Annotated in this window: 116 protein-coding genes, 1 tRNA gene, 1 other RNA gene and 4 pseudogenes (2 of these 122 cut by a window edge); 71 read left to right on the forward strand and 51 right to left on the reverse strand. The window is 71.7% G+C overall.

Annotation, left to right across the window (positions count from 1 at the left end):
- Together ACWC2T_RS01510 and ACWC2T_RS01515 are read left to right on the forward strand one after the other, a co-directional pair.
- Positions 1-1,484: the 3' portion of a phosphoribosyltransferase gene (locus ACWC2T_RS01510; RefSeq protein ID WP_450668430.1), read on the forward strand. The gene continues 970 nt to the left of window position 1, outside the view; the window shows 1,484 of its 2,454 coding nt (coding positions 971-2,454); its start codon lies off the left edge, out of view; its stop codon occupies positions 1,482-1,484.
- Complete coding sequence (locus ACWC2T_RS01515; protein WP_450668431.1) at positions 1,484-2,314, forward strand: HAD family hydrolase; 831 nt, start codon at positions 1,484-1,486, stop codon at positions 2,312-2,314. Before ACWC2T_RS01510 ends, ACWC2T_RS01515 begins: the two co-directional genes overlap by 1 nt.
- A gap of 4 nt (positions 2,315-2,318) precedes the next feature.
- On the opposite strand, the gene ACWC2T_RS01520 is transcribed toward ACWC2T_RS01515, so the two are convergent.
- From ACWC2T_RS01520 to ACWC2T_RS01535, 4 genes are all read right to left on the reverse strand, one after another.
- The gene (locus ACWC2T_RS01520; RefSeq protein ID WP_450668432.1) at positions 2,319-2,540 is read right to left on the reverse strand and encodes an FmdB family zinc ribbon protein; all 222 of its coding nucleotides are present in this window, start codon (positions 2,538-2,540) and stop codon (positions 2,319-2,321) included.
- 9 nt (positions 2,541-2,549) lie between these two features.
- A complete protein-coding gene (locus ACWC2T_RS01525; RefSeq protein ID WP_450668433.1) occupies positions 2,550-3,077 on the reverse strand; it encodes a DUF4383 domain-containing protein in 528 nt (175 codons plus the stop codon).
- A gap of 98 nt (positions 3,078-3,175) precedes the next feature.
- The gene (locus ACWC2T_RS01530; RefSeq protein ID WP_450668434.1) at positions 3,176-4,570 is read right to left on the reverse strand and encodes a hypothetical protein; all 1,395 of its coding nucleotides are present in this window, start codon (positions 4,568-4,570) and stop codon (positions 3,176-3,178) included.
- Between the two features lie 72 nt (positions 4,571-4,642).
- Positions 4,643-5,413 carry a DUF4097 family beta strand repeat-containing protein gene (locus tag ACWC2T_RS01535; protein ID WP_450668435.1) on the reverse strand — a complete coding sequence of 257 codons (771 nt, stop codon included), beginning with the start codon at positions 5,411-5,413 and terminating at the stop codon, positions 4,643-4,645.
- 223 nt (positions 5,414-5,636) lie between these two features.
- On the opposite strand from ACWC2T_RS01535, the gene ACWC2T_RS01540 reads away from it, so the two are divergent.
- Positions 5,637-5,708 (forward strand) — tRNA-Val (locus tag ACWC2T_RS01540).
- 35 nt (positions 5,709-5,743) lie between these two features.
- Here the strand turns inward: ACWC2T_RS01540 and ACWC2T_RS01545 are convergent.
- Together ACWC2T_RS01545 and ACWC2T_RS01550 are read right to left on the reverse strand one after the other, a co-directional pair.
- Positions 5,744-6,097, reverse strand: a complete 354-nt coding sequence (locus ACWC2T_RS01545; RefSeq protein ID WP_450668436.1) for a hypothetical protein — start codon at positions 6,095-6,097, stop codon at positions 5,744-5,746.
- Between the two features lie 102 nt (positions 6,098-6,199).
- Entirely contained in the window at positions 6,200-7,111 is a 912-nt protein-coding gene (locus ACWC2T_RS01550; protein WP_450668437.1) for a ketopantoate reductase family protein, read from the reverse strand.
- A 93-nt stretch (positions 7,112-7,204) separates the two neighbouring features.
- Here ACWC2T_RS01550 and ACWC2T_RS01555 point away from each other — a divergent pair, with 93 nt between their 5' ends.
- Both ACWC2T_RS01555 and ACWC2T_RS01560 read left to right on the forward strand, forming a co-directional pair.
- Positions 7,205-7,453: a DUF2277 domain-containing protein gene (locus tag ACWC2T_RS01555; protein ID WP_450668438.1), complete on the forward strand. Its 249-nt coding sequence runs from the start codon at positions 7,205-7,207 to the stop codon at positions 7,451-7,453.
- A gap of 242 nt (positions 7,454-7,695) precedes the next feature.
- Positions 7,696-8,151 (forward strand): DoxX family protein, encoded by a 456-nt coding sequence (locus ACWC2T_RS01560; protein ID WP_450668439.1) that lies wholly within the window; start codon positions 7,696-7,698, stop codon positions 8,149-8,151.
- Between the two features lie 68 nt (positions 8,152-8,219).
- Here ACWC2T_RS01560 and ACWC2T_RS01565 read toward each other — a convergent pair whose 3' ends face one another.
- Positions 8,220-8,753 carry a superoxide dismutase family protein gene (locus tag ACWC2T_RS01565; RefSeq protein ID WP_450668440.1) on the reverse strand — a complete coding sequence of 178 codons (534 nt, stop codon included), beginning with the start codon at positions 8,751-8,753 and terminating at the stop codon, positions 8,220-8,222.
- Between the two features lie 246 nt (positions 8,754-8,999).
- Here ACWC2T_RS01565 and ACWC2T_RS01570 point away from each other — a divergent pair, with 246 nt between their 5' ends.
- The 3 genes from ACWC2T_RS01570 to ACWC2T_RS01580 all read left to right on the forward strand — a co-directional run bounded on the left by ACWC2T_RS01570 (position 9,000) and on the right by ACWC2T_RS01580 (position 11,338).
- The gene (locus ACWC2T_RS01570; protein ID WP_450668705.1) at positions 9,000-9,611 is read left to right on the forward strand and encodes a DedA family protein; all 612 of its coding nucleotides are present in this window, start codon (positions 9,000-9,002) and stop codon (positions 9,609-9,611) included.
- Between the two features lie 297 nt (positions 9,612-9,908).
- Positions 9,909-10,490: a TMEM165/GDT1 family protein gene (locus ACWC2T_RS01575; RefSeq protein ID WP_450668441.1), complete on the forward strand. Its 582-nt coding sequence runs from the start codon at positions 9,909-9,911 to the stop codon at positions 10,488-10,490.
- 179 nt (positions 10,491-10,669) lie between these two features.
- Complete coding sequence (locus tag ACWC2T_RS01580) at positions 10,670-11,338, forward strand: HAD family hydrolase (RefSeq protein ID WP_450668442.1); 669 nt, start codon at positions 10,670-10,672, stop codon at positions 11,336-11,338.
- A 249-nt stretch (positions 11,339-11,587) separates the two neighbouring features.
- Here the strand turns inward: ACWC2T_RS01580 and ACWC2T_RS01585 are convergent, their stop codons facing one another.
- Positions 11,588-12,493 (reverse strand): peptidoglycan-binding protein, encoded by a 906-nt coding sequence (locus ACWC2T_RS01585; RefSeq protein WP_450668443.1) that lies wholly within the window; start codon positions 12,491-12,493, stop codon positions 11,588-11,590.
- Between the two features lie 140 nt (positions 12,494-12,633).
- On the opposite strand from ACWC2T_RS01585, the gene ACWC2T_RS01590 reads away from it, so the two are divergent.
- Positions 12,634-14,673: a DHA2 family efflux MFS transporter permease subunit gene (locus ACWC2T_RS01590; RefSeq protein WP_450668444.1), complete on the forward strand. Its 2,040-nt coding sequence runs from the start codon at positions 12,634-12,636 to the stop codon at positions 14,671-14,673.
- On the opposite strand, the gene ACWC2T_RS01595 is transcribed toward ACWC2T_RS01590, so the two are convergent.
- On the reverse strand, positions 14,666-15,172 hold the full coding sequence (locus ACWC2T_RS01595) for a GNAT family N-acetyltransferase (RefSeq protein WP_450668445.1): 507 nt from the start codon (positions 15,170-15,172) through the stop codon (positions 14,666-14,668). The two genes, ACWC2T_RS01590 and ACWC2T_RS01595, sit on opposite strands and share 8 nt — an antisense overlap.
- 51 nt (positions 15,173-15,223) lie before the next feature.
- Here ACWC2T_RS01595 and ACWC2T_RS01600 point away from each other — a divergent pair, with 51 nt between their 5' ends.
- The 4 genes from ACWC2T_RS01600 (at position 15,224) to ACWC2T_RS01615 (ending at position 18,012) form a co-directional block, all read left to right on the forward strand.
- Positions 15,224-15,946, forward strand: coding sequence for a helix-turn-helix transcriptional regulator (locus tag ACWC2T_RS01600; protein ID WP_450668446.1), 723 nt, complete (start codon positions 15,224-15,226; stop codon positions 15,944-15,946).
- Between the two features lie 59 nt (positions 15,947-16,005).
- Positions 16,006-16,461, forward strand: a complete 456-nt coding sequence (locus tag ACWC2T_RS01605) for a nuclear transport factor 2 family protein (RefSeq protein WP_450668447.1) — start codon at positions 16,006-16,008, stop codon at positions 16,459-16,461.
- 85 nt (positions 16,462-16,546) lie between these two features.
- A complete protein-coding gene (locus ACWC2T_RS01610) occupies positions 16,547-17,125 on the forward strand; it encodes a hypothetical protein (protein ID WP_450668448.1) in 579 nt (192 codons plus the stop codon).
- A gap of 5 nt (positions 17,126-17,130) precedes the next feature.
- Positions 17,131-18,012 carry a hypothetical protein gene (locus tag ACWC2T_RS01615; protein ID WP_450668449.1) on the forward strand — a complete coding sequence of 294 codons (882 nt, stop codon included), beginning with the start codon at positions 17,131-17,133 and terminating at the stop codon, positions 18,010-18,012.
- Here ACWC2T_RS01615 and ACWC2T_RS01620 read toward each other — a convergent pair.
- Positions 18,001-18,429, reverse strand: a complete 429-nt coding sequence (locus ACWC2T_RS01620; RefSeq protein WP_450668450.1) for a DnaJ family domain-containing protein — start codon at positions 18,427-18,429, stop codon at positions 18,001-18,003. The genes ACWC2T_RS01615 and ACWC2T_RS01620 overlap by 12 nt on opposite strands.
- Positions 18,430-18,544: 115 nt before the next feature.
- On the opposite strand from ACWC2T_RS01620, the gene ACWC2T_RS01625 reads away from it, so the two are divergent.
- Positions 18,545-18,937, forward strand: a complete 393-nt coding sequence (locus tag ACWC2T_RS01625) for a hypothetical protein (RefSeq protein ID WP_450668451.1) — start codon at positions 18,545-18,547, stop codon at positions 18,935-18,937.
- A gap of 31 nt (positions 18,938-18,968) precedes the next feature.
- On the opposite strand, the gene ACWC2T_RS01630 is transcribed toward ACWC2T_RS01625, so the two are convergent.
- The 3 genes from ACWC2T_RS01630 to proP form a co-directional block, all read right to left on the reverse strand.
- On the reverse strand, positions 18,969-19,640 hold the full coding sequence (locus ACWC2T_RS01630; protein ID WP_450668452.1) for an O-methyltransferase: 672 nt from the start codon (positions 19,638-19,640) through the stop codon (positions 18,969-18,971).
- A gap of 47 nt (positions 19,641-19,687) precedes the next feature.
- The gene (locus tag ACWC2T_RS01635; RefSeq protein WP_450668453.1) at positions 19,688-20,791 is read right to left on the reverse strand and encodes a DUF2330 domain-containing protein; all 1,104 of its coding nucleotides are present in this window, start codon (positions 20,789-20,791) and stop codon (positions 19,688-19,690) included.
- 198 nt (positions 20,792-20,989) lie between these two features.
- Positions 20,990-22,363: a glycine betaine/L-proline transporter ProP gene (gene proP / locus ACWC2T_RS01640; protein WP_450668454.1), complete on the reverse strand. Its 1,374-nt coding sequence runs from the start codon at positions 22,361-22,363 to the stop codon at positions 20,990-20,992.
- A 413-nt stretch (positions 22,364-22,776) separates the two neighbouring features.
- Between proP and ACWC2T_RS01645 the strand changes: the two genes are divergently transcribed.
- Positions 22,777-24,813 (forward strand): bifunctional glycosyltransferase 87/phosphatase PAP2 family protein, encoded by a 2,037-nt coding sequence (locus tag ACWC2T_RS01645; RefSeq protein ID WP_450668455.1) that lies wholly within the window; start codon positions 22,777-22,779, stop codon positions 24,811-24,813.
- On the opposite strand, the gene ACWC2T_RS01650 is transcribed toward ACWC2T_RS01645, so the two are convergent.
- The 4 genes and pseudogenes from ACWC2T_RS01650 to ACWC2T_RS01665 all read right to left on the reverse strand — a co-directional run.
- Positions 24,755-26,884, reverse strand: a complete 2,130-nt coding sequence (locus ACWC2T_RS01650; protein ID WP_450668456.1) for a hypothetical protein — start codon at positions 26,882-26,884, stop codon at positions 24,755-24,757. The genes ACWC2T_RS01645 and ACWC2T_RS01650 overlap by 59 nt on opposite strands.
- Before the next feature lie 10 nt (positions 26,885-26,894).
- On the reverse strand, positions 26,895-27,365 hold the full coding sequence (locus ACWC2T_RS01655) for a hypothetical protein (protein ID WP_450668457.1): 471 nt from the start codon (positions 27,363-27,365) through the stop codon (positions 26,895-26,897).
- A 52-nt stretch (positions 27,366-27,417) separates the two neighbouring features.
- Complete coding sequence (locus ACWC2T_RS01660; RefSeq protein ID WP_450668458.1) at positions 27,418-27,708, reverse strand: ATP-binding protein; 291 nt, start codon at positions 27,706-27,708, stop codon at positions 27,418-27,420.
- 35 nt (positions 27,709-27,743) lie between these two features.
- Positions 27,744-28,229, reverse strand: a pseudogene (locus tag ACWC2T_RS01665) (steroid 3-ketoacyl-CoA thiolase); the annotation flags it as partial.
- 310 nt (positions 28,230-28,539) lie between these two features.
- On the opposite strand from ACWC2T_RS01665, the gene ACWC2T_RS01670 reads away from it, so the two are divergent.
- The 4 genes from ACWC2T_RS01670 (at position 28,540) to ACWC2T_RS01685 (ending at position 33,132) form a co-directional block, all read left to right on the forward strand.
- A complete protein-coding gene (locus ACWC2T_RS01670) occupies positions 28,540-28,929 on the forward strand; it encodes a DUF6507 family protein (RefSeq protein ID WP_450668459.1) in 390 nt (129 codons plus the stop codon).
- Positions 28,926-31,175, forward strand: coding sequence for an EndoU domain-containing protein (locus tag ACWC2T_RS01675; protein WP_450668460.1), 2,250 nt, complete (start codon positions 28,926-28,928; stop codon positions 31,173-31,175). Before ACWC2T_RS01670 ends, ACWC2T_RS01675 begins: the two co-directional genes overlap by 4 nt.
- A 21-nt stretch (positions 31,176-31,196) precedes the next feature.
- Positions 31,197-31,613 carry a hypothetical protein gene (locus ACWC2T_RS01680; RefSeq protein ID WP_450668461.1) on the forward strand — a complete coding sequence of 139 codons (417 nt, stop codon included), beginning with the start codon at positions 31,197-31,199 and terminating at the stop codon, positions 31,611-31,613.
- 103 nt (positions 31,614-31,716) lie between these two features.
- On the forward strand, positions 31,717-33,132 hold the full coding sequence (locus ACWC2T_RS01685; RefSeq protein ID WP_450668462.1) for a DUF6177 family protein: 1,416 nt from the start codon (positions 31,717-31,719) through the stop codon (positions 33,130-33,132).
- A gap of 10 nt (positions 33,133-33,142) precedes the next feature.
- Here ACWC2T_RS01685 and ACWC2T_RS01690 read toward each other — a convergent pair whose 3' ends face one another.
- Positions 33,143-33,547 carry an ATP-binding protein gene (locus ACWC2T_RS01690; RefSeq protein ID WP_450668706.1) on the reverse strand — a complete coding sequence of 135 codons (405 nt, stop codon included), beginning with the start codon at positions 33,545-33,547 and terminating at the stop codon, positions 33,143-33,145.
- 108 nt (positions 33,548-33,655) lie between these two features.
- On the opposite strand from ACWC2T_RS01690, the gene ACWC2T_RS01695 reads away from it, so the two are divergent.
- Both ACWC2T_RS01695 and ACWC2T_RS01700 read left to right on the forward strand, forming a co-directional pair.
- A complete protein-coding gene (locus ACWC2T_RS01695) occupies positions 33,656-34,483 on the forward strand; it encodes a helix-turn-helix domain-containing protein (protein ID WP_450668463.1) in 828 nt (275 codons plus the stop codon).
- Positions 34,464-34,646: a DUF397 domain-containing protein gene (locus ACWC2T_RS01700; protein ID WP_450668464.1), complete on the forward strand. Its 183-nt coding sequence runs from the start codon at positions 34,464-34,466 to the stop codon at positions 34,644-34,646. The genes ACWC2T_RS01695 and ACWC2T_RS01700 overlap by 20 nt, the downstream gene beginning before the upstream one ends.
- Here the strand turns inward: ACWC2T_RS01700 and ACWC2T_RS01705 are convergent.
- On the reverse strand, positions 34,630-35,799 hold the full coding sequence (locus ACWC2T_RS01705; protein WP_450668465.1) for a steroid 3-ketoacyl-CoA thiolase: 1,170 nt from the start codon (positions 35,797-35,799) through the stop codon (positions 34,630-34,632). The two genes, ACWC2T_RS01700 and ACWC2T_RS01705, sit on opposite strands and share 17 nt — an antisense overlap.
- A 206-nt stretch (positions 35,800-36,005) precedes the next feature.
- On the opposite strand from ACWC2T_RS01705, the gene ACWC2T_RS01710 reads away from it, so the two are divergent.
- Positions 36,006-37,241, forward strand: a complete 1,236-nt coding sequence (locus tag ACWC2T_RS01710; protein ID WP_450668707.1) for a cytochrome P450 — start codon at positions 36,006-36,008, stop codon at positions 37,239-37,241.
- An 83-nt stretch (positions 37,242-37,324) separates the two neighbouring features.
- Here the strand turns inward: ACWC2T_RS01710 and ACWC2T_RS01715 are convergent, their stop codons facing one another.
- The 7 genes from ACWC2T_RS01715 to ACWC2T_RS01745 all read right to left on the reverse strand — a co-directional run bounded on the left by ACWC2T_RS01715 (position 37,325) and on the right by ACWC2T_RS01745 (position 44,441).
- On the reverse strand, positions 37,325-38,023 hold the full coding sequence (locus ACWC2T_RS01715) for a YoaK family protein (protein WP_450668466.1): 699 nt from the start codon (positions 38,021-38,023) through the stop codon (positions 37,325-37,327).
- Positions 38,024-38,123: 100 nt separating this feature from the next.
- Positions 38,124-38,537, reverse strand: a complete 414-nt coding sequence (locus ACWC2T_RS01720) for an aggregation-promoting factor C-terminal-like domain-containing protein (protein ID WP_450668467.1) — start codon at positions 38,535-38,537, stop codon at positions 38,124-38,126.
- Positions 38,538-38,821: 284 nt separating this feature from the next.
- On the reverse strand, positions 38,822-39,700 hold the full coding sequence (locus ACWC2T_RS01725) for an ECF transporter S component (RefSeq protein ID WP_450668468.1): 879 nt from the start codon (positions 39,698-39,700) through the stop codon (positions 38,822-38,824).
- Complete coding sequence (locus ACWC2T_RS01730) at positions 39,697-41,481, reverse strand: ABC transporter ATP-binding protein (RefSeq protein ID WP_450668469.1); 1,785 nt, start codon at positions 41,479-41,481, stop codon at positions 39,697-39,699. Before ACWC2T_RS01730 ends, ACWC2T_RS01725 begins: the two co-directional genes overlap by 4 nt.
- Complete coding sequence (locus ACWC2T_RS01735; RefSeq protein WP_450668470.1) at positions 41,478-42,599, reverse strand: CbiQ family ECF transporter T component; 1,122 nt, start codon at positions 42,597-42,599, stop codon at positions 41,478-41,480. The genes ACWC2T_RS01730 and ACWC2T_RS01735 overlap by 4 nt, the downstream gene beginning before the upstream one ends.
- Entirely contained in the window at positions 42,586-43,233 is a 648-nt protein-coding gene (locus ACWC2T_RS01740) for an SCO2322 family protein (RefSeq protein ID WP_450668471.1), read from the reverse strand. Before ACWC2T_RS01740 ends, ACWC2T_RS01735 begins: the two co-directional genes overlap by 14 nt.
- Positions 43,230-44,441: a prenyltransferase/squalene oxidase repeat-containing protein gene (locus tag ACWC2T_RS01745; RefSeq protein WP_450668472.1), complete on the reverse strand. Its 1,212-nt coding sequence runs from the start codon at positions 44,439-44,441 to the stop codon at positions 43,230-43,232. Before ACWC2T_RS01745 ends, ACWC2T_RS01740 begins: the two co-directional genes overlap by 4 nt.
- A 342-nt stretch (positions 44,442-44,783) precedes the next feature.
- Here ACWC2T_RS01745 and ACWC2T_RS01750 point away from each other — a divergent pair, with 342 nt between their 5' ends.
- Positions 44,784-45,452, forward strand: coding sequence for a phosphotransferase (locus ACWC2T_RS01750; RefSeq protein ID WP_450668473.1), 669 nt, complete (start codon positions 44,784-44,786; stop codon positions 45,450-45,452).
- Here the strand turns inward: ACWC2T_RS01750 and ACWC2T_RS01755 are convergent.
- Positions 45,430-45,909 (reverse strand): nuclear transport factor 2 family protein, encoded by a 480-nt coding sequence (locus tag ACWC2T_RS01755; RefSeq protein ID WP_450668474.1) that lies wholly within the window; start codon positions 45,907-45,909, stop codon positions 45,430-45,432. The genes ACWC2T_RS01750 and ACWC2T_RS01755 overlap by 23 nt on opposite strands.
- Positions 45,910-46,013: 104 nt before the next feature.
- Positions 46,014-47,036, reverse strand: a complete 1,023-nt coding sequence (locus tag ACWC2T_RS01760; protein ID WP_450668475.1) for an MBL fold metallo-hydrolase — start codon at positions 47,034-47,036, stop codon at positions 46,014-46,016.
- Positions 47,037-47,306: 270 nt separating this feature from the next.
- On the opposite strand from ACWC2T_RS01760, the gene ACWC2T_RS01765 reads away from it, so the two are divergent.
- A complete protein-coding gene (locus tag ACWC2T_RS01765; RefSeq protein ID WP_450668476.1) occupies positions 47,307-47,492 on the forward strand; it encodes a hypothetical protein in 186 nt (61 codons plus the stop codon).
- 346 nt (positions 47,493-47,838) lie between these two features.
- Here ACWC2T_RS01765 and ACWC2T_RS01770 read toward each other — a convergent pair whose 3' ends face one another.
- From ACWC2T_RS01770 to ACWC2T_RS01780, 3 genes are all read right to left on the reverse strand, one after another.
- Entirely contained in the window at positions 47,839-48,258 is a 420-nt protein-coding gene (locus ACWC2T_RS01770) for a DUF6578 domain-containing protein (protein WP_450668708.1), read from the reverse strand.
- Between the two features lie 114 nt (positions 48,259-48,372).
- The gene (locus ACWC2T_RS01775; RefSeq protein ID WP_450668477.1) at positions 48,373-48,807 is read right to left on the reverse strand and encodes a hypothetical protein; all 435 of its coding nucleotides are present in this window, start codon (positions 48,805-48,807) and stop codon (positions 48,373-48,375) included.
- Positions 48,808-48,882: 75 nt separating this feature from the next.
- Positions 48,883-49,101: a hypothetical protein gene (locus ACWC2T_RS01780; protein WP_450668478.1), complete on the reverse strand. Its 219-nt coding sequence runs from the start codon at positions 49,099-49,101 to the stop codon at positions 48,883-48,885.
- Between the two features lie 1,012 nt (positions 49,102-50,113).
- Between ACWC2T_RS01780 and ACWC2T_RS01785 the strand changes: the two genes are divergently transcribed.
- Both ACWC2T_RS01785 and ACWC2T_RS01790 read left to right on the forward strand, forming a co-directional pair.
- On the forward strand, positions 50,114-50,575 hold the full coding sequence (locus ACWC2T_RS01785) for a GntR family transcriptional regulator (RefSeq protein ID WP_450668479.1): 462 nt from the start codon (positions 50,114-50,116) through the stop codon (positions 50,573-50,575).
- 1 nt (position 50,576) lies between these two features.
- Entirely contained in the window at positions 50,577-51,143 is a 567-nt protein-coding gene (locus ACWC2T_RS01790; RefSeq protein WP_450668480.1) for an HD domain-containing protein, read from the forward strand.
- Here the strand turns inward: ACWC2T_RS01790 and ACWC2T_RS01795 are convergent.
- On the reverse strand, positions 51,131-51,604 hold the full coding sequence (locus ACWC2T_RS01795; RefSeq protein ID WP_450668481.1) for an NUDIX domain-containing protein: 474 nt from the start codon (positions 51,602-51,604) through the stop codon (positions 51,131-51,133). The genes ACWC2T_RS01790 and ACWC2T_RS01795 overlap by 13 nt on opposite strands.
- 3 nt (positions 51,605-51,607) lie before the next feature.
- Positions 51,608-52,363: a helix-turn-helix domain-containing protein gene (locus ACWC2T_RS01800; protein WP_450668482.1), complete on the reverse strand. Its 756-nt coding sequence runs from the start codon at positions 52,361-52,363 to the stop codon at positions 51,608-51,610.
- A gap of 499 nt (positions 52,364-52,862) precedes the next feature.
- On the opposite strand from ACWC2T_RS01800, the gene ACWC2T_RS01805 reads away from it, so the two are divergent.
- From ACWC2T_RS01805 to ACWC2T_RS01895, 19 genes and pseudogenes are all read left to right on the forward strand, one after another.
- Entirely contained in the window at positions 52,863-53,132 is a 270-nt protein-coding gene (locus ACWC2T_RS01805; protein ID WP_450668483.1) for a DUF6284 family protein, read from the forward strand.
- Positions 53,129-53,578 (forward strand): Pycsar system effector family protein, encoded by a 450-nt coding sequence (locus tag ACWC2T_RS01810; protein WP_450668484.1) that lies wholly within the window; start codon positions 53,129-53,131, stop codon positions 53,576-53,578. Before ACWC2T_RS01805 ends, ACWC2T_RS01810 begins: the two co-directional genes overlap by 4 nt.
- Positions 53,575-54,288, forward strand: a pseudogene (locus ACWC2T_RS01815) (protein spdB); the annotation flags it as partial. The gene ACWC2T_RS01810 and the pseudogene ACWC2T_RS01815, both read left to right, overlap by 4 nt.
- Positions 54,289-54,746: 458 nt before the next feature.
- Entirely contained in the window at positions 54,747-55,082 is a 336-nt protein-coding gene (locus tag ACWC2T_RS01820; RefSeq protein WP_450668485.1) for an RRQRL motif-containing zinc-binding protein, read from the forward strand.
- 29 nt (positions 55,083-55,111) lie between these two features.
- Positions 55,112-55,378: a hypothetical protein gene (locus ACWC2T_RS01825; RefSeq protein WP_450668486.1), complete on the forward strand. Its 267-nt coding sequence runs from the start codon at positions 55,112-55,114 to the stop codon at positions 55,376-55,378.
- A gap of 1 nt (position 55,379) precedes the next feature.
- Entirely contained in the window at positions 55,380-55,697 is a 318-nt protein-coding gene (locus ACWC2T_RS01830; protein ID WP_450668487.1) for a hypothetical protein, read from the forward strand.
- Entirely contained in the window at positions 55,694-55,870 is a 177-nt protein-coding gene (locus ACWC2T_RS01835; RefSeq protein ID WP_450668709.1) for a pRL2-8, read from the forward strand. Before ACWC2T_RS01830 ends, ACWC2T_RS01835 begins: the two co-directional genes overlap by 4 nt.
- Positions 55,864-56,166, forward strand: a complete 303-nt coding sequence (locus tag ACWC2T_RS01840; protein ID WP_450668488.1) for a hypothetical protein — start codon at positions 55,864-55,866, stop codon at positions 56,164-56,166. The genes ACWC2T_RS01835 and ACWC2T_RS01840 overlap by 7 nt, the downstream gene beginning before the upstream one ends.
- Before the next feature lie 86 nt (positions 56,167-56,252).
- Positions 56,253-58,391: an ATP-binding protein gene (locus tag ACWC2T_RS01845; RefSeq protein ID WP_450668489.1), complete on the forward strand. Its 2,139-nt coding sequence runs from the start codon at positions 56,253-56,255 to the stop codon at positions 58,389-58,391.
- Between the two features lie 207 nt (positions 58,392-58,598).
- Positions 58,599-59,093: a hypothetical protein gene (locus ACWC2T_RS01850; protein WP_450668490.1), complete on the forward strand. Its 495-nt coding sequence runs from the start codon at positions 58,599-58,601 to the stop codon at positions 59,091-59,093.
- An 87-nt stretch (positions 59,094-59,180) separates the two neighbouring features.
- On the forward strand, positions 59,181-59,837 hold the full coding sequence (locus ACWC2T_RS01855) for a DNA cytosine methyltransferase (RefSeq protein ID WP_450668491.1): 657 nt from the start codon (positions 59,181-59,183) through the stop codon (positions 59,835-59,837).
- Positions 59,838-59,908: 71 nt separating this feature from the next.
- Positions 59,909-60,457 carry a hypothetical protein gene (locus ACWC2T_RS01860; protein ID WP_450668492.1) on the forward strand — a complete coding sequence of 183 codons (549 nt, stop codon included), beginning with the start codon at positions 59,909-59,911 and terminating at the stop codon, positions 60,455-60,457.
- Between the two features lie 200 nt (positions 60,458-60,657).
- A complete protein-coding gene (locus tag ACWC2T_RS01865; protein WP_450668493.1) occupies positions 60,658-61,548 on the forward strand; it encodes a bifunctional DNA primase/polymerase in 891 nt (296 codons plus the stop codon).
- Positions 61,545-61,976 carry a hypothetical protein gene (locus tag ACWC2T_RS01870; protein WP_450668494.1) on the forward strand — a complete coding sequence of 144 codons (432 nt, stop codon included), beginning with the start codon at positions 61,545-61,547 and terminating at the stop codon, positions 61,974-61,976. The genes ACWC2T_RS01865 and ACWC2T_RS01870 overlap by 4 nt, the downstream gene beginning before the upstream one ends.
- Positions 61,973-63,364, forward strand: coding sequence for a DNA primase family protein (locus ACWC2T_RS01875; RefSeq protein ID WP_450668495.1), 1,392 nt, complete (start codon positions 61,973-61,975; stop codon positions 63,362-63,364). Before ACWC2T_RS01870 ends, ACWC2T_RS01875 begins: the two co-directional genes overlap by 4 nt.
- Positions 63,365-63,469: 105 nt before the next feature.
- Positions 63,470-63,718, forward strand: a complete 249-nt coding sequence (locus ACWC2T_RS01880; RefSeq protein ID WP_450668496.1) for a helix-turn-helix domain-containing protein — start codon at positions 63,470-63,472, stop codon at positions 63,716-63,718.
- Positions 63,719-63,806: 88 nt separating this feature from the next.
- Entirely contained in the window at positions 63,807-65,072 is a 1,266-nt protein-coding gene (locus ACWC2T_RS01885) for a tyrosine-type recombinase/integrase (RefSeq protein ID WP_450668710.1), read from the forward strand.
- Between the two features lie 132 nt (positions 65,073-65,204).
- Positions 65,205-66,656 (forward strand): aldehyde dehydrogenase, encoded by a 1,452-nt coding sequence (locus tag ACWC2T_RS01890; protein ID WP_450668497.1) that lies wholly within the window; start codon positions 65,205-65,207, stop codon positions 66,654-66,656.
- 3 nt (positions 66,657-66,659) lie between these two features.
- Positions 66,660-66,893, forward strand: coding sequence for a ferredoxin (locus tag ACWC2T_RS01895; RefSeq protein ID WP_450668498.1), 234 nt, complete (start codon positions 66,660-66,662; stop codon positions 66,891-66,893).
- A gap of 53 nt (positions 66,894-66,946) precedes the next feature.
- On the opposite strand, the pseudogene ACWC2T_RS01900 reads toward ACWC2T_RS01895, so the two are convergent.
- Positions 66,947-67,072: pseudogene (locus ACWC2T_RS01900) on the reverse strand (Imm49 family immunity protein); the annotation flags it as partial.
- Positions 67,073-67,161: 89 nt separating this feature from the next.
- Positions 67,162-67,812 (reverse strand): TetR family transcriptional regulator, encoded by a 651-nt coding sequence (locus ACWC2T_RS01905; protein ID WP_450668499.1) that lies wholly within the window; start codon positions 67,810-67,812, stop codon positions 67,162-67,164.
- Positions 67,813-68,033: 221 nt separating this feature from the next.
- Between ACWC2T_RS01905 and ACWC2T_RS01910 the strand changes: the two genes are divergently transcribed.
- From ACWC2T_RS01910 to ACWC2T_RS01925, 4 genes are all read left to right on the forward strand, one after another.
- Positions 68,034-69,437 carry a glycosyltransferase family 4 protein gene (locus tag ACWC2T_RS01910; RefSeq protein WP_450668500.1) on the forward strand — a complete coding sequence of 468 codons (1,404 nt, stop codon included), beginning with the start codon at positions 68,034-68,036 and terminating at the stop codon, positions 69,435-69,437.
- Positions 69,431-70,207 carry a class I SAM-dependent methyltransferase gene (locus tag ACWC2T_RS01915; RefSeq protein WP_450668501.1) on the forward strand — a complete coding sequence of 259 codons (777 nt, stop codon included), beginning with the start codon at positions 69,431-69,433 and terminating at the stop codon, positions 70,205-70,207. Before ACWC2T_RS01910 ends, ACWC2T_RS01915 begins: the two co-directional genes overlap by 7 nt.
- On the forward strand, positions 70,204-71,274 hold the full coding sequence (locus ACWC2T_RS01920; protein ID WP_450668502.1) for a prenyltransferase/squalene oxidase repeat-containing protein: 1,071 nt from the start codon (positions 70,204-70,206) through the stop codon (positions 71,272-71,274). Before ACWC2T_RS01915 ends, ACWC2T_RS01920 begins: the two co-directional genes overlap by 4 nt.
- A 158-nt stretch (positions 71,275-71,432) precedes the next feature.
- Positions 71,433-71,999, forward strand: a complete 567-nt coding sequence (locus ACWC2T_RS01925; RefSeq protein ID WP_450668503.1) for a hypothetical protein — start codon at positions 71,433-71,435, stop codon at positions 71,997-71,999.
- On the opposite strand, the gene ACWC2T_RS01930 is transcribed toward ACWC2T_RS01925, so the two are convergent.
- From ACWC2T_RS01930 to ACWC2T_RS01950, 5 genes are all read right to left on the reverse strand, one after another.
- Positions 71,996-73,006, reverse strand: a complete 1,011-nt coding sequence (locus ACWC2T_RS01930) for an LLM class F420-dependent oxidoreductase (RefSeq protein WP_450668504.1) — start codon at positions 73,004-73,006, stop codon at positions 71,996-71,998. The genes ACWC2T_RS01925 and ACWC2T_RS01930 overlap by 4 nt on opposite strands.
- Positions 73,007-73,111: 105 nt before the next feature.
- A complete protein-coding gene (locus ACWC2T_RS01935) occupies positions 73,112-73,876 on the reverse strand; it encodes a hypothetical protein (RefSeq protein ID WP_450668505.1) in 765 nt (254 codons plus the stop codon).
- Between the two features lie 116 nt (positions 73,877-73,992).
- Positions 73,993-74,949, reverse strand: coding sequence for an N-acetylmuramoyl-L-alanine amidase (locus tag ACWC2T_RS01940; RefSeq protein ID WP_450668506.1), 957 nt, complete (start codon positions 74,947-74,949; stop codon positions 73,993-73,995).
- Between the two features lie 22 nt (positions 74,950-74,971).
- Entirely contained in the window at positions 74,972-75,625 is a 654-nt protein-coding gene (locus ACWC2T_RS01945) for a class I SAM-dependent methyltransferase (protein WP_450668507.1), read from the reverse strand.
- A 153-nt stretch (positions 75,626-75,778) separates the two neighbouring features.
- Positions 75,779-77,524 carry an MFS transporter gene (locus ACWC2T_RS01950; RefSeq protein ID WP_450668508.1) on the reverse strand — a complete coding sequence of 582 codons (1,746 nt, stop codon included), beginning with the start codon at positions 77,522-77,524 and terminating at the stop codon, positions 75,779-75,781.
- 338 nt (positions 77,525-77,862) lie between these two features.
- Here ACWC2T_RS01950 and ACWC2T_RS01955 point away from each other — a divergent pair, with 338 nt between their 5' ends.
- A complete protein-coding gene (locus ACWC2T_RS01955; protein WP_450668509.1) occupies positions 77,863-79,293 on the forward strand; it encodes an MFS transporter in 1,431 nt (476 codons plus the stop codon).
- Between the two features lie 78 nt (positions 79,294-79,371).
- On the opposite strand, the gene ACWC2T_RS01960 is transcribed toward ACWC2T_RS01955, so the two are convergent.
- Complete coding sequence (locus tag ACWC2T_RS01960; RefSeq protein WP_450668510.1) at positions 79,372-80,013, reverse strand: response regulator; 642 nt, start codon at positions 80,011-80,013, stop codon at positions 79,372-79,374.
- A gap of 61 nt (positions 80,014-80,074) precedes the next feature.
- Here ACWC2T_RS01960 and ACWC2T_RS01965 point away from each other — a divergent pair, with 61 nt between their 5' ends.
- Positions 80,075-80,857 carry a class I SAM-dependent methyltransferase gene (locus ACWC2T_RS01965; RefSeq protein ID WP_450668511.1) on the forward strand — a complete coding sequence of 261 codons (783 nt, stop codon included), beginning with the start codon at positions 80,075-80,077 and terminating at the stop codon, positions 80,855-80,857.
- A gap of 163 nt (positions 80,858-81,020) precedes the next feature.
- On the forward strand, positions 81,021-82,589 hold the full coding sequence (locus ACWC2T_RS01970) for an alpha-L-arabinofuranosidase B (RefSeq protein ID WP_450668512.1): 1,569 nt from the start codon (positions 81,021-81,023) through the stop codon (positions 82,587-82,589).
- Here the strand turns inward: ACWC2T_RS01970 and ACWC2T_RS01975 are convergent.
- Positions 82,567-83,838, reverse strand: coding sequence for a sensor histidine kinase (locus ACWC2T_RS01975; RefSeq protein WP_450668513.1), 1,272 nt, complete (start codon positions 83,836-83,838; stop codon positions 82,567-82,569). The genes ACWC2T_RS01970 and ACWC2T_RS01975 overlap by 23 nt on opposite strands.
- 454 nt (positions 83,839-84,292) lie before the next feature.
- On the opposite strand from ACWC2T_RS01975, the gene ACWC2T_RS01980 reads away from it, so the two are divergent.
- The 3 genes from ACWC2T_RS01980 to ACWC2T_RS01990 are packed head-to-tail and all read left to right on the forward strand — an operon-like array spanning position 84,293 to position 87,251.
- Positions 84,293-85,168, forward strand: coding sequence for a MaoC/PaaZ C-terminal domain-containing protein (locus tag ACWC2T_RS01980; RefSeq protein ID WP_450668514.1), 876 nt, complete (start codon positions 84,293-84,295; stop codon positions 85,166-85,168).
- A gap of 36 nt (positions 85,169-85,204) precedes the next feature.
- Positions 85,205-86,281 (forward strand): Zn-dependent alcohol dehydrogenase, encoded by a 1,077-nt coding sequence (locus ACWC2T_RS01985; protein ID WP_450668515.1) that lies wholly within the window; start codon positions 85,205-85,207, stop codon positions 86,279-86,281.
- Positions 86,282-86,297: 16 nt separating this feature from the next.
- Positions 86,298-87,251, forward strand: a complete 954-nt coding sequence (locus ACWC2T_RS01990; protein ID WP_450668516.1) for a 3-oxoacyl-ACP reductase — start codon at positions 86,298-86,300, stop codon at positions 87,249-87,251.
- Positions 87,252-87,322: 71 nt separating this feature from the next.
- Here ACWC2T_RS01990 and ACWC2T_RS01995 read toward each other — a convergent pair whose 3' ends face one another.
- Positions 87,323-87,481, reverse strand: a complete 159-nt coding sequence (locus ACWC2T_RS01995; protein WP_351203515.1) for a hypothetical protein — start codon at positions 87,479-87,481, stop codon at positions 87,323-87,325.
- A gap of 96 nt (positions 87,482-87,577) precedes the next feature.
- Positions 87,578-88,885, reverse strand: coding sequence for a hypothetical protein (locus tag ACWC2T_RS02000; RefSeq protein ID WP_450668517.1), 1,308 nt, complete (start codon positions 88,883-88,885; stop codon positions 87,578-87,580).
- A 188-nt stretch (positions 88,886-89,073) separates the two neighbouring features.
- On the opposite strand from ACWC2T_RS02000, the gene ACWC2T_RS02005 reads away from it, so the two are divergent.
- Genes ACWC2T_RS02005 through ACWC2T_RS02015 form a run of 3 tightly spaced genes read left to right on the forward strand, consistent with a single transcriptional unit; the run spans position 89,074 to position 92,002 of the window.
- Entirely contained in the window at positions 89,074-89,910 is an 837-nt protein-coding gene (locus ACWC2T_RS02005) for a Nif3-like dinuclear metal center hexameric protein (RefSeq protein WP_450668518.1), read from the forward strand.
- A 17-nt stretch (positions 89,911-89,927) separates the two neighbouring features.
- The gene (locus tag ACWC2T_RS02010) at positions 89,928-90,671 is read left to right on the forward strand and encodes a zinc ribbon domain-containing protein (RefSeq protein ID WP_450668711.1); all 744 of its coding nucleotides are present in this window, start codon (positions 89,928-89,930) and stop codon (positions 90,669-90,671) included.
- Positions 90,672-90,703: 32 nt separating this feature from the next.
- Positions 90,704-92,002, forward strand: a complete 1,299-nt coding sequence (locus ACWC2T_RS02015) for a bifunctional RNase H/acid phosphatase (RefSeq protein ID WP_450668519.1) — start codon at positions 90,704-90,706, stop codon at positions 92,000-92,002.
- Here the strand turns inward: ACWC2T_RS02015 and eda are convergent.
- The gene (gene eda, locus ACWC2T_RS02020) at positions 91,974-92,645 is read right to left on the reverse strand and encodes a bifunctional 4-hydroxy-2-oxoglutarate aldolase/2-dehydro-3-deoxy-phosphogluconate aldolase (protein WP_450668520.1); all 672 of its coding nucleotides are present in this window, start codon (positions 92,643-92,645) and stop codon (positions 91,974-91,976) included. The genes ACWC2T_RS02015 and eda overlap by 29 nt on opposite strands.
- A 70-nt stretch (positions 92,646-92,715) precedes the next feature.
- Positions 92,716-93,507 (reverse strand): peroxide stress protein YaaA, encoded by a 792-nt coding sequence (gene yaaA, locus ACWC2T_RS02025; protein ID WP_450668712.1) that lies wholly within the window; start codon positions 93,505-93,507, stop codon positions 92,716-92,718.
- 234 nt (positions 93,508-93,741) lie between these two features.
- On the opposite strand from yaaA, the gene ACWC2T_RS02030 reads away from it, so the two are divergent.
- On the forward strand, positions 93,742-95,175 hold the full coding sequence (locus ACWC2T_RS02030) for an RNB domain-containing ribonuclease (protein WP_450668521.1): 1,434 nt from the start codon (positions 93,742-93,744) through the stop codon (positions 95,173-95,175).
- Here the strand turns inward: ACWC2T_RS02030 and ACWC2T_RS02035 are convergent.
- Both ACWC2T_RS02035 and ACWC2T_RS02040 read right to left on the reverse strand, forming a co-directional pair.
- Positions 95,162-95,488, reverse strand: coding sequence for a hypothetical protein (locus ACWC2T_RS02035; RefSeq protein ID WP_450668522.1), 327 nt, complete (start codon positions 95,486-95,488; stop codon positions 95,162-95,164). The two genes, ACWC2T_RS02030 and ACWC2T_RS02035, sit on opposite strands and share 14 nt — an antisense overlap.
- Before the next feature lie 113 nt (positions 95,489-95,601).
- Positions 95,602-97,140, reverse strand: a complete 1,539-nt coding sequence (locus tag ACWC2T_RS02040) for an FAD-dependent oxidoreductase (RefSeq protein WP_450668523.1) — start codon at positions 97,138-97,140, stop codon at positions 95,602-95,604.
- A gap of 48 nt (positions 97,141-97,188) precedes the next feature.
- Here ACWC2T_RS02040 and ACWC2T_RS02045 point away from each other — a divergent pair, with 48 nt between their 5' ends.
- The 4 genes and pseudogenes from ACWC2T_RS02045 (at position 97,189) to rnpB (ending at position 100,273) form a co-directional block, all read left to right on the forward strand.
- Positions 97,189-97,857, forward strand: coding sequence for a TetR/AcrR family transcriptional regulator (locus ACWC2T_RS02045; protein WP_450668524.1), 669 nt, complete (start codon positions 97,189-97,191; stop codon positions 97,855-97,857).
- Positions 97,858-98,116: 259 nt separating this feature from the next.
- Complete coding sequence (locus ACWC2T_RS02050) at positions 98,117-98,950, forward strand: AraC family transcriptional regulator (protein WP_450668525.1); 834 nt, start codon at positions 98,117-98,119, stop codon at positions 98,948-98,950.
- A gap of 55 nt (positions 98,951-99,005) precedes the next feature.
- A pseudogene (locus ACWC2T_RS02055) lies at positions 99,006-99,752 on the forward strand (DMT family transporter); the annotation flags it as partial.
- A gap of 118 nt (positions 99,753-99,870) precedes the next feature.
- Positions 99,871-100,273: RNase P RNA component class A (gene rnpB, locus ACWC2T_RS02060), an RNA gene on the forward strand.
- A gap of 130 nt (positions 100,274-100,403) precedes the next feature.
- Here rnpB and ACWC2T_RS02065 read toward each other — a convergent pair.
- On the reverse strand, positions 100,404-100,742 hold the full coding sequence (locus ACWC2T_RS02065; RefSeq protein WP_450668526.1) for a MazG-like family protein: 339 nt from the start codon (positions 100,740-100,742) through the stop codon (positions 100,404-100,406).
- Positions 100,743-100,780: 38 nt separating this feature from the next.
- Positions 100,781-101,326, reverse strand: coding sequence for a DoxX family membrane protein (locus ACWC2T_RS02070; protein WP_450668527.1), 546 nt, complete (start codon positions 101,324-101,326; stop codon positions 100,781-100,783).
- A 124-nt stretch (positions 101,327-101,450) separates the two neighbouring features.
- Here ACWC2T_RS02070 and ACWC2T_RS02075 point away from each other — a divergent pair, with 124 nt between their 5' ends.
- From ACWC2T_RS02075 to ACWC2T_RS02085, 3 genes are all read left to right on the forward strand, one after another.
- Positions 101,451-101,777, forward strand: coding sequence for a nuclear transport factor 2 family protein (locus ACWC2T_RS02075; protein ID WP_450668528.1), 327 nt, complete (start codon positions 101,451-101,453; stop codon positions 101,775-101,777).
- Positions 101,778-101,844: 67 nt separating this feature from the next.
- A complete protein-coding gene (locus tag ACWC2T_RS02080; protein WP_450668529.1) occupies positions 101,845-102,822 on the forward strand; it encodes an aldo/keto reductase in 978 nt (325 codons plus the stop codon).
- A gap of 257 nt (positions 102,823-103,079) precedes the next feature.
- Complete coding sequence (locus ACWC2T_RS02085) at positions 103,080-104,363, forward strand: D-alanyl-D-alanine carboxypeptidase family protein (RefSeq protein ID WP_450668530.1); 1,284 nt, start codon at positions 103,080-103,082, stop codon at positions 104,361-104,363.
- A 221-nt stretch (positions 104,364-104,584) separates the two neighbouring features.
- On the opposite strand, the gene ACWC2T_RS02090 is transcribed toward ACWC2T_RS02085, so the two are convergent.
- Complete coding sequence (locus ACWC2T_RS02090) at positions 104,585-105,343, reverse strand: SDR family oxidoreductase (protein WP_450668531.1); 759 nt, start codon at positions 105,341-105,343, stop codon at positions 104,585-104,587.
- Between the two features lie 234 nt (positions 105,344-105,577).
- Here ACWC2T_RS02090 and ACWC2T_RS02095 point away from each other — a divergent pair, with 234 nt between their 5' ends.
- The 5 genes from ACWC2T_RS02095 to ACWC2T_RS02115 form a co-directional block, all read left to right on the forward strand.
- Entirely contained in the window at positions 105,578-106,879 is a 1,302-nt protein-coding gene (locus ACWC2T_RS02095) for a multidrug effflux MFS transporter (RefSeq protein WP_450668532.1), read from the forward strand.
- Positions 106,819-108,000, forward strand: a complete 1,182-nt coding sequence (locus tag ACWC2T_RS02100; RefSeq protein ID WP_450668533.1) for a serine hydrolase domain-containing protein — start codon at positions 106,819-106,821, stop codon at positions 107,998-108,000. Before ACWC2T_RS02095 ends, ACWC2T_RS02100 begins: the two co-directional genes overlap by 61 nt.
- Before the next feature lie 118 nt (positions 108,001-108,118).
- Positions 108,119-109,138, forward strand: coding sequence for a small ribosomal subunit Rsm22 family protein (locus tag ACWC2T_RS02105; RefSeq protein ID WP_450668534.1), 1,020 nt, complete (start codon positions 108,119-108,121; stop codon positions 109,136-109,138).
- 26 nt (positions 109,139-109,164) lie between these two features.
- Positions 109,165-109,794, forward strand: a complete 630-nt coding sequence (locus ACWC2T_RS02110) for a TetR/AcrR family transcriptional regulator (RefSeq protein ID WP_450668535.1) — start codon at positions 109,165-109,167, stop codon at positions 109,792-109,794.
- Between the two features lie 63 nt (positions 109,795-109,857).
- Positions 109,858-110,506, forward strand: partial view of a bifunctional DNA primase/polymerase gene (locus tag ACWC2T_RS02115; RefSeq protein WP_450668536.1) — the 5' portion only. 74 nt of this gene lie beyond the right edge of the window; 649 of the gene's 723 nt are visible here — the first part of the coding sequence; its start codon is at positions 109,858-109,860; the stop codon falls past the right edge of the window.

Here is a 110,506-nt window from a genome sequence, read left to right on the forward strand (position 1 = left end):
TGGAGGCGCAGGCCACGGGCGTCGAGGTGCGGTTCTCGACCACCACCCGCTCCCCCGTCCTCGCGCTGGACGACCCCGGGTACGCGATCCGTACCCGCCTGGTCTTCCCGGCCCACGACGACCCGGCCGACGGCCCCGGCGAGAGGTACGCCTACAACGTCGCGGGCGGCGGCTTCGACGCCGTCGTCGCCGTGGTCGACTCCGTCGCCGACACCCCCGCCCTGCACGCCCCCGACGGCCTCCTGGCCCGGCTCGCCGCCCATACCCCCCACGTCCTGCTCGCGGTCGTCCCGTCGTACGTCCCGCACGCTTCCGAAAGGCCGGCCATGCTGCCCGAGCCCCTCCGCGGCCCCGCATTCTCCTCGTACGCCCCGGAGGAGGTCGGCTGGCTGCTCCAGGACCTCTCCGACGTCACGCTGGAGGCGCCGACCGAGGAGCGGGAGGAGGCCATCCAGAGCGGCGGCGCGCACTACGCCGAGTCGCTGCCGGTGGAGTACCAGCCGAGCGAGCAGTACCAGGAGCTGTTCCACACGGCGCTCGACGCCTCCGCCGCCCGGATCGCGCAGGCGGTCGGCGTGGTGACCGAGGCCGTCATCGCCGAACGGTCACCGCGGCCGGTGCTGGTCTCGCTGGCCCGCGCGGGCACGCCGGTCGGCATCCTGATGCGCCGCTGGGCCCGGTTCCGCCACGGCCTCGACCTGCCGCACTACGCGGTGTCGATCGTGCGTGGTCGGGGCATTGACGCGGGCGCGCTGCGCTGGCTCGCCGCCCATCACGACCCGCAGGACGTCGTGTTCGTCGACGGCTGGACCGGCAAGGGCGCCATCACCCGCGAACTCGCCCAGGCCGTCGAGGAGTTCGAGGCGAAGGAGGGCATCACCGGCTTCGACCCGGAGATCGCCGTGCTCGCCGACCCGGGTTCCTGTGTGCGCACCTACGGCACCCGCGAGGACTTCCTCATACCCTCCGCCTGCCTCAACTCGACCGTCTCCGGCCTGATCTCCCGCACGGTGCTGCGGGCGGACCTGGTCGGTCCGGACGACTTCCACGGCGCGAAGTTCTACCGCGAACTCGCCGGCGCCGACGTCTCCGTGGCCTTCCTGGACGCCGTCTCCGCCCGCTTCCCGGAGGTCGCCGACGCCGTCGGTACCGCGGTCAAGGAGCTGATGGCCGAGGACCGCGCGCCGACCTGGGCCGGCTGGCGGGCCGTCGAGCGGATCAGCGAGGAGTACGGCATCCACGACGTCAACCTCGTCAAGCCCGGCGTCGGTGAGACCACGCGGGTGCTGCTGCGCCGGGTGCCCTGGAAGATCCTGGCCCGCGAAGGGGCCGGCGCGGATCTCGACCACGTACGCCTGCTCGCCGAACAGCGGGGCGTTCCCGTCGAGGAGGTCGGTGAACTGCCGTACACCTGCGTGGGGTTGATCCACCCCCAGTACACGCGCGGTGCGACGGGTGCCGACGGCAGGGCGGTGAACGTCTGATGCCGGTGCTGGTGGCGAGCGACCTCGACCGCACGCTGATCTACTCCTCGGCGGCCCTCGCGCTGACCATGCCGGATGCGCGGGCGCCCCGGCTGCTGTGCGTCGAGGTCCACGAGAGCCGACCGCTCTCCTACCTGACCGAGACGGCGGCCCAGCTGCTGACCGACCTCGGCGACACGGCCGTCTTCGTGCCGACGACGACCCGGACGCGCAAGCAGTACCAGCGGATCAACCTCCCCGGCCCGCCCCCGAAGTACGCGATCTGCGCCAACGGCGGCCATCTGCTGGTCGACGGGACGACGGACACCGACTGGCACGCGGGCGTGCAGGCCCGTCTCGCGGACGAGTGCGCACCGCTGGCCGAAGTGCGCGAGCACCTGCTGAGGGCGGCCGACCCCGTCTGGGTGCGCAAGCACCGCATCGCCGAGGACCTGTTCGCCTACCTCGTCGTGGAGCGCGAGCTGCTGCCCGAGGAGTGGGTGAAGGAGCTGGCGGTGTGGGCGGAGAACCGCGGCTGGACCGTCTCACTGCAGGGCCGCAAGGTCTACGCCGTCCCCAAGCCGCTCACCAAGAGCGCGGCGGTACGGGAGATCGCCCGCCGCACCGGCGCGGAGCTGACACTGGCGGCGGGTGACTCCCTGCTGGACGCCGACCTGCTCCTCGCGGCCGACCGGGGCTGGCGCCCGGGACATGGCGAACTGGCCGACACGGACTGGGCGGCGCCACAGGTCAGCGCACTGCCGGAGCGGGGGGTGCTGGCGGGGGAGAGGATCGTACGGGAGTTCCTGAAGGCGACCCGCACGGCAGCCACCCGCACGGCAGCCCCGTAGGCGGCTAGCCGCAGCAGCCCCCGCCGCAACAACCACCGCCACCGCCCGCAGCGGGCGCCGGGGCGGACGACGTCCCGGCCTTCCCGCCGACAGCCACCGTCGACAACAGCTTCACCGTGTCCTCGTGCCCCGCGGGGCAGCTCGCAGGGGCGGCGGACTCGGCCATGGGCCGACTCAGTTCGAAGGTGTCACCGCAGGTGCGGCACCGGTACTCGTAGCGAGGCATGCGCACAGATTAACGGGCGCCCTGAGGCTCGGTGCCCGGGTCGGGGTGGCGTGCCCGCCAGTACGGGTTGTCGTGCGGCAGGGTCGAGCCGACCCGGCCGTACATCCCGAAGGTCATCAGCAGCAGGCCCACGATGAAGCTGAAGAACACGTTCTGGATGTGGAACGCCAGGAAGTTGTACTTGGTGTCCAGCAGGCCGAGGTTCAGGAAGCCGTTCAGCAGGAACAGCACCCCGAACACCATGTTCAGCGTGGACGCCACGTTCCCGCCGATCACCATGCCGATCAGCAGGATCCCGCCGACGACGATGGACAGCACGCTCAGCGCGCCGTTGGTGTTCAGCCCGGCGACCGTGTGACCACCGGTGCTGAAGAAGCCGATCTGGTCGATCACACCGAGGATGCCGAAGGCGATGAGGAACAGGCCGATCAGGCCCGCTCCGATCCGGTAGATCGTGTTCAGCCGGTGGTCGACGGGCAGATGCTTGTCGAACTCGATCCGCCGCCGCGGCTTCGTGTGCACTGCGTGTGTGGCCATGTCCGCCTCCCTCGGGCGCTAGCGGAGGCCATCCGTCCATCCAATATCCGCCGACCGCGGGCCGCCCGGCAACCGACGGGACGGCAACGCGGCGAAGCTCAGTGGCCCCCGCCCCGCTCCTCGCGGATCTGGGCCACCACCCGAGCGGCGGCCAGCCGGACCGCGTCCGTCTCGGTCAGGAAGTGCCAGAAGTCAGGATGCCGGCCGCCCTCCAGCGAAGCGATCGCCCGCTCCAGCCGCCCCACCGCGTCGTCCAGCGGCCGGGCGTGCCGGGGGTCGGGGGTCGTACGGCCCGTCATGGCCAGCCGCTGGGCGTCCCGGATCGCGAACCGGGTCCGCTCGATCTCCGCCTGCGGATCCTTCTGCACCTCGTTCAGCCGCCGCAGCCGCTCACCGGCGGCCGACACGGCCTCGTCGGTGGCGTTCAGCAGGGCCCGTACCGTCGACAGCAGCGAGGTGGCGTCGGGCCAGCGCTGGGCGTCCCGGGCCGCCTGGGCCTCGCGGAGCTTGAGCTCGGCCTGCCGCACGTTCTCCGCGGCCTGCGCGGGGACCTGCTGCAGGTCCTGCCAGCAGGCGGCGGCGAACCGGCGCCGCAGCTCGCTCAGCACCGGGTCCACCTGCCCGGCCCTGGTGGTCAGCGCCTGGGCCCGGGTGCGCAGGCTGACCAGCCGGTGGTCGATCTCGGCGGCCTTCTCCGGCAGCCGCTCGGCCTCGGCCCGGATCGCCCCGGCCTCCCGCTGCACCCGCTCGGCCCGCTCCACGGTCTGCTGCACCCCGTGCTGCCCGGCACCCTGGTTCAGCTTGGTCAGCTCGGGGGAGAGGGCGGCGAGCCGCCCGGCGAGGTCATCGGCCCGCAGGCCCTTCTCCCGTACGGCGTCCAGGGCGTTGCTCGCGCCCAGCAGTGCCTGCCGGGCCCGCTCCACGGCGGGCGCCAGCCGGGCCAGCTGGGTCTCGGCCTTGCCGAGCAGCGGGCCGAGCGAGCTGCCGAAACGGTCCAGCTCCTGCTTGACCCGGACCAGCTCGTCCCTGGCGGACGTCAGCTCCGCACGCGCCCGGGAGGCCGCGGCGGCCTCCAGATCGTCCCGGTCCAGGTCATGGGCGTCGACGGCCTGGATGTAGCGCCGGCTGACCTCGTCGATCCGCTGCCCGAGCGCCGCGAAGTCGCCGGCGGCACGCCGGGCGGCCGGGGAGTCGTCCACGGCCGTGATCGTCTCGATGGATATCCGCAGGTCGCGCTGGGCGGTGTCCAGTTCGTAGAACGCGGCCGCCGCGGCGTCCTTCGCGGCCTGCGCCTCGGCCCGCTGGCTCTCCGCCCGGCCGCCGAACCAGCGCCGGGTGCCGCCGCCGGCGAACGCGGCCGGCAGGGCGAGCGCGGCCAGCACCGGCAGGCTCAGCAGGGTGAGGGTGTCGCGCAGGGCCGTGGACCCATGCCGGGCCCGTGGGGTCGACGGCGGGTACGACCGCGTCGCTGGCGTGCCCGGTGTCGCCGTCACATCCCTCTCCCGTGTTGGTCCGCCCTGGGTGGTGTCATTCTCCCACTCGTACTAGACGAACACACGGGCCGGTCAGTTCGCGGTACGGACCGTGACCTTCCCGTTCGAGGAGTGCACGGACACGGTGTGCGGGCTGTTGTCGTCCCGGGGCGCGGACACCGACACCCCTCCGTTGTCCGACTCCGCCGTCACGTGGTACGCGGCGTGCGGCAGTGCGACCGTCACCGGGCCGTTGTCGGAGGTGACGTCCACGTGGTCCGGCACGCGGCCGAGGGTGAGGTCCACCGAGCCGTTGCTGGTCTCGGCGTGCACCCGCGGTGCGGAGGCCTCCGCGCGGAGCGCGCCGTTGTCGGAGCGCAGGTCCAGCGGTCCGGTGGAGTCGGTGACGTGCACGGAGCCGTTGCTGGTGTGCAGGCGGAGCGGATCGGCGAAACCGCGCGCCTGCACGCTGCCGTTGCCGTCGTCGACCGTGACGCCGGTCCCGCGCGGCACCTCGATCCGGTACTTGGCCGAGCAGTCGGCGATGAACCCGTCGCAGTGCATGCGCAGCTTCAGCCGGTCGTCCTGGAAGGACCAGGTCACCTTGGGGTCGCCGCCCACGACGACCCTTCCCTTGAACCACCGGGTGACCTGGACCGTACCCGCCTTGCCGCTCTGTGCCGCGACGATCTCCAGTGCCGCGTCGTCGGAGTCGACGGTGAGGGTGTGGCCGTGCAGCGCGAAGGACCGGTGGTCGGGGTGCTTGTCGTCACTGGCGGAGGCGCCGCAGGCGCTCACCCCCGCGACGAGCACTGCTGTGACGGCGGCCATGGCGGCGGCGCGGACAGCAACGGAACGGGCCATGCGGAATCTCCCCCTGAACCGGTTCGCCGGGTGCGGCGGCCGGAGTGTGTCGGTGTACGACGACCGTAAGTGATCAGGCCCCGGCCGGTAATCGGGAAGGCTCCCGGACCAGGGGTGGGGTTAACCCCCGTGAACGGCCCGTGGCCCGGCGTTACGGGTTTGCGGTGTACCGGTCCGGGCAAGGTAGGCTGTCGACTCGTCCTGGGCACGAAGCCCGGGTTCCGGGTGCGTAGCTCAGGGGTAGAGCGCCTGCCTTACAAGCAGGATGTCGGCGGTTCGAAACCGTCCGCGCCCACAGTCGAGCCCCCGGCCATGCCGCCGGGGGCTCTGTCATTCCTCCTCGCCGGCCTGCTCGCTGCCCTGCTCGTGCGCGTGCTTCAGCCTGGTGCGGGCGTCCATGCGGTCCGCCGCCGGGACCTCGGCCCAGAACCGGTGGGTGCTCACGAACACCGCGAGTTCGTGCTCGCGGCGGCGCAGCTTCTCCACCTCGGCCTGCTCGTCCGCCGTCCAGCCCGGGGACGCGGGCCGCTCCACCTTCCGCCAGCCCGTGTCGTCACTGAAGCCGTCCATCGGCTCGACCGACCAGGGCAGGCGCTTGAGCAGGGCCGACAACTCGGCCCGGACCTGATGCAGCTCCTCCTGACCGGCGCGGAGGTCACTGGGGAATTCATAGGTCGTTGCCACACGGCCAATGCTACGCCTGTTCGATTTTGAGTGGCGAGTTCGTTCCTGGGGTTCGGGGGAGGTTCAGCCGAACGGGTGGCGGGCCGGCCCGCAGCGCGTGGCTCAGTGGCCGGCGGCCCGTAGTTCGCCCACCAGGCGGGCCGTCACCGGTACCGGTACGCCGTGCCGGTCCGCCGCGCGGAGCAGCGCGCCGCCGATGGCGTCGAGTTCGAGCGGGCGGCCCGCCTCGGCGTCGCGCTGCATCGACGACTTGGTGCCGGGCAGGAAGCCGTCGTACCGGGCCAGGGCCTGGGCCGGGTCGGCGGGGGCGCCGCAGGCGCTGCTGACCGCGGCGGTCTCGGCGACCAGCGACTGCAGTTCCTCGCGGTGCCGGGTGCGGGCCTCGCCGAGCGGAAGGCCGTACCGGGTGGTGAGCAGGGCGAACGGGGCGAGGAACGCCATCTTGGCCCACAGGGCCGCCGTTTCGTCCTCGACCACCCGGGCGGTGGTGCCGGCGGACGCGAGGGCGGTCGCCAACTCCTCGAGTCGGGGGCGGGGTACGGCGTCCCCGGCCAGGTCGAGCTCCGTGAACGGGCTGCCGTGTTCGATCACGCCGGGGGCGACCCGGGTGGACTCCACGCGGATCACCGCCGGGGCGACGCGGTCGGGGTGATAGCGGGCGCGGAGCCGGCCGGGGTGTTCGACGCCGTTCAGAAGCGGTACGACGAGGGCGTCGCCCAGAGCCTTGGGCGGCACCCGGGTGAGGGCCGCGTCCAGCGCGGTGTGCTTGACGGCGATCAGGCAGGCGTCCACCGGTTCGCGCAGCTCGGTGTCCGCCTCGACGGGGGCGGTGAACTCGCCGAACTGCGGGCTGCGGACCGTGATTCCGCTGCGGCGCAGGGTGCCGGCCGTGCGGTCCTGGGCCAGGCACACGACGCGGTGGCCGGAGCGGGCGAGCAGGGCGGCGAGGAGCCCGCCGGTGCCGCCGGGGCCGAGCACGGCCACGGTGATCTTCTTCGCCAAGGGGTTCGCCATGCGGCTGTTCCTTTCGACGGTCGGCCCCGGGAGTCGGTGGCCGCCTTCGCCGCGATCATCGCACCGGGACGCGGGGTGCGTGAGACTGGGGGCATGTGCCGGAGTATCAAGACCCTGCGTCCGCCCGTGCTGCCCGATGAGGCCACGGAGGAGGACATCCGCGCCGCCGCGTTGCAGTACGTGCGCAAGGTTTCGGGGTTCCGGGCCCCTGCCGCGCACAACCGCGAGGTCTTCGACCGCGCGGTGGCCGCGATCGCCGAAGCCACGGCGGAGCTGCTCGGGGGGCTGGAGGTGCGGGGGCAGTCGGTACGGCCCGATCCCGATCTGATGGGTCGTCAATAAGCCGTGCATGCAAGGAAGTTCGCCTTGGGGTTGCTCGCGGAAGGGGTTCCCTGGGTGACCGCGCGGGGGTCGGGCCGGGTGTGGATTCGGTCACGCTTTCGGGCGATGGCCAAATGTTGAACTTGCAAGCACTGATTAGGCAGCCCTAACCTGGGTCCTCCATTCGGTACCGCCGCCCCCATGACCGGCCACCTGGACGTCCCCAGCCGGTCCGACCGACACCGAAGAGGAGAACCCCCCTCATGACCGCACGTCTCAACTCCGCTCAGCCCTATGTCCTCGGGCTCTTCCGCATCGTCGTGGGCCTGCTCTTCGCCGTGCACGGCGCCGCGTCGCTCTTCGGTGTCCTCGGCGGTGCCGTCGGCACCCAGGGCGGCACGATTCCGGCCGGCACCTGGCCCGGCTGGTACGCGGCCGTGATCCAGCTGGCCGCCGGCGCCCTGGTGCTCCTCGGCCTCGGCACCCGCGGGGCCGCGCTGATCGCCTCGGGCTCCATGGCGTACGCCTACTTCGACGTGCACCAGCAGGCCGCCCTGTGGCCCATACAGAACGGCGGCGAGCTGTCGGTCCTGTTCTGCTGGTCCTTCTTCCTGCTGGTCTTCACCGGGTCCGGCGCCTTCGGCCTCGACCGGCTGTTCGTCCGCCGCACCGCCGCGGACGACCGGGCCGCCACCGGGCAGACCCCGATAGCCGCCTGACCCGGTACGGCGCCCTTCCCCCGCCACGAGGGAGGGAAGGGCGCCGTTCCGTCTCCGGTCGGCCCTGCTTACGACGTTCCGCGGAACGGCACGGTGAAGCAGGCCACCCGGGCCCCCTTGGTGCCGGGCTCGTTGTGGATCACCACCGAGCCCGCCTCACCCTTGCGGAAGGCCCAGCCGTGCTTGGCGACGGCGCTGCCCGTGCCGCGCGCACTGGACTTGAAGTCCAGCCAGATCTCGTTGTCCTTGGTGGTGTGGGCGGCGTCCGTGCCGGGCGCGTTCTGGTAGTGCATGCCGGCGGCCTTGGGGTCGGCGCCGCAGGCCTTCTGATGGACGTGGACCCCGAAGAGATGGTTGGGTTTGACGCCGGTCACCCGCAGCTCGACGCTCGTGGCACCGTTCGCCCTGGTGATCTGGCGGACCGTGATCCGGGCGCCCGCCGGGACGAGGTCCCGGTCGTACGCCATTGCCTTCGACGGGGTGGACGCGGACGGCGCGGAGAACACGCCCGAGGTCTCCAGCCAGGAGCCATGGGCGGTGCTTGCGCTCCCGGTCGCGAACAGGGCTGCGGCGAGGGTGCCCGCATATATGGCTGCCACCATGATGTGCACCTTTTTCTGCGCTTACGCGCCGTTTCGTTCGGATGTGTGCCTGAAGTTCGGGACAGGCCTGTCTCCATTGCTACGGACGCGGAAGGGCTCCGCCGCACAGCGTGCGCTGTTCGGGTGAGCGGGCTGCGCCGGGAGCCCGTCACACCCGCCTGAGTCCTCGTTCGCCCCCGAGGCCCCTTCTGTCACACCCCGGGCGTACGCTGTATGGCTGTCAACGGGGGAGCAACGGGAGTCGTGGTGTTCGAGGATGTGGGGTCACTGGCCGCCGGACCGTGGATCTATGCCGCGGTGGCCGTGTCCGTTCTGCTTGACGTGTTCGTGCCAGTGCTGCCGAGCGGCGTGCTCGTCATCACGGCGGGCACGGCAGCGGCGGCGGGGTCCGGCGCGGCGGCCGGCCGCGTCCCGCACGACGTGCCGGACCTCCTGGCCCTGATCCTCTCCGCGGCGACCGCCTCGGTCCTCGGCGATCTGGTGGCGTACCGCCTGGCCTGGCGGGGCGGTGCGCGGCTGGACCGGGCGATCGCCCGCTCCCGGCGGCTGACCACCGCGCAGGAACGTCTCGGCGATGCCCTGGCCCGGGGCGGCGGCGCGCTGGTCGTGCTCGCCCGGTTCGCCCCGGCGGGCCGCTCGGTCGTGTCCTTCTGCGCCGGCGCCGCCCACCGCCGGGCCCGCGACTTCGTTCCCTGGTCCGCCCTGGCCGGCCTCACCTGGGCCGCCTACAGCGTCGCCCTCGGCTACTACGGCGCCCAGTGGCTCGGCGCGACCTGGCTGGCCACGGCCGTCTCGTTCACGGCCCTTTTCGCCGCGGGCGCCGCGGCGGGCTACCTCATGCGCCGCCGGGCGGCGTAGGCCCAGGCGCCTCCGCCGCCCTGCCCACGCCGTTTCCCGCGCAACCTTCACATCCCTTACGATGGGCGGCGCAGAAGGGGAGTAGCTCTTCGCCGGACCGTCGACATACTGCTCAGCCAGCCTGAGCCGGCGCCCGGAGGTGGGCCCTCGGGTTTTCGGGGACCGCCAGCGAGACCTTCGGCAAGCAGTGCACGTCCGTGTCCCGGTGGCGCGGACGCCGAGTGTGCTGCCGTGCCGAGGTGTCATCGCGTGACGTACCGCACTCTCGGTGGGGCAGCCCCGACCGATTGAGGACCCTTGATCAGCATCACCGTGACGGCGCTCGTCTTCGGCGTCATCTTCCTCGCCGAACTGCCGGACAAGACCGCGCTCGCCGGCCTCGTCCTCGGCACCCGCTACCGCGCGAGCTACGTCTTCGCGGGCGTCGCCGCCGCCTTCCTGCTGCACGTCGTGCTGGCCGTCGCGGCCGGCAGTGTGCTGACCCTGCTGCCCCAGCAGATCGTGCACGCCCTCACCGGCGTCCTCTTCCTCGGCGGTGCCGCGATGCTCCTGCTGAAGAAGGACGAGGACGAGGAGGAGATCAAGAAGCCCGCCGACCAGTCCTTCTGGAGGGTCGCGGGGACGGGCTTCATGCTGATCCTCGTCGCCGAGTTCGGCGATCTCACCCAGATCATGACCGCCAACCTCGCCGCCCGCTACGACGACCCGGTCTCCGTCGGCCTCGGCGCCGTGCTCGGGCTGTGGGCCGTCGCCGGACTCGGCATCGTCGGCGGAAAGGCCCTGATGAAGAGGGTGCCGCTGCGGCTGATCACGCAGATCGCGGCCCTGCTGATGCTCGCGCTCGGTGCGTGGAGCCTGTACGAGGCCGTGGCCGGCTGAGCTGAACGATGGGTGAACCTTCGCCCGGGGTGGTGGCGGGATCCGCCCCGGGTTTTGTACCGTGGAGAAACAAAGTGGCTCCCGCCCGTTTTCCCTGACCGGCGGGCGGGGCCGCCTTGTTCCTCCCCGGAGGGCTTTCCTCAGGGGACCTTCCTTCCCGGAGCCTCCTGGAGCTGCCGATGACGGCCACCACCGCGCCCACCGTCCTCACCGCCCGCGCCCTCCTGCTCGACATGGACGGCACCCTCGTCAACTCGGACGCCGTCGTCGAGCGCATCTGGCGCCGCTGGGCCGAACGGCACGGGCTGGACGGCGACGAGGTGATGAAGGTCGTCCACGGCCGCCAGGGGCACGCCTCCATGGCCGTACTGCTGCCCGACCGGCCCATGGAGCAGAACCTCGCCGACAACGCGCGCATGCTGGCCGAGGAGACCGCCGACACGGACGGTGTGGTCGAGATCCCCGGCGCCTCGGCCTTCCTCGCCTCCCTGCGCGGTCTTCCGCACGCGCTGGTGACCTCCGCCGACGTGCCGCTGTCCACCGCGCGCATGAACGCCGCCGGGCTACCGCTGCCGGAGGTCCGCGTCACCGCCGAGTCGGTGGGCGCGAGCAAGCCCGATCCCGAGGGGTTTCTGAAGGGCGCCGCCGAACTCGGCGTGGATCCGGCGGACTGTGTCGTCTTCGAGGACTCCGGCGCGGGGATCGCGGCGGGGCGCTCCGCGGGAATGACGGTGGTGGGGGTCGGGCCGCGTGCGGGTCTGCACGGCCCCGACGTGACCGTGCCCGACCTGACGTGCGTGCGGGTCGAGGCGACGGGTGACGGATCGATCCGGCTGCACGTCGGCTGACGCGGGGCTGGGGCTGTACGTCGACCGGCGTGGGGCGGTGACTGTACGTCGGCTGACGCGAGGCTGCGGTGTGTACGTCGACCGGCGCGGAGCTGTGGCCGCACGTCGATGACGGTCGTCGTGGCTGCCCGCCGAGGTGGGTGCTGTCGCGGGGGAGCGGGGGGGATTCGCCCCCGCCGCCCCCACTCCCGCCAGGGCGGCGCTGCCCCCTGGACCCCTGAGTCTGGACCCCCGAGTCGCCGCCCGCACTCACGGCTCGGCCGTCTCCGCCTCCAGGCTCTTCCTCGTCGCCGGCCCGTACACCCCCAGGGCGTCGCCCTGGATGCCCCGGGCCAGTTGGTAGGTGCGTACGGCGTCCTCGACCGGGCGGGTGAAGACGCCGTCGATCTGGTCGCCGTAGAGGTTCAACTGCCGCAGCCGCTCCTGGAGTTCGGTCACCTGCGGACCCCGGTCGCCGCGTCGCAGCACCGGAGTGACGGCCTGCGTGGCCCGCGGGGCGGCGAAGGTCGCCGTAGAGGCGGTGGGGGAGGCCGGGCGGGACGGCGTGGCGGACAGGGTCGGGGCGGGGGACGTGGGCGGCGTGGCCGACGGGCTCGGGCGGCTCGCCGGAACGGGGGGCGAGGGCAGGGGCGAGCGGGGCGGGGTGGGGGAGGATGCCGGTGCCGTCGGGCCGGGTGTGCTCACCACCGGGACGCTCGGTCTGACCTCCTGGGCCGCCCGGTCCCGGGAGGGCATGTGATACGAGAGCAGCCCGCTCGCGAACCCGGCCGCCCCCACGGTCGCCAGGCCGGCGGCCACGACGGACAACAGGAGGGCGCGGCGGCTGCTCGGCTGTTTCGGCCGTGGGGGGTCGCCATTCGGGTGCGGCGCCGCTGGGGCCGGTCGGGCCCGCGCGGCCGTTGCCGCATGTCGAACCCGGCCCCGCAGCCCTGCGGGGCGCTGTAACGGCAGCGTCGTCTCGGCCGGCTCGACCCGCACATACGGTCGTATCCGCAGCGGATCGAAGTCCTCCGCCGCTGCCGCCTCGGCCGTGCGGGTCTCGTGCAGGGCCTCGGCCGCGCGCTCGGTGCAGTCGCAGGACGGGCTCAGGTCCGGGCCTCTCGGCGCCCCGCACTCCGGGCAGCCGCGGCCCTCGGGTCCATCGGATTCACTCACGTGTTCGCCCTCCCCTCACGAACTACAGACCCTATGCGCATCTTCTTCGCATCCGCCGCCGGAAACGCGGGACTCAACAGGCCATAAACGGTGACACCGACCACGATGGTAGAAGTGCATCCGAGCTCCGGGAGGTCTCCATGGCCCTGGACACGCACGGCACTCACAAGGAGATCAAGGCCGCCGAGCACGTCTCCGGCAACGTGTTCGTCTCGATCGGCGCCCTGCTCCTCGGGCTGCTGCTCGCCGCGCTCGACCAGACGATCGTGTCGACCGCGCTGCCCACCATCGTCAGCGATCTCGGGGGTCTCGAGCACCTGTCGTGGGTGGTCACCGCCTACTTGCTGGCCTCGACCGCCGCGACCCCGCTGTGGGGCAAGCTCGGCGACCAGTACGGCCGCAAGCGGCTCTTCCAGACCGCCATCGTCATCTTCCTCGTCGGCTCCGCGCTGTGCGGCATGGCGCAGAACATGCCCCAGCTGATCGGTTTCCGCGCGCTGCAGGGCCTGGGCGGCGGCGGACTGATGGTGCTGTCCATGGCGATCGTCGGCGACATCGTGCCGCCCCGTGAACGCGGGCGTTACCAGGGGTTGTTCGGGGCCGTGTTCGGGGCGACCAGCGTGCTGGGCCCGCTGCTCGGCGGGGTGTTCACCGAGCAGCTGAGCTGGCGCTGGGTGTTCTACGTCAACCTGCCCGTCGGTGTCGTCGCGCTCGCCGTGATCGCCACCGCCCTGCAGATCCCGCGCCGCACCGCCCACCACGTCATCGACTACCTGGGCACGGTCCTCATCGCCTCCGTCGCCACCTGCCTGGTCCTCGTCGCCTCCCTCGGCGGTACGACCTGGTCCTGGGGGTCGACGCCGATCGTCGGGCTCGCCGGGCTGGGCGTGCTGCTGGCCGTGGCGTTCGTGGCCGTCGAGCGCCGGGCGGCCGAACCGGTGCTGCCGCTGAAGCTGTTCGGCATCCGCACCTTCACCCTCGCCGCCGTCATCAGCTTCATCGTCGGCTTCGCCATGTTCGGGGCGATGACCTATCTGCCGACCTTCCTCCAGGTCGTGCACGGCATCTCGCCGACCCTGTCCGGCGTGCACATGCTGCCCATGGTCGTCGGTCTGCTGCTGTCGTCCACGATCTCCGGGCAGATCGTCAGCCGCACCGGCCGCTGGAAGGTCTTCCCGCTCACCGGCACCGCCGTCACCACCATCGGCCTGCTCCTGCTGCACCGGCTCGACGAGCACAGCTCCACCGCAGTGATGAGCGCCTACTTCTTCGTCTTCGGCCTCGGGCTCGGCCTGGTCATGCAGGTGCTCGTCCTCATCGTGCAGAACGCCGTGTCGTACGAGGACCTGGGCGTCGCCACCTCCGGCGCGACCTTCTTCCGCTCCATCGGCGCCTCCTTCGGTGTGGCGATCTTCGGCACGGTCTTCGCGAGCCGCCTCGGCGACAAGCTCGCCGCCGCCTTCCGGGGCGTGAGCCTGCCGCCGGGCATGTCCGCGAACGCCCTCAAGTCCGACCCGCGCGGCATCGCCGGCCTGCCGCCCGCCCTGCGCCCTGCGGCCCTGCACGCATACGCGTCCGCCATCACCGACGTCTTCCTCTACGCCGCCCCCGTCGCCCTCCTCGGCTTCGCGCTGGCCTGGTTCCTGAAGGAGGACCGGCTGCGCGGCTCGGTCACCGCGCCGGACGCCTCCGAGACCATCCCGCCCAACCCGGTCGAGAGGTCCTCCTACGACGAGTGCAGCCGGGCCCTGTCCCTGCTCGGCACCCGCGAGGGCCGCCGCGAGGTCTACCGGACGATCACCGAACGCGCCGGGTACGACCTGCTGCCCGCCGCCAGCTGGATGCTGCTGCGCATCCGCAAGTACGGCTCCGTCGAGCCGGGCGTGCTCGCCGAGCGCAGCCCCGTCCCGCTCGAGGCCGTCCTCGCCGCCGCCCGCCAGGTCGAGGAGCGGCGTCTGGCCGAACGCCGGGGCCTGGACCTGTACTTGACCCCCTCCGGCCGCGAGGTCGCCGAACACCTCGCCAAGGCTCGAGAGGAGTCCCTCGCCGAACTCCTCGGCGACTGGTGGAAGCCCGGCCGTTCCACCGACCTGACCCAGCTCGTCAGGGAACTCACCGGCCAACTGTGCGGAAGCGAGCGCGAACGGCCCCACAGCGCGGCGGACGCCAAGGTCAGATGACCGCCAGCTCCTTGCGGAACCAGTGCTCGGCGTAGACGTCGTCGTTGTGCGGACCGGTCTCCGTGTAGCCGAGGCGGGCGTACAGGGCGCGGGCCTCCACCAGGTCGCTGCGGGTGTCCAGGACCAGCCGCTGGGCGCCCAGGCGGCGGGCGGCCTCCTCGGCGGCGGCCACCAGTCGTGGGGCCCCGCCCCTGCCCCGCAGGTGCTCGTACACGAACACCCGGGTCAGTTCCGCCGTGTCCGGCTCCAGCAGCCGTACCCCCGCCGAGCCGGCCGGCACGCCGTCGTACCGGCCGATGAGCAACTGCCCGGTGGGAGGCGCCAGTTCGGATCCGGTGGCGGCCGCGATCTCCCGCTCCAACTCGTCGGGGTCGGTACGACGGCCCTCGTGGAGCAGATACCAGCGGTCGCTGACCTCCGTGTAGTACGCGCGCCACAGCGCGGCGGCGACCGGGGAGTCGTACGGTTCCGGGGCGATCGTCCACGTCATGCCGGCCATTGTCGGCGGCCGTCCCCGCAAGGCCGAGCGAATTTCCGCAGACTGTCTGCCGTGAACCGCACCGACCGCCTCTACGCCCTCGTCGAGGAGCTGCGCGCCGCCGCTCCCCGGCCCCGCAGCGCCCGTGCGCTCGCCCGGCGCTTCGAGGTCAGCGTCCGCACCGTCGAGCGGGACCTGGCCGCGTTGCAGCAGTCCGGGGTGCCCATCCACGCCGAGCCGGGCCGCAGCGGCGGGTACGTGCTCGACAAGGAGCGGACGCTGCCGCCGCTGACCATCACCCCGGCCGAGGCGACCGCCCTCGCCGTCGCCCTGCACGCCCTGGCCGGGACGCCGTTCGCGGCGGACGCGCGCAGCGCGCTGCACAAGGTGCTGGCCGTGATGCCGGCACGGGAGCGCAGGGCCGCGGCCGAGCTGACCGAGCGGGTACGGCTGCTCGTGCCGGCCGCCCGCCCGGAGCGGCCCGCCGGTCCCGTGGTGCCCGGACCGCTGCGGGAGGCGCTGACCGCGGGCCGGGTGCTGCGGCTGGACTACGCCGACGCCGCAGGCCGGGTCACCGTGCGGGACGTGGAACCGCTCGGCTTCCTCGGCGGGGAGGAGTACTGGTATCTGGCGGGGTGGTGCCGGCTGCGCGACGCCCCGCGCGGCTTCCGGCTGGACCGGGTCCGCGCGGCCACGGCCCTGGACGAGCGGGCCCCGCACCGAGCCGTCGACCTCGCCGCCCTCGACACGCTCGGCTCCGACGTCGTACCGCTCGACGCGGCGACGGTGGTCTGACGGATGTGACGGCAATCACCGACAGGGGGGTGTCGCGGGGGAGGCGGAGGCTGATGCCCATGACGACGACACGGCATGCAACGACACCGCAGAGCACGACACAGCCGAGCACGACTGAGCAGACAACCGTCCTCACCCCTGCGGCCGGTACCGCCCTCTGCGACCGCTGGACCGCGCTGTGGAACGGCGACTTCGGCGACCCGGAGGCCTTCCTCGCACCCGGCTTCCGCATCCGCTTCGCGAACGACCCCGACAGGGGTGCCGTCACCGACGAGGTGTCCGGCCCCGCCGGGATGGTCGGCCTGGTCTCCGCCTTCCGCGAGGAGAAGCCCGGACTGCGCTTCACCGTCGACGGCTCGCCGACGGTGGACGGCGAGCAGGGCCGGGTCGCCTGCTGCTGGTACGTGACCCTGGCCGACGGCGCCCAGAAGAGCGGGATCGATCTGCTGGAGGTGGTGGACGGGCGCATCTCGGCCGTGTGGTCGGTGACCGGACTGCGCCGCTTCGCGGACTGACCACCGTTTGTCGCCTCCCCTTCCGGGTCACCCGGAGGGGGAGCCGGCCAGTGGGGCCGGTCCGATCGGAAGTCGGAAGTCAGCCATGTCCACCGGCATGATCGTGTTGACCGTGGTCGTGGCGGTCGCGATCATCGCCGCCGCCACCGCTCCGATCCTGCGCGGGCGCGGACCGTACGGCGGGCCCCGCCTGAAGCGGCGCTTCGGCCCCGAGTACGAGCGGACCGTCGCCCTGCACGACGGGGACACCAGGGCCGCCGAACGGGAGCTGGCCGAGCGCATCGAGCGCTACGGTGACCTGCGGGAACGGCCGCTGGACCCGGTCGGGCGGGAGCACTACGCGGCCCGCTGGACGGCCGTACAGGAACATTTCGTGCGGTCGCCGCGGCAGGCGGTGGCCGAGGCCGACCGGCTGCTCGCGGAGCTCGCGGCCGCGCGCGGCTACCCGGACGGCGGGCGCTACGACGAGCAGTTCGCGGCGCTGTCCGTGCACCACGCCGACCATGTCGACGGCTACCGGCAGGTCCACCGGGCGGCCCGTGCCGGGGCGCGCGACGCGCTGACCGAGGCCGGCTCCGGGACCGAGGAGATGCGTACGGCGCTCGTCGGCGCCCGCGCCCTCTTCGACGACCTGACCCACCCCTCCCGGAACAAGGGGAGTTGAGCATCATGTCGGACAGGACGGGCGGCACCGGCGACGAGCGCTCCACCGGCCGTTTCCGGCGGCCGCCGGACGAGGACTGGACCCCGGAGGACATGCCCGTGGGCCGCAACACCCCAACGGACCCCCTACCCGAGGAACGCCTCCCCGACGAGCCCCCGCCGGGCGCCACGTACCACCTCCCCGGCTCGATCGGCCCCGGCAGAAACGGCCTGACCGCCGACGACCTCACCCCGGAGGACACCCCCATACACCGACCGGACCCCACGACCAGCCGACCGATCACCGAGGCCCTGACCCCCGACGAGGGCGGGATGCCCGGCGAGGGCCGTGTGCCGGGGGACAGCGGGGCGCCGGGTGGGAGTCGGATGCCCGGTGGGAGTCGGATGGCCCGTGAGGGCGGTGGGTCCCGTGAGGGCGGTGGGGGGTATGAGAGTCCGATGCCGGACGACGGGCTGGGGGTTCCGTCCCCCGGTGATGTGAGCGCGCGCGATGCGCACACCACCGAGTCCAGGGAGCCGGACGCCTGGCCGACGGCGCCGGCCGCGACCGCAGCGGGAGCCGGACCGGCCGCCGGTGCGGCCCCCGCTCCCTCCGGCGCCGGTGCCCCCCTGCTGCCCCACGAGGAGACCGACCGCTGGGAGCAGGCGATGCGCCGGCTGGCCGCCGGGTTCGTGGACGAGCCCCGGAGTGCGGTCGAGCAGGCCGATCACGTGCTGGAGGAGATCGCGGGGCGGTTCGCAGAGGCCGTGGCGCGGCGGCGGCGTACGCTGCGGCGCTCCTGGGAGGCGTCCGAGGACCGCGGACCGGGCTCGGACACCGACACCGAGCAGCTGAGGCTGGCTCTGCGTGACTACCAGGAGCTGGCCGGGCGCCTGCTACACCTGTGAGGGACCAGGCCTGGCGGCAGCCCTGCGCTGCCGCCACTCGCGTACGACCTCCTCGACGTCGTACGGCTTCCTGCCCAGCGGCGGACCGGGCGGCGGCTTGAACATCATGTCCTTGATCTTGACATTGACGTCCTCGATGATCTTCCGCGCGATCCGCTCGGAGGGCGCCGCGTAGGCCGCCGCGAGCGCGTCCTCGGCCTCCTTGCGCAGGGCGAGGGCGGGCGGGAGCACGGACAGACCCTCGCGCGCCATCTTCCGCTTGATCCACCACAGTTCGTCGTAGGCGGAGTCGATCTCGGCGGGCAGCGGCTCACCCGCGCCCGGCAGCCGCTCGAACTCACCCCGCCCCTGCGCGTCGCGGATCTGCTTGTCGACCCAGGACTCGAACGGCACACCCGGTGGCTTTCGCTCGGTCATGAACCCATTGTGCCGGACGCGGCTGTGCCGGGCGTTTTATCATGCGGCGGCGGCACGGCAATCCGGCCGCCGTGCAACGATGGTCGTGCAGTTGGTCGTACAGGGGGAAACGCGCGTGCTCGAACTCACCATGGCCACCGTCTCCGGGGCCGACGCGGGTGCCACGGCCGGCATGACGATGGCCGACGCGCCGAGCGAGCCGGGCGCCGTGCTCCGGGTCGGCCGGGACGCCTCCGTGTGCCGGCTGGTCACCCCCGACGACTGGCTGTTCGTCTCCCGGGTCCATCTGGAGTTCCTGTGCGGCCCCGACGGCGGCTGGCAACTCACCTGGCTGCGCGGCTCACAGGCCGAGCCGTCGGCCGAAGTGCGGCTGATGGTCGGGGAGTACGCCCAGCCCGTCGGCTACGGCGCGACCGTACCGCTGCCGCGCGGCGGGTCCGGCGAGATCGTCGTCCAGGACCGCACCGCGCCGCGCAGCGTCAACGTCGGCTTCTACCACGAGGTTTAGGCTCCCGACCGGGCATCGGACCGGGACCGGCTCAGTCCAGCACCCGGGCCAGCGCGAAGCCGTCGTAGCCCTTGCTGCCGACCGTCTGGATCGCGGTGCCGGTCAGCCTCGGGTGGGTGGCGATGAGCTCGATCGCGGCGCGCGTGCCCACGACGTCGGGCTCGGTGCTCTCCGCGTCGACGACCCGGCCGCCGCGCACCACGTTGTCCACGACGATCAGGCTGCCGGTGCGGGTGAGCCGCAGCGCCCACTCCACGTAGTGCGGGTTGTTGGCCTTGTCGGCGTCGATGAACACCAGGTCGAACGGGGCCGGGTTCTCGTCGGCGAGCTTGGGCAGCGACTCCAGGGCCGGGCCCACCCGCACCTCCGCGACCCGGTCCAGGCCGGCCCGGGCGAGGTTCCGGGAGGCCACCTCCGCGTGCCGGGCGTTGTACTCCAGCGACACCAGCCTGCCGTCCTCGGGCAGGGCCCGCGCCAGCCAGATCGTGCTGTAACCGCCGAGTGTGCCGATCTCCAGGATGTGCCGCGCGCCCTGCACCTGGGCGAGCAGTTGGAGGAACTTGCCCTGCGCCGCCGTGACGGAGATCTGCGGCAGACCGGCTGCGTCGTTCTCCCGCAGGGCCGCCCGCAGCGCCTCGTCATCGGGGGCGAGCCGGCTGGTGAAGTAGTCGTCGACGTCGTCCCAGAGCTGGGAGTCGCTCATGCTCCTGCTGCCTTTCCCGAGTGCCTGCCGTTCCCGCCGACATCGTCTCAGCCGACGGGCGCCGACGGGGTGATCATCGACGGATTCACCGGCCGCCGGGAGCACCGTACGACGAGCACGGCGACGGCGGCCGCGACCAGCAGCAGTGCTCCGCCCACGGTGAGCAGCCAGGCCGGGACCCCGGCGACCGCACGCATCCGGTAGTCGTAGACCACCTGCTGGACCGGGGTGTCGGCGGCGGCCCGGCGCAGCTCGTGGTCGCCGGAGATGCGGGCGGGCTCGGGGAACTGCTGGGTGAGCGCGGTCAGGTACGGCGTGCCGGCGGCCAGCCTGCCGAGGGTGCCGGCGGTCGTGCGCAGGCGGCCCGCGAAGACCACGCTGGGCTGCAGGCCCCCGATGTCGGTGCGGGTCTCCATGCGGTGCGCGGCGAGGACGTACAGGCCGAGCGACTGCGGGGTGCGGGCCAGGCGGGACAGCCGCATCGGGTACACCGGTCGGTCGGCGGAGAAGGTGAGGTGGAGGGGGTCCAGCGCGCCGTGCAGGGCGGTGTCCGGGGTGTCCGGGGCGAGGCGGACGGCCACGTACTCCCAGTGCCGGTCGACGTACGGCTGCAGGGCCGTGCGCAGGTGGTCGGGCAGGGCGAAGCCGTGGGCGTGCAGCCAGTCGCCGAGGGCCGCGGGGTCGGTGGCGGTCAGCCGGGCCACGTCGAAGGGGCCGAGCCGCTGGCGGCCGACCACGCCCACGCCGCCGGCCGCCCCGGGGGGTGCGGCGGCGTCCATGTCACGGCTGTCGAAGGGCCAGTCGCCGTTCTTCGGCCAGAAGTAGTACCGGGTGCGGTGGACGGGCTGGATGGCCGTGGCGAGCTGGTCGAAGAGGGCCGGGTCGCCGAGGCGGACGGTCGCCCGGTGCGGGACGGGCATGATCCAGGCGGCGTGTCGCGTGTCGCCGTTCACCGTCAGCCGCATCACGATCTGCTCCTCGCGGCCGTCCCAGCGCAGCACGGACTGCTCCTGGGCGACGGCAATCTCCGTCGCCGGATCCGGCACCATCGCCCCGCACCCACAGGCGTAGGCGGGGGCGACGAGCCAGCTCAGCTGTATGCCGAGCAGGGCGAGGACCAGGGTGAGTATGCGGGCGCGGGCTTGTTTCACGGCGCAACAGACGGCGCCGTGCCTGCAAACGGTTCCGGTGCTGGTGTTGGGCCGGGGGGAGCTGCGGCGCGTTCCAGGCGTGCGGCGGCCGCAACACCCCAGGGGCGCGGGGCTGTGTTCGATATGCGGCTCCGCCGCGTGGGCGCGAACGGCCACGACGGACCCGCACCCGGCAGCGCACCCGCACCCCTACGGCGCTTACCGCTCCACTGCCGGCGCGGAACCCGGCAGCGGCCGACCCGCGCACTCGGACATCCGCCACACCGCGAACCCACCCACGACAGCCGCCGCCATCATGTAGTACGCGGGCATCATCATGTTCCCCGTCGCCCCGATCAGCGCGGTCACGACCAGCGGCGTCGTCCCGCCGAACAGGGACACCGACACGTTGAACCCGATGGACAGGGACCCGTACCGCACCCGCGTCGGGAAGAGAGCGGGCAGCGCGGCCGGCATGGCCGCCGTGAAGCAGACCAGCAGCAGACCCAGCGCGCCCATGCCCAGCCCCACCGCGAGCAGGCTGCCCTGGCGGATCAGCAGCACGGCCGGGACGGAGAGGAACAGGAAGCCCGCGCAGCCCGCCGCGATCACCGGGCGGCGGCCGACACGGTCGGTCAGGGCGCCCGCGAAAGGCTGGACGATCATCATCAGGGCCATCACGCCGAGCACGACCAGCAGCCCGTGCGTCTCGTCGTACTTCAGCTCACTGGTGAGGTAGCTCGGCATGTACGACAGCAGCATGTAGTCGGTGACGTTGAAGACCAGCACCAGGCCCATGCACAGCAGCAGCGCCCGCCACTGGCCCGCGACCATCTCGCGCAGCGGCACCTTGGGCCGGGCGGCCTCCGCCTTCTGAACCTCCGCGGCGAACGCCGGGGTCTCCTCCAGCCGCATCCGCAGGTACAGGCCGATGATGCCCATCGGGCCCGCGATCAGGAACGGGATGCGCCAGCCCCAGGACACCAGGTCCGCCGAGGACAGCAGCGCGGTCATCAGGGTGACCAGACCCGCGCCGCCGATGTAGCCCGCCAGCGTGCCGAACTCCAGCCAGCTGCCGAAGAAGCCGCGCCTCTTGTCGGGGGCGTACTCGGCGATGAAGGTGGACGCGCCGGCGTACTCACCACCGGTCGAGAAGCCCTGCACCAGCCGGGCGGCCAGCAGCAGAAGCGGCGCGCCCACGCCGATCGACGCGTACGACGGGATCAGGCCGATCGCGAACGTGCCCGCCGCCATCATGATCATCGTGAGGGCGAGGACCTTCTGGCGGCCCACCCGGTCGCCCAGCGGACCGAAGACCGTGCCACCGAGCGGCCGGACCAGGAAGGCCGCCGCGAAGGCGCCGAAGGTCGACAGCAGCTGCGCGGTCGGGTTGCCGGACGGGAAGAAGACCTTGCCCAGGGTGACCGCGATGTAGCTGTAGACACCGAAGTCGAACCACTCCATCGCGTTGCCGAGCGCGGCCGCCTTCACGGCGCGCTTGACGAGCGCGGGGTCGGTGACGGTGACGTCACGGGCCTGGGCGGCCCGCCGGGTCTTCGGGAGGGACGGGGAGACGGCTGTGGCGGTCGCCAAAACGGGGCTCGCCTACCTTTCGACGGGGACAGGGACGCGGTCCGTACGGAGGCGCTGCCGGGGAACGGGCCGAAAACCGACCATAGGGGGACTTCGACCCCTTACGTCACGCATGCGTTCAACTGCACAGTGCAGCTAAACGCTGCCTATGCAGGTACGTCTGCCCGCTCATGACCAGCCACTCCGGTCCCGCGCTGTGATCCTTCTCGCGCCTTGTCCGGGCAACCGGCCCCTCCGCCGACTGTCGCCCGACTGTCGTCTTCCGGACAGCTTTCGGACAAAAGGAGGGCGGACTGCAGGTGAATCCGGGGTTTCCCGCGTCCTTCTTCAGAGGGCTTGGACCCTCACAGGGTTCTCAGAGGAATCCGGCGTGACCGGCGCCGGGACCAAACGGGGCGGGAGGCCGGCGAGGCGTGGCGAACGTGGAGCACAGCGGGCGAGCGGCGGACACACTCGGCACGGCCCCGGCCGGGACACGGCTGCGCGCGGCGCGGCTCGCCCTGTGGGCGGTGGCCGCGATCCTCGCGGTACGGCAGCTGACCGTCGTCCTCACCACGCCGAGCGGCGAACGGCTGACCGACCTGGAGACCTGGGTCGGCCCCCACGGCGTGCTGCACGTGAAGGGCTCGCTCTACGACTCCACCCGGTTCACCGGCACCCCCTTCGCCGGCCTGGTCCTCAAACCGCTCACCAAGTCCGCGCAGGCCGCCCTCGGCTGGGGGTGGACCTTCGGCACCCTGCTGCTGGTCGTCGCCCTCGGTCTGGTGGCCGCCCGCGCGCTGCCCCAGCCGGTCGGCCGCCGCACCTCCCTGCTGGCCGCGCCGGTCGCGATCAGCCTGCTCATGCTGTCGCTGCCGGTCCGCAACGCCCTGTGGCTCGGCCAGACCAGCATCATCCCGGTCCTGCTCGTCCTGCTCGGCTGCTTCGCCGTACGCGGACAGCGGGGCAGCGGCCTGTGCATAGGCCTGGCTGCCGCGCTGCAGCCGACCATGCTGCTGTTCGCCCCGCTGCTGTGGTTCACCGGCCGCCGCCGGGCCACCGCCGCCACGGCCGGCACCTTCGCCGCCTGCACCGCGCTCGCGTGGGCGGCCCTGCCGCACGACTCGTACACGTACTGGGTGCACCACATGGCCGGGACCGGCCTCGGCGGCAGGGCCGACGCCCTCGGCAACCAGTCCCTGCACGGCGGCCTGCTCCGGCTGGGCCTGACCGGCCCGCTGGAGATCACCCTCTTCCTTCTGCTGAGCGCCGGCGTCGCCGCGCTCGCCCTGCGCCGCGCCGTCCGCTACGCCCACGACGGCCAACTCCTGCTCGCCGTGGCCATCACCGGCTGCGCCGTCGTCGCCGTCTCTCCCACCGCCTGGCAGCACCAGCTGCTGTGGGTGCTGCTCGCGATGGTCGGCCGGGTCGGCGGGCGGGCCTCCGACCGGTACGTCTGGCCGGTCGCGATGATCCTGGTGACCACCCTGCCGGCCAGGATGATGCTGCCGAACATGACGGTGATGCACCCGCTGCGCGACAACCTCGTCCTGCTCGCGGCACTGGCCGCCGCCACGGCCGTCCCCTTCCTGTCCCGCACCTCCCCCCACTACCAGACCCCGACCCCGGCCAAGTACGCGCAGCCGGTCCCGGCCCGCTTCCGACGCGTCCCCCTGCTCCCCTTCCTCCCCCGCGTCCTCACCCGCCCGAACCTCCTCCTGGAGCTGCTGCTCATCCGGGTCGTCTACGCCGCCTACTCGCAGGTGCGGCTCGCCGCGACCGGCGGCACCGCCTCCGGCGGCCGGGCCCGCGCCGAGCACCACGGCCACATCGTCCTCGGCATCGAACGCTTCCTGCACATCGACATCGAGCACTGGGCCAACCACACGATGGCGAAGATCGGCTGGCTCCGGCACTTCTTCGGCTTCTACTACGAGTCCTTCCACTTCGTGATGCCCCTGACGGTCCTCGCCGTCCTCTACTGGCGCCGCCCCGTCGACTACCGCTGGGCACGCGCCTCCCTCGGCTTCGCCACCTTCCTCGCCCTGATCGGCTTCTGGCTCTTCCCGCTGGCCCCGCCGCGCCTGATGCCGGGTCTCGGGATCATCGACACCGTCCACGGCGCCCAGGACTTCGCCAAGCCGGACTACGGCACCCTGACCGCGCTCACCAACCAGTACGCGGCGATGCCGTCGCTGCACTTCGGCTGGGCCCTGTGGTGCGGCCTGGTCATCGCGGTCATCGCCCCGAGGTGGTGGATGAAGGCCCTCGGCCTCCTGCACCCCCTCCTCACCGTCTCGGCCATCATCGCCACCGGCAACCACTGGGTGCTGGACGCGGTGGGCGGCGCGGCGGTCGTCGGCGCGGGCTTCGGGCTGTCGTACCTGTTCCAGGGACCGAGGGCGCGCGTGGTCAGTACGGCGGCGGCCCGGGAGGAGTCCGTCTCCGTCCGGACTCCGGCCTGGAGCTGACCGCAAGCCGCTCCTGGAGCCGGGCGTGCCGGAACTGGTAGACGGGGCCCGTCGCCCGCAGCAGATTGCGGCGCCGGGCGTCCTCCAGGAACGACATCAGGCGTACGGGGGTGCCCAGGCGCACGCGCAGCTCCACGGCGGTGAGAGCGGTGATGACGGCCAGGTTGCCGAGGGGGCCGGACATCAGGGCGGGCAACACAGCCGCGCAGAGGCCGGACACGACACCGCTGCGCCGGTCGTAGTGCGAGTCGAACAGGACCCCCACGAACAGGCCCACGGACAGGCCGGTCAGCACTCCCAGGGCGAGCCGCAGCCCGATATGGTGCCGCCAGACCTCGCGGGAGCCGACCGACCGGCTCTGCGCGACCGGCCGCCACCACCACCGTCGCCGCACCCGGTACCGCTCGTACCCGGCCTCGGGCCCGAGGACGATGCCGACCACGAGATCGTGCCCCCGGCCGGCGGCCAGCGCCAGGTGGAACGCGGCCGGCACCGCACCCACGGCACACAGCCACAAGGGGAGGGCGGAGCCTCCCCAGAGGAGGCTGAGGAGCCGGAAGAGAAGCCAGCTGGTCAAGGTCACGGCGAACCAGTTCCAGGCCGCGTTGAGCAGCGAGCCCCGGGGGAAGATGTCCCGCCATCCGGCGCTCGGCAGCCGCTGCGGAGCGCTGAGGTCCCGCACCCGCATTCCGGCAAGGCCTGCGCACGTGACCGCCGCCCAGACGGACAGCCACGGGGCCCAGCCGGGAAGTGACTGCAGGACGCAGAACCCGAGGGCCAGATACAGCGCGCCGACGAGCAGGCTCGCGCCCGCCATCTTCGTCCGCGGGGCCACCCATGCGGGGATGTGCCACCAGCGCAGGTCCCGGGTGCCTTCCCGGGTGAGCCGCCGGGCGATGAACCGCAGGGTGCGTTCCGCCGTCTGTGGTGTGTACCGGGGCCTCGGGTAGCCGGGTCGTGCCGTGTACGCGGCGGTGACCGCACGGTCGAGCAGATGGTCCTCGACGGCACGCGGTCCGGGGAAACGGGTGGCGTCCAGCAGCTCGTCGACCGGGCCGTCGTCGGCGTAGGCGTCCCGCAGCAGGGCGACGGCCAGCGGACTGGTGAGTGCGCGGGCCACCGGCCGGCCCGCGGATGTCCCGTCCAGCAGATGGTCGCTGATCGCGCGCCAGGCCCGCGGCGGTGGATCGGGCAGTGGCCGCAGCAGATAGTCGGCGGCGTCGGCGGGCCGTACCGGCTCCAGTTCCAGCGCGACCGCGCCCCCCAGCCGGGCCTTCCGGGCGGTGGCGACGGCTTCCGCGGTGCGGGAGAGCAGCACCAGCCGGAACGGCGCCGGCTCCAGGCCGCCCACGATGTCCGCCCGGGCCCGCTCGTCGGCCTCGTCCAGCCCGTCCAGGAACAGCGCGATGCGGCCCGTCGTCACCAGTGCCCTGGCCTGCTCGCGCCCGCCGCGCCCACGGAACTGGGTGTAGGCGCGGGCCAGTTGCCCCACCACCCAGTCCACGGGCGTCTGCCCGGCAGCGTCCCAGCCCTCCAGGGACAGCAGCACCGGCACCGGCGTCCGCGCCCGGTCCTCCCGCCCGGCCTCCTCCCGGTGGGCGAGGGCCTCCAGCAGGAGCAGCACGGCGGCGGCCGTCTTGCCCGCGGCGGGCGGCCCGATCAGCAGCAACCGGCCGGACGCCAACCCGCCGTACACATCGTGCAGTTCGCGCAGCCCGCCACCCGCGCGCAGCCGTTCGCCGGTGACCGGCGTCAGTCCGGGCACCGGGGCGAACCGGGCCCGGCTGCCCTCGCCGGTCGCCGCGCCCACCGGCCCGGTGATCCCGTGCCCGCCCAGACGCCATCGCACCGGCAGCGGGGCGGGGTCGAGCAGCCGCCGCAGCCCGGCCTCCTCCTGCCACTGGGCGCGGACGGCGCGGGCGAGTTCGTCGGCGGCCAGGTCCAGTGGCGCACCGGCGGACACATAGGTGTGGACGAGCATGGTGTTGTGCTCGCCGACCTGGAAGTTGGCGATGTCGTTGAAGGTGTTGCCCGACACGCCACCCGGTCTGTTCTCGCCGGAGCCGGTCATGCGGAGCCGGTCAGTCGTCCGACCCGAAGCGGGGGTTCATGTGGTTGTTGTCGCCGATCTGGAAGGCGGTGCCGCCGTTGAAGGTGTTGTCGTGCACTCCCGGACGGTCGGGGCTGGTGTTTCCTCCGAAGTCCTGTGCCAGTGACCGCAGTTCGGAGACCGCCCGCTCCTGCTCGGCCGCGTTCAGCACCCCGAGCAGGGACAGGAACTCACCCTGCCACAACTGCGCGTGCGTGGCCCGCACCCGCTCCCGCTCGTCGTCGTCCCGAGCGGCCGCCAGCGCGTCGCGGGTACGGTCCAGTCGGTCCAGCGCTCCTTCCTCCTGGCCCCGGTCGCCCCGGCCCACCACCCGCGCGACACGTGTCCGGAGGAACTCCCACACGGCCGTTCCGGCGGCCTGCCCGGCGGCTTGTCCGGCCGCCTGCGCGATGACCAGGCCACCGCCCGCCGCCACCGCCGTCAGCTCCGCTATGTCCGTCACTGTGCCCGCCTCCCGTTCGTCCGCCGTGTGCGGCTGCCGTGTGCGTCTGCCGTCAGGTGTCCACGCACTCGAACCACACCGTCTTGCGGCCCCCCGCCCACGGCGTCACACCCCACTTGTCGACCACGGCGCCGAGCAGCGCGAGCCCGCGACCGCCTTCCGACTCCGGGTCCATCTTGCATACTAGCGGCGGGAGTTGGCGGAAACCGTCGGCCACTTCGACTCGTACGCCCGCCGTCTGCCGCACGACCAGCACGGTGCAGCGGCGGTCCGGCACATGCCGTACGACGTTGGTGACCAGCTCCATCCGCGACTCAAAGACCTCGGCGGGACCGATCCTCACCGTCGATCCCGCTACCTTCGTGAACTGGACGTCGGCTACAACCGCTGAATGATCGTCCCCGTGGCCAGTCCGCCGCCCGCGCACATGGTGATCAGTGCGAACTCCTTGTCCGTGCGCTCCAGTTCGTGCAGGGCGGTGGTGATCAGGCGGGCGCCGGTCGCGCCGACCGGGTGGCCCAGTGCGATCCCACCGCCGTTGACGTTGACCTTGTCCAGGTCCTGTTCGAAGACCTGGGCCCAGCTCAGCACCACGGACGCGAAGGCCTCGTTGATCTCGACCAGGTCGATGTCCTTCAGGGACATGCCCGCCTTGCCCAGCACCGCGCGGGTCGCGTCGATCGGGCCGTCCAGGTGGAAGTACGGGTCGGCGCCGACCAGCGCCTGGGCGACGATCCGCGCCTTCGGCTTCAGCACCCGCCATCCGCTTGGACGCCCACATGTGGCCGCGGCCCCGTCCGAGATCTGCGACGAGTTGCCCGCCGTGTGGACGGCCGTCGGCATGACCGGCTTCAGCCCCAGCAGGGGGTGTCCTCGCCGTTCCGCCCCGGGCACATCGAAGGAGACCGTCCGCCGCCGGGCGTAGCTTGGCCGGCGGCCCTCACCTTCGCGCCCCTCGCCTGGCTGCCGCACGTCTACGGCATCGCCACGAATGAGCAACGAACTGCACAGTTCCCGCCGCAGAGTCGCCGTCAACCGGTAGCGGCTTTGTGCTTCCCAGGGTGTGTTTGGTAGGTATGTTCGAGCACTTCGAAGGCGAAGGCCGCGGTCGGCGGCGTCAGTTGACGGCGTCGGCTGACGGCATCGGCCGACGGAACACACAACGGGGTCATTCGTGTCCAACTGGGATATCCAAGTCGAATCCGTCCGCGGCGTTCTCGGTAAGGCCGAGGACACGGCGGGGAAGTTCGAGGCCGAATTCACGGCCTACAGCAAAGGCTTGGCGAGTGCCGCCAAATCGGCCGGCACGATGGCCCTCGGAGCGAAGCCCAAGAGCGGTACGCCGGGCCCCATCGCCGCCGCGCTGCAGGAGTTCGCGGACAAGACGTTCGACGACCTGCGCTATCTTCCCGCCCGCGCCGCGGAGTCGATCGGCGGAGCGGCTAAGGCCACCGAGGAGTACATCGCTGGTGACCTGAAGATGGCGGCCAACGCCCAGCACCACGCCATTCCCGACCCGAAACTCCCTCCGGTCAAGCCGCAGGGGGGCAAGGGCACCAAGTGATCGGCGACCTGAGCGAGATACCCGAATTCAGTGGCGACCTCGACCAGCTGGAGAAGGACGCCGGCACGCTGAAGAAGGCCGCGTCCGGCATCCGCGACACCGGCCGGGACGTCCACAACGACTTCCAGGGGCTGGTGTCCTGCTACAAGGCTCCGGAGGCCGACCAGCTCTTCCACACCACCATCCCGGTCCGGGACAAGGCCGACGCCTTCGCCACGAAGCTGGAGACCGTCAGCGGCGCCCTGTCGAGCTTCGCCAAGGACGCCCGGCCGCTCGTTGAGCGGATGGAGCAGCTGAGGAGTGAGGCGGCCGCCTTCCGCAAGTCGATCGAGGGTAACCACGACTGGCGGAAAGACCAGAAGAACATCGACAAGAACACGGATCTGGTCCACGAGATCGGCCGTGTCTGGGGCGAGTTCCAGGAACTTGAGCGCTCGACCGCCACGAAGATAGACGGCCAGGTCGGCGGTACCCGCTGGGTCGCCGACGACGGCTCGCACAAGAAGGGCATGTACGGCTTCGACGCCGCCGACGCGGCCAAGGCCGACAACACGCCCTGGGGCAAGGTCGACGAGCGTGAGTACACCGGCCTGGCCGCGGCCTGGCAGTGGACGAAGCACAATGTGGGCGGTGCCCTCATGGGCTTCTTCCATGACGGTGCCTGGGACACCCTCAAGGGCATAGGCCACCTGGTCAACTTCTTCGACTGGGATACCTTCACGCAGTCGTGGAAGGGCGTCAGGGATGTCGCGGGCGGCGTCAGCGCGTACATCATGACGCCCTTCGACTGGGCCATGGACAAGGTGTTCGGCCCGGTCGACCACAGTGACACCGACCGCCAGAAGAAGGCCCTGCGCGAATTCGGCAAGTCGCTCATCGCCTACGACGAGTGGAGGACGAACCCCGCCCGTGCGGGCGGCACCGTCGTCTTCAACGTCCTCACCCTCGGCGCCGGCTCCTTCCTCAAACTCGGCGAGGCCGGTTCCGTGGCTGCCAAGGCCGGTGAGGCGGGCAACGTGGGCAAGGCGGGCGAGGCGGCCTCCGCGGCCAGCCGTGCCGCCAGGGTCGCCAACGCCTTGGGCAAGACCGGGCGGCTCGTGGACCCCATGACCTACGTCGGCAAGGGCGCGGGCTTCGCCAAGCTGAAGGTCGGCGACATGATGGCGGGCCTCAAGGACCTCCATTCCGGTGCCGCCAACGACTTCCTCCACGGCCCCGATTCGCCCAAGATCCCGCAGACGCACACTCCCGTCACCATCTCGGACAAGTCCGTCCGGTACCCGGACGGCTCGATCCTCCACGAAGACGGCACCATGGTCTCCCCGGAGGGCAAGCCGCACCAGAACCCGATCCCGGTCGAGTCCTCGGCCGCGGACCGCCTGGCACGGCACGAGATCTCACCGCACTCGCACATACCGGCACATGCGGAGGAGCCGGTGCCGGCGCACGTGGGCGGTGGCAGCGGGGCCGAGGCCGCCTCCCACGCGAGTGGCCACGGCGCCCTGTCCGGGTCGTCCCATAGCGCCGGTCAAGCGGGAGGCGACGCCGGGCACGGCGCGCCCACCGCCTCTCACCAACCCGGCCACGCGGGTCACAGCGGTTCGGGGACGGCGACGGCACCCACCACTCACCACGGTGCGAACGGCGGTGGCCACGGGCCCGGCCACGGGTCCGGGGGCCACGACGCCACGGGCAACGGCGGCCACCACGGCCCCGCCGACTCCGGAACGGGACACGGAGGCGGTGGAGATCCCCACCATGGCCAGGACGGCCAGCTGCCGACGGACCACGTCGAGGAGCCGCCCGTTCCCGAGCCGAGTGGTCACATCCCCGAGCACACCTTCGAGCACGTGCTCAAGGGAGAGTTGAAGTACGGCAAGGACGGCCGGCCCAAGGTTGTCGGATATCATTTCCGTCCGGGCGGTCGTGATCCCTACGGTGTAAAGGTTCCGAAGATCCTTGAGATCGACCACAAAACGGGGCTGACGGCAGGCAACGTGTGGATGCGCGATCCGCGGACCGGCGACTGGGTGATGAAGCGGAACAAGTCGACCTTCTTCCCGCCGACCTGGACGGAGCATGAGGTACGGCGGGCGATGGTCAAGGCATTCGAGAACAGTCGGGTGATCGATCCCGAAATTCACAAGTGGCAGGGCGAATACAAGGGGATCGACTTTGAAGGATATTTCGACCCCGTCACAGGTGACGCGAAGACCGTCTACCCGGTCATGCCGAAGCCGAAGTAAGCAGAAGAAGGAGATCAACGCATGATCCGCACTCAGTACTATGCGGAGGATGAATTCGAGCTACCACGCTTCAACGGACCTGCGGAGCTCAAGGTTCTTGGGCACTGGGTGTCCGGAGACATTCAGCTCGTCGGGCTTTCCATTCTGGAAGCGATCGACCTGGTGAGGTTGGCGCAGGCCGATCCCGGTTTCACTCCGGAAGACCTGGACGGAAACGCCTTCACCGCCACCATCAGTCCTCAGGGCGTGGCGATCGAAAACCACTTCCTGGAGCATGTGCAAGGTGAATTCCCGCTGGACACGGCATTGGCGATCCTGCTCGATTTCTGGGACTACTATGCACTGGCGTCCTCCGGAAAAGTTGTGTCCCGTTGGAACGAGTACGTAAAAGAGAACGGGCGGGACCCGCTCGCGGGGCTTCGAGAAATCACCGTGTGATTCACCGTCCAAAGAGACCTGGGAGTGCGCTTTCGAACAGGCTCACCCGGACAGCACTGGCCGAAGAACCGACGACCGACCACGGGGACCACGGGGGCACCGCATGACCAAAGACGTGATCGCGCTGACCGACCGCATGCCGGACGCCTGGAGTGTCCTGGCCGGCCTCCTCGCGGGCGGTCCCGATCTCCAGGTCCGGTCCGTCGCCGAAGGAGCGGTCATCCAGCTCTGTGACGCGGAGGGCCGCCCCCTCGTCTCGATCGAGGCCCCGCTGCTGCTCCATGTGCCGGGGGAGGCGCAGCGACTGCTCGGTGCCACGGGGGCCGACGACGAACAGAAGTGGTGGACCGAGGCCCGCGCCTCCACCGCGGTGCCCGAGGCCGAACGGCTCGCGGGGGCCTTCGCCGCGCGCCTTGCCACCCTGCTCGGCGGCACCGTCTGGCCGCCGGACGCGCCCGGCGCCGATGACCCGGCCCACCCCGTCGACACCTCCCAGATCACGGCCGTCCCCACCCCCGCCGCCGCACAGCCCGCCGTCGACGTGCTCACCGACAAGGTCGCCGTGGTGCTCCAGGACCGGCCCGTCATCGGCATGACCAGCTGGCTCTCCGAAGCGCTGCGCGCCACCCTCGCAAGCGAACGCGCCCTCCAGATCGTCACGCCGCGCCACTGTCGGCTCTCCTTCCCCACCAGCACCGTGCTCAGTGGCCCGCCCATGCGCTGGGTCGTCCAGGACCCCGACTGCGGCTACTACGACGGCCAGTCCGGCGCCGTCCTGCGCTGGCGGGACGGTGCCTTCGACGCAGTCAAGGACGCCGACGGCCAGGCACCGGTCGCCCCCGCCTTCGCGGACGTCACCCGCACCGGGGAGCGCCAGCTCCTCCTCAGCTTCCGCACGGTCCACCAGCCTCACGCACACCTGGTCCTCGGCGGCGCCCTGGAGGCCGCCTGGCAGGCCCTCGCCGGCGAACTCCCCACCGGCTGGGGCACCGCCGAACCGGCCAACCTGCCGTGGTCGCGGCGCGGCCTCACCGATCTGGCGTACGAGCGCGCGCCCCAGCCGACCTGGACCATCGTCGTAGGCTCGGCCGACCGGCCCGCCCTCGCCACCCTGCGCGTGCTGCGCACGCCGGACGGCGTCGAGGAGGACGTCACCCTCGCCGTCGGCTTCCGCGACGGCGAGAAGCCACCGGTGTCCGCTGTGGCGGACCTGGCCGCCGAGCTCACCGCGCGGCACGGCCTGCGCACCCTCCTCGCCCAACTGCGCGAGGCCCGCGCGGACCTCACCGCGCCGCCGTGCCTCGAACGCCCACCCGTGCCGTTCGGTTTCGCCCTGGGCCCCGCCGAAGTCGCCGAGGCGGGTACCGACACAGCCGCCCGGCCGCCGCTGACCGCCGCCCCGGTACGGCTCGGTACCGCGGCCCGGCCGGGCTACTACTACCCGCTGGGGGACGGCGAGTCGGCAGCGGGCTGGACCGCCTTCGAGACACTGCTGCGGCACCTGCGGGGCGCCCCGTGACGCGCGCTGGTCACGGCACGGGCTGATCCAGAAACCGCAGGGCGGAAGCCCCTTCGGCCCTGCACTCGAACCAGACCGTCTTTCCACCGCCGAGAGCCGCTGACACGCCCCACTTGTCGACCACGGCATCGAGCAGGGTCAGGCCCCGGCCGCCCTCCGAGTCAGGGTCAACATGCGTTGTCAGACAGGGGAGTTCGCGATAGGCGTCGGTCACTTCCACCCGTACGCCCGCCGTCTGTCGCGCCAGCAGCACCGTGCAGCGGCGGTCCGGCACGTGCCGTACGACATTGGTCACCAGCTCACTCACGCCCAGCTCCACGGCGAACGTCAGCTCCGTCAGCTGCCACTCGTGCAGCAGCGAGCGGACGATACGGCGGATGTGGTGCACCGAGTGCTCGCCGACGGTGAGGTTCATGCGGTACTGGGGGGTGTGGGGAATGTTGAGGTTCACAGGACGAGGCTGACCTCGGATCACTACGCTGTGCTACGCCTTGAACACAACTGGTTCGAGAGGGGACTTGCCGTGGTGAACATCAACACCCTCGACCCGAGCGCCTCGCCGCTCGACTACTACGGCTTCGAGTTGCGCCGGTACCGTGAGGGGGCGGGGCTCACACAGAGGCAGTTCGGGGACGTCATCAACTACACGGGGTCGATGGTCGGCCAGGTGGAGACGGCCCGGAAGCTGCCGACGCTGGACTTCAGCCAGCGGTCGGATGCCGCGCTGTGCACGGGAGGGTTACTGACCCGACTCCACCCACTGGTGATGCGCAGTCAGCTTCCGGCGTGGTTCCAGCAGGTGGCGGAGCTGGAGGTGCGGGCGGTTGAGATCTGCACGTTTCAGGCCCAGTTGATTCACGGGCTGCTTCAGTCCCCGTCCTATGTACGAGCGGTACTCGGAGTGCTGGACCAGGACAAACTGGGGGACCGCGTGGCCGTTCGGCTCGCTCGTCAGCGCATCTTCGAGAAGGAGGAGCCGCCCGTCTTCTGGATGGTCCTCAGCGAGGCCGCGCTGCATCAGGAGATCGGCGGTGACAAGGTCATGCGTGAGCAACTGGCCTACCTGTTGACCTTCGAGGACGACCCACGGATCAATGTCCAGATCCTGCCTTACTCGGTCGGCGAGCACCCAGGCCTGCAAGGCTCGTTCAACGTCTACCGCTTCGTGGGCGATCCGAGCATCGTCTATACCGAGGGGTACGGCAGCGGGCATACGACCGCCAACCCGGACACCGTCAAGGACTGCTCGCTCCGTTACGATCATCTACGAGCCGCCGCGCTCTCGATCAAGGACTCGGCGGGGCTGATCCGAGAGGTGATGGAGGACCGCTATGGAGAGCATCTGGCGTAAGTCCAGCTACAGCGGAGACCAGGGCGGTGATTGCGTCGAGATCGCCGAAGCCCCCGCCAGCATCTCTGTCCGCGACTCAAAGACCCCGGCGGGACCGATCCTCACCCTCGACCCCGCCGCCTTCACCACCTTCGTGAACTGGGCCGCTACAGCCGCTGAATGATCGTCCCGGTGGCCAGTCCACCGCCCGCGCACATGGTGATCAGCGCGAACTCCTTGTCCGTGCGCTCCAGTTCGTGCAGGGCGGTGGTGATCAGGCGGGCGCCGGTCGCGCCGACCGGGTGACCCAGTGCGATCCCACCGCCGTTCACGTTGACCTTGTCCAGGTCCTGTTCGAAGACCTGGGCCCAGCTCAGCACCACGGACGCGAACGCCTCGTTGATCTCGACCAGGTCGATGTCCTTCAGGGACATGCCCGCCTTGCCCAGCACCGCGCGGGTCGCGTCGATCGGGCCGTCCAGGTGGAAGTGCGGGTCGGCGCCCACCAGCGCCTGGGCGGCGATCCGCGCCCTCGGCTTCAGCTTCAGTGCCCGCGCCATCCGCTTGGACGCCCACATGATGGCCGCCGCACCGTCCGAGATCTGCGACGAGTTGCCCGCCGTGTGGACGGCCGTCGGCATCACCGGCTTCAGGCGGGCCAGCGCCTCCATGGACGTGTCCCGCAGGCCCTCGTCCTTGTCCACGAGCCGCCACATGCCCTGACCGGCGTGCTGCTCATCCTCGGTCGTCGGCACCTGCACGGCGAAGGTCTCCCGCTTGAAGCGTTCCTCGGCCCAGGCGAGGGCCGCCCGCTCCTGGGAGAGCAGGCCCAGCCTGTCCACGTCCTCCCTGCTCAACCCCCGGTGCCGGGCGATGCGTTCGGCCGCCTCGAACTGGTTCGGCAGGTCGACGTTCCACTCGTCCGGGAACGGCTTGCCGGGGCCATGCTTGGACCCCGATCCCAGCGGGACCCGGCTCATGGCCTCGACGCCGCAGCTGATGCCGACGTCGATGACGCCGCCCGCGACCATGTTGGCCACCATGTGCGAGGCCTGCTGGGAGGAGCCGCACTGGCAGTCGACCGTCGTCGCCGCCGTCTCGTACGGCAGCCCCATGGTCAGCCAGGCCGTGCGCGCGGGGTTCATGGACTGTTCGCCGGCGTGGGTGACCGTGCCGCCGACGATCTGCTCCACCGCGTCGGCGGGGATGCCGGTGCGGCCGAGGAGTTCACGGTAGGTCTCGCCCAGGAGATAGGCGGGGTGCAGGTTGGCGAGCGCGCCGCCGCGCTTGCCGATCGGGGTGCGGACGGCTTCGACGATCACGGGTTCGGCGGCCATGGGTGCGGGTCCTCTCCGAGGGCTCTCCTCCGGAACGTGCAGAACTAGAACGCGTACTAGTTCTCAGGGCAGTTTGCTGACGTGATGTCCATCACCGCAAGGGTCGTGCAGCGGATTGAGGGTGTCGCACCTCTTGCGAGTTGTAGAACCCGTTACTACGTTCACAGCACCAGCTGATGGTCCGTCAGAACGGACGGGAGCCGCCGATGCACTGCCCCGCGCTGCCCGACGGGTTCGACTTCACCGACCCCGACCTGCTGCACCACCGTGTGCCCCTCCCGGAGTTCGCCGAGCTGCGCCGCACCGAGCCGGTCCGCTGGATCCCGCAGCCCCACGGGCTCGCGGGTTTCGCCGACACCGGCTACTGGGCCGTGACCCGGCACGCGGACGTCAGGTACGTCTCCACGCACCCGGAACTGTTCTCCTCCACCGTCAACACCGCGATCATCCGCTTCAACGAGCACATCGAGCGCGACGCGATCGACGCACAGCGGCTGATCCTGCTCAACATGGATCCTCCGGAACATACGCGGGTGCGGCAGATCGTGCAGCGCGGCTTCACGCCACGTTCCATCCGCGCCCTGGAGGACCGGCTCCGGGCGCGTGCCGAGGCGATCGTCGAGGGAGCCAGGGCCCGCTCGGGCCCGTTCGACTTCGTCACGGAGGTCGCCTGCGAACTGCCCCTGCAGGCCATCGCCGAGCTGATCGGCGTACCCCAGGAGGACCGGGCCAAGATCTTCGACTGGTCCAACCGGATGATCGCCTACGACGATCCCGAGTACGCCATCACCGAGGAGGTGGGCGCCGAGTCGGCCGCCGAGATCATCGCCTACGCGATGAACATGGCCGCCGAGCGGAAGCGGTGCCCCGCCCGCGACATCGTCACCACCCTCGTCGCGGCGGAGGACGAGGGCAACCTGAACTCCGACGAGTTCGGCTTCTTCGTGCTGATGCTGGCGGTCGCCGGGAACGAGACCACCCGTAACGCCATCACCCACGGCATGCACGCCTTCCTCACCCATCCCGAGCAGTGGGAGCTGTTCAAGCGGGAGCGGCCGGGGACGACGGCCGAGGAGATCGTGCGCTGGGCGACCCCGGTCAACGCCTTCCAGCGGACGGCCACACAGGACACGGAACTGGGCGGGGTCCGGATCAGGAAGGGCGATCGCGTCGGGCTGTTCTACGCCTCCGCCAACCACGACCCCGAGGTCTTCACCGACCCCGACGCCTTCGACATCACCCGCGACCCCAACCCCCACCTCGGCTTCGGCGGTGGCGGGCCGCACTACTGCCTCGGCAAGTCCCTGGCGATCCTGGAGATCGACCTGATCTTCAACGCGCTCGCCGACGCGATGCCTCAGCTGCGGCTGGCCGAGGCGCCCCGGCGACTGCGCTCGGCCTGGATCAACGGGGTCAAGGAACTCCAGGTCACCACCGGCTGACCCGGCGGGTCGGCCCACCCCGAGGGAGGCAGGAGCACCCCTACCCCAACGCCCCGTTCCTGCCTCCCCCGAGGTCGTGTCGCTTACTCGCGGCCGGATGTCAGGGCCGCCAGCACGCCCGACGCCACCGCCGCGATCAGCAGCGGGATGCCCAGTCCGTGGTGCAGGACCAGCCAGGCGCCCAGGCAGGCGCCGACGAACATGGCGATCACCGAGGCCGTACGGCGCGGTGAGCGGTGGCCGGTGGCGTCGCCGAGACGGGACTCGGAGGCCAGGCCGGTCAGGGTCATGGTCAGCACGGTGGTCGTCAGGTCGGCGACGCCCAGCTTGCGGACCGTCGCGTTGCGCAGGCCCATCGCATACCCCGTGAGGGCGATCAGGGCGTAGACCGTGCCGGTGGCGTGCGGCCAGGCGAAGGCGACCGCCGCCGACAGGGCCACCAGGACCGCTTCGGCGGCCAGCGTGAGGCGGGTCCAGGTGCGGCGCGAGTTTTTGCCGGCGCGTGCCGCCAGCCGGCCGCCGGTCACCGCGCCCAGCAGGAAACACCCCAGCGAGGTCGCCGTGTGCGGGACGGAGAAGCCGGGCGCGCCCGCCGCCGCGAAGCCGAGGACGACCACGTTGCCGGTCATGTTCGCGGTGAAGACCCGGCCCAGGCCCAGATAGCTGACGGCGTCGATCAGCCCGCTGACCACCGTCAGGGCCAGCAGTACGATCACCAGCCGCAGCCCGCGCGCCTCGCGGTCGTACGTCTCCTCCGCCGGTGTCTCTTCCGCTGCGCTCACCGCCCCAGTTGACCACGTGGGGACGAGGGAACGCCGAAGGCGGCGGCCCGGGGATCGGGGGCCGCCGCCTTCAGCGGCTGCGGGGCGCGGTGCGGACGGCTCAGTACCAGCCGTTGGCCTGCCAGAAGGCCCAGGCCTTCTCCGGGCTGCCGTACCGCGACTTCATGTAGTCCAGGCCCCACTTGATCTGGGTGGCCGGGTTCGTCTTCCAGTCGCCGCCGGCGGAGGCCATCTTGGAGGCCGGCAGGGCCTGGACCAGGCCGTAGGCGCCGGTGGAGCTGTTGGTGGCGGACGGGTTCCAACCGCTCTCGTGGGAGACGATCTTGCTGAACGCGTTGAACTGCGCGGCGTCCGGGATCATCTTGTGCGCGATCGCCTGAGCGGAGGAGGCCGACGCGGGGGCGGCCTGGGCGGGCGCCGCGGTCAGAGCCAGGCCGGCGGTGGCGGCGGCCACGGCGGCGGTGGTGAGGGCCTTCTTCGGGGAAGCGATGCGGCGGATGAAGGAGACGGACACGGAGTACCTCTTGCGTCGGGGACAGGGGATCGCCCGCATGGGACGGGCCACGCGCTGTGGCCTCATGCGTCGGCACCGCGGCCCGAGGGCTCGTGGTGCCTGGCGACGTCGTCCAGAGAAGCAGCCCGGAAAGCCGTCCGCAATGACCCCTTTTACTAGTTGTGGCCGGATGGGTGGGATTCGCCGACTCTGTGACCTGGGTCGCAAACCGCAGGTCAGCAGGGATGCACTTAAGGGCGTATCGGACATTTCGCACTACGACCTGGCGTCGTAGGTGACGTGCGTCATGTGGGGTGCTTCACCGGCCCGCTCGCACTGTGTGAAGTGTCGGATCCGTTTTGTGCGCATTTCGGAGCGCCGAATGTGACCGCGGTCTCGAAGGCGGCCCGCCGTGTGGCCCGGCGCAGCGCGCGCAGCACGGCAGGGCCGAGGAAGAGGGTCAGCACCACCGTGCACAGGGCCCGGCCCAGGTCCCAGCCCAGCGAGGTGGCCAGGCAGTAGGCGACGAAACGGGCCAGGTTGGCGGGGACGGAAGCATGGGCGTCGAAGGAGATGTCCGAGGCGGCGGCCCCCATGAACGGCCAGCCGGCCAGATTCATGACCGTGCCGTAGGCGAAGGCGGCGAGGAAGCCGTAGGCCGCGAGCAGCGCGACTTCCGTACGGCCCCGCAGCCGGATGGGGCCCGGCAGCAGCCCGGCGCCCATCGTGAACCAGCCCATCGCCAGCATCTGGAACGGCAGCCACGGCCCGACCCCGCCGGTGAGCAGGGCGGACGCGAACATCGTCACCGAGCCCAGGGCGAAGCCGAAGCCGGGGCCCAGCACCCGCCCGCTGAGCACCATCAGGAAGAACATCGGCTCGATGCCCGCCGTACCCGCGCCGATCGGCCGCAGCGCAGCCCCCGTCGCGGCGAGCACGCCCAGCATGGCCACGGCCTTCGGCCCGAGATCCGACTCGGAGATCGTCGCCGCCACGACCGCGACCAGGAGGAGGAGCAGGCCCGCGAAGAGCCAGGGCGCGTCCTGGGCGTGCGCGCTCAGCTGCGAGGCGGGCGGCGCGAGGAAGGGCCAGCCGAAGGCGACCACACCGACCGCGCTGACCAGCGCGAGGGCGGCTAGGGAGCGGGGGCCGAGACGGACGGCGTGCAGGCGGGCGGCCCTCATGCGAGGGCCTGCCGTACTTCGGCGACGGTGAGCCACTGCTGCGGGGCGAGGATCTTCGTCACCTGCGGCGCGAAGGACGGCGAGGAGACGACGATCTGCGCCGTCGGCCCGTCGGCTATGACCTCTCCCTCGGCGAGCAGGACCACCCGGTGCGCGATCTCGGCCGCCAGTTCCACGTCGTGCGTGGCCAGGACGATCGCGTGCCCCTCCGCGGCGAGGCCGCGCAGCACTCTCACCAGGCGCGCCTTGGCCGCGTAGTCCAGGCCGCGCGTCGGCTCATCCAGCAGGAGGAGGGGCGGCCGGGCGGTCAGCACGACGGCCAGGGCGAGCGCCAGACACTGCCCCTCGGACAGGTCGCGGGGGTGGGTGTCGTCCGTGATCCCCGGCAACAGCTCGGAGACCAGCGCCCGGCAGGTCCCCGGCTCGGCTCCCGCGTCCCGGTCGGCCGCCGCGCATTCCTCGGCGACCGTGTCGGCGTAGAGGAGGTCCCGCGGTTCCTGGGGGACCAGGCCGACGCGCCGTACGAGGTCGGGGGGTGCGGTGCGGTGGGGTTCGGCCCCGCCGACGGTGACGGTTCCTGTGGTGGGGGTCACCAGTCCGACCAGGGAGCCGAGCAGGGTGGACTTTCCGGCGCCGTTGCGGCCCATGAGGGCGATGGTCTCGCCGGGGGTGACGGTGAGGTCCAGGTGGCGCAGGGCGGTGATGCGGGAGCGGCGGACGGAGAGGGAGTGGACTTCGGCGATGTGCGGTTGCCGGAGTTCGGGGGTGGGGGAGGCGGGGCGGCGACGGAACCGGAGGCGGCGGCCTGTGCTGGTGCCAGCCGGGGGTTCGGTCGCTTGCCCGCGCTGGCGGGGTGCCTCCCCCACTCTCGACTTCGCTCGAGCGGGGGGACCCCCACCGCCCACCCGTGCCGCCCCAGCGGCACGACTGCCCGCAGCTGCGGCGGCGTGACCCGCCGCGGCGCACGCGGCCAGGCGTTCTCGCAGGGGACCGGCTTGGCGGCGGGCGTCCCGGACCGTCAGGGGGAGGGGGTTCCAGCCGGCCACGCGGCCCAGGTCCACCACCGGGGGGAAGACGGGGGAGACGGCCATCACCTCCGGCGGGGTGCCGACGACCGGTGGCTCGCCCGGGGCTGGGAGGAGCACAACCCTGTCGGCGTAGTGAAGGACACGCTCAAGGCGGTGCTCGGCCATCAGGATCGTCGTGCCGAGGTCGTGCACCAGGCGCTGGAGCACCGCCAGGACCTCCTCCGCGGCGGCCGGGTCCAGGGCCGAGGTCGGCTCGTCCAGGACCAGCACCTGTGGGTGCGGGGTGAGGACCGAGCCGATCGCGACCCGCTGCCGCTGGCCCCCGGAGAGCGTGGCGATCGGGCGGTCGCGCAGTCCGGCCAGTCCCAGCAGGTCGAGGGTCTCCTCGACCCGGCGCCGCATCACCTCCGGGGCGAGGCCCAACGACTCCATGCCGTAGGCGAGTTCGTCCTCCACGGTGTCGGTCACGAAGTGGGCGAGCGGGTCCTGGCCCACCGTGCCGACCACGTCGGCGAGTTCGCGCGGCTTGTGGGTGCGGGTGTCCCGGCCCGCCACCGTGACACGGCCGCGCAGGGTGCCGCCGGTGAAGTGCGGCACGAGACCGCTCACCGCGCCGAGCACGGTCGACTTGCCGACCCCGGACGGACCGACGAGCAGCACGAGTTCACCCTCCGGCACCTCGAAGTCGACGCCTTGGACGGTCGGTTCGGCCGCACCGTCGTACGTCACGCTGACATCCTCGAAGCGGATCACGACGACGGCTCCTTGGGGTCCTTGGGGTCTTTGGGGACGACGAAGGCGGGCAGGAGGGCGAGGAGGATCGCCGCGGCGGGCCACAGGGGGAGGGTGGGGGCGACGAGGGGGACGACGCCCGGGTGCAGCCCGTCCGGGTCGTGGGCGGCGGCCAGGCCGAGCAGCGCGGCGACCGCGGCGCCGGAGCCGGTGACCAGCCAGGCCCGTACGTCCCACGGGTCCGGCCGGTACCGGGTGCGCAGCGAACGCCGGCCGCCGAGGCGCAGCCCCGCGAGGGCGGCGACGACACCGGCGAGCAGCAGCGGGATGCCGTAGGTGCCGCCCTCCGCGGTGAGCAGCCCGTACGTTCCCGCGCACACGCCGAGCAGGCCGCCGAGGGTGAGCGCGGCCGTCGTACGGCGGATGCGGGCCGGAACCTCGACGGTGCGGCCGTAGCCGCGGGCCTCCATCGCGGCGGCGAGCGCGACCGAGCGCTCCAACGCGCCCTCCAGCACCGGCAGTCCGACCTGGAGCAGGCCCCGCAGGCCCCTGTCCGGGCGGCCGCGCAGCCGGCGGGCGGCGCGCAGCCGCTGGACGTCGGCGATCAGGTGCGGGGCGAAGGTGAGCGCGACGACCACGGCGACGCCGGTCTCGTACAGGGCGCCGGGGAGGGACTTCAGGAGGCGGGCGGGGGCGGCGAGCGCGTTGGCCGCGCCGACGCAGATCAGAAGGGTGGCCAGCTTGAGCCCGTCGTAGACGGCGAAGACGAGCGCCTCCGCCGTGACCTTTCCGCCCAGGCGGATGCCCTGCGCCCAGTGGGGGAGGGGGACCTCGGGGAGCGTGAGGAGGGCGTGGGTGCCGGGGATGGGGGAGCCCAGCGCCACCGCGAAGAGGAGGCGGATGAGGAGGACGGCGAGGGCGAGTCGGGCGAAGGCGGGGTAGGCGCGGGCGGTGGGGGTGTCGGTGCGGTGCGTCGCCACGACGTAGGCGGAGGCCGCTATGAGGAGGGCGAGGAGGAGGGGGTTGGTGGTGCGGGTGGCGGCCGTGCCGAGGCCCAGCGCCCAGAGCCACCAGGCACCGGGGTGAACAGCGGTGCGTGAGCGCCCCGAAGGGGCGCCGACGCCGTCAGACGGAGTCATCGCGTCGCCGTCGGAACTGCCACACCGCCGCGCCGCCCAGGAGGACGACCACCCCCGCACCGATCGGCAACCCCAGAGAAGGCCCGCTGTCCGAACTGCCGGTCTTCGCCGGGGCCTTCTTGCCCGAGGACGCCGAAACCTGTTCCCCGCACCCCTTCTTCGGATACCCGGCGATCGCGCACAGCAGGGCGTTGGTGTCGTAGCGCAGGGGCGGGGCGACGGCCGCCAGGGCATCGGCGGTCGTCGCGTCGGCCGGGATCCGCGCGCAGGCCGTGCGGCGGGCCGGCGGCGTCTCGCCGGACGGCGCGTCCGCGGGGGTGCCGAAGTCGAGGACGAGAGCCACCCGCTTCGTACCGGACCTGGCGGGCGTACCCGAACAGATCGTGCCGAAATCCGCCGCCCCGCGCGGCCGGCTCGCGTCCGCCGAGTCCTCGCTCACCGCGAAGCGGAAGCCCTCCACCGCGCCGTCGCCGGGGCGGGCGGTCGACGGACCCTGCGTGGCATACGTCCAGCGCCCGCCCGAGCGCTCCCAGAAGGACCAGTAGCGATACCCGGCGGCCTGCGCCTGACCCGCCCCGGCCAGCAGGACGAGCGCGGCGCACAGCAGGCTCGCGGTGCGGCGGACGGCCCTCACGGCTGCCGCTTCTTCCGGCCGCTGAGCAGGAAGCCGACGCCGATGCCCGCGACGAGGCAGACGCCGACGAACCACCAGACGCCGAAGCCGGAGCCGCCGTCGGACTTGGTCTCCTGCTGGTGCCCGGTCGCCGCCATCTGCGGGAGCGGGCCGAGCTCGTTGAGGGACCGGACCAGGCTGGTGCCGCCGAAGTCACCGGGCTGGGCGCCGACCGCGTGCGCGGCGAGGATCAGCTGGGCGTACGCCGCCGGACCGCTCTGCGCCGCCCAGTGCCCGGCGTTCTTCTGCAGCCAGTCGTACGCCTTCTTCGCCTGCTCCATCCGGCCGTCCGCGGCGAGCGCGACCACGGTGTCCGCGGTGTTGCCGAAGTCCGGCTGGTCCTTGGCGCCGGGCAGCGCGGACTGCAGGTGTCCGGTCTTGCCGACGGCTGCCGCGAGGTAGGCGCCGGCGTTGTCCGCGACCTGCGCCGGACGGCCTGCCTTGGCGCACGTGTCCTTGGCGGGCGCCTGGCCGGCTTCGGCCACGAACCCCTTGCCGAGGGCGCCGAGCACCCCGGCCGCCGTGGCGTCCGCGTTGGCGGCCAACGTGCCCTTCTTGTCCGGCTGGTAGGCGAGGGCGCCGCCGCCGTCCCGGTCGCAGGGCAGGGCCATGGCGGCCAGCAGGTCGTAGGGGGACTTGCCCGCCTTCCGCACGGACGCGGGATCCGTGCCCACCGCCGTCAGCGCGCCGATGACGACGGAGGTGGAGTTGGTGTCGCTGGCCCCGCCGGGCGAGTAGCCCCAGCCGCCGTCCTTGTTCTGCACGGACTTCAGCCAGGCCACCGCCTTTTCGACGGCGTCGTCGTGCCCGCCGACGGCCTTCAGGGCCTGGACCGCGGCGCCCGTGTTGTTGGTGTCCACCATGGCCTTGCCGTCGCAGGCCTTGGCGGGGACGGCGCGGAACGCGGCGAAGGCGCCGTTCGCGCACTGCTGGCCGGCGAGCCAGTCCACGGCCTTCGCCGCCGGCCGGTAGCCGAGGGTCCGCTGGGCGATGAGCGTCAGCGACTGGCGCCACACGCCGTCGTAGGTCGGGTCGGAGGTGCCGTACAGCCCGGACGGGATCGCGGCCTTCGCAGAGGGAGAAGGGGACTGGCCGGCGGCCGTGGCGGGCGCGGCGGCGGCCAGCACGCCTACGGCGGCGAGAGCCGCGGCACTGCGGCGGACGTTCATGGTCGGCGACTGCCTCTCCTGCGGGGGAGCCGGGCAGCGCACGGGAGACACCCCGGGCGGCTCGGCTCCGTGAACCTCGACGGTGCCGTGCACGGCGGACCGCCGGCGCACGCGAGCCGGTCAACGTCCGTCCGGGGCGGTCCGGCTCACCGCCTGGCGGCGGCTCACGGATGGGGGTCCCCCCGGCTCGAGCGAAGCCGAGAGTTGGGGGAGGGTCAGCGCCGGAATTGCACCGGCTTCCCCCCGTACGGGTGTGATGACGACCCCGCCACTTTACCGGCCGCCCCGAGCGGCCTGAGGAGTGGCTGTGCACACGCGGTCGCGGTGACTAGGGTCACGATCATGACGGAGACGGGGAGACTGCTGGGTTCCGGCCGCTCGGCCGACGTGTACGAGATCGACGACGCCTGGGTGTTGCGCCGCGACCGGGAGGGCTGGGGGGACGCGGCCGCCGAGGGTGCCGTGATGGCGTACGTCCGGCAGCACGGCTATCCGGCACCCCGGGTACGGCCCACCGGCTCACGCACCGAGCTGGTGCTGGAGCGGCTGTCCGGGCCCACCCTGCTCGACGCCCTCGGGGAGGGGCGGGTCGGCGTGCAGGAGGCGGGCGCTCTGCTCGCCGGTCTGCTGCGTCGGCTGCACGCCGTACCCGGTCGGGACGCGACCCGGCCGGAGGCCCGGGTGCTGCACCTGGATCTGCACCCGGACAACGTGATGCTGACCCCGGACGGGCCCAGGGTGATCGACTGGTCCCAGACCGAGGACGGTCATCCCGGGCTGGACTGGGGCATGTCGGCGGTGATCCTCGCCCAGGTCGCCGTGGGCGGCACGCCCCTCGCCGGTCCGGCCCAGGCCCTGCTCTCCGCGCTGCTGGCCGACCCCTCCGAACTGACCGGGTCCGGCCTGGCCGAGGCCCGCAGGCGCCGGGCGGCCAACCCGACGATGAGCGGGCGCGAGGTCGAACTACTGGGCCCGGCCGAGGAGTTGATCAGGAAGCTGGCCTTTCGGTGAGTCCCCCGGCGACCGTCGGGGTCGGGCCGCCGAAGGGCAGGTGCAGGGTGCGGGAGGCGATCAGCCACGAGCCGTCGACCCTGCGGAAGACGTCCTCGTAGTGACCCACCTGGACGGGCGGTCCGGCGGGGACGGGGCCGCCGGCCCGGTAGTCGTCGACGCGGTACGTCGTGAAGTACGCGGTGCCGGTCGCCGTGTCCGGGCCGGTCACCGTGACCAGCACGTTGGACATCAGGCGGCGGGAGAGCCGGTCGGCGGGGCGGGAGCCGAAGTACATGCCCAGGGCCTCCCGCCCCCGGATCCGGCGCCCGTCCCCCGGCGGGGGCCACTCCCAGGTGCCGTCCTCGGTGAACAGCTCGGCCACGGAGTCCGGTTCACCGAGGTCGAGCCGGTGGACGAAGTCGACGATCACGCGCTCACAGGCACGCTCGGCGAGAAGCAGCTCCAAGGGGTCCATGGGGCTGTGTAACAGGCGAGCCCGTCGTACGGCGAACCATTTCCTCGCCACGCGGCGAACCATTTCCCCACCGCGCGGCCCTGCACCACACCACCCTCCAGGCTCTACACCGCCACGTAAGCCACGGGCTCACTCCCCGCCACCGCCTCCGCCCGGCCCTGCTTGACCAGGCGGCGCAGATGGGACTCGGCCTCCGAGACGGCGATGTTCCGGGAGCCGTAGGGGATCTCGGCCCAGGGGCGGTTCCACTCCATGCGCTCGGCCAGCTGCCAGGGCGTGAGCGGCTCGGCGAGCAGGGCGAGCAGACCGGCCAGGCGCTCCTCGTGATGGGCGAGCAACTCCCGTACCCGGCCCGGAGCGTCGGTGAAGGCGTGCTGGTGCGCGGGGAGGACCTCGGCGGGTGCGAGGCGGCCGACCCGCTCCAGGGAGTCGAGGTAGTCGCCGAGCGGGTCGGTGACGGTCGTGTCGTCGGGGTCCTCGTACAGGCCGATGTGCGGGGTGATCCGCGGCAGGAGGTGGTCCCCGCTGAACAGCCTCCCGTGCCCCGGAAGCCGACGGTCCGGATGCTGCTCCTCCAGGTGCAGGCAGACGTGGCCCGGTGTGTGGCCCGGGGTCCAGATCGCGCGCAGTCTGCGGCCGGGCAGGTCGAGGAACTCGCCGGGGACTATCTCCCGGTCCGGGAGCGCAGGGGAGAGGCCGGGCAGGGCGCGGGGGGTGCGCAGCGGCACCAGGTGTTCCTCCGGGGCGCCCGCGGCCGCGAGTTTGGCACTCATGTAGGTGAACCAGCGCTCCGGCCGGGCCTCCCGGGTGCGCCGTACGACCGCGGTGTCGGCGGCGTGCATCGCGACCCAGGCGCCGGAGGCCTCGCGGACCCTGGCGGACAGGCCGTGGTGGTCCGGGTGGTGATGCGTGATGACGACGCCGTACACCTCCTCCGCCGCCGTACCGCACGCGGCCAGTCCCGCCACGAGCGTGTCCCAGGACGCCGGATCGTCCCAGCCGGTGTCGACCAGCACCGGGCCGCGGTCGGTCGCCACGACGTAGACCAGCGTGTGCCCGAGGGGGTTGTCCGGGATGGGCACGGCCACGGCCCGTACGCCCCCACCGTGCTCGAACGTCCTCACCATCTGCCCTCCACCCCTCCACCCGCCGGCCCATGGCCATTGCCCACTATAACTAGAACTGGTTTCAGTGAGTGCTCAAGTCGACTGGCCTCGTGGAGCGTTGGGTTGACCTGCGCTGATGTGCGTGTCGCCTGTCGTCGCTTGTCGACATTGGTCGGTGTCGGACGGCCCAGGGACGGCCCAGAAACAACGCGGGATAACGCGTTGACCTGGCTGTGGGGGCTGGGGTGTGATCACCCTATGGGTCCTGGCAACAGCGAGACGGATGCAGGTGTGACCGACGACATGATCGTCGCAGGGCGGATCATCCTCGGGCTGAAGGCGCTACGTGATCGCCTAGGCTGCTCTCTGCATGAAGCCCTCGACGCCTACGTCGCACGCTACGAGGTGCTGCGACGGGAACGTCCGGCCGACTTCACCAAGAGTCACGAGGAGTACTGGGCGAACTTCTACTCATGACCCAATGGACGCGATCTTGAAAACCGTCGTGGCGCAAGTCACCGTGGGTTCAAATCCCACACCCACCGCCAGCGAGAACGGCCCCTGACCAGGTAATACGGTCGGGGGGCGTTCCGCTGCGCGGTGCCCGCTCGTCCCCGTGGTTCCCCGGGGCTTCCCGCACGATCGGGCACGGGTGGGGCACGGCCAACTTCTGATCCGTAGCTCTAGAGAGATAGGTCAGGGAGGCCCATACCGGCCGCGCCGAGGCCATGGAAGAACATTGGTGGACGAGGCCGGTTGCTGGGGCTGCGGTACTGCGCTGCTGCACAGCGAACGGGGCCCGAAGCCTCTCCCGCCGGTTTCCTCATTGACCGCGAGCAACCGCGCCTTCCGGCAGGTCTGTGATACGTCGGGCGGTCACCAGGTAGCCCGCGAAACGAACGTCCGGCCGGGCCTGTGCCCACCCATCCGCCCTATTGACCGGAACCACCACAGTCGTGCCCGGAACGGGGTGGTTCACTCTGTCCATGGCGCCCGGGGGTACCTCGTAACGGCAGTGGACCTCAGCGATCGACAGCACCTCCACGGAGGTGGGTACATGCCCCTCCTCCTGGCCGTGATGCTCCTCGCGGAAGTCGATCTCATCCGCACGTTCGCTCCCGACAACGTCGGCGTAGTCCTCCGAATCGACCTCCAGCAGCGCCCAGGAGACAACGTCCCCAGGCGCGAAGTTCGTTCCGCAGCACTGGATCTGCCAGTCATCGACCCAAATCGTCAACGTCACGACGTCATTAAGGCCAGTACTCATGATAGGGACGATACGCGGCTACCTTGAGCGAGGAGATGAGTTCCGCCTTCATAGTTCACGACCACCCGCTCCCAAATCAGCCGGTTACATCTAGGTGCCGCGAATGGGGCGGACTGCACTTTCGAAAACCACGACATCATGTGAAGTCGCGTACACCCGCGCGAGTTGGCTACCAGACGGCAAGATGCATGCAGCGAAACGCACACCGAATTCTTCCATCGGATCAGAGAGCGTCATCGACACTTCTCGATCGCCATTCGTAACGGCAATTAGGCGATCGACCTCAGGCGAACAGCGCGCAACCACAGACATTGGCACACCGTCGGAGCATCCATAGGAAAATTCCACCAAGGAATCCAAGACGGCCGGTCCCGAACCACCCCCACTATCGATGATTCGATCAGCGCGGAGCACGATAAGGTGGGTAACAAACAAGTTTTTCTTCACTAGGCCAGCGCGCACCACCCATCGCAGGTCCTTGCACTGCCCCGTCAACACTTCGGCAAGATTGTCGATGGCGCCCACTGTCTGTCCTTCCCCGTGCGGTGTGACCCCTGCACCGGGGCCACACCGCACCTTAACTGTGTCGACAGCGACGGGCTAGCTGTGGATCAGGGCTTCCGGCTGTCCGGCGATTCGGTCCCACTGGACGCTCACCACGTCACCGTCAGCGAACGTGCGCGGCCTCTTGTAGTAGTACCAGTAGACGCCGGGCCCCTTTCCGTCCGGGCAGACGTTGTGCCCGTCGTACAGGTATCCCCAGTTCTTGTGGTAGTGGGGGCTAATGCAGCCCTCGTTACCGAAGGACGAGGTATTCATTTGCTTGACCCGAAGCCCCGACCCGTACACATCCAGGCAGGTGTTCCACTGGCATTTGAATGCCGAGTCCGGATGGGCGACGATTCCCACCGCTGCCGCCTGGTCTGGGTGCGCCTGGATGTACTCCTGAGACATCCACCCCCCGACACTGTCCCCGTCGGCAGACTCTACTCGGACATTGCCCAGCTGGGCCCCTCCGTCATCCGCTTGGGCCGGTCCAAGCGTAAATACGGAGAGAGTGAAAGCCGTCCCGGCGATCGCAAAAAATCTTCCCGCGCGCACTATGTTTCCCCCTGGTCGTTGGTGGTCGATTTCTTGCTTGGAAAGGCGACGCTACATGTGACTCTCCTGTGAAGACCAGCGGATCTCGGACATCATGCGTTGATCTCAAGCCATGCATCCTGGACCATCGGCCGCTGCGGACCGGCGCAACAATTTCGGAAGAGGGTCATTCGCCGATTACAAGAAGGCGAGCCGTGGCATGAAGAAGTTTTGACCATTGATGGCGGAAGGCGCGACCAGTTGGGCGTTGGCGCTCAGGTGGGGTCGTCGCTCCCGACCGAAGACCCAACGACCAGCAAGATGACGCACGCCATCTGCGCCCACGCGGTCGGCGCAGCGCCTTTGGGCTGGAGCTGCTTTGGCGCGAGTGATCATGGCCCCGTAAGCTTCCGGCGCGTCGGGCAGTCTGTGGACCTGCCCGGTAAAGCACGACGTTGGGGCCATGATCTTCGAGGCTCGCGCCAAAGTGGCTGCCTAAAATCGCGGAGCCGACCGCCCCAGCCACGACGTACCCCTTCTCCGGTATCAGGTGGCTGATGGCTGTGCGCGCGGCCCGGGCGCCGGCCGGGCTGGAGCGGGACGAAGGCAGGAGCGCAGGCCCGGCCGGGGGCCGGGCCGCGCGCGGTGAGCGGAGCGAGCCGCCTTGATGAGGCAGAGAAGGTCCCATCAAGCTGACGGGCCAGCGTGGGAAGCTGGGGTAGGACGATTGGCTGACCGAGAGGGAGAGCGCGTGGCAGAACAGGCCAGCCCCCGGGGTACCTTCCTGAAGATCGCCGATGCGCTGAAGGCCCGCATCGAGGCGGACCCGGGCATGACGGAGCTCCCGTCTGCTGCTGATCTCGTGCGCGACTACAAGATCTCGCGGGGAGTCGCCCTGCGCGCCTTCGGTGTACTCCAACGCGATGGCGTCGCTGAACCTGTGCCCGGTGGGCGGTGGCGTGTCGTGCGGGCGGGCGAGTCGGCCGACCGGCGCCCGTTGGACGAACGGATCGCTGCGATCATCACGGATGAGGGGCTCGAAGCAGGGGCAACCTTCCCCAGCGCTTCCGTCCTGGCCACCCGGTTCGGGGTGTCACGGCCCACCGTGACCAAGGCGCTCGACAAGTTGGAGGCGGCCGGCGTGCTGGCTGGTGGTGGGCAAGGCAGGGTGCGGACGGTCCGCGCCGCGCCGATTCGAGAGGAGCGTTCGTAGCTTGTCGAAGCTGACCGAGTGGGCCTACCCCCTCGCCGAGTCGCTGCTTGCCGAGCCGCTGCCCCGGCGCTGGCAGCACTGCTTGGGGGTCGCCGAACGGGCCCGTACGATCGCGCCCGTCCTGGGTGAGGATGCCGATCTGCTTGAAGCGGCGGCAGTCCTCCACGACATCGGGTATGCCCCCGACCTTGCCAAGACCGGCTTTCACCCGCTCGACGGCGCTCGCTACCTCCGGGACGTCGCCGACGCCGACGAACGGGTCATGAACCTCGTAGCCCACCACTCGTGCGCGTGGATGGAGGCAGAGGCCCGCGGCTTGCACGACGAGCTGATGGGCGAGTTCCCCCGTGAGAGTGCGCACCTTAACGACGCGCTCTGCTACTGCGACATGAACACCACGCCGGATGGCACGCCCACGAACCCGATCGACCGAGTCAACGAGATCGCAGGGCGGTACGGCCGGGACAGCCTCATCGGCATGTTCATCCGCCGCGCGGAACCGGAGATCCTTGCGAGCACATCGCGCGTGCTCGAACGCGTCGCCGCCGTCAAGCGTCAACCGATGTAGGGAGTCGTACGCGTCCGGTCCGTGGCGTGCTCGATGCGCAGTCGCATGGTGGGGTGGACGTCCAGGTCACGCAGGTCCGCCGGGTCCACCCAGCGGACCTGAGTCGTCTCGTTGCTCGTACGCAGCTCACCGCCGACCGGCCGCGCGCGGAAGCAGATGCTGAACTGCTGGCGCACTTCCCCGTCGTCGTACTTCATGACGTGCCCGGGGTCGGTGTAGATCCCGGACATGTCGATGACCTCGGCTTTGATGCCGGTCTCTTCCCAGACCTCACGTACCACGGTGTCGCTGATGGACTCCCCGACGTCGTGGCCACCGCCCGGCAGTGCCCAACGCCCGTTGTCGGAGCGCTGAATCATGAGCACCTGTCCCGCGTCGTTCTGCACGAACGCAACGACCGACGGCACGACCGAGTTGGCCGGCGGGGCGTCGGGGTCGTGAAGGTAGTCGATACGTCCCATGCCTCATGCTCCTGTTATGTCGTGTTCAGTCACTGGCCTTGCACCTTCCCACGTCTGCTGAACGCTATTGGCAAAGGTGTCGAAGAGCCCGCCGCCGGGGAGACGCCGCAGGTGCAGAACCGGGGCCAGGTAGGCGCCGATGCCATACACGTGCGTGTTGACGAGCATCTCGTCATCCACACGGTAGATCGAGTTGTAGAGCACGGTGTCATGCAGCCTGAAGGCGATCTCAGGGTGGCTGGTGAACAGAGGGCGGTAGTTGACCAGCGCGTTCCGAATCTTGCCGTCCATGATCCGGTGCCCCTCGTCGATGCCGCGTCGAATGACGGCCTCGCACTCGGGGTCGCCCATCAGAACCCGAATGGCGACACTCTGCGACTTCGCTTTGAGGACCGACAGGAAGCGCGGATCTTCCGCTAGGCCGATGCCTGCGTAGACGAGGATGTCGATGCGTTCCTTGGCGCGTTCACACATCTCCCGCCACAGGTCGGTCGGTACAACGTGACGATGCGGGTAGACCGTAACGATCTCCGCCTTGCAGAGGTCAGTTGCGCTGTCGAGTGAGCGGGTGTCCTCCCACAGCGTTGTGACGTCAACGTTCAGCACGGACGCAGTGGCGTACTGATGGCGCCGGTAAGGGACCTTGCCCTGCGTGATCCAGCGTTCGACGGTCTTCGGATTGACCTCGATCGCTTCCGCGAGCTGTTGCACGGTCATGTTCTGTGCCAAGAGGGCTGACCGCAGCCGCTCGTTGGACATCTCCACCCCCGATGGGACGTCTAGGGACCTCTTGAAGGTAACCAGATGAACCGGAGCTGTCCACGTATGGGGTGACCAACTCCCCTGACCTGCAGCGATTCTGATGGTGCACCAAGAAGCCCCGGCGCACAGCCAAGAAGGTTCGTGCCGGTACTTGACGGACCTGCGTGCAGTACCTGTAAAACAGGTACTGCATACGCCCGGAGGGCTCCGTGAAACGGGCTCGAAGGAAGCGAGTGATCTTTGAGAACTTCACACAGGGAACTGCCGGTAACCCGTGGTCCGCCTGCCCGAAGGGGTCGGAAACAAGGCGGAGAAGACCGGCGTGCCCCGTACGGCAGCCCGACCGGTTCAAGTCCGGTCCGGGGCACTACGGCCCGCTGGGTGCAAGGGCCGCACCACGCATGACGCGTGACTTTCTCCCGCAACGGCGCGCACCCCCGGAGGGGCAACTCCGGGGGTGCATTCGGGCCGCTCACCCTGAGAGGAACACGACCCAATGGAGCACATCGTCACTGTTCAGGACGCTGTTACCGCGTTCGCCGACTTCATGGAGCCGACGGATGCGGAGCTGGACGCGATCGAACGGGAGATGCCGCTGATCCTGGCGGACGTCGACCTGTTGGACGCGCAGATCATCACCCTGGACCGCACCCCGAGTGAGCTGGACGCTCGCCGGATCCGCCGGGCCCGCCGCCGGGTGCTGGCGGAGCGGGCGGCGCTGGCGAACCGCACGGCCGCGGTGCGCCTGCCGGGCGGTGCGGCATGAGCACCACCACCGGACAGAGCCTGACGGCCGCGCACGCCGAGGTGAAGGCGGAGATCGCGCGGACCGACAGCAAGACCAGTCTTCTGCTGGCGTTCGTCGGCGCGGTGTTGGCCGGTGCCTGGAGCGTTGGCCACGGCATGACGCTCACCCGCCCCGCCCTCATCGTGGGCGGCGCCGGCATGTGGCTGCTGCTGGTGGCAGCCGGGCTGCTCCTGCGGTCCGTCCGGCCGAACCTGGGCGGTCGGCACGGCTTCCCGCTGTGGGCCACCCTGACCCCCGAGCAGATCGCCGACGCCCTCTCCCCGGATCTGGCCGCCGACATCGCAGGGCTGTCCCGTCTGGCGGTCGCCAAGTTCACCTGCCTGCGCCGCGCGGTCGATCTCACCCTGACCGGCGGTGCCCTGCTGGTCCTGGCCGCTGTGCTGGCGTTCGGGGGTGCGGCATGAAGGCGAAGACCGTGTTGCCCGCCGTCGCGATGACGGCGGTGTCCATGGTCCTCACCCTGGCCGTGGTCGTGATGTGGCTCGGTCAGTCGGTGCCGTGGCTGGTCGCGCTGGTCGTCGGTCTCGGGATCGACGGCGGTTGGCTGGCCACCCTCGCCTATGAGCGCCGTCTGGCCTCGCAGGGCGACCACAGCAACGTCGTGACCGGTGTCGGCTGGTCCTTCGGTCTCATCGCGGCCGGCGTCCTGGTGGCGCACGCGCTGCTGGCCGCCGACGGCTCTACGGCCGCGTGGCTGGCCGTGGCCTGGCTGCCCGTCGCGGCCAAGGCGCTATGGCTGGTGCACGGGCTGTGGGAGCGCACCGCGCTCACCCCGACCGCGCTGGAGTCCATCCGGGGCATCCAGCAGGAAGCCCGCGACAGGGCGGCCGTCGACCGCGCCCGACTGCGGGCGGAAGCCGTCACCGAGGAGACGAGGCTGACGGCGGTGACCGATGCCGGTGCCCGCGTCGCCCGCGTCCAGGCCAAGACCGCCAAGACCCTTTCCGGGGCGTGGTCGCAGTTGGAGCGGGCGCGTGCCGGTGAGGACACCGGCCGGGCCCTGGCCAGCGTGGCAAGCCGTCCCGGGCCGGGTGCCGCGCCGCGCTGGGAGCTCCCGGTGTGGGGCCCGATCGAGCCGGTATCGGCGCCGTCGGTCCCCCCGATCGCCCCGGCCGACGACACTTCCACGAATGCGGAGAAATCGGCCCAGACCGAGAGGATTCGGTCTAGGGCTGAGCTGCCGGAATCGACCCCGCTCGCGGTGACGCTGACCCGGCTTCCGGTCCCCGATCCGGTCCCGGCCGACGCGGGCAAGTCGAGTCTTCCGCTCAAGCCCGTCCCGGCCCTGACCGCCTCCACCGGATCGACCCCGCCGGGGTCGACTCGATCGAGTCGACCGGTGGCGGCCGAGTCGACCGGCCCGACCGGGCGGGTCACGTTCCGGGTGCCGGAAGCGGCGAAGACTCCGCGTGTGAAGCGTACCCCGGAACAGCTCCTTAACGAGGCGCGGGCTCTGACGGCCGGCTGGCCGCAGGCCCATCTCACTGGGGAGCGGATCCGCCGGGAACTGCGCGTGTCTCCGGCCCGTGCCCGCACGCTGCGGGATGCGCTGCTCGCTGAACGGGCCTCGTGATGGCGGCGCTGCCGGTGTTCCGGTGGCGCCTGGCACCGGACGGATACGCCACCTACCGCCAACTGAGGGCGCGTGGTCTACGCCCGGGTGGTCAGCCGGTGGCCGCGCAGCTCGGACGCCCGCGCCGCCGGCGCGGCCCGCTCGTCGCCTACCTGTACCGCATCGACCTGGCCAAGCCGGTACGGCCGATGACCCCGGCCCGGTGGGCGGCGCTGGCCAAGGCCAACACCGCTCGCCGTACCTGCCCGATGTGTCGGCGCGACGCCGGATACATCATCCCGGCCTCACTCGGCGCGTGCGTGCCGTGCGCCTTTCCCGACGGCGCCCCCATCTGAACGCCCCATTCCTCGTCAGGAGTTCACCCGTGAACAGCAACAACGCTGCCCCGTGCGAGGTGACCCACCACTGGTTCGGGTGGGTCACCGTCCCCGGCCACGGCCAGGCATGGGCGTCGGGACAGGTGACCGTCCCCCTGTGCACGCCGCGTGAGCAGACCTACCGGCTGATCGCCGCATGGCTGCACAAACGCGGTTGCACCGTCCCGGCGGACATCTCCCGCGCCATCACCCTGCTGCCCGGCCACATCCACCCCGCCCCGCTCGCCGACGACACGACCGACAGGAGTGCCTGACATGGGCAAGCCCGACACCCGGCGCCTGGACAAGGCGATCCGGCAGACCGAACGGAAGCTGGAGGCGGTCCGCAACCGCGAGATGTGGCCGCTGGACGGCCGCGAACGCCGCGCCATCCTGCGTGCCGCCGCAGGCGGTGCGTACAGCCTCCACCGGGGCAACGGCACCGCCCGTGCGGACAACAGGATCGACACCGTGTGGAGCTCGGCGGAGACCCGGCTCGTCACCGAGATCGCCGCGCTGAAGACCGAGCGGCAGCGCATCGTGACCGAGCACGCGCAGGCCAAGGCCGCGAAGAAGTCCTCGGGGTGGTGGTGACCGTGGCCGTACTGGAGACGCCGCCGGGTGAGTGCCCGCAGTGCTGGCAGCACGCCTACGACAAGCGCATACACCGCAAGCTGCGCCCGCGTGAGGACTGCCCGCAGTGCGTGGACCACATGGTCAACGGCTGCCCGTACATCGTGCCCAACAAGGAATCCCGCTGGTGGTGACCCGCCGCTGCCCCGCCGCGCACCCGGACGACCCCACCGCCTGTGTCGGCCCGGCCGTGGTGACCGTGCTGGACGCCACCAACGCCGGCGCCGAGGGGTGCGAGCACCACGCCGCGCGGCTGCTGGCGTCTTTGGACGGTGGCCGTGTCTACCCGCTGCCCGACGCCCCGCCCGGTGCCGCCGTCCGCATCTTCAAGGCTGCCGACGGCATCCGCCCGTTCTGCTGGGCCGACGGCCCGCGCACCGAGCCGTCCCAGCTCAGCCACGCCGAGAACCGCGCCCGGCACGGGCGCTGATCCCGCGTAACGCCCCGCCCGCGCCGACGCCGGGCGGGGCTCCCTCGACTTCCCGCCCTGCTTGGGGCAGTTCAGGAGATCCCGTCATGGGTGACACCGTCGTTCACCTCTACAAGACCCCCGAACCCGACGGCTCTTCCGCTGGTGAGGGGTCGACTCTGACTCTCGTGACCGACCCGCCGGCCGAATCGGCGGCGCCGGTACTTCCGTTGTGGGTGCGCTCCGGCCGCGCCATCAAGACCGCCGTCACCCACGAGGCCACGAAGACCGCGACCCGTGCGTTCGCCCGGCACTCCCTCTACGTCGTTGGCGGTGCCCGGATCGTGGCCCGCCGTACGTGGGACGGCCGGACCGCCGCCCGGTACGAGCGGATGATCCGTGCGGCGGAAGCCGCGGGCAACTTCGAGGCGGCTGCCGAGTGGGAGGAGCGCGGGCAGCGCTACCGCGAGGCACGCCACCGCCGCCGCATGGACCTGCTCCACTCCCCACTGGACGCCGCCAAGGGCGCGGCCGTCAGCGCCGGTATGGGCATCGGCGGCCTGGTCCTGCTGGGCATCGCGATGGCGGTCGCCACGAAGGATCCGAGCGAGGTGGTCACGCCGCTGATGGCGGTCATCAAGTTCATCAACCTGATGATCACCATCGTGCGGGTGATCTGGGGGCCCGCGATCACGATCGGCCCGTTCCTCGCGCTGCTCGCGTTGTGGTCGGTGGGTGCCCACCAGCACGCCGCCCCGCAGTGGGCCCTGCCCGCCACCATCCGCAACGGCGAGGGAGAGCCGATCACCCCGTCCATCGTGGTCAAGGCCCTGCGTGACCTGGGGGTTCCCGCCCTGCGCAAGGCCATCACGGAGATGGGCGACGCCGGCGCCTCGATGCTGTCCCCGATCGTGATCGCCGGATGCGGGGTCGAGGTCGACGTCACCCTGCCCTCCGGGGTGTCGACCAACGAGGTACAGGGCAAGCGGCGCAAGCTCGCCGAGAACCTATCGCGGCACGAACACGAGGTCTTCATCACCATCCCACAGGCGGCCCGCACGGTCCGGCTGTGGATCGCCGACTCCGGGGCGCTGGACGAACCGATCGGCCCGTCCCCGCTGGTCACGGACGAGACCCTGACCGCCAACTACAAGACCGGCAAAGCGCCCTGGGGGCAGGATCTGCGCGGCGACGCCGCATTGATCAGTCTGTTCCAGCGGATGCTGTTGGTCACGGGTCTGTCCAACCAGGGTAAGACCGCCTCGCTTCGGTCACTGGCCTTGTGGGCGGCCTTGGACCGCACGGTCGAGTTCCGCATCGCTGACCTCAAGGGCGTGGGCGACTGGGCCATGTTTGACGGTCTTGCCACCGTGCTCATTCAGGGGCCGACCGATGAGCACGTGATCGAGGCGACCGAGATGGTTGAGGACGTGCTCGCCGAGATGAACCGGCGCATCGAAGCCCGCCAGCACGACCCGAAGGCGCAGTTCCCGCCGCTGATCTGCATCGTGGACGAGGCGCAAGTGGCGTTCATGTGCCCGGCCGTGGACGAGGAGAAGCGGCCGTATGGCGGGAGCAAGGCCACCAGCCGGTATTTCATGGCCGTTCGTAAGATCCACAACCAGGGGCGCGCGGTCGACGTGCTGATGTGGCAGGGCACGCAGGACCCAACCGACCAGAACCTTCCCAAGCTGGTCCGCGAGGGCGCCCACACCCGCGCCTCGCTCGCCCTGGGCACCGAGTCCCAGGCCCGCATGGCGCTGGGAGACAAGGCGGTCGACGGCGGCGCCGCCCCGCACCTGCTCCGTCAGGGCCTGGACAGGGGCACTCTTGTGGTCGCCTCCGACGGCATCGAAATCCCGGCCGGCCAGGCCTCCATCACCGTCCGCACGCACTACATCAGCGATGACGACGCCAAGGCAATCGCTGCCCGCGCCAAGGCCCTGCGCTCCGGCGTCGTGACCCTGCACGCCATCGAACGCGACGACCAGGAGCGGGACCCGCTCGCCGACATCGCGTCCGTGGTCGGCACCGACGCCCGCGTGCGTACGCAGGAGGTCATCACCCGGCTCGCAGGCCTGAACACCGAGGCCTACGGCGGCTGGTCGTTCCTCGACCTCAAGCGCGTTCTCGACGGCACCGGGGCCGAGCCGTACAAGTCCGACGGCGTGATGGTCATCAGCCGTGACCGCCTCGCCCGCGCCCTCGCCGACCGCGACGACACCGGTTCCGCTTCCGCTTCCTGATCACAGGGAGGCGGCCCCCGCCGGGTCAGGGAGGCAGGGAGAACTCCCTGAACCCCTCCCTGACCCGCCTCCCTGGCCCTGACCAGCCCAAGTGATCGTCCAGGGAGTCAGGGAGGCCCCCAGCTCAGACCCCCGAAAACCCCCTCCACACGGCACCCCCAAGGGGGTGCCTTCCCCTCCCTCACCCAGCACTGGAAGGGATTCCGCATGACCCCCGAAACCACCCCCGGCACGGCCCAGCCGACCACCGGAATGAGCGACGACGTGGCCGCCGCCGAGGCCCGACGGATCATCGCCGACGCCTACCGGCCGGTGTCGGAGACGCCTACCGCCTACCGCGACACCAGCCCCCTGCCCGCCTACGGCAGCACCCCGCCCGTCCCGCAGCCGGACCGCCGGATCGTGCCCGCGTGGGCCGCCGGGACCATCGTCGCCGGCATCGGCGTCGGCGCCGCGTTCGTCGGCATCGGCTGCGGCGTCTGGCTCGCCTGCCGGGGACTGGCTGCCGTATCCCTCACCGACGTCCTGTTCGTCACCCTGCCCATCGCCGGCGTGGCCGCCGTCATCACGGCCGTCGGATCGGCCCTGCGCTCCCTCAAGGACGTGCACACCGAACACCACCACCACTACAGCGGTGCGGTGAATCAGGAGAACACCACCACGCACACGCGCGGCCTGTTCGCCCGCACCACCAACCGCTAGCCACGCCAAGGGCGGCCCCCTCATCTCGCCAAAGATCCGGGACCGCCCTTGTCCAGCCAGTCACCAACCAAACTGGAGATATCGAGCATGACGCATGACCCTGCCGTGCCGCCGGAGGGCGGCAACGTCAGCCTGTGCACCGGGTCCGGTGCGCTGGACCTGGCCGTGGAAGCCGTCACCGGTTTGTCCACGGTCGTGGTCGGCGAGAAGGACCCGGCCGCATCGAGGCTGCTGGCCGCCCGCCTGCCCGCCGCCCGGAACGTGGGCGACATCACGGCCGTCGACTGGTCGGCCGTATCCGCCTCGCTGCCGCGCCCGGCGGCCCTGACCGCCGGCTTTCCCTGCCAGGACATCTCCAACGCCGGACCTCGGGGAGGGATCGCCGGTGACCGCTCGGGACTGTGGAAAACCGTCGCACACGCCATTCGCCACCTTCGACCCCGACTCGTGTTCCTGGAAAACGTCGCCGCCATCCGAAGCCGGGGACTCGACGTCGTCGCCGCGGACCTGGCCGCGTGCGGGTATGACGCGCGGTGGATGTGCCTACGAGCTGGAGATCCCGAAGTCGGAGCTTGCCACCGGCGGGACCGCTGGTTCGCGTCGCGTATCCCGCTGCTGAAGACCCCCACCTCACAGCTGGGACGCAACGGGGGTCCGCAGCATCCGGACAAGCGCAGGGCGGGCGGGCACGGGCCCACGCTGGAGGACGAAGTGGTCTTCTTGCTGCCCCCGACGGACGCCTGACGTTCCTGCCCACCCCGGCCGCCGCCGACGGAACCGGCGGCCCCGGCACCTCCCCGAAGCGCAAGGGCGGCATGAACCTGCGCACCGCCGTGACCCTCCTGCCCACCCCGGCGGCGCGCGACTGGAAGTCCGGCGCCTCCAACCTGCTGGGCACCAACTCCCGCCCGCTGAACGAAGTGGTGGTCAACCTGCTGCCCACACCGAAGGCGTCGGACGGGCCGCACGGCGGCCCGAACCAGCGCGACAGTGCCGGGAACTACTACCTCCCCGGCCAGGCCGTCCGTCTGGACGGCCGGTGGGTGGCCACCAACGGCACCGACTACGGGCCCGCCATCCGCCGCTGGGAGCAGGTGTTGGGGCGGCCCGCGCCGGAGCCGACCGAACCGGGCACCAAGGGCAACCGTCGGCTGTCCCCGGCGTTCGTGGAATGGATGATGGGCGCCGATCCCGGCTGGGTGACGGGTGCGGACCTCGGGTTGTCCCGCTCCGACCAGCTCAAGATCCTCGGCAACGGCGTCGTCATCCACCAAGCCGTCCACGCCTACCGCGCACTGCTCGCCACCCTCGCGCCCGAAACCGTGGATCCCGCCCCGCTTCAGCTCTCCCTCAGCGTCGCCTAGCACAAGCGCCAAGGGCGGCCCCCTCATCTCGCCAAAGATCCGGGACCGCCCTTGTCCAGCCAGTCACCAACCGAACTGGAGAGATCCAGCATGACCCAACCCACCACCATCCGGCGAGTGCTCGCCCTGCCCGGACCCACCGACGGCAGCCACCGCGCCCTTCTCAACGACCGGCGCACGGTCGGTCTGGGGGCGGCCGCGTGAAGACGACCCTGCTGCACGCTGCGTTGCAGGCCGCCGAACAGGGCTGGCACGTCTTCCCCCTCCGCCCCGGCACCAAGCGACCCGCCCTGCACGGCGAACGGTCCTGCCCCCGCACCGGACCGTGCGCGAACGGCCACCGCAAGTGGGAACAGCGCGCCACCACCGACCCCGACCGCATCCGGGCCGCCTGGACCCACGCGCCGTTCAACGTCGGCATCGCCACCGGCCCCTCCAACCTGGTCGTCGTAGACCTGGACGTGCCCAAGGACAAGAGCAGTTCGGACGCGCCTGACGGCGCGACGACCTTCAAGGCGCTCTGCGAGCGCGCCGGGCACACCGTTCCCACCACCTACCGAGTGCGGACCGCGAGCGGCGGACGGCACCTGTACTTCACCGCCCCGCCCGGCGTGAAGCTGAGCAACACGGCCGGGACGGTGGCGGATTCGGTCGACACCCGGGCGTGTGGCGGGTACGTAGTCGCCGCCGGCAGCATCACCCCCACCGGAGCGTACGAATCGCTGTGCGGCCTTCAGACGGCCGTACTGCCCGCGTGGCTGCAAACCATCCTGCAACCCGCCCTCGCGCCCGCCGTGGGCCCGTTGAGGCTGCCTGTGGTGGACGGCAGCCGCGCGGCGCTGACCGCCCTGGAGGCTGAGTGCGCGGTCGTGGCCGCCGCCCCAGAAGGGGAACGCAACGTCACGTTGAACCGGTGCGCCTTCAAGGTGGGGCGATTCGTCGCGTGGGGCGACCTCCCCCGGCATGTGGCGGAGGAGGCCTTCCAAGAGGCAGGGCAGGCGGTGGGACTCACTGCTGCCGAGTGCCGCGCCACGATCCGCAGCGCTCTGGACAGCTCCCTGCGCACCGCCCGGACCCGGGAGGCGGCATGAGCACCAACCGCCGTCCCCGCTTGGAAGGCCAACCCCCGGCGCCCACCGGCCGGCGCGCCGCCGGACCGGCCGTCCCCCGGCCGGGCGTGGGCGTGCCGAAGGTCGTCGCCCGTCAGGGCGTCCTTTCTGTCTTTCGCTCTGAGCCGCGCCCGGCCAGCCACGCCCGCCACGCGAGCGAGGACCCGACGCCGGAGCGTCCCGGGATCCGGATCTACGCCCCGCCGGTCTACCGCCACCCCTACGACTGCGCCCGCTGGTCCACCCGCTACGGCGACACCCCCACCGCCGCCTACGCCTGCACCTGCGGCGAAACCGACACCGCCCGCGGACAGGAAGCCGTGGCCGCCCTGATCACGGAGTACGTCGCTCACAAGCACTTCTGCACCGGCACCCCCGCACCGCCCACCGAAGGGAGGAACGCCGCATGACCGGCCTGGAAGAACTGCCCGCACCCTCCAACCCACTCGCCGTCGCCCGACGTCTCCTGCCCGACTGGCAGACCGAAGACGGGCACCTGACCTGCCGGCGCTGGCGCGGCTCGTGGATGCGCTGGACCGGAACGTGCTGGCGCGAGCTGGACGAGGCCCAGGTACGCGCCCACATGTACAAGCGGCTGGAGCACGCCACCTTCGCCGCGCCCGGCAAGGACGGACAGCCCGAACAGCGGGACTGGGCCCCAACCAAGCAGAAGATCAGCAACCTCCTTGATGCTCTCGGAGCGATCACCCTTCTGCCCACCGACACCGACGCCCCCGCCTGGATCAATGGCGATCGCGTCGGCGAGCAGGACACGAGTCCGATCGTGGCGTGCGAGAACGGGCTGCTGCAGATCCGGGACCGTGCCCTGCTGCCGCACGGCCCCGGATTCTTCAACCTGGTGTCCGTGCCGTTCGCGTACGACCCGGACGCGACCGCGCCGACGTGGGAGAGGTTCCTACGGCAGATCTGGCCGAACGACCCTGACGCCATTCAGGCAGTACAGGAGTGGTTCGGCTACGTCCTGTCCGGCCGAACCGACCAGCAGAAGATCCTGCTCATCGTCGGCCCGTCCCGCTCCGGCAAGGGCACCATCGCCCGCGTGCTGAAAGAGCTCGTCGGCAAGGACAACCTTGCGGGGCCCACTCTCGCCGGACTCGGCACCAACTTCGGACTGTCCACGCTGATCGGTAAGCCGCTCGCGGTCATCTCCGATGCGCGGTTGGCCGGCAACGACAACAGCCAAGTCGTAGAACGGCTGCTCACCATCTCGGGTGAGGACACGATCGACATCGACCGCAAGTACCGGGAGCCCTGGACCGGCAAGCTGCCCACGCGGCTGATGATCCTGTCCAACGAGCTGCCGCACTTCGGCGACTCCTCCGGCGTCATCGCCAAACGGTTCGTGGTCCTGAGCATGACCGTGTCGTGGCTGGGCAAGGAAGATCCCACCCTGTTCGACCGGCTCGGCACGGAGATGCCCGGCATCCTCAACTGGGCCCTGGACGGGCTTGCCCGCCTGGAGGCCAGGGGGCGGATCACCGAACCGGCGTGCAGCCGGGAGGCGGTCACCACCATGCAGGACACCGCCTCACCCACGTCAGCGTTCATCCGAGAGCGCTGCATCACCGGACCCACCTGCAGCGTCCCCGTGGACACGCTATGGGCGGTGTGGCGGGAGTGGGCCGAGGACAACGGCGTGAAGGCCATCGGCACGAAGCAGATGTTCGGCCGCAACCTGCTTTCTGTGGTCCCCCAGCTCAACCGCACCCGCCCGCGGGACGCCTACGGCCGACAAGTGATCACGTACAACGGGATCACGGTGAAGCAGTCCGACTGACATTTGTCTGAGTCGCGACTCATCGCGTCTCAAGGCCCCCCAGAGCGCCTTTGAGTGCCGATGAGTCGCGACTCAGCGCAATGTGATTCCAACTTGGAGGACGCAGTGACACCCCCTCCCACCCCTGCGAGGTCGGACCCCCGCGCCATCCTCCGTGGAGGTCTCCCGGACCGGTACCTCACCATCGACGACATCGCCGAGATCTTCGAAGTGCCCAAGGAAACCGTCTACCAGTGGCGCAGGAAGCGCATCGGTCCGCCCGGCTTCCGCATAGGCAAGCACGTTCGCTACGACCCCGCCGACGTGCACGCATACGTCGCCCGCCGCAAGAGCGCCGACATCGACGCCGCCTGACGCGACCACACACCGCACCACCCAATTCCCAGGGGAGGGCCACACCGTGGCCCTCCCCGTCCCATGCCCAGAAGGGATTACGCCCTATATGGCCGGCCACATCCAAGACCGTTGGTACAAGACCGAGAAGGACGCCGACGGCAAAGAAGTCAAGGTGAAGACGGACCGCTACGGCACGGGCATGCGGTACCGCGCCCGGTACATCGGCCCCGACGGTACCGAGAAGTCCAAGAGCTTCCCCGACGGCAAGAAGCGTCTCGCCGAGAAGTGGCTCAGCAGCATCGAAGCCGACATGACGCGCGGCCAGTACATCGACCCAAAGGCCGGCCGCACCACCTTCCAGCAGTACGCCGAACGCTGGGTCGCTGCCCAGACCACCGATGTGTCGACGCGCTCAGGCACAGAGTCCCGGCTCAGGCTTCACGCCTATCCGCACATCGGCTCGCGCCCGCTCGGGTCCTTCCAGCCTGAGCAGATCCGTGCATGGTCACGGGAACTGGAAGACAAAGGACTCGCAGCGTCCTACCGCCGGGTCATCTTCGCCAACGTCTCGGCCGTGTTCACGGCCGCCATGGACGACGGACTCATTGCCAAGAACCCCTGCCGCGCGACCTCTGTGAAGGCGCCGGCCATGGTGCCCAACCGGGTGCGCCCGTGGACGGCTGAGCGCGTCTTTGCCGTTCGTGCTGCCCTTCCCGAGCAGTACCGCGCCATGGTGGACGCGGGCGGTGGCTGTGGCCTTCGGCAGGGGGAGATCTTCGGTCTCCCCGTCGATGAAATCAGCTTCCTGAAGGGGTGGTTGCACGTGGCCTATCAGGTGAAGGTGGTCGACGGACACGCCGTATTCGCGCCCCCGAAGCGTGGCAAGGTCCGCGACGTGCCCCTGCCCGAACGAGTGGGGGAGGCGTTGGCGGCTCACGTGAAGCGATTCCCACCCAGGGACGTGACACTGCCCTGGCTCGTACCGGGCGGACAGCTCGTGACGAAGAAGCTCATGTTCACCGCCCCCGAGGGCGGTGCGCTCCTGCGCCACAACTTCAACCGGGATGCCTGGAAGCCAGCCCTGGTGGCCGCCGGAGTGCTCCCTGAGCCTGAGCCGGGCCAACGGATCGCGGAATCCCGGGAGGACGGCATGCACGCGCTGAGGCACTTCTACGCGTCCGTCCTGCTCGACGCCGGCGAGAACATCAAGGCGCTGAGCCGGTACCTCGGACACAGTGACCCGGGGTTCACCCTCCGCGTCTACACCCACCTCATGCCGAGCAGCGAGAGTCGCACGCGGAGGGCGGTCGACGGCATGTATCAGGCGGCCGGTGAAGGCAACGACGGCCCACAGACGGCCCAGGCGGCATGACGGCACCCCCCACCAGCGGCAAAGTGGCTGGTGGGGGCCTATCCGGCTCTAGGTCTGGCCTAGTTTAACTAGAACTGGTATCAGTTCTGAGGCGGCGTCAGAAACTTGCTCTGCGGTGGGAGGCAGTAGGTCATGACCGAGCTCGTGGAACACGGACAGCTGTTCATCGGCGGGGAGTTGACTGAGCCCCTGGGCAAGGACGTCATCGAGGTGGTCTCCCCGCACACCGAGGAGGTCATCGGCCGGGTGCCGCACGCCTCGCGGCAGGACGTGGACCGGGCCGTGGCCGTCGCGCGCCGGGCGTTCGACGAGGGGCCGTGGCCGCGGGCGGGTCTTCAGGAGCGGATCGAGGTCGTCACCCGCATCAAGGACGGCATCGCGGCCCGGCACGAGGAGATCGCCCGGGTGATCTCCGCCCAGAACGGCTCCCCCTACTCCTGGAGCGTCCTCGCTCAGGCGCTCGGCGCGATGATGGTGTGGGACGCCGCGATCAGGGTCGCGCGGGACCATACGTACGAGGAGCGGCGGGACGGTGTCCTCGGGCCGATCCTGGTGCGCCGTGAGCCGGTCGGTGTGGTCGCGGCCGTGGTGCCCTGGAACGTCCCGCAGTTCGTCGCCGCCGCCAAGCTCGCGCCCGCGCTGCTGGCCGGCTGCACGGTCGTACTGAAGCCGTCCCCGGAGTCCCCGCTCGACGCGTATCTCCTGGGCGAGATCGCGCGGGAGGCCGGTCTGCCCGAGGGTGTGCTCTCCATCCTCCCCGCCGACCGCGAGGTCAGCGAGTACCTGGTCGGCCACCCCGGCATCGACAAGATCTCCTTCACCGGCTCGGTCGCGGCGGGCAAGCGGGTGATGGAGGTCGCCGCCCGCCATCTCGCGCGCGTGACACTGGAGTTGGGCGGGAAGTCGGCGGCGGTGGTCCTGCCGGACGCGGACCTGGCGACGGCCGTGTCCGGGATCGTCCCGGCGGCCTGGATGAACAACGGGCAGGCGTGCGTGGCCCAGACCCGCATTCTTCTCCCGCGCGCCCGTTACGACGAGTTCGCCGACGCCTTCGCCGCAGCGGCCGGCGCGCTGAAGGTCGGCGACCCGCTGGACTCGGCGACCCAGGTCGGCCCGTTGGTCGCCCGCCGCCAGCAGCAGCGCAACCTCGACTACATCCGGATCGGCCAGGAGGAGGGCGCCAAGATCCTCACCGGCGGCGGCCGCCCGGCGGGCCTCGACAAGGGCTGGTACGTGGAGCCGACCCTCTTCGGCGACGTCGACAACGCCATGCGGATCGCCCGTGAGGAGATCTTCGGCCCGGTCATCTGCCTGCTGCCGTACGGGGACGAGCAGGAGGCGCTGAAGATCGCCAACGACTCCGACTACGGCCTGTCCGGCAGCGTGTGGACGGCCGACGTCGAGCACGGCATCGACGTGGCGAGGCAGGTCCGCACCGGCACCTACTCGGTCAACACCTTCAGCCTGGACATGCTGGGCCCGTTCGGCGGCTACAAGAACTCCGGGCTGGGGCGGGAGTTCGGCCCGGAGGGGTACGGCGCCTACCTCGAGCACAAGATGATCCACCTGCCGGCGGGGGCGTAGGCCATGGGCGACCGCTGGCACGTCGAGGTCGACCGGTCGGTGTGCATCGGCTCGGCCCAGTGCCTCCACCACGCCCCCCACGCCTTCCGCCTGGACTCCGCCCGCCAGTCCCACCCGGTGGATGCCGACACCGATGCCGCCGAAGGGGTCCTGGAGGCCGCCGAGAGCTGCCCGGTGGAAGCGATCGTGATCACCCTGCTGGAGAGCGGGGAGGCGGTGTTCCCGCCGGAGGAGTAGGGGTCTGCCAGAAGGGTTCCGCCGCCTGCAGGCAGGGGGCGGGGCGGCAGATGGGGCGACGTGACCCGGATGGTCCAGCCCTGGCGCCGGGCGTGGCAGGTCAGGGCCAGGATGTCCAGGTCGAGCGGGGAGTTCGGGTCGTTCTTGCGGTCCGCGACGAGGAAGTGGTCGCGGTGGGCTTCGAGCGCGTCCGGCGAGGACCAGCGGCGCGAGGTCCTCGCGGCGGCCCGTGATCAGGGCCGCACCGTGGCGCCGGGTGCGGCCGCGGTCATGCGTGCGGTTCCGTCAGGTCGATCAACCGGCACACCGTCTCGATGTCGATCTTCACCTGGGCGATGGAGGCGCGGCCGGAGAGCCAGGTGATCAGGGCCGAGTGCCAGGTGTGCTCGATGACGCGGACCGCCGAGAGCTGCTCGGGGGTGGGGTTCTCCAGGCCCATCGCGTCCAGGATGATCAGGGTCGTCTGGCGGGAGACCTGGTCGACCTCCGGCGAGACACTGCGGTCGGCGAAGGTCAGGGCGCGGACCATCGCGTCGGCCAGGTGCGGCTCGCGCTGCAGGGCGCGGAAGGCCCGCATCAGGGTCTCCGCCACCCGCTCGGCGGCCGTGTCACCCGCGGGGGGCTTCTTCCGCAGGGTGCCGTGCATGTGCTCCAGCTGGTCCTGCATCGTCGCCACCAGCAGGTGGATCTTGGAGGGGAAGTAGCGGTACAGGGTGCCGAGGGCGACCTGGGAGGACTCGGCGACCTCGCGCATCTGCACGGCGTCGAAACCGCCCCGGCTGGCCAGCTGGGCGCTCGCGTGCAGGATCCGGCGGCGGCGGGCCTCCTGGCGCTCGGTGAGCGGCGGTGGTGGGGGTCCCCCCGCTCGAGCGAAGCCGAGAGTGGGGGAGGGCCTCGAAACACTGGCTTCCGCAGGCATGGGTCCCGTTTCCGTGACAGTCGGTGAAGGCGTCTGTGGGGCACGTGATCAGACAGCATGGTAGGCCGGTCCGCCGTGGCGTGAATCACCTGATCCACTGCTCACAGCGCCGCTACCTGCCGGTAGATTCAGAGCCTCTTGAACGATCAAGTCTGAAACTTGTTCTAGATTAGCGTCCCGACGTAGTGTCGCAGGACAGTGCAGGCAGAAGGGGGCACGGAGTGACCGCTGAGGCCCGTGCGGCGGGCGTCGATCACGGCCCCGCTGCCGACGGCGAGCGACCGCTCGACATCGCGCTCCTCACCTATAAAGGGAACCCGTTCTGCGGCGGTCAGGGTGTCTACGTACGGCACCTCTCGCGCGAGCTGGCCCGGCTCGGACACCGGATCGAGGTCATCGGCGCGCAGCCGTACCCCGTGCTCGACGAGGGCTATCCCCGGCTCACCCTCACCGAGCTGCCCAGCCTCGACCTCTACCGCCAGCCCGACCCCTTCCGCACCCCGGGCCGGGACGAGTACCGGGACTGGATCGACGCCCTGGAAGTCGCGACGATGTGGACCGGCGGCTTTCCCGAACCGCTGACCTTCTCCCTGCGCGCCCGCCGCCATCTGCGCGCCCGGCGCGGCGAGTTCGACGTCGTCCACGACAACCAGACGCTCGGATACGGGCTGTTGGGCGACATCGGCGCGCCCCTGGTGACCACCATCCACCACCCCATCACCGTCGACCGGCAGCTGGAGCTGGACGCGGCCGAGGGCTGGCAGCGGCGGTACTCGGTCCGGCGCTGGTACGCCTTCACCCGGATGCAGAAGCGCGTCTCGCGCCGGCTGCCCTCCGTCCTCACCGTCTCCGGCAGCTCCAAGCAGGAGATCGTCGACCACCTCGGTGTCCACGACGACCGCGTCCACGTCGTCCACATCGGCGCCGACACCGATCTGTTCGCGCCGAATCCGGCCGTGCCCGAGGTGCCGGGCCGGATCGTCACCACCTCCAGCGCCGATGTGCCGCTCAAGGGACTGGTGTTCCTGGTGGAGGCGCTGGCCAAGGTGCGCACCGAGTACCCGGCCGCCCACCTCGTCGTCGTCGGCAAGCGCCCCGAGGAGGGCCCGGTCGCGGCGGCGATCGAGCGGTACGGCCTCGAAGACGCCGTCGAGTTCGTCAAGGGCATCTCCGACGCCAAACTCGTCGACCTGATCCGCTCGGCCGAGGTGGCCTGTGTGCCCTCGCTGTACGAGGGCTTCTCGCTGCCCGCGGCCGAGGCCATGGCCACCGGCACCCCGCTGCTCGCCACGACCGGCGGCGCGATCCCCGAGGTCGCCGGCCGTGACGGCGAGACCTGCCTCGCGGTACCGCCCGGCGACGCGGGGGCGCTGGCCGCCGGGCTGGGCCGGCTGCTCGGGGACCCGGAGCTGAGGGTGCGGCTCGGCCGCGCCGGGCGGGAACGGGTGCTGCGGCACTTCACCTGGGCCCGCGCAGCGGAGGGCACGGTGGCCCACTACCGCGAGGCCATCGCCCGCTCCGGCGGCCCCCGCCGCCCGGCGGACCCAGTGATCCAGAACCCCGGCCGCCTGGCGGCCCCGGCAAGTGTTGCAGGCGTCTCTTCCGAAAGCAGGGCCACGTGCTGACCGTCGACTTCTCCCGGTTCCCGCTCGCCCCCGGCGACCGAGTCCTGGACCTCGGCTGCGGGGCCGGCCGGCACGCCTTCGAGTGCTACCGGCGCGGCGCCCAGGTCGTGGCCCTGGACCAGAACGGCGAGGAGATCCGCGAGGTCGCCAAGTGGTTCGCGGCGATGAAGGAGGCCGGGGAGGCCCCCGAGGGCGCCACCGCCACCGCCATGGAGGGCGACGCGCTCGCCCTGCCCTTCCCCGACGAGTCCTTCGACGTGGTCATCATCTCCGAGGTGATGGAGCACATCCCCGACGACAAGGGCGTGCTCGCCGAGATGGTCCGGGTGCTCAGGCCGGGCGGCCGGATCGCCGTCACCGTGCCGCGCTACGGGCCCGAGAAGGTCTGCTGGGCGCTGTCCGACGCCTACCACGAGGTCGAGGGCGGCCACATCCGCATCTACAAGGCCGACGAACTCGTGGCGAAGATCCGCGAGGCGGGCCTGAAGCCGTACGGCAGCCACCACGCGCACGCCCTGCACTCGCCGTACTGGTGGCTGAAGTGCGCGTTCGGTGTCGACAACGACAAGGCGCTGCCGGTGCGGGCGTACCACAAGCTGCTGGTCTGGGACATCATGAAGAAGCCGCTCGCCACCCGGGTCGCCGAGCAGGCGCTGAACCCGCTGATCGGCAAGAGCTTCGTGGTCTACGCGACCAAGCCGCACCTGCCGCGTCTCGACGAGACCGCGGCCGGGACCGCGCCCGAGACCTCCGAGGCGGCCGCCAAGTGACCACCCCCCGGACAGAACACCTCGTCCTGCCCGGGGTCCTCACCGCCGAGCAGGCCGCCGCGACCGTCCGCGGCATCCTCGCCGTACAGCGGGAGGACGGCGCGATTCCGTGGTTCCGCGGGCATCACCTGGACCCGTGGGACCACACCGAGGCCGCGATGGCCCTGGACGCGGCCGGCGAGCACGAGGCCGCCGAGCGGGCCTACGACTGGCTGGCCCGGCACCAGAACGAGGACGGCTCCTGGTACGCCGCCTACGCCGACGGCGCCCACGACGACGTCACCGACCGCGCCCGCGAGTCCAACTTCGTCGCCTACATAGCCGTAGGCGTGTGGCACCACTACCTGTCCACCGGCGACGACACGTTCCTGGACCGCATGTGGCCGACCGTCTACGCGGCCATGGAGTGGGTGCTCGCCCTCCAGCAGCCCGGCGGCCAGATCGGCTGGCGCCGCGAGGACGACGGCACGCCCACCGCGGACGCCCTGCTCACCGGCAGCTCCTCCATCCACCACGCGCTGCGCTGCGCCCTCGCCATCGCCGAGCAGCGTGAAGAGCCGCAGCCCGACTGGGAGTTGGCGGTCGGCGGGCTCCGGCACGCGATCCGTCGGCACCCGGAGCGCTTCCTCGACAAGGACCGCTACTCGATGGACTGGTACTACCCGGTCCTCGGCGGCGCCCTCACCGGCGAGGAGGCCAAGGCGCGCATAGCGCAGTCCTGGGACCGGTTCGTCGTACCGGACACCGGGGTGCGCTGCGTGGTCCCCAACCCCTGGGTGACCGGCGGCGAGTCCAGCGAGCTCGCCCTCGCCCTGTGGGCGGTGGGGGAGTCGGACCGCGCCCTGACCATCCTCCAGTCCATCCAGCACCTGCGCGACCCGCAGAGCGGCCTGTACTGGACGGGCTACGTCTTCGAGGACGACGCGATCTGGCCCCGCGAACTCACCACCTGGACGGCCGGTTCCCTGCTCCTCGCCGTCGCCGCACTCGGCGGCCACGAGGCCACCTGCGCGGTGTTCGGCGGTGAGTACCTGCCGACCGGCCTGGACCCGGACTGCTGCGGCTAGCCCGAGGGGCTCGGTGCCGGTGCGTATGGTGCCTTGCGGATTGCCGGGCCGCGACCGGTGACACCCGAACGGCGGACTCCGAGTGGCGCGGGCGGCCCTCCCGGGTGAGGCTGCCCAGGGAAGCAAACCGCTCGGGGAGGACACGTCCGGAGGACACCGTGCCCGTACCGATACGGCGCCTGTGCCTGGCGCTCACGCTGTGCTGCGCCCTGCTGGCCGGTTCCACCGCCTGCGGCAGCAGCGAGAAGAGCAGTACGAAGGACACCGCGGCGGTCCAGGCCGCACCCGCCGCCACCCCCAGTCCGACCACCTCGGCCGAACGGCAGAAGTTCGCCAAGGCCCGGTTCGTGGCGAACGCCGGGCTCGCGGCCGGCGCGACCTACCAGTGGATCGTGAAGCCCTGGAAGGCAGGCAAGTTCAAGAAGGGCGCCCACGGCCGCAAGGCGACCCTGGTCAAGGCCGGTCTGGCCGGTGCGTTCACCTACAGCCGGCTCAAGGCGGCCGTCCGCAACGCCCAGGGCGACCCCCTGCTGTCCAAGGCGCTCGCCCCGCTCAACTCCGCCATCGAGGGCCTGAAGAACCTGCCGGCCAAGCTGCGCAGCGGCGACGGGAGCGCGGCCGGCTCCTTCAACGACGTCGTCAACAAGGTCAAGGACGCGGGGAACAGCGCCGGCGCCCCGGTCAAGGAGCAGGTGCCCTCGGCGTCCCAGCTCTCCGGCGGCTAGGAGTTGAGCTCCGCCAGCACTCTGAGGGTGTGCGGGTCCGGCGACAGGGCCAGCAGGTCCGTCACCGGACCCGCGCGCCACAACTGAAGCCGCTCGGCGATGCGTTCCCGCGGGCCCACCAGCGAGATCTCGTCGGCGAAGGCGTCCGGCACGGCCAGCACGGCCTCCTCGCGCCGTCCCGCCAGGAACAGCTCCTGGATCCGCCGGGCCTCCTTCTCGTACCCCATCCGCGCCATGAGGTCGGCATGGAAGTTGCGGGAGGCATGGCCCATCCCGCCGATGTAGAAACCGAGCATGGCCTTCACCGGCAGCAGCCCCTCGGCCACGTCGTCGCACACCTTCACCCGGGCCATCGCAGCCACCAGGAACCCCTCCGGCAGCGTGCGCACCACCTCCCCGTACGCCTCGGGCCGGCTCGGCGCCCAGTACAGCGGCAGCCAGCCGTCGGCGATGGAGACGGTCTGCGCCACGTTCTTCGGCCCCTCGGCGCCGAGCAGGACGGGCAGATGGGCCCGCAGGGGATGCGTGATCGGCTTCAGCGGCCTGCCGAGCCCGGTGCCGTCCGGCCCGCGGTAGGGCAGGGGATGGAACCGCCCACCGGAGGCGACCGGCGCCTGGCGCCGCAGCACCTGCCGTACGACGTCCACGTACTCCCGGGTCGCGGTCAGCGGCGACTTCGGGAACGGGCGGCCGTACCAGCCCTCCACCACCTGCGGCCCGGACAGCCCGAGCCCCAGCATCATCCGCCCGCCGGAGAGGTGGTCCAGGGTGAGCGCGTGCATCGCGGTGGTGGTCGGCGACCGGGCGGCCATCTGGGCAACGGCCGTACCGAGCTTGATCGTTGAGGTCCGAGCGGCGATCCAGGTGAGCGGCGTGAACGCGTCCGAGCCCCACGACTCCGCGGTCCACACGGAGTCGTACCCGAGCCGCTCCGCCTCCTGCGCGAGCGGCACATGACCGGCGTCCGGGCCGCGTCCCCAGTAACCGAGTGCGAGACCGAGCCGCATGCGCCTGCCTCCTGACGATTCGTCAGATCCTCCCGGGAGGCGACTGTACGACAACGGCCCCCCGCCCGGAAGGGCGAGGGGCCGTGTGCGTCCGGTGTGCGGAACTCAGCCGCGCTGGATGCCGGAGGTGTCCTGGAGCACGCCCCGGCGGCCGTCCTGGGTCTGCGCGACCAGCGCGGCACCGCGCTGCTCGACGGCCAGGTACCAGGTGCCCGGCGCCAGTTCGGCGATCGGGGTCGGCGAGCCGTCCTCCGCGAACAGCGGACGGGTCACCGGCACCGCGAACCAGAACGGCGAGAAGTCCCCGGCGGGCGGCTGCGCGGCCGCCGGAGCCCCCTGCGGCGCGGGCTGCTGCCCGAACGGCTGCCCCGGCTGCGGCTGCGCACCGTACGGCTGGCCCGGCTGCGGCTGGGCCCCCGGGTAGCCGTAACCACCGGGCGGCTGGGCGCCGTAGGGCTGCGGGGCGGCCGGCTTGGGGGCCGGGAGGAGGGCGGCCTGCAGCGGCGGGGAGAGCGGGGTGGCGATGGCGGCACCCGCGAGAACCAGGGCGGCGATGAACCCGAGGATGAGACCGGCGCCGGCGCTCACGCCGTCCGGGAGGTCGATCAGTGTCCACAGCAGCGACCAGGCCGCCAGGATCGGGAACGCGGTGCCGACCTGGTTGAGGTCGAGCCCGAGGACCTTGCGCGGCTGCGGCAGACAACGGTTGACGACGATGAGGCCGGCACCGATCACCGCACCCATGTAGATGCCCAGGCCCATGCCCAGGCTGTCCCACGCGTTCCCGCTGGCCGAGGAGCCGAGGAGGGAGTAGCTCTGGAAGGTGAGGAACGACGCGATGAACAGCACCACCGCTGCTCCGATCACCACGCCGTCGCCTCTAGTGAGGGAGCGGATATTCACTTCAGGTCCTTCGTGAGTCGTCTCGTCGTCGGTAGACACTACCGTCCGCAAGATCCGGCTGTCCGGTCGGTTCCGTCCGTCGGTCACGAAGCGCGCAGGAAACTCACGATTCCATCAGAGATCCCTTGCGCCGCCCGCTCCCGCCAGGCGCCGCTGGTCAGCAGTGCCGCGTCCTTGCTATCGCGCATGTTGCCGCACTCGATGAACACCTTCGGAACCGTTGACAGATTGAGACCGCCCAGGTCCGTACGTGTGACGAGACCGGTGCCGTTCCCAAGGTAGTTGGACGGCGGTTCGCCGGTGTCGCGCAGGAAGTTGCCGGCGATGCGCACGCCGAGGTCGTGCGAGGGTCCGACGATCGGCCGGGTGTCGGCGGCACCCGCGTGCACCGAGCCCGGCAGGATGACGTGGAAGCCGCGGTTGCCCTCCGTCGAGCCGTCGGCGTGGATGGAGATCGCAGCGTCCGCGTGCGCCTCGTTGCCGATCCGGGCCCGCTCGTCCACGCACGGACCCCAGGCCGGGCTGTCGCCGTCATGCGTCAGCCTGACCGTGGCGCCCTGCTTCTCCAGCAGCGTGCGCAGCCGGTGTGCGACGTCCAGGGTGAACCGGGCCTCGGTGTAACCGTCGTTGGTGGACGTCCCGGTGGTGTCGCACTCCTTCAAGTTCGTGCCGATGTCCACCTTGCGGTTGATTTCGGCCGAGTGCTGGACGTTGCCCGGGTTGTGCCCGGGGTCGATGACGACGACCTTGCCCTTGAGCGGACCGGACGCGGACCCCTGCGAGGGCTGCTTGCCGTCGTCCGTCGCGGAAGGCGAAGCAGAGGCGGAGTGAGCGGACGGGGAGGGCGCGGCGGACGTACGGGACGCCGGAGCCGCGGAGGCGGTACGGGCCCCGCCGCCGTCGGCACCGCCGCCCACCGCCTCGTACACCACCCAGCCGAGCAGCGCACCGGGCACCAGCGCGGCGAGCGCCACCGTCAGCGGGCCGCGCCGGGGCCGGCGCGGCTGCGGGGAATCGAACTCCGGGCCTAGGTACGACACGTCTGCGACTCTAACCGGGGCCTCAGATCCCCGCTCGCGTTCGCCGCAGGACGCGCAGGGAGCCGGTCACCGAGACCTCCGTGAACGCCCCGGACTCAAGGGCCCGGAGGTACACGCGGTACGGGGCCTGCCCGGTGAACTCGTCCTCGGGCTCCGGGAAGACGTCGTGGATGACGAGGAGGCCGCCCTCGGCCACATGGGGGGCCCAGCCCTCGTAGTCGGCGCCCGCGTGCTCGTCGGTGTGTCCGCCGTCGACGAAGACGAGTCCGAGCGGGGTGTTCCAGATGGCCGCGATCTGCGGCGAGCGGCCCACGAGCGCGACCACATGGTCCTCCAGCCCCGCCTTGAACAGCGTCCGCCGGAAGGCCGGCAGGGTGTCCATCAGGCCGACCTCCGGGTCGACCGTCTCCGGGTCGTGGTAGTCCCAGCCGGGCTGCTGCTCCTCGCTGCCCCGGTGGTGGTCCACGGTCAGCGCCGTGACCCCGGCCGCACGGGCCGCGTCGGCGAGCAGCACCGTGGACCGCCCGCAGTACGTCCCGACCTCCAGCAACGGCAGCCCCAGCCGCCCCGCCTCCACCGCGGCCTCGTACAACGCCAGCCCCTCGTCCACGGGCATGAACCCCTTGGCCGCCTCGAACGCGGCCAGGATCTCGGGCTTGGGGGCGGTGGCGGGCATGGGGGCCTTCCGGTCGTACGACTGTTCAGGGGGCCCATGCTGCCGCACCCCCGGTCACTTATTCGACAGGGGGTGCGTTTCATAGGGGCGCGGGGAACTGCGCGAATGGCCACGACGGCGAGTCGGCCGCCAGACGGCAGTACCCCCGAGCTCTTAGGCGCTCACAATCTCCCCAGGCAACGAAAGATCCAGCTCGACAGCCCGCTCCTCCCCGGAATGCGTGGCGGAGGAAGCAAGCGGCCCATGGCCGGAGGCCTTCGCGGCGAGCACATACGCGCCCTGAGCCGGCACGGCGAGTGCATAGCTGCCGTCCTCGTCGGAGACGGTCGCCCCGGCCTGCCGTCCCCGCCGGTCGATCAGCGTGACCTTGGCCCGGGCGACCGGAACGCCGTCGGCACCCAGAACCCGCCCGCGGAATCCGCGCAGCACCTCCTCGGCCCGCTCCAGCGAGGCGTCCTCCTCGCTGCTGGCCCGCAGCTGGGTGTGCTGCTGCCCCGGCCGGGAGGCCTTCGGCAGGAACAGCGCGAGCAGCAGGCCCACCGCCACCGCGGCCGTGGCGATCAGGAAGGACACCCGGAAGCCGTGCATGGTCGGGATCGCGATGCCGCCCACCTTCTGCGCCGTGTTGGCGAGCACCATGCCGATGACGGCACTGGACACCGACGTGCCGATGGACCGCATGAGCGTGTTGAGGCCGTTGGCCGCGCCGGTCTCCGAGGCCGGGACCGCGCCGACGATCAGCGCGGGCAGCGAGGAGTAGGCGAGGCCGATGCCCGCGCCGAGCACGACGGACGTGACGATCGTCTGCCAGGCCGCGTCCATCAGGCCGAGCCCGCCGCCGTAGCCGAGGGCGATGATCAGCAGGCCGATGATGAGGGTGACCTTGGGGCCGTACCTGGCGGACAGCCGGGCGTACACGGGAGCCGTGAACATCATCGTCAGGCCCAGCGGGGCCACGCACAGACCCGCGACGACCATGGACTGGCCGAGGCCGTAGCCGGTGGCCTTCGGCAGCTGGAGCAGCTGGGGCAGGACCAGGGAGACGACGTAGAACGCCACGCCGACCATGATCGACGCGAGGTTGGTGAAGAGGACGGCCGGGCGCGCGGTGGTGCGCAGATCGACCAGGGGTGCCGTCGCGCGCAGCTCGTACAGGCCCCACAGCAGGAGGACCACGACCGACGCGGCGAACAGGCCGAGCGTGGTACCGGACGACCAGCCCCAGTCGCTGCCCTTGGTGATGGGCAGCAGGAGCAGCACCAGGCCGGTGGACAGGCCGAGCGCACCGAGCAGGTCGAAGGAGCCCTCCGCCCGCATCGGGGACTCGGGTACGACGAGGAGGGTGAGGACGATGGACAGCGCGCCGAGGCCGGCGGCGCCGTAGAACAGGGCGTGCCAGTTCGTGTGCTGCGCGACCAGGGCCGCGGCGGGCAGCGCGAGGCCGCCGCCGACGCCGATCGAGGAGCTCATCAGGGCCATCGCCGAGCCGAGCTTCTCGCGCGGGAGCATGTCCCGCATCAGGCCGATGCCGAGCGGGATCGCGCCCATGGCGAAGCCCTGGAGGGTACGGCCGACGATCATGGTGAGCAGCTGGCTGGTGAGCGCGCTGACCAGGGCGCCGACGACCATCACGGCGAGGCTGAGGATCAGCATCCGCCGCTTGCCGTAGAGGTCGCCGAGGCGGCCCATGATCGGGGTGGCCACGGCGCCGGACAGGAGGGTCGAGGTGAGGACCCAGGTGGCGTTGGAGGGAGCGGTGTCCAGCAGCTGCGGCAGGTCCTTGATGACCGGCACGAGCAGGGTCTGCATCACCGCGACGACGATGCCCGCGAAGGCGAGCACCGGGACCACGGCGCCGCCCGCTCTGCGGGCCGGCTGGTCGGTCGTCGTGTGGGTCATGGAGTCGAGGCCTCCCCGTAGTGACATGTGCTGGGTGAACCTCGTATCCACAGGCAACTATTCCGTTGCTTCGGGCCTCTAATCAATCCTTGACCGGTTCATGGGTATCTGACTGGTCGTCGGCTATGCCGGCGTCCTCGCCTCCCGCACGGTCCACCGGCCGCTGACCAAGCTGCAGCCGGACGCGCGGGTGGGGCTCGCGCACAACATCGGGCTGGGCGGGGCGGCGGCGGTGACGGTGCTGCGCGCGGTCCAGGTCTAGGCCGTACGGCCTAGTACCGGCGGTCGTGACCGGTGGTCCGAAATGCCGATGCAAGGACCGTAACCGGGTTGAGAGCATGACGCCCATGCTGGAAGCCGCCGACACCACACCTCTCATATCCCGCCGCACGGCCGCCCCGACCTGGCTGGTGGTGGCGCTCGCCTGCGCCGGACAGTTCCTGGTCGTCCTCGACGTGTCGGTGGTGAACGTCGCGCTGCCGTCCATGCGCAGCGGTCTCGGCCTGACCCCGTCGGGCCTGCAGTGGGTCGTGAACGCGTACGCCATCGCCTTCGCCGGGTTCATGCTGCTCGGCGGCCGGGCCGGCGACCTGTACGGGCGCAAGCGGATGTTCCTCGTCGGGCTCGGCCTGTTCACGCTGGCCTCGCTGGGCGGCGGCCTCGCCCAGGAGGGCTGGCAGCTGCTGCTGGCGCGGGCCGTGCAGGGGCTGGGCGCGGCGGTGCTGGCCCCCTCGACGCTGACCCTGCTGACGGCCGCCGTGCCGGAGGGTGCGGCGCGGGCGCGCGCGATCGCCACCTGGACCGCGGTCGGCGCCGGCGGCGGGGCCGCGGGCGGACTGGTCGGCGGGGTGCTCGTGGACGTGCTGTCCTGGCGCTGGGTGCTGCTGATCAACGTGCCCGTGGGCGCGCTGGTGCTGGCCGGCTCGGTGCGCCGGCTCACCGAGAGCCGGGCCGGCGACGGGCGGCGCCTGGACCTGCCGGGCGCGCTGCTGGTCACGGCGGGTCTCGCGGTCCTCGCCTACGGCATCTCGCAGACGGAGGCGGAGGGCTGGACGGCCGCCGCCACGCTCCTCCCGCTGCTCGCGGGCCTCGCGCTCGTCGCCCTGTTCCTGCTGGTCGAGGCGCGTACGGCGGCCCCGCTGATGCCGCTCGGCCTGTTGCGGCTGCGCTCGGTCGCCTCGGCCAACGCGGCGATGTTCCTCTCCGGCTCGGCCATGTTCTGCATGTGGTACTTCATGACCCTGTACGCCCAGAACGTCCTCGGCTACACGCCGTTGGAGGCCGGGGTCGCCCTCGTTCCCAGCTCGCTGTCCGTGGTCATCGGCTCCAAACTGGCGCCGCGCCTGATGCGGGCGGCAGGCGCGCGGACCGTGGCGGCGCTGGGCACGCTGGTGGCCGCGACGGGCTTCGGCTGGCAGTCGACGATGAGCGCGCACGAGGCCTACGTCACCGCGATCATGATCCCGGGGATCCTCATGATGCTGGGCGCGGGACTCGCGGCGACCCCGCTCGCCTCCCTGGCCACGTCCGGGGCGGCACCGGGCGAGGCCGGTGTGGTGTCGGGGCTGGTCAACACCTCGCGCACGATGGGCGGTTCGCTCGGGCTCGCCGTGATGTCGACCGTCGCCGCGGCCGGCACGGGCAGCGGCCACGGCCCCGAGGCGCTGACCGACGGCTACGCGCTGGCCTTCCGGACCAGTACGGCGGTGCTGCTGGGCGGGGCGGTGCTGATGCTGCTGTGGCTGCCGCGGAGGATTTCCTCGACGTGAGGCAACGGTCCGGGCGGCCACCGTGGTCGAGCCCCAGGCGGTGGCCGGCTCGCACGTGGCTCAGAGCTCGTACGTGGCTCAGAGCCAGCCCTGCTGCCGGGCCTCCCGCACCGCCTCCGCCCGGTTGCGGGTGCCCGTCTTGCCGATCGCCGAGGACAGGTAGTTGCGGACGGTGGACTCGGACAGGTGCAGTTTGCAGGCGATGTCGGCGACGGTCGCCCCGTCGACCGACGCCTTCAGCACCTCGCACTCCCGGGCCGTGAGCGGACTGGGCCCGGCGCTGAGCGCGGCGGCGGCCAGGGCCGGATCGACGACGGTCTCCCCGCTGAGCACGCGCCGGATCGCCGCGGCCAGTTCCTCCACGGGCCCGTCCTTGACGAGGAACCCGGCCGCCCCGGCCTCCATGGCGCGGCGCAGATAGCCGGGCCGGCCGAAGGTGGTGAGGATCAGCACCCGGCAGTCGGGCGCCTGCTCGCGCAGCTCGGCCGCCGCGTCCAGCCCGCTGATGCCCGGCAGCTCGATGTCCAGCAGGGCCACGTCCGGCCGGTGGGTGAGCACGGCGTCCACGATGCCGTCGCCCGACCCCAGTTGGGACACCACCTCGATGTCCTCCTCCATGCCGAGCAGCAGAGCGAGCGCGCCCCGCATCATGCCCTGATCCTCGGCGAGCAGCACCCGAATGGACTTGGCGGGCCGATGGTCCCGGGGCATCTCGTTCATGGCCTCAGGTTACGGCCGGGACCCCGGCCCACCGCGGCGCTCGGGGCCCTAGACTCGCTGTATGCCGGAGTCCTCGACCGCGCGCTTCTACGACGAGCTGGCCGGCGACTACCACCTGATCTACGCGGACTGGGCGGCGAGCGTCCGCCGGCAGGGCGCCGGGCTGGACGCCCTGCTCGGCCGGGAGCGGGCGGCGGTGCTGGACTGCTCCTGCGGCATCGGCACGCAGGCGATCGGGCTGGCGCTGCGCGGCCACCGGGTCGTCGGGACCGACCTCAGCGTGCGGGCCGCGGCCCGGGCCGGCCGAGAGGCCGCCCGGCTCGGGGTGGCGCTGCCCACCGCCGGTGCCGACATGCGGCAACTACCCTTCCCCGGTGGCCGGTTCGACGCCGTCGTCTGTGCCGACAACTCGCTGCCCCATCTCCTCACCGAGCCGGACGTGCGGGCCGCGCTGGGGGAGATGCACAGGGTGCTGCGGCCCGGCGGGCGGCTGCTCGTCAGTACCCGCCCCTATGACGAGCTGCTGCGCGAGCGGCCGGTCTCGACGCCCCCGCAGGTGCACGAGCCCGCCGACGGCACCGGGCGGACCGTCACCTTCCAGCTGTGGCGGTGGCAGGCGGACGGCGAGCGCTACGAGCTGGAGCACTTCCAGCTGGTCCCGGCCCGGGAGGGCGAAGGGCAGTGGGAGGTCCGGGTCCGCCGGGCCGCCTACTGGGCGCTGGGGCGGGAACGGCTCGCCGGATTCGCCGCCGGTGCGGGATTCACGGACATCGCCTGGCTGATGCCCGAAGAGACGGGTTTCTTCCAGCCGTTGCTCACGGCTCGGGCAGCCGTCGTCGATTAAAGACTTGGCATTGTCCGCTGCGGCGGGGGTTGACGGTCTCCGGCGGTACTCAAACAATCGCCCCTGCATTTCCAGAAATCCGTTCCCTTTTCGTCGTCGAATAGGTTCGGTATTTCGGTCGAACAGCGTCCGAAATACCGAACAAAAGAATCCGAGGTGCACCGTGCCCCTGAGCTCCCCCCACGTCCGCCCCCGGCGGCTGAGAAGCGCCGTCCTGTCCGTGCTCGCCGTCTGCGCGACCCTCGCCGCGCTGCTCCTCGGCGTCGGAGCGCCCCAGGCCGCCGCCGCGAGTTCGCTGCCCTGTGACGTCTATGCCGCCGCGGGCACCCCCTGTGTCGCCGCGCACAGCATGGTCCGGGCGCTGTACTCGTCGTACAACGGCCCGCTCTACCAGGTGCAGCGGGCCTCGGACGGCGCCACGAAGGACATCGGGCTGCTGGCCGCCGGCGGATACGCGAACGCGGCCGCCCAGGACTCCTTCTGCTCCGGCACGACCTGCATCATCACCAGGATCTACGACCAGTCCTCACGCCACAACGACCTCACCGTCGAGGGCGCGGGCGGGGCCGGGAAGGCCGATGTCGGGGCGCCCGCCGACGCGCTGCCGGTGACCGTCGGCGGCCACCAGGTCTACGGCCTGGAGATCTCCGCCGGCATGGGCTACCGGAACGACTCCACCTCCGGCGTCGCCACCAACGGCGCCGCCGAGGGGATGTACATGGTGACCTCCGGCACCCACGTCAACGGCGCCTGCTGCTTCGACTACGGCAACGCCGAGACCAACAACAAGGACACCGGCAACGGTCACATGGACGCCATCAACTTCGGCACCGAGTGCTGGTTCTCGCCCTGCTACGGGCAGGGCCCCTGGGTGCAGGCCGATCTGGAGAACGGGCTGTTCCAGTCCGACGCCGGATACAGCAAGAACTCCTCCAACACCGGCACCGGACCGCTGCCGTTCGTGACCGCGCTGCTCAAGAACAACGGCCAGAACCATTTCGCGCTGAAATGGGGGAATGCACAATCCGGCGGGCTCACGACCACCTATTCCGGCGGTGAGCCGACCACGAGCGGATACTCGCCGATGCACCAGGAGGGCGCGATCGTCCTCGGCACCGGCGGCGACAACAGCAACGGCTCCATCGGCTCCTTCTTCGAGGGCGTCATGACCTCCGGCATCCCGACGGACGCCGCCGACAACGCCGTCCAGGCCGACATCGTCTCCGTCGGCTACGGCGGCGCGACCGGCAGCACCGGCACACTCAACCCGGGCTCGGAGATCTCGCTGCGCGCCACCACCTCCTGCTGCACCGCCGACTACGTCCGCCACCAGAACGACGCCGGCGTCCTGTCCGCCATCACCTCCAGCAGCTCCAGCCTGGACAAGAGCGACGCCACCTGGATCGTGCGCAAGGGACTCGCGAGCAGCTCCTGCGTCTCCTTCGAGTCACGCAACTACCCCGGCGACTACCTGCGCCACTTCAACTACAAGCTCTACCGGCAGCCCATGGACGGCACCGCCCAGTTCCGGGCCGACGCCACCTTCTGTCCGCAGACCGGCAAGAGCGGCACCGGCACCTCGTTCGCCTCGTACAACTACCCGACGAGATACCTGCGCCACTACGACTACAACCTCTACATAGCCAGCGACGGCGGATCCAACGCCTTCGACAGCAGTACGTCCTGGACCGACGACGTCAGCTGGGCGGTCAGCGCGCCCTGGGCGCCGTAGCCACCGCGTCCGCGAACTCCGCCGACTCCACTGGGAGTTCGGCGGTCACCGTGAAACCGCCGCGCGGCGACGGGCCGGCCGTCAGCGAGCCGCCCGCCGCCGCGAGGCGCTCGGTCAGCCCCTTCAGGCCCGTGCCGCCGATGCCCGGCTGCGGCCGGCTCACGGGTGTGCCGCTGCCGTTGTCGGTGACGGTCAGCCGGACCTGCTCGGTGCCGCTGTCCACGGTGATCTCACAGCGGCTCGCGTCGCTGTGCCGGACCACATTGGTGACCGCCTCGCGCACCACCCAGCCGAGCAGCGCCTCGGTCTGCGGTTCCAGCGGCGTACCGGACTGCCGTACCACCGGCTCCACGCTCGCCGCGGACAGCGCCGAGCGGGCCCGGGTCAGCTCGGTGGCGAGGCTGCCCTCCCGATAGCCGGTCACCGCCTCCCGGATCTCGGTGAGCGCCTGCCGGCCCACCGACTCGATGTCCGTGATCTGGCCCAGCGCCGCGTCCATGTCGCGCGCGGCCAGCCGCCGGGCCGCCTCCGACTTCACCACGATCACCGACAGCGTGTGCCCCAGCAGGTCGTGCAGATCCCGCGAGAAGCGCAGCCGCTCCTTCTCCACCGCGCGCCGGGCCAGCTCCTCGCGGGCGGCGCGCAGCTCCCGTACGGCCTCGGACAGACCGAGGATCGCGGCGGTCACCATGCTGGAGAGGAAGGTGCCATAGGCGATGTTCACCGCGTCTCCGCCCTCGCGGACGCCGGAGATCGCACCCGCGTACGCGGCGAGCAGCAGACCCGTACGGCCCAGCCACGGGCCGCGCAGCACCGCGCCCGTCGCGAGCCCCAGCAGCGGGAAGAAAAACAGCCAGGTGCCGCCGTAACCGAGGGCCAGGCCCGTGGTGACCAGGCCCATCAGCCCCAGCGCCACCCGGGTGGAGACCGCCTCGCGCGTCTCCCGGTGGAAGGCGCGGAACGTGACGTAGACGTACAGAGAGTTGAAGGCCAGCAGGCCCAGGCCGCCGATCAGCGGGTTCGGGGTCTTGCCCTGGAGCAGGTTGGAGAAGGCCCCCATCCCCATCAGCAGCCAGGGCAGCAGCGCGAAACCGGTGGGCGGCGGGCCCGGATGGTCGACGTCAGGCTTCTCGCCCCGCTTCCGGGCGGCCCGTTGCGCCGCCTTGAACCGCTCGTGCTCGGCCTTCCACCGGCGCCGCTCGGCCCGCAGGACCTGTATCTGGCACCGAACTCCCGACACCCACGTCATATCTGTTTTTCCCCCGGTCACATGGTCCCCGCCCGACGGCGGTACGACAGAACAGCGTACGAACCGAACAGAACGAGCCAAGTCGTCAGCACGATGATGGCACCGGCGCCCGGCGCGTGCCCCTACGCCGACAGGTCCCGCAGCCAGCAGTGCGAAGCCGTCGTCTTGACCGCCCCCGTGAAGGACACGGCGGTGTTGTCCGTCTGTGTCATGTCTACGACGTTAGGAAGCGCGCCCCGTCTGCGGCAGATGCGCATGTACGGACTCGGGCAGTACAAATGTCACGGTCCCACCGAGCTGACACTGCATCAGGAGCCTTCACAACTGTGGAGCGCTGGGCTATACAGAGGGCGCCGGACTGGAACGCGTTCTAGATCGGCCCGTAGCGACCTCGGTGCGGCCGACGGTGCGGACGTCCGCACCGGGGTCTTGAACCGCCAGTGTCAGGAGCCGTATGCCCATCGACGCAAGCCGAGCCCTCGCGGCCGAACCCCGGACCGGCGAGATCTCCTGGACCACCAAGGACGTCCAGCTCTACCACCTCGGCATCGGCGCGGGAACCAACCCCGACAAGGGTGATCCCGCCACCGACCCCGACGAGCTGCGCTACACCCTGGAGTCCCGGCTGCACGTCCTGCCGAGCTTCGCCACCGTCGCGGGCTCCGGCGCGCCCGGGGTGATCAGCGGGCTGTCCCTGCCGGGTGTGGAGGTCGAGCTCGCCAAGGTCCTGCACGGTGGGCAGACGCTCCGGATCCACCGGCCCATCCCCGCCGAGGGCACGGCGACCGCGACCAACCGGCTCGCCGCCGTCTACGACAAGGGCAAGGCCGCCATCCTGGTCCTGCGCACCGAGGTCGCCGACGCCGACGGCCCGCTGTGGACCAACGACGCCCAGATCTTCGTACGGGGAGAGGGCGGGTGGGGCGGCGACCGGGGTCCCTCCACCCGGCTCGAACCCCCCGCCGGCGCACCCGACCGGACCGTCGAGCGCCCGATCCGCGCGGACCAGGCCCTCCTCTACCGCCTCTCCGGCGACTGGAACCCGCTGCACGCCGACCCGGAGTTCGCCAAGCTTGCCGGCTTCGACAAGCCGATCCTGCACGGGCTGTGCACCTACGGCATCACGCTCAAGGCGGTCGTGGACACGCTGCTCGGCGGGGATGTGAGCCGGGTGCGGTCGTACACCACCCGGTTCGCGGGCGTCGTGTACCCGGGGGAGACCCTGCGCATCCGCATGTGGCGACAGGAGGGGAGCGTGCGGGTGGCCGTGAGCGCGGTCGAGCGGGGCGACGCGCCGGTCCTCGCCGACACCGTCGTAGAGCACTCCTGAAAGCACGCTCGAAACAGCCTTGAGGGGAGCCGCACCATGCGCGCAGCCGTACTGCACGAGATCGGCCAGGAGAAGCTGGAGGTCCTCGACGACGTCGAGGCGGTGGGCTTCGGCCCCGGCAAGGTGAGGGTCCGGGTGCGGGCGACCGGGCTGTGCCACTCGGACCTGTCCGCGATGAGCGGGGTGCTGCCGCAGCCCGCCCCCTTCGTGCCGGGTCACGAGGGTGCCGGTGAGATCCTCGAAGTCGGGGACGGCGTACGGCACTTGAAGGCGGGCGACCGGGTCGTCATCTGCTGGCTGCCCGCCTGCGGCGCCTGTCCGGCCTGCGGGCGCGGCCAGAGCGAGCTGTGCCTGGCCGGGTTCATGAACGCGGGCACCCCCAACTTCCGGCGCGCCGGCGCCGACGTCTTCGGCTTCGCCGGCACCGGCACCTTCGCCGAGGAGGTCGTGGTGGACGCCGGCTGCGCCGTGCCGATCCCGGACGACGTGCCCTACGACATCGCCGCGCTGATCGGCTGCGGAGTCACCACGGGCCTCGGTGCCGCCCTCAACACCGCCGATGTGGAGGCCGGTTCGTCGGTCGCCGTCATCGGCTGCGGCGGCGTCGGCATCTCGGCGGTGCAGGGGGCGCGGCTGAAGGGCGCCGCCGAGATCGTCGCCGTGGACCCGGTCGCCTCCCGGCGCGAGTCCGCCCTCAGGTTCGGTGCCACGAGGGCCGTCTCGCCCGAGGAGCTGGCCGACGCCAAGCAGCAGGTCACCGGCGGCGAGGGCTTCGACTACGTCTTCGAGGTCGTCGGAAAGTCGGCCACCGCCCGCACCGCCTACGAGTACACCCGGCGCGGCGGCACCCTCGTCGTGGTCGGCGCCGGCGCCATGGACGACTTCCTGCAGCTCAACATGTTCGAGTTGTTCTTCGACGAGAAGCGCATACTGCCGTCCCTGTACGGCGGCGGGGACGTGCTGCGCTCCTACGAGCGCGCCATCGCCCTGTGGCGGGCCGGCCGCATCGACCTGGCGGGCCTGATCACCCACCGGGTCCCCCTCGCGGGGATCAACGAGGCACTGGACCAGATGCGTACCGGGACGGCCCTGCGTACGTGCATCGAGATCTGAGGACGGGGACCGGCACATGGCACTGCCATCCGAGGGGCCGTTGAAGGGGCTGTCCGCCGTCGTCACCGGCGCCGGACGCGGGCTCGGCCGGGCCGAGGCACTGGAACTCGCCCGGCTGGGCGCGGCCGTCGTCGTCAACGACTTCGGGCAGCCCGGCCGGGACGGGTCGGGTGCGGCCTCGGCGGGACCGGCCGAAGAGGTCGTCGCCGAGATACGCGCGGCCGGCGGCCGGGCGGTCGCCCACACCGGGGACGTCGCCGACTTCCAACAGGCCCGAGAACTCATCCAGTTGGCCGTCGACGAGTTCGGCAGGCTCGACGTCCTCGTCAACAACGCGGGCATCCTGCGCGACCGCATGGTCTTCTCCATGACGGAGGACGAGTGGGACTCGGTGATCCGTGTCCACCTCAAGGGCCACTTCAACACCACCCACTTCGCCGCCCGGCACTGGCGGGAGCGGTCCAAGGCGGCCGGAGGGGAGAAGGTCTACGGGCGGATCGTCAACACCTCCTCGGAGGCGTTCCTCGCCGGGTCCGCCGGACAGCCCAACTACGCGGCCGCGAAGGGCGGGATCGTCGGCCTGACCACCTCCACGGCCCTTGCCCTCGCCAGGTACGGCGTCACGGCCAACGCGATCTGCCCGCGCGCCCGGACCCGCATGACCGAGGACGTCTTCGCCGGGTTCGAGCAGCCCGCCGACGGCCTGGACCCGCTGGCCCCCGGGCACGTCGCCCCGCTCGTCGGCTACCTGGCCTCGCCGGCCGCCGCCGGGATCAACGGCCAGCTGCTCGTCGTGCACGGCGGCATGGTCGCGATCGTCGAACGGCCGCGGGTGCAGGTGAAGTTCGACAGCAAGCAGGAGACGTTCACCTACGACGAGCTCGACGCCCTGCTCACCGCGCACTACGCGGACCGGCCGCCGGGGGAGACCTTCGCGGCGGCGGAGGTGCTGGGGCTGAAGCGGGGGTAGCGAACTGGGCCTGAAACGGGGGTAGCGAAAAGGGGCGCCCGCTGGACGGGCGCCCCTTCTTCCATGTGCCGTCAGGCAGCCGCCTCCGCGGTCTCCTCGGCCGGCTTGCGGTGTCGGCCGTGCGGGGCCGACTCGCTCTCCTGGGCCGCGATCCGGCCCCGGTGCCGGCCGTGGCCGGCAGCCTCCTGAGAGTCGGCAGACAGCTGCTCCGTCGTGCTGGTGTCGCTCATCGGAAGTATTCACCCCGTCAACATGATCTTTCGTACAGCCGGGCGAGTCTAACCGGCGCACCACGGGCCGAATCCAGGCGCACACGCCAACCGGCACTAGTTCGTTACAAGACGTCCCAGAGGCGCTTGCTGCAACGGCACCGGACGCGCCATCACCGGCTCCGCAGCGCCCGGTTCCGCGGGTTCCACACGTCCCACGGGCTCCGCAGGTTCCACACGTCCCACGGGCTCCGCGGGGTCCACAGGTTCCGGAGGGTCCGGTTCCGTCGGCTCCGGTGACGCCCCGAGCGTCCCCGCAGCCGTGCCGTCCCGGACCGGACCCTCCAGACCCGCGCCCCCCGCGGCCGCGGCCGTACCGCTGTCCGCGACCGCCTCCCCCTTGGGCACCGTCAGCTCCGCCACGCCGCACGGAGTCTCCTCCGTGGCGTACGGCAGCCGCAGCACCCCGTCCCGTGTCCACAGCCCGGCCCCGGCCAGCCACCCCTCCGGCGCCGGGAGATGGCTCGTCCGCCGCCCGGCCGGCCGCCAGATGCCCACCCAGCTGTTGCCGTACGGCCCGTCGAGGCGCAGTGCCACCGCACAGTTCTCCGGCATCAGCACCTGACCCGGCTGGATCGCGAACGGCGTCACCGCGCAGTCCGGCACCCGCAGGCACTCCGGGAAACGCACCGGCAGCAGGCTGCCGAGCACGCCCCAGCCCAATCGTTCCTCCCCCGGCGAGGGGGCGTCGGAGGAGATGAGCAGCAGCCCGCTGTCGGGGTCGGCCAGCAGCAGCCGGTCGTCGCTCCCGGCCGCGATCTGCAGCAGCGGCGAGACCTCCCCGCGCTCCAGGTCCACCACGACCGTCTTGACCGGCCCGCCGGCCGGCCGCCGGTCCAGCGCCAGCATCCGCCCGGCGCGGTCCAGCCAGACCCCGCCCGAACAGCGCCCCGGCACCTCGGCGAGCCGCTCGGGCCCGAACGCCCCGCCCGCCACCCGCCACACCACGCTGGAGCGCGGCCCGACGGCGAGGGCGTACGCCCGTACGCCTCCCGGGGCGGGCGGCAGCAGCGTGAGCCCGGTGCCGGGCTCATGGCACTCCACCGCGCCCAGCGGCAGCTCGCCGGTGCCGGGACCGGTCGGGTACAGCAGCGAGAAGGTGTGCCGGTGCTCGACCAGCCGGTGGATCAGCACCCGGCCGTCGGACAGGGGCTGCACCTCGGTGCCGGGCTCCTCCGGCTGGTTGCCGGGCAACGGCACCGCGTACGGCTCCGGGCCGTCCAGTGTCCAGCGCTCGGGGAACCAGCACTCGCCGGCCGGGGCGAGCCGGGCCGCGTAGGCGCCGTCCGCCGTCACGGCGAACGCCGTCCCCGGTACACCGTCCGCCCCGCCCGTGGACGGGGGTTCGATAGCACAGGCCGTCATCGTTCGGTCACCTCCAGCGACGAAGCTAGTTTTCGTACGCACAGGCGGGGGACGGGCCGACCCCGGCTTCACACATACGGGTGGCGCAGAAGCGATTCACCTGTGGAAAGCGGGGTCTTTGTGCTGAGCGGTGACAGAGCGGACGGATGCGGTACGGCCGCCCGGACCAGCCAGGTAGCCTTGCCTTCGTGCCCCGTCTGTCTGAAGTCATCGCCGCGCTGGAGAACCTGTGGCCCGCCGAGCGGGCCGAGTCCTGGGACGCGGTCGGCACGGTCGTGGGCGACCCCGACCAGGAGGTCACCCGGGTCCTGTTCGCCGTCGACCCCGTGCAGGAGATCGTCGACGAGGCGGTGAAGCTCGGCGCCGACCTGCTGGTCACCCACCACCCGCTCTATCTGCGGGGGACGACCACGGTCGCGGCGAGCCACTTCAAGGGCCGTGCCGTGCACACGCTGATCAAGAACGACATCGCCCTGCACGTGGCCCACACCAACGCCGACACGGCGGATCCGGGTGTCTCGGACGCGCTCGCGGGCGCGCTGGACCTCCGCGTCCTACGGCCCCTGGTGCCGGACCCGACCGACCCGGCGGGGCGGCGGGGCCTCGGCCGGGTGTGCGAGCTGGACCACCCGGTGACCGTCCGCGAACTGGCGGCCCGCGCCGCCGAGCGGCTGCCCGGCACCGCCCAGGGCATCCGGGTGGCCGGCGACCCCGAGGCCGTCGTCCGCACGGTCGCCGTCAGCGGCGGCTCCGGCGACAGCCTCTTCGACCAGGTCCGCGCCGCCGGTGTCGACGCCTTCCTCACCGCCGACCTGCGCCACCACCCGGCGTCCGAGGCCGTCGCCCAGAGCCCCCTCGCGCTGCTCGACGCGGCGCACTGGGCCACCGAGTGGCCCTGGTGCGAGCTGGCCGCGAGCCAGCTCGACGAGATCTCCGACCGCCACGGCTGGGACCTTCGCGTCCACGTCTCCAAGACGGTCACCGACCCCTGGACCGCCCACGCGGCGTCCACCACCTCTAGCTGAACTCCGGGAGCCCCCAACTGAACGCCGCGCCCGCCGACCAGATCCGACTCCTCGACGTCCAGGACCTCGACGTCCGCCTGCAGCAGCTCGCGCACAGGCGGAAGTCCCTGCCCGAGCACGCCGAGATCGACTCGCTGAACAAGGACCTCACCCAGCTGCGGGACCTGCTCGTCGCCGCGCAGACCGAGGAGAGCGACACCGCCCGCGAGCAGACCAAGGCCGAGCAGGACGTGGACCAGGTGCGCCAGCGCGCCGCCCGCGACCAGCAGCGCCTGGACTCCGGTGCGGTCACCTCGCCCAAGGACCTGGCCAACCTCCAGCACGAGATCGCCTCCCTCGCCAAGCGCCAGGGCGACCTGGAGGACGTGGTCCTGGAGGTCATGGAGCGCCGCGAGGCCGCGCAGGAGCGGGTGGCCGAGCTGACCGAGCGCGTCGCCTCCGTCCAGTCGAAGATCGACGACGCGAGCGCGCGCCGGGACGCCGCGTTCGAGGAGATCGACGGCGAGGTGGCGACGGTGACCAAGGAGCGCGAGGTGGTCGCCGGTTCCGTTCCCGCCGACCTGCTGAAGCTCTACGACAAGCTGCGCGCGCAGCAGGGCGGCATCGGCGCGGCCAAGCTGTACGCCCGCACCTGCCAGGGCTGCCGCCAGGAGCTGGCGATCACCGAGCTGAACGAGATCCGCGCGGCGGCGCCGGACACCGTGGTGCGCTGCGAGAACTGCCGCCGCATTCTGGTGCGTACGGCCGAGTCGGGTCTGTAGTCGGTCGGTAAGAGTCGTAAGGGGCTTGTGGGGTGCGGGAGTTCATCATCGAGGCGGACGGCGGGTCGCGGGGCAACCCGGGCCCCGCCGGTTACGGCACGGTGGTCCGCGACGCGGCCACGGGCGAGCCGCTGACCGAGGTGGCCGAGTACATCGGCGTCGCCACCAACAACGTGGCCGAGTACCGGGGCCTGGTCGCCGGCCTCCGCGCCGCCCACACCCTCGACCCGACGGCCAGGATCCACGTCCGCATGGACTCCAAGCTCGTCATCGAGCAGATGTCGGGCCGCTGGAAGATCAAACACCCCGACATGAAGCCCCTGGCGACGCAGGCCCGCTCCGTCTTCCCGCCGGAGCAGGTCACCTACGAGTGGATCCCCCGCGAACAGAACAAACACGCGGACCGCTTGGCGAACGAGGCGATGGACGCGGGCACGAGGGGCGAGCAGTGGTCGCCCTCTGACTCCACCGCCGTAGCTGCGGGCAGCGCCGAGGCCGCCGTAGCTGCGGGCAGTCGTGCCGCTGGGGCGGCACGGGTGGGCGATGGGGGTGCCCCCGCGATGGGGGCCCCTCCCGCGCGAGCGAAGCCGAGCGTGGGGGAGAAGCCGAGCGTGGGGGAGGCACCTCTGAGCGAGCAGCGCCCGACCGCCCCCGACGAGCAGCAGCTTTCCAGTACCCCTGGCTGGAGCAGCGCCCCCGACCTGGGCGCCCCCGCCACCTTCGTGCTGCTCCGCCACGGCGAAACCCCCCTCACCCCCCAGAAACGCTTCTCCGGCAGCGGCGGCACCAACCCCTCCCTCTCCGCCGCCGGCCGCGAACAGGCCCACCGCGTCGCGGAGGCACTCGCCGCGCGCGGCACCATCCAGACCGTCCTCGCCTCCCCCCTCACCCGCACCCGCGAAACCGCCGCCATCGTGGCCACCCGCCTCGGCCTGGACGTGACGATCGAAGAGGGCCTGCGCGAAACGGACTTCGGCGCCTGGGAGGGCCTCACCTTCGGCGAGGTCCGCGAGCGCTACCCGGACGACCTGAACGCCTGGCTCGCCGACCCGGAGGCCCATCCGACCGGCGGCGGCGAGAGCTTCGCCGAGACGGCCACCCGGATCGCGGCCACCCGGGACAAGCTGGTTGCGGCGCACGCGGGCCGAACCGTACTGCTCGTCACCCACGTCACCCCGATCAAGACGTTCGTCCGCCTGGCCCTCGGCGCCCCACCCGAGTCCCTGTTCCGGATGGAGCTGTCGGCGGCCTCCCTGTCGGCGGTGGCCTACTACGCGGACGGCAACGCGAGCGTCCGCCTCTTCAACGACACGTCCCACCTGCGTCCCTGATCCCGGCGAGCCGCGCCGCCCCCCGCGCCAGCTCCTCGATCCGCGCCCAGTCCCCGGCGGCCACCGCATCCGCCGGGACCATCCAACTGCCGCCCACACAGCCGACGTTGGGCAGCGAGAGATACTCCGGCGCGGTCGCCGGGCCGATCCCGCCCGTGGGACAGAAACGAGCCTGCGGCAACGGCCCGGCCAGCGACCTCAGATAGTCCGTACCGCCCGCCGCCTGCGCCGGGAAGAACTTCATCTCGCGCACCCCGCGCTCCAGCAGCGCCACGACCTCCGACGTGGTCGACACCCCGGGCAGGAACGGCACCCCGGAACCGCGCATCGCGTCCAGCAGCGCGTCCGTCCACCCCGGGCTGACCAGGAACCGGGCGCCCGCCGCCACGCAACTGCCGACCTGCTCCGGCGTGATCACCGTGCCCGCGCCGACGACGGCCCCGGGCACCTCACCGGCGACCGCCCTGATCGCGTCCAGCGCCCCCGGCGCCCGCAGCGTCACCTCGATCGCCGGCAGCCCGCCCGCCACCAGCGCCCGCGCCAGCGGTACGGCGTCGGCGGCGCCGGAGACGACCACCACGGGCACGACGGGGGCGAGGTCCAGCACGGAGGCAGCCGAGGAGGAGGGCAGCGGTGAGGTCATGCGCTCATCGTGCCCAGCGGATGCAGCACTCGCAATGAGCGTTGCGCATACTGCAATAGCGCAGGGATTCTTAGTGAATCTCCTCCACCAGCACGTCCAGCGACCACGCCTTCCCTGCCCGGCCCGGCGCCTCCGCCTCCACGACGTACCCGAGCTCGCGCAGCACCTCGACCAGCTCGGCGGGGCCCTCCGGCGCGGCACCGGCCGTCAGCAGGCTCCGTACCATCCGGCCCTTGGTCGCCTTGTTGAAGTGGCTGACCACCTTCCGGGTCGGCGCGTGCAGTACCCGTACGGTCGCCGTGCGCCCCGCGAGCCCGCCCTTCGGCTTCCAGGCCGCCGCGTACGCCGAGGAGCGCAGATCCAGGACCAGGCCGTCGCCCGCCGCCTCGGGCAGCACCTCGGCCATCGGTGCCCGCCAGTGCGCCGCCAGCGCACCGAGCCCCGGCAGCTTGACGCCCATCGAGCAGCGGTAGGAGGGGATCCGGTCCGTCACCCGCACCGCGCCCCACAGCCCGGAGAACACCAGCAGCGAGTCCGCCGCGCGCTGGCCCGCCGCCGCGTCCAGCGTGGCCAGGCCGAGCGCGTCGTACAGGACACCGGTGTAGATCTCCCCGGCGGGGCGGGCGCCGGCCGTGCGCAGGCCCGCGTTCTTCGCGACCTCGCCGCGCAGCCCCTGGCTCAGCCCGAGCACCTCGCGTGCCTTCTCGTTCTGCTCGGGGTCCCCGGCGCACAGCTCGACCAGCTCGGTGAGCACGGCCTCCCGTGCGGCGGTCAGCCCCGGCAGGGACAGCGACCCGAGCTCCAGCGGGGCGCCCTCGCCCGAGTTCGCCTTTCCTTCCGAGGGCGGCAGCAGGACCAGCAACACGTACTCCTCACGTAGACCTCCGCGACAGCGTACGGCGTGCCACCGATGCGGCCCCGACCGCAGGCCCTGCCCGGCGGAGGCTTGGCTCGCGCGGGGGACCCCCATCGCGTCGCCGCCCTCCTCCGCCGGGCAGCCCGACGCACCAGACCCCGCTCACCCCGCTCGCCTCTTCGGATCAGATTCCGTCGGCTTCCTCCGGCCTGATCCGCCGGACAGGCCTACGCTCGCTGTATGCCCCGCCGCAGGATCCGCGTGACCGGTGCCCCCGACGGCCCCCTGCGGGCCGCCCTGGCCGCCCTGCGCGCCGAACTCGGCCTCCCGGACGCCTTCCCGCCCCAGGTTCAGGCGGAGGCGGAGCGCGCGGCGAAAGCGCCCGCCCCGCCGTCGTACGACGCCACGGACATCCCCCTCTTCACGATCGATCCCCCGGCCTCCACGGACCTCGACCGGGCCACCCACCTCTCCCGGCAGGGCACCGGCTACCGGATCCGGTACGCCGTCGTCGACGTCGCCGCCTTCGTCGTACCCGGCGGAGCGCTGGACGCGGAGGCGCACCGCCGGGTGAACACGCTGTACTTCCCCGACGCGAGGATCCCGCTGCACCCCACCGTGCTCAGCGAGGGCGCGGCCGGCCTGCTGCCGGACCGGGTCCGCCCGGCCGTGCTGTGGACGATCGACCTGGACGCGGAGGGCCGGACCATCGCCGTCGACGTGTGCCGCGCCCTGGTCCGCAGCCGGGCCAGGCTGGACTGCGCGCATGTGCAGAAGGAGATCGACGCCCGGACGGCCGCGGAGCCGGTCGCGCTGCTCAAGGAGATCGGCGAGGCCCGGGAGCGGCAGGAGGCCGAGCGCGGCGGCATCTCCCTGAACGTGCCCGAGCAGCAGATCACCGAGCAGGACCACACCTACGTCCTCGGCTACCGGGCCCCGCTGCCCGCCGAGTCCTGGTACGCCCAGCTCCCGCTCCTGACCGGCATGGCCGCCGCCGACCTGATGCTCGCGTACGGAACCGGCGTCCTGCGCACCCTCCCCGCCGTCCCGGACGGCGCCGTGGCTCGCCTCCGCCGTACCGCGACCGCGCTGCACATCGACTGGCCGCACCACGTGTCGTACGCCGCCCTGATCCGCACCCTCGACCCGCACGACACACACCACGCGGCGTTCCTCCAGGAGTGCACCAGCCTGCTGCGCGGCGCCGGCTACACGGTCTTCCGGGACGGCGCCCTGCCCGAGATCACCACCCACTCCGCCGTCGCCGCCCCCTACACCCACTGCACGGCCCCGCTGCACCGCCTCGCCGACCGCTACGTGACGGAGATCTGCCTCGCGGCGGTCGCCGGCCAGTCCCCACCCGACTGGGTGCTCGCCGCGCTGGACGCGCTGCCCCGGCGGATGGCCGACGGCTCCCGGATCGCCGGCACGGCCGAGCGCGAGTGCGTGGACATCATCGAGGCGGCCCTGCTCAAGGACCGGGTCGGCGATGTCTTCGACGGCTGCGTGGTCGACGTCGACGAGCACCGGCCGACCGTCGGCACGGTCCAGCTCGACTCCCCGGCGGTCATCGGCCGCGTCGAGGGCGACCGGCTGCCGCTCGGCGAACGCCTGCGGGTCCGGCTCGGCCGGGCCGACCCGGGGACGGCGAAGATCCTGTTCACCGTGGCCTGAGGGCCCGCACGAGACCGCCGGGCTCGTCGGCGTGCAGCCGCACCGCGCTCACCTGGCGGGGACGGCCGAGGAACGACCGGTGGGTGACGGGCTCGGCCAGCTCCAGCCGCACCGAGGTCTGCGAACCGACCACGAGGTCCAGCACGCCGTCCGCCGGCACGTGCGTCATCCGCGTCTCGCGGTGTACGGCGGCGATCGCGCCCAGCGGAATCCGCAGGTCCACATGGACCCCGTACCGCACCCGCAGCGCGTCCGGCGTCAGCACGTGCGGGCGGACCACGCAGGCCGCGTGCAGGCCGACGACGAGCAGCACGGTGTAGACGTCCCCAGGCTCACGTAGAGCCGTAACTCCTACCGAGCCAGCCGTGTCAGTGTCTTCGGCATCCTCATCTCCCTTCCCCCGCAAGGACATTGAGGGCCCAGGCACTATTCGGCCGGTGCGCCGAGCCAGTGTTCCAGGGGTTCCGGCAGGCCCTTGCCGCCCTCGTCATCGGTGGCCCAGGCCACGAAACCGTCCGGCCGTACGAAGAGGGCCTTCAGGGCGGGCCGGGCCGGGCACGCGGCCGTGAGGACGTCCAGCCGGTCGCCGTAGCCCTCGGCGTGGGCGCGCAGCGCGGGGTCGTCGGCCAGGTCGAGCAGCAGGGCGCGGCCGGTGTGCAGATGGTCGCCGAGGCGGGTGCCGTCGGCCAGCTCCAGGTCGGGGGCGCTGGCGCCGGTCAGGGGGTGGTCGCCGGGCAGGTCGTAGCGCTGCCAGACGCCGGAGATCTTCGTGACCAGGTAGGTCGTGCCCGTGGTGGTCAGGGCCAGGTCGCTGACCACCCGGCGCAGGGCGCGGGCATGCCGGTCCGGGCGCATCACCGCGATCTGCGCCCGGGTCCAGTCGAGCACCCAGGCGCCGATCGGATGCCGCTCGGCGGTGTAGGTGTCCAGCAGGGACTCGGGTGCCGTACCGCGTACGACGGCGGCCAGCTTCCAGCCCAGGTTCATCGCGTCCCCGATGCCGAGGTTCAGCCCCTGCCCGCCGAACGGCGAGTGCACGTGCGCGGCGTCGCCCGCGAGCAGCACCCGGCCCTTGCGGTACTCGGTGGCCTGGCGGGCGTTGTCGGTGAACCGGGTCGCGGTGATCACGTGGTGGATCGTGACCTCGGGCACGCCCGACACCCGGCGCAGGCTGTCCTGCAGCTCCTTGGCGGTGATGGGCGCCGACCGGTCGGCGGGCGGCCCGTCGAACTCCACGCTGAGGATGCGCCCGGGGAACGGCCCGTTGACGTACGTCCCCACGTCCGTGGTGTTCCAGCCCACGCCCAGCCGCTCGGTGCCGGACATCTCCACGACCGCCTGATAGCCGGTGATCTCCGGGTCGGTGCCCGGGAAGTCGAACCCGGCGAGCTTGCGGACGGTGCTGCGGCCGCCGTCACAGCCGACCAGCCAGCCCGCGCGGACGGTCCCCTCGCCGGTGTGTACGGCGACCCCGTCCGCCCCGGCGTCGAAGCCTGTCAGCTCCACGCCCCGGCGCACCTCCACCCCGAGCTGCGCGGCCCGCCGGGCCAGGATCCGCTCGAGCTCGGCCTGCGGCACGCCGAGCCCCGTGTCCCCGGCGGGGCCGACGTCCGCCCAGACCGGGTCGGAGGCGTCGAAGAGGTCGGGATCCATGGTGATCCCGGCGAAGTGCCCGGCGAACTTGGGCGGGAGCTTGCCCCAGTCCCGGAGCTTTCCGCTCTCCCGGAAGGTGCGCATCCTCTCCCGCGCCGCCTCCCACACCGCCGCCAGCTCGGGCAGCAGGCCCCGCCGGTAGAAGGCGACCGAACTCGGGACGTTGATCGCGCCCGCCTTGATCGTCTCGTCCACCTCGGTCAGCCGCTCCACCACCAGCACCCGAGCCCCGCCGAGCGCCAGCTCGCAGCCGAGGAAGAGGCCCACGGGGCCGGCACCGGCCACCACCACGTCGTAATCCGCAGTCGTCATGGGTTTCACTGTAGTAACTAAAAATTTCGAGTGGCTATAGTTTTCGGCATGGGCGAGGAGCTGGAGGAACTGGACGAAGAGCTTCCGCTGCGGGAGCGAAAGAAACGGGCCACGCGGCAGCGGATCTCGGACATCGCGACGGGGCTCTTCGTGGAGCGGGGCTTCGACGCGGTGCCGGTCGCCGAAGTGGCCCGGGCGGCCGGCGTCTCGGCCATGACCGTCTTCAACTACTTCCCCCGCAAGGAGGACCTGTTCCTCGACCGCATCCCGCAGGCCGTCGAGCTGGTCGCCGCGGCCGTACGGAAGCGCACGCCGGACGAGACCCCGCTCGCCGCCCTGCGCCGACTGGCGATCCGACTCCTCGAGGAGCGGCACCCGTTGAGCGGGGTGGGGGAGAGGTTCCTGCCCTTCTGGCGGACCGTGATCGCCTCGCCCGCCCTGCGCGCCCGCGCCCGCGAGGGCGTCGAGGAGGTGGAGCGTTCCCTGGCCGAGGCCCTCGCCGGGACCGGCGTACCGGACCCGCACCTCCTTGCCGCACTGACGGTCGCCGCCTACCGCACGGTCTTCATCACCTCCGCGCGCCGGCTGCTGGCCGGGGACCCGGAGCAGGAGGTGGCACGGGATCACCGGCGGCGCCTGGAATCGGCGTTCGGGGCGCTGGAGCGCATGGTTCCCGCAGAGCCCGCCGTCACCCGACGGGACGGCAGGTCAGGCTGAGCGCGCCCCTGCTCCTCCCGCCCTCCGGCTCCACGTGCCACGGCCACTCGGCGGCGTGCCGCCGACAAGGGGGTTGGCGGGGCTCGGCGGCGGCGAAGAGCCGCCGGCCGTGCAGCGCGGAACCGTGCAGCGCCGGGCCCGCTCGGTCGGCGCAGTGCCGACGGCCGAGCGGCCTCCCGCGGACGCCGCCCCCTGGGCGCGGCATGAAAGCGGGACCCGAAGGCGTTGCACCCCAAGACGAAAGGGGTGGTGAGACCGGATGACGGAACAGGCGCTGGAACAGGCGCTGTGGACGCGCGCCCGGCTGGGCCGCGGCGGACCGCCGCTGGACCTCCTGACGGCGAACTTCCGCCGGCACACCTACGCCCCGCACGCCCATGACGAGTACACGATCGGTGTCTGCGTCGGCGGCAGCGAGGTCATCGACTACCGGGGCGGCCACATCCGCACCGGCCCCGGCACGATCGTCGTCCTCGACCCCGGCGAGATGCACACCGGCGGCCCCGGCAACGCCACCGACGGATACGCCTACCGCGCCCTGTACGCCGAGCCGTCCCTCCTGGCCGACGGCACCCTCGGCGGCCTCCCGCACTTCCGGGAGCCCCTTCTCGACGACCCCGAACTGGCCACGGCCCTCCGCCGCGCCCATACCGAACTCAGCGCCTGCCCCGACCCCCTGGAGGCCGAATCCCGCCTCCCCTGGCTGCTGACGGCCCTGGCCTGCCGCCACTCCACGGCCCGGCCGGTCTCCGACCGCATCCCCGGCGCCGGCGAGATCGCCCGGACGGTCCGCGACCGCCTCGCCGACGAACTCACCGACCCGCCCTCCCTCGCCCTGCTGGCCGCCGACCTCGGCCTGTCCCGCTACCAGCTTCTGCGGGCCTTCCGTACGACCATGGGCATACCCCCGTACGCCTGGCTCGCCCAGCACCGGGTGAGCAGGGCGCGGACGCTTCTCGCGGCGGGCCTGCGCCCGGCGGAGGTCGCCGGCCTGGTGGGCTTCGCCGACCAGGCCCACCTGACCCGCTGGTTCCGCAGGGTGCTGGGGGTGACCCCGGCGGCGTACCGCAACAGCGTTCAAGACACCCGATGAAGGGGTGGCCGAAACTCGCGGCATGACTGCACGCGGCTGGTTCCTGTTCTCCCTCATGGGAGTGATCTGGGGCATCCCCTATCTGCTGATCAAGGTGGCGGTGGCCGAGGTGTCCCCGCCGGCGCTGGTGTTCACGCGCTGCGCGCTCGGCGCGCTCCTCCTGCTCCCCTTCGCCCTGCGCCAGGGCGGGCTGCCCCGGACCGTGCGCACCCACTGGCGCCCCATGCTGGCCTTCGCGTGCCTGGAGATCATGGTTCCCTGGTTCACCCTCACCGACGCCGAACGGCACCTGTCCAGCTCGACGTCGGGCCTGCTGATCGCGGGCGTGCCGATCGTCGGAGTGATCGTCGCCCGCCTCCTCGGGGACACCGAACACCTGGGAGCCCGCCGCCTGACGGGCCTCGCCCTCGGCCTGGCGGGCGTGACGGTCCTGACCCTGCCCCACCTCACCGGCGGTGACGCCCGCTCCCTGGCGGAGGTCCTGGTGACGGTCGTCGGCTACGCCACCGCCCCGCTGATAGCCGCGCGCCGCATGAAGGACGTCCCCTCGCTCCATCTGACGGCGGCCTGTCTGACCCTGGCGGCGCTGGTCTACGCCCCCCTGGCCATGGCGACGCGCCCGTCCTCTCTCCCCTCGTCCCCCGCCCTGGCGGCCCTGGCCGGCCTGGGCGTGCTCTGCACGGCGGTGGCCTTCGTGGCGTTCCTGGAGCTGATCAAGGAGGCGGGTCCGACGCGGGCGACGGTGATCACGTACGTCAACCCGGCGGTGGCGGTGGCGGCGGGCGCGGTCTTCCTGAACGAGCGCCTGACCGTGACGGTCCTGGTGGCCTTCGCCCTGATCCTGACGGGCTCGGTCCTGGCGACGGCGGCGGCCGGTCCCCGCCGCTCCCGGCGCCCGGTACCATGGTCGACACGGCAGACGAGCCGGGCGGACGGCCGCGTGGAGTCCCCCTAGGGGGCTTCCCGAGGAACGTCCGGGCTCCACAGGGCAGGGTGGTGGCTAACGGCCACCCGGGGTGACCCGCGGGACAGTGCCACAGAAAGCAGACCGCCCGGGGCTTCGGCCCCAGGTAAGGGTGAAACGGTGGTGTAAGAGACCACCAGTGCCCAGGGTGACCTGGGCAGCTAGGTAAACCCCACCCGGAGCAAGGTCAAAAGGGAGCACCCCGGTGCTCCTGCGCGGACGCTCGAGGGCTGCCCGCCCGAGTCCGCGGGTAGACCGCACGAGGCCGGTGGCAACACCGGCCCTAGATGGATGGCCGTCGCCCCGACGCCCGCGAGGGCACCGGGGAACAGAACCCGGCGTACAGCCCGACTCGTCTGCCGCCCAAGCGTCTGGCCGACGCTCAACCGCGAACGGATCGAGGACACCCCCTCGGCGTGAACCAGCGGCGCGCGCCTCACTCGCCCCGCCGTGTCCGGTCCCGCTGCTCGGTACCGACCGTCGGACGGTCTACGCCGACGGCTCCAGCGGCCGGTCGCGCACCCTCCTCAGATGCCCCTCGAACACCTCCCGCGCCTCAGGTGTCAGCGTCCGCAACGCCACCAGGGCCGTGATCACCACGTCGCACAGTTCCGCCTGGACGTCCTCCCACGTGTGGGTGACGCCCTTGCGGGGGTTCTGGCCGGTCGTGCCGATGATGGCCTCGGCGACCTCGCCGACCTCCTCCGAGAGTTTCAGGACGCGCAGGAGGACGCCTTCCTGGCCTGCGTGCCTGCGGGTGGCCTCCAGGCGGGACCAGAGTTCGTCGATGGTCGGCCAGAGGGCGGCGGCGGGATCCTGAGGGGTCATGCCGCTCAGCGTCCCACGCCGGTCGGACCGGCCGGCGCCTACTCCTCGAACAGCACCTCCTGCTCCCCTTCCACCCTGACCCGCACCCGCTGGTTCCGCGCCCCGATCACCAGCGCCGTCGCCGCCGCGGTGACCCCCAGGGCCACCGGTACCATCCAGCCCCGGTCGAAGACGTGGCCGAGGGCGTGGTCGAGGGAGAGGCGGCCGGGGCCCGTCACCGCGAGGCCCGCCGCCGCGAGGCCCAGGCTCGCCGCGTACTCGTAGCCGCCCTCCTGGGCGAAGAAGCCGTTGGGCAGGTGGACCGTCGCCGCCCCGGCCATCGCGCCGGCCGCCGCCGCGCCCGCCGCCGGGGTGGCCAGGCCGAGCGCCAACAGGGTGCCGCCGCCCGCCTCCGCCAGGCCCGCCGCCGTAGCGCTCGCCTTGCCGGGGGCGTAGCCGACCGACTCCATGAACTGGCCGGTGCCCTCCAGACCGTGCCCGCCGAACCAGCCGAACAGTTTCTGCGCGCCGTGCGCGGCCAGCACCCCGCCGGTACCCAGCCGGAGCAGCAGCAGGCCCAGATCGCGTCGGTCGAAACAGCTCACGGTGACTCCCAAGCGGAGAGGCGGAGAGGCTCGTGTTCCCCAGCGTCGCAGGTCCGACACCCGTCGGCCCGCTGTGGATGGCGTTCGGGTGGCGGGTCCGGGGCGGCGGTGTGAACCTTGCGCCATGACGATTAAGCCAGCCAAACTCAGCGACCCGGCCGTCCGGGCGTTCGTCAACGCCGTCAACTCCCATGACCGGGAAGGCTTCATGGCGCTCCTGGAGCCCGGTGCGACCATGTCCGACGACGGATCCGACCGTGACCTCGCCGAGTGGATCGACCGGGAGATCTTCTCCTCCAACGGACACATGGACGTCGAGAGCGAGTCCGAGGGTGGCCGGGCCGTGCTGGCCCGCTACCGCAACGACACCTGGGGCGAGATGCGCACCCGGTGGACCTTCACCGTGGAGGACGACGGGCGCATCTCGCGGTTCGAGACCGGGCAGGCGTAAAAGCTTCCGGTTCTTGCCTTCGTGTGCGTTGCCTTCGTGTGCGCTTCAACTCCTAGCGTCCACGGGCATGGAGACCACACGGACCCTGGGACGCAGCAGTATCGACGTCAGCCCGCTCGGCTTCGGCTGCTGGGCCATCGGCGGGGAGTGGCAGTCCGCCGACGGGCAGCCGCTCGGGTGGGGGAAGGTGGACGACGAGGAGTCCGTGCGGGCGATCCACCGCGCCGTCGACCTCGGTGTCACCTTCTTCGACACCGCCGACGTCTACGGCACCGGGCACAGTGAGGAAGTCCTCGGGCGTGCCCTCGCCGCGCGGCGCGACGACGTCGTGCTCGCCACCAAGTGGGGCAACGTCTTCGACCCGGACACCCGCACCCTCACCGGCAGCGACGACACCCCGGAGTACGCCCGGCGTGCCCTCACCGCCTCCCTGCGCCGCCTCGGCACCGACCGCATCGATCTGTACCAGTTCCACCTGTCCGACGCCGATCCGGCGCGCGCCGCCGAACTCCGGGACCTGTGCGAGGAGTTGGTCGAGGAGGGCCTCATCCGGGCCTACGCCTGGAGCACCGACGACCCCGACCGTGCCGCCGTCTTCGCCGAGGGGCCGCACTGCACGGCCGTACAGCACGCTCTGAACGTGCTCCAGGAAACGCCGCAACTCCTAGACCTGTGCGAGCGGTTGGACCTTGCGAGCATCAACCGCAGCCCGCTGGCCATGGGGTTGCTTGCCGGGCGGCGGAGCGGGGTGCTGGAGGCCGGGGACATCCGGAGCCGGCCGCCGGCCTGGATGCAGGGGTACGGCGGTGACGGCGCCGATGCCGACTGGGTGGCTCGTGTGGACGCCCTGCGGGACGTCCTCACCAGCGGCGGCCGCACCCTCGCCCAGGGCGCCCTCGCCTGGATCTGGGCCCGCAGTCCGCGCACCGTGCCCATCCCCGGCTTCCGGTCGGTCGCGCAGGCCGAGGCGAACGCGGGGGCCATCGGGAAGGGGCCGCTCACCGCCGGGCAACTGGCCGAGATCGACCGGATCCTGGGCAGATGAGCGACCCCGCCCAGCTGGTTTCAGTAGCCGTGGCCGCTGTACTGCTGCTGCTCGGTCAGCGTGATCTGCCCCGCCTTGATGGTGACAGATGCCGGACATCCCGTTCCTCGAAGGTTGTTGGCGCCCGCCGTGGGCGCGGCCACAAGCTGGGGAGGAACTTTTGAGCCACCCTGGGTAAAGGATGTGTAAGGGCCGCGAAAACGGGCCAACTCATCGGATTTTCATAACGTGGCAAATTCCACGGCGATGACGGCCCCGTGGTGCGGAATCCGCTGCTCGGCGCGGTGTACCTTCCCCGGGTGCGCGAATGTTCCCCGCTCAGCCGGCGTGCCGTCCTCGGACTGACGGCCGCCGCCCTGCCCCTGTCCGCGACCACTGCGGCGTCCGCCGCGACCGTGATCGGCGGCGAGCAACTGGCCCGTGACGGCGTCCAGGTGCGCGGTGCCTCGGGGCTGCCCGAGAAGCTCACCGCCCGCTCCTGGCTGATCGCCGACTGCGAGAGCGGCGAGGTGCTCGCCGCGTTCAACGCGCACCGGCGGCTCCCGCCCGCGTCCACGCTGAAGATGCTGTTCGCGGACACCGTGCTGAAGAAGTTCGACCGCACCCAGCGGTACACCGTCAAGGACTCGGACGTCGCCGACGTCCCGCTCGGCTCCAGCCTGGTCGGCATCAAGCCCGGCATCACCTACACGGTCGAGCAGTTGTGGCAGGGCGTGTTCCTGCGCTCCGGCAACGACGCCGTGCACGTGCTCGCCCACATGAACGGCGGCATCGCCCAGACGGTCGCCGAGATGCAGGCGAAGGCCGCGGACCTGCAGGCCCTGGACACCCATGTGGTCAGCCCCGACGGCTTCGACCACCCGGGCCAGATCTCCTCGGCGTACGACCTCACGCTGTTCGCCCGCCACGGCCTGAAGGACGCCGACTTCCGCGGCTACTGCGGCACGCGGACCGCGAACTTCCCGGCGGGCGGCAGGAAGACCTTCCAGATCCAGAACACCGACCGCCTGCTGACCGGGGCGTGGGGGCTGAAGACGTACGACGGCCTGATCGGCGTCAAGAACGGCTACACCAGCCACGCCGGCAACACCTTCACCGGCGCGGCCACCCGGGGCGGGCGCACCCTGCTGGTGACGGTCATGCATCCCGCCGAAGGCAGCAACGCCGTCTACGAGCAGACCGCCGCGCTGCTCGACTGGGGCTTCGGGCCCGGGCGTTCGGCGCAGGCCGTGGGCACGCTGGTCGATCCGCTCAGCGAGGGTGGTGCGAAGGCGACCGGGGCGCCCGCAGGGGAGGGGCCGCAGGCGGCGGCGGGCGCGCCGGGCTCGGGCTCCCGCGGACCGTCCACCGGCCGGCTGGTGGAGGGCGCGGGCGGTACGGCCCTGCTGCTGGCGGCGGCGGGGGCGTTCGTGGTCAGGCGGCGGCGCAGGGCGGTCGCGGCGGCCGCGATGGCCGAGGCGGCCGACGGGGCCGAGGGGGCGGAGATGCCCGAGGGCGGTGCGGGGACCACGGAGCCGGGCGCCGGGCGGCACCGGCGCTGAACAGTGCGGCGGCCGTTCCACCGGCCGGCGTGTACCTCGCGTCCCGTCGCGAGGTCCACCCCCAACTCCGGCCCGGTGGAACGGCCGTCGCCTCCCCCCTCGGTGGTGGCTTGCGGAATTAACGTGCTCCAACTGTGAAGCTCTCGTGAAGGAAAGTTGAGCATATAAGCTCGACATGTCGCAATACCGCGGATGTTCGAATTCCGGTTGCGGAGACGGGTTCAGCCCCGCCCGATGTACGGCATCGCCGTCGCCAGCACCGTCGCGAACTGCACATTCGCCTCCAGCGGCAGCTCGGCCATGTGCCGCACGGTCCGCGCCACGTCGGCCACGTCCATCACCGGCTCCGGGACCACTTCGCCGTTCGCCTGCAGCACCCCCGCCTGCATCCGGGCCGTCATGTCGGTCGCCGCGTTGCCGATGTCGATCTGCCCCACGGCGATGCGGTACGGCCGCCCGTCCAGCGACAGCGACTTGGTGAGACCGGTCAGGGCGTGCTTGGTCGCGGTGTAGGCGACCGAGAGCGGGCGGGGCGTGTGGGCCGAGATCGAGCCGTTGTTGATGATCCGGCCGCCCTGCGGGTCCTGCTCCTTCATCCGCCGGTACGCCGCCTGGGCGCACAGGAACGCCCCGTTGAGGTTGGTGTCCACCACGTGCCGCCAGGCGTCGTACGACAGCTCCTCGACCGGCACCCCGCCGGGCCCGAAGGTCCCCGCGTTGTTGAACAGCAGGTCGACCCGGCCGAACCGCTCCACCGTCGCCGCGAACAGCGCCTCCACGTCCTCGGGGCGGGAGACGTCGGTGCGTACGGGGAGCGCGGCGGCCTGGGGGACCAGCGCCGCCGTGGCCTCCAGTGTCCCGGTGCGCCGGCCGGCCAGCGCCACCGACCAGCCGGCCCGCAGCAGCTCCACGGCGACGGCCCGCCCGATCCCGGAGCCGGCGCCGGTCACCACCGCGATCTTCGATTCCCTGTCAGTCATGACCCCGCAGCGTAGGCGGCCAGTCCGCCATGCGAAATCCCGTGTCCGCCATACGGTTACCCGGAGCGCCGGTCACCTTCCCCGGTCACCTTCCCCGGTCACCTTCCCGCGACGGCCGGCTCCGCGCTGGGCCGCCACCGCGCCCTCATCGCCCCGCTCATCGGTCATGTGTGCCCCGGCAGTGTGTACGAGCTGAGAGCATGGGTGCCGGTTGGTTGAAACAGGGAGGGACACATGCCCGAGCACGCGGCGGCACCGACACCGCACACCCGGCGCTCGACCCCGTCCACGCCGACCGCCGCCACCCGCCGCACCGGCCCGCTCGTCACCCTCCTCCTCGGCGCCCTCACCGCGACGACCCCGCTGGCCATGGACATGTACCTCCCGTCCCTGCCGGAGGTCACCCGCTCCCTGCACGCCCCCGCCGTCACCGTCCAGCTCACCCTCACCGCCTGCATGGGCGGGCTCGCCCTCGGGCAGCTGGTCGTCGGCCCCCTGAGCGACCGCTGGGGCCGGCGCCGCCCGCTGCTGGCCGGGCTCGCCGTCTACCTGCTCGCGACCGCCCTGTGCGCCTTCGCGCCGAACGTCGAGACGCTGGTCGCCCTCCGCCTGGTGCAGGGCCTCGCCGGCGCCGCCGGCGTCGTCATCGCGCGGGCCGTCGTACGCGACCTCTACGACGGCGTGGCCATGGCCCGCTTCTTCTCCACCCTGATGCTGATATCGGGGGCCGCCCCGATCGTGGCGCCGCTGATCGGCGGGCAGATCCTCAGGGTGACCGACTGGCGCGGGGTGTTCGCCGTCCTCACGGTCGTCGGCGCCGTCCTCACCGCCGTCGTCTGGCTGCGGCTGCCCGAGACACTGCCGCCCGCCGAACGGCACGCCGGCGGAGTGGCGCAGGCCCTGCGCTCCATGCGCACCCTGCTCGCCGACCTCCCCTTCACCGGCTACATGCTCGCCGGCGGCTTCGCCTTCGCCGCGCTGTTCGCCTACGTCAGCGCGTCCCCGTTCGTCGTCCAGGAGATCTACGGCGCCTCCCCGCAGACCTTCAGCCTGCTGTTCGGCCTCAACTCGGTCGGGCTGGTGATCGCCGGGCAGGTCAACGGCAAGCTGCTGGTCGGACGGGTCGCCCTGGAGAAGGTGCTGGCCTGCGGCCTGGCGGTGATCGTGCTCGCCGCGACCGCCCTGCTGCTGATGTCCACCGGTGTCCTCGGCGAGGTCGGCCTGCCGCCGGTCGCCGCCGCCCTCTTCGTCCTCATGTCCGCGATGGGCGTCACGCTCCCCAACGCCCAGTCCCTCGCGCTGCTGCGCACCCGGCACGCCGCCGGCTCCGCCTCCGCCCTGCTCGGCACCTCCTCCTTCCTCGTCGGCGCGGTGGCCTCACCGCTCGTCGGCGTCGCCGGAGAGCACACCGCCGTACCCATGGCGGTGGTCCAACTGGCGGGAGCACTGGTCGCGGCGGCCTGCTTCATGGGAATGTGCCGTCCCTGGAACACACGTGGGAACACACGTGCGGGGTCGGAGGGAGACGAGAACTGAGCGCACCGAGACTGCGCGCCGACACACCGGAACGGGCCGGGCTCGACCCCGTGGAACTCGGGCACCTGGTCGGCGAGGTGCACGCCCTCACCGCCGGAGACCGCCCCTGGGCGGCCGGCGCCGTCGTGCTGGCCGGACGCGGGCCCGTGATCGCCGTGGCCGAGGCCGCGGGCTGGGCCGTCCGCTACTCCGCCCACGACCCCGAGACCGACGCCGGTGTCGAACTGCCGCCCGCCGCCCGGGTCCCGGCCACCATCGACACGCCCTTCGACCTGGCCTCCCTCACCAAGCTGTTCACCTCCGTCGCCGCCGTGCAGCAGATCGAGCGCGGCACCCTCGGCATGAACGCCCGGGTCGGCGACTACCTGCCCGACTTCCACGCCGCGGCCGCCCATGGCATCACCGTGCGACAGCTGCTCACCCACACCTCCGGGCTGCGCCCCGAACTGCCGCTGTACGACTGCCCGGACGACGCCAGCCGGCTGGCCCTGCTGCGCGCCGAGCCCCCGACGGGCGAGCCGGGCCGGTATCTGTACTCCGACCTGAACATGCTCCTGCTCCAGTTCGTGCTGGAGCGCATCACGGGGCGTAGCCTCGACGTCCTCGTCCAGGACGGCATCACCCGGCCGCTGGGCATGACGGCGACCTGTTTCGGGCCCTGCCCCGGCGCGGCCGCCACCGAGGACCAGCGGCGCCCCTGGGCCAAGGCGGACCGCGGCATGCTGCGGGGCGTGGTCCACGACGAGAACGCCTGGGCGCTGGGGGGCGTGGCCGGGCACGCCGGGCTCTTCTCCACCGCCCGCGACCTGGCCGTCCTCTGCCGCGCCCTGCTCACCGGCGGCTCCTACGGCCCCGCCCGCATCCTCGGCCCCGACTTCGTGGAACTGCTGCTGACCCCGCCGGGGCTGGGCTTCGCCGTCGACCAGCCGTGGTTCATGGGCGAACTCGCGGGCCACGGGGCGGCGGGCCACACCGGCTTCACCGGCACGTCCCTCGTCCTCGACCCGAGGACGGACACGTTCTTGGTGTTGCTGGCCAACACGGTGCATCCGAGACGCAGGACTCCGGACAGCAGGCCGAGGGCGGCACTGGCCACTCATCTGGCACGGGCGGTGGTCTGAGCTTGTGCGGTGCTTTCCAGCCGACCGAGACGGGTGGTGGGTGGGCATAGGCCGGGGGTCTGGGGGCGGAGCCCCCCAGCAGGGCCCGCACCAGCGCAGGGCGCCATAGAATCTCCGGGTGAACGCCCCCGTACCGCCGGCCGAAGCCCTCCGCCGAAGCCTCGCCGACCTGCTCGACGGACTCCCGCCCACCCAGGCCGCCGGGGCCGTGGAACGGCTGATCGCCAACTACCGGGGCGAAACACCCACCCACGCTCCGATCCTGCGCGACCGCGCCGACGTCGCCGCCTACGCGGCCTACCGCATGCCGGCCACATTCGCAGCGGTCCGCTCCGCGCTGGAGGCGTTCGCGCAGGCCCTCCCCGACTTCACGCCCCGCAGCCATGTCGACGTCGGTGGTGGCACCGGCGCCGCCACCTGGGCCGTCACCGCGACCTGGCCCGGCGAGCGCAGCGTCACCGTGCTGGACTGGGCCGAGCCCGCCCTCGCCCTCGGCCGGGAGATCGCCGCCGCCAACCCGGCCCTGCGCGGCGCCCGCTGGCAGCGCGCCCGGATCGGCGCGGACCTCACCCTGGACGACGCCGACCTCGTCACGGTGTCGTACGTCCTCAACGAGCTCTCCGAGCCCGACCGCGCCGCCCTCGTCGACGCCGCCGCGGCCGCCGCGCAGGCCGTGGTGATCGTGGAGGCCGGCACCCCGGCCGGCTACGCCCGCGTCATCGAGGCCCGCGACCGCCTGATCCGCGCCGGACTGCACGTCGTCGCCCCCTGCCCACACAGCGCCGCCTGCCCCATCGAGCCCGGCCGGGACTGGTGCCACTTCTCCGCCCGGGTGAGCCGCTCCTCCCTGCACCGCCAGGTCAAGGGCGGCACCCTGCCGTACGAGGACGAGAAGTTCTCGTACGTCGTCGCCACCCGCCTGCCCGCCGCGCCGGCCCCCGCCCGTGTGATCCGGCGCCCGCAGATCCGCAAGGGCCAGGTGCTGCTGGACCTGTGCGAGGCCGACGACCGGCTGCGCCGCACGACGATCACCAAACGGCACGGCTCCCTGTACAAGGCGGCCCGGGACGCCGAGTGGGGGGACTCCTGGCCGCCGGAGGACCACCCGGAGGACTCCCCGGAGGAGCCGTCCGCGTAGCCGCCGGGGCTTGTTAGCGTCCCCTCATGGTCAACAAGCCGGCCCCCGACGCCACCCGCCGCAGCGAGAAGTCCCGCAGGGCGATCTACGCCGCCGCCCTCGCCCTGGTCGGCGAGGTCGGGTACCCGAAGACCACCGTCGAGGGGATCGCCGCGCGGGCCGGGGTGGGCAAGCAGACGATCTACCGCTGGTGGTCGTCCAAGGCGGACGTCCTGCTGGAGGCGTTCCTCGACCTCTCCAGGCAGGCGGCACGGGAGGCGGGCCGGGAGCCGTACACCATCCCGGACACCGGGGACCTCGCCGCCGACCTCAAGGCGGTGCTGCGGATCACGGTGGACCAGCTGCACGACCCGCGCTTCGAGGCGCCCTCCCGCGCGCTGGCCGCCGAGGGCCTGGTCAACGAGCCGCTCGGCCGCCAGTTCGTCGGCAAACTCCTCGAACCCCAGCTCCAGCTGTACGTCGACCGGCTGCGCGCCGCACAGGACGCCGGGCAGGTACGGGCCGGCGTCGATCCCCGTATCGCCCTGGAACTGTTCGTCTCACCGCTCGCGCAGCGCTGGCTGCAGCACACCGGGCCGATCTCGTACGACTACACGGACACCCTCGTCGAGTACGCACTGCACGGAATCGCGGCCCAGCCACCCCGAAGCACATGAAGATGGGACGATAAGGCACACTGTCTGCACACCAGCGAGGCGACCACCAGACTGAGGGGATAGATGAGCGCGACGTTCGGCGGCCGGTCCGGCCGGCAGGGCAAACTCTCCCAGTGGCTGCTCGGACGCCGCCCGAAGGAGGCCCCCGACGACGGGGGCCGCGAGGTCCTGCTGGTGGCCGCCGCCGCGGCGGGCCTGCCGCTCGCCCCCGCCGCGCACCCCGCCCCCGGCTACCGCTGTTCCTGCGACCGGGTCGGCTGTCCCACCCCTGCCCGGCACCCGGTGTCCTTCGCCTGGCAGACCCAGTCCACCACCGACCGCGCCCAGATCGAACGCTGGGCCCGGCACCAGCCGCAGGCCAACTTCATCACCGCGACCGGCATGACGCACGACGTCCTGGACGTGCCCCTGGAGGCCGGCCGGGAGGCGCTGGAGCGGCTGCTCGGCTCCGGCGTCGAGGTGGGGCCCGTCGCCGAGAGCGACGACGGACGCATGCTCTTCTTCACCCTCACCCGCGGCACCCCCGAGGACGAGGACGAGTGGTGGCCGTGCGAGCTGGACTGCCACCCCGAGACCATGGACGAGCACCCGTTGCTGCGCTGGCACTGCCGGGGCTCGTACGTGCTGGTGCCCCCGGCCCGGCTCCCCGGTGACGATCAGTCGGTGCGCTGGGTACGGGGGCCGGAGCATGCGCTGCCGGATCCGCTGAGCC

The organism is Streptomyces sp. NPDC001393, from assembly GCF_053597455.1.

What these genes read in the sequence shown, in the direction of transcription:
- ACWC2T_RS02050 (WP_450668525.1), top strand. Translation starts at nt 98,117, where the DNA reads ATGACGGAACAGGCGCTGGAACAGGCGCTGTGGACGCGCGCCCGGCTG.
- ACWC2T_RS01780 (WP_450668478.1), bottom strand. Translation starts at nt 49,101, where the DNA reads ATGAATACCTCGTCCTTCGGTAACGAGGGCTGCATTAGCCCCCACTAC.
- ACWC2T_RS01520 (WP_450668432.1), bottom strand. Translation starts at nt 2,540, where the DNA reads ATGCCTCGCTACGAGTACCGGTGCCGCACCTGCGGTGACACCTTCGAA.
- ACWC2T_RS01620 (WP_450668450.1), bottom strand. Translation starts at nt 18,429, where the DNA reads ATGACCGAGCGAAAGCCACCGGGTGTGCCGTTCGAGTCCTGGGTCGAC.
- ACWC2T_RS01630 (WP_450668452.1), bottom strand. Translation starts at nt 19,640, where the DNA reads ATGAGCGACTCCCAGCTCTGGGACGACGTCGACGACTACTTCACCAGC.
- ACWC2T_RS01995 (WP_351203515.1), bottom strand. Translation starts at nt 87,481, where the DNA reads ATGAGCGACACCAGCACGACGGAGCAGCTGTCTGCCGACTCTCAGGAG.
- ACWC2T_RS01605 (WP_450668447.1), top strand. Translation starts at nt 16,006, where the DNA reads ATGACGACGACACGGCATGCAACGACACCGCAGAGCACGACACAGCCG.
- ACWC2T_RS01805 (WP_450668483.1), top strand. Translation starts at nt 52,863, where the DNA reads ATGGAGCACATCGTCACTGTTCAGGACGCTGTTACCGCGTTCGCCGAC.
- ACWC2T_RS01950 (WP_450668508.1), bottom strand. Translation starts at nt 77,524, where the DNA reads ATGACCCACACGACGACCGACCAGCCGGCCCGCAGAGCGGGCGGCGCC.
- ACWC2T_RS01745 (WP_450668472.1), bottom strand. Translation starts at nt 44,441, where the DNA reads ATGAACGTCCGCCGCAGTGCCGCGGCTCTCGCCGCCGTAGGCGTGCTG.
- ACWC2T_RS01890 (WP_450668497.1), top strand. Translation starts at nt 65,205, where the DNA reads ATGACCGAGCTCGTGGAACACGGACAGCTGTTCATCGGCGGGGAGTTG.
- ACWC2T_RS01580 (WP_450668442.1), top strand. Translation starts at nt 10,670, where the DNA reads ATGACGGCCACCACCGCGCCCACCGTCCTCACCGCCCGCGCCCTCCTG.
- ACWC2T_RS01875 (WP_450668495.1), top strand. Translation starts at nt 61,973, where the DNA reads ATGACCGGCCTGGAAGAACTGCCCGCACCCTCCAACCCACTCGCCGTC.
- ACWC2T_RS01515 (WP_450668431.1), top strand. Translation starts at nt 1,484, where the DNA reads ATGCCGGTGCTGGTGGCGAGCGACCTCGACCGCACGCTGATCTACTCC.
- ACWC2T_RS02090 (WP_450668531.1), bottom strand. Translation starts at nt 105,343, where the DNA reads ATGACTGACAGGGAATCGAAGATCGCGGTGGTGACCGGCGCCGGCTCC.
- ACWC2T_RS01590 (WP_450668444.1), top strand. Translation starts at nt 12,634, where the DNA reads ATGGCCCTGGACACGCACGGCACTCACAAGGAGATCAAGGCCGCCGAG.
- ACWC2T_RS01685 (WP_450668462.1), top strand. Translation starts at nt 31,717, where the DNA reads ATGACCAAAGACGTGATCGCGCTGACCGACCGCATGCCGGACGCCTGG.
- ACWC2T_RS01895 (WP_450668498.1), top strand. Translation starts at nt 66,660, where the DNA reads ATGGGCGACCGCTGGCACGTCGAGGTCGACCGGTCGGTGTGCATCGGC.
- ACWC2T_RS02095 (WP_450668532.1), top strand. Translation starts at nt 105,578, where the DNA reads ATGCCCGAGCACGCGGCGGCACCGACACCGCACACCCGGCGCTCGACC.
- ACWC2T_RS01615 (WP_450668449.1), top strand. Translation starts at nt 17,131, where the DNA reads ATGTCGGACAGGACGGGCGGCACCGGCGACGAGCGCTCCACCGGCCGT.
- ACWC2T_RS01755 (WP_450668474.1), bottom strand. Translation starts at nt 45,909, where the DNA reads ATGGACCCCTTGGAGCTGCTTCTCGCCGAGCGTGCCTGTGAGCGCGTG.
- ACWC2T_RS01830 (WP_450668487.1), top strand. Translation starts at nt 55,380, where the DNA reads ATGGGCAAGCCCGACACCCGGCGCCTGGACAAGGCGATCCGGCAGACC.
- ACWC2T_RS02080 (WP_450668529.1), top strand. Translation starts at nt 101,845, where the DNA reads ATGGAGACCACACGGACCCTGGGACGCAGCAGTATCGACGTCAGCCCG.
- ACWC2T_RS01820 (WP_450668485.1), top strand. Translation starts at nt 54,747, where the DNA reads ATGGCGGCGCTGCCGGTGTTCCGGTGGCGCCTGGCACCGGACGGATAC.
- ACWC2T_RS01795 (WP_450668481.1), bottom strand. Translation starts at nt 51,604, where the DNA reads ATGGGACGTATCGACTACCTTCACGACCCCGACGCCCCGCCGGCCAAC.
- ACWC2T_RS01705 (WP_450668465.1), bottom strand. Translation starts at nt 35,799, where the DNA reads ATGGCCGCCGAACCCGTGATCGTCGAAGCCGTCCGCACCCCGATCGGC.
- ACWC2T_RS01955 (WP_450668509.1), top strand. Translation starts at nt 77,863, where the DNA reads ATGACGCCCATGCTGGAAGCCGCCGACACCACACCTCTCATATCCCGC.
- ACWC2T_RS01710 (WP_450668707.1), top strand. Translation starts at nt 36,006, where the DNA reads ATGCACTGCCCCGCGCTGCCCGACGGGTTCGACTTCACCGACCCCGAC.
- ACWC2T_RS01760 (WP_450668475.1), bottom strand. Translation starts at nt 47,036, where the DNA reads ATGGTGAGGACGTTCGAGCACGGTGGGGGCGTACGGGCCGTGGCCGTG.
- ACWC2T_RS02110 (WP_450668535.1), top strand. Translation starts at nt 109,165, where the DNA reads ATGGTCAACAAGCCGGCCCCCGACGCCACCCGCCGCAGCGAGAAGTCC.
- ACWC2T_RS01610 (WP_450668448.1), top strand. Translation starts at nt 16,547, where the DNA reads ATGTCCACCGGCATGATCGTGTTGACCGTGGTCGTGGCGGTCGCGATC.
- ACWC2T_RS01870 (WP_450668494.1), top strand. Translation starts at nt 61,545, where the DNA reads ATGAGCACCAACCGCCGTCCCCGCTTGGAAGGCCAACCCCCGGCGCCC.
- ACWC2T_RS01735 (WP_450668470.1), bottom strand. Translation starts at nt 42,599, where the DNA reads ATGACTCCGTCTGACGGCGTCGGCGCCCCTTCGGGGCGCTCACGCACC.
- ACWC2T_RS02000 (WP_450668517.1), bottom strand. Translation starts at nt 88,885, where the DNA reads ATGACGGCCTGTGCTATCGAACCCCCGTCCACGGGCGGGGCGGACGGT.
- ACWC2T_RS01965 (WP_450668511.1), top strand. Translation starts at nt 80,075, where the DNA reads ATGCCGGAGTCCTCGACCGCGCGCTTCTACGACGAGCTGGCCGGCGAC.
- ACWC2T_RS01855 (WP_450668491.1), top strand. Translation starts at nt 59,181, where the DNA reads ATGACGCATGACCCTGCCGTGCCGCCGGAGGGCGGCAACGTCAGCCTG.
- ACWC2T_RS01980 (WP_450668514.1), top strand. Translation starts at nt 84,293, where the DNA reads ATGCCCATCGACGCAAGCCGAGCCCTCGCGGCCGAACCCCGGACCGGC.
- ACWC2T_RS01810 (WP_450668484.1), top strand. Translation starts at nt 53,129, where the DNA reads ATGAGCACCACCACCGGACAGAGCCTGACGGCCGCGCACGCCGAGGTG.
- ACWC2T_RS01985 (WP_450668515.1), top strand. Translation starts at nt 85,205, where the DNA reads ATGCGCGCAGCCGTACTGCACGAGATCGGCCAGGAGAAGCTGGAGGTC.
- ACWC2T_RS01560 (WP_450668439.1), top strand. Translation starts at nt 7,696, where the DNA reads ATGACCGCACGTCTCAACTCCGCTCAGCCCTATGTCCTCGGGCTCTTC.
- ACWC2T_RS01845 (WP_450668489.1), top strand. Translation starts at nt 56,253, where the DNA reads ATGGGTGACACCGTCGTTCACCTCTACAAGACCCCCGAACCCGACGGC.
- ACWC2T_RS01850 (WP_450668490.1), top strand. Translation starts at nt 58,599, where the DNA reads ATGACCCCCGAAACCACCCCCGGCACGGCCCAGCCGACCACCGGAATG.
- ACWC2T_RS01690 (WP_450668706.1), bottom strand. Translation starts at nt 33,547, where the DNA reads ATGAACCTCACCGTCGGCGAGCACTCGGTGCACCACATCCGCCGTATC.
- ACWC2T_RS01905 (WP_450668499.1), bottom strand. Translation starts at nt 67,812, where the DNA reads ATGCCTGCGGAAGCCAGTGTTTCGAGGCCCTCCCCCACTCTCGGCTTC.
- ACWC2T_RS01990 (WP_450668516.1), top strand. Translation starts at nt 86,298, where the DNA reads ATGGCACTGCCATCCGAGGGGCCGTTGAAGGGGCTGTCCGCCGTCGTC.
- ACWC2T_RS01860 (WP_450668492.1), top strand. Translation starts at nt 59,909, where the DNA reads ATGAACCTGCGCACCGCCGTGACCCTCCTGCCCACCCCGGCGGCGCGC.
- ACWC2T_RS01725 (WP_450668468.1), bottom strand. Translation starts at nt 39,700, where the DNA reads ATGAGGGCCGCCCGCCTGCACGCCGTCCGTCTCGGCCCCCGCTCCCTA.
- eda (WP_450668520.1), bottom strand. Translation starts at nt 92,645, where the DNA reads ATGACCTCACCGCTGCCCTCCTCCTCGGCTGCCTCCGTGCTGGACCTC.
- ACWC2T_RS01595 (WP_450668445.1), bottom strand. Translation starts at nt 15,172, where the DNA reads ATGGCCGGCATGACGTGGACGATCGCCCCGGAACCGTACGACTCCCCG.
- ACWC2T_RS01550 (WP_450668437.1), bottom strand. Translation starts at nt 7,111, where the DNA reads ATGGCGAACCCCTTGGCGAAGAAGATCACCGTGGCCGTGCTCGGCCCC.
- ACWC2T_RS01885 (WP_450668710.1), top strand. Translation starts at nt 63,807, where the DNA reads ATGGCCGGCCACATCCAAGACCGTTGGTACAAGACCGAGAAGGACGCC.
- ACWC2T_RS01650 (WP_450668456.1), bottom strand. Translation starts at nt 26,884, where the DNA reads ATGACCGGCTCCGGCGAGAACAGACCGGGTGGCGTGTCGGGCAACACC.
- ACWC2T_RS01930 (WP_450668504.1), bottom strand. Translation starts at nt 73,006, where the DNA reads ATGCGGCTCGGTCTCGCACTCGGTTACTGGGGACGCGGCCCGGACGCC.
- ACWC2T_RS01565 (WP_450668440.1), bottom strand. Translation starts at nt 8,753, where the DNA reads ATGGTGGCAGCCATATATGCGGGCACCCTCGCCGCAGCCCTGTTCGCG.
- ACWC2T_RS01555 (WP_450668438.1), top strand. Translation starts at nt 7,205, where the DNA reads ATGTGCCGGAGTATCAAGACCCTGCGTCCGCCCGTGCTGCCCGATGAG.
- ACWC2T_RS01975 (WP_450668513.1), bottom strand. Translation starts at nt 83,838, where the DNA reads ATGACGTGGGTGTCGGGAGTTCGGTGCCAGATACAGGTCCTGCGGGCC.
- ACWC2T_RS01800 (WP_450668482.1), bottom strand. Translation starts at nt 52,363, where the DNA reads ATGTCCAACGAGCGGCTGCGGTCAGCCCTCTTGGCACAGAACATGACC.
- ACWC2T_RS02075 (WP_450668528.1), top strand. Translation starts at nt 101,451, where the DNA reads ATGACGATTAAGCCAGCCAAACTCAGCGACCCGGCCGTCCGGGCGTTC.
- ACWC2T_RS02045 (WP_450668524.1), top strand. Translation starts at nt 97,189, where the DNA reads ATGGGCGAGGAGCTGGAGGAACTGGACGAAGAGCTTCCGCTGCGGGAG.
- ACWC2T_RS02065 (WP_450668526.1), bottom strand. Translation starts at nt 100,742, where the DNA reads ATGACCCCTCAGGATCCCGCCGCCGCCCTCTGGCCGACCATCGACGAA.
- ACWC2T_RS01535 (WP_450668435.1), bottom strand. Translation starts at nt 5,413, where the DNA reads ATGGCCCGTTCCGTTGCTGTCCGCGCCGCCGCCATGGCCGCCGTCACA.
- ACWC2T_RS01750 (WP_450668473.1), top strand. Translation starts at nt 44,784, where the DNA reads ATGACGGAGACGGGGAGACTGCTGGGTTCCGGCCGCTCGGCCGACGTG.
- ACWC2T_RS01945 (WP_450668507.1), bottom strand. Translation starts at nt 75,625, where the DNA reads ATGCCCGCCACCGCCCCCAAGCCCGAGATCCTGGCCGCGTTCGAGGCG.
- ACWC2T_RS01680 (WP_450668461.1), top strand. Translation starts at nt 31,197, where the DNA reads ATGATCCGCACTCAGTACTATGCGGAGGATGAATTCGAGCTACCACGC.
- ACWC2T_RS01525 (WP_450668433.1), bottom strand. Translation starts at nt 3,077, where the DNA reads ATGGCCACACACGCAGTGCACACGAAGCCGCGGCGGCGGATCGAGTTC.
- ACWC2T_RS02030 (WP_450668521.1), top strand. Translation starts at nt 93,742, where the DNA reads ATGCCCCGCCGCAGGATCCGCGTGACCGGTGCCCCCGACGGCCCCCTG.
- ACWC2T_RS01960 (WP_450668510.1), bottom strand. Translation starts at nt 80,013, where the DNA reads ATGAACGAGATGCCCCGGGACCATCGGCCCGCCAAGTCCATTCGGGTG.
- ACWC2T_RS02040 (WP_450668523.1), bottom strand. Translation starts at nt 97,140, where the DNA reads ATGACGACTGCGGATTACGACGTGGTGGTGGCCGGTGCCGGCCCCGTG.
- ACWC2T_RS01700 (WP_450668464.1), top strand. Translation starts at nt 34,464, where the DNA reads ATGGAGAGCATCTGGCGTAAGTCCAGCTACAGCGGAGACCAGGGCGGT.